Genomic DNA, 115,343 nt, shown 5'->3' on the forward strand with positions numbered 1-115,343 from the left:
CTATAGGCACGCTTGATCGTCGTGAGGCAAAAATCACGATTACTGTAGTTGATAGCTTCGTTGATTTAGCGGACCCTCAGGATGACTTCTATCACGTTGAAAAGAATGCCAGTGCGCAAATTTTGGATGTCTTATTAAATGATATTCCGTACCCAGCAGCTGGCTGGACGTGGTCAGTGTCTTCTATCAATAACTTCAGCCACGGAGGTAGCGCTGAGCTTGTTGGAGATGGAACGGCAATTTCTTATACTCCAGCGCTTGGGTTCTTTGGTGTTGAAACTTTTGAATACACCATTGTTGATGAGTTTGGTGACAGCGAAACTGCACAGGTTACTGTTACTGTTGGTGAGCAACATACATCTCCTGATGAGTTTGTCGTGCTACAGGATAGTTTGAATAACTCTATCAATGTGCTGTTGAATGATGATCTGCTGGAAGCTTATGCGACTGATTATACCATCGCGACAGTGAGCTCGCCTAGTGCGGGAGGCTCAGTTTCAGTCATTGGCACCGCGCCAAATAATTACATTCAGTATATTCCTCTAGCTGGTTATGTTGGAGAAGAGACATTCTCCTACGAAGTGAGCGATCGCTCAGGCGGGGCTCTAGTTGAGCAAGTTTCTATCAATGTTTTAGCTGCTGATGGAGATCGAGATGTCGCTGAGCTTACCGTTGAAATCACAGGGGTTAACGACGTACCGGTTGTTGGGCCAGTTGTTGATGGCGCAATTAATGATAAAGAGACTGTTGCTCCGTTTGCAGGCATCACGCTATCAGATGTGGATGAAGCGGGGCTTCAGCTGCAAACTGCAACCATCAATTTTGACTCTAGCTACGGCACTGCCACAGCAGCGTTGATGAGCAAAATCTCAGCTGGTTCATATACAGTGACTGGAACTCCGAGCCAGGTCGCTAATGCTCTAGCTGGATTTGTATTTGATCCATTTGAGAATCACATCGATTACGTATCACCTGGCTCAGCTGGCGTTGATTTTAGCTTAAGCATTACTGATGGATATATCCCGTCGCCGATCAATTTGGTATCAACTATCATCGTAACTCCAGTGAATGATGGGCCAACTGTGGCGCAGGCAATTGCGAATCAAGTTGTGCAGTTAGGTGCTGCTACTCGGGCAATCTATTTGCCTGACTACTTTGCTGATGTAGATGACGACGTGTACACGGATGATCTCTTCTGGTCTGTTGTCTCAACTTCTAATGCTAGTATCTTTGATTCTGTAGAGACTGATAATAACAAGTCTCTGTTAGTGCTAGATTTCTCATCGGACAATGCTGGGCAATCTTCAATAACAGTTCAAGGTGCTGATCGCGGTCAACTCGTGGCCTCTATAACATTCTCAGTGACGGTTGAAGGGCCTCCAGTCATTCAGCTAGCCAATGGGCAGACTCAGCCAGAGGCTGGCTATCAGACTCGCTATTTACCGTTATCAACATATAGAGAGTATAGACAATCATTCAGGGTTACTAATGAAGGATCGCTTCCAGTCGACTCGTTCATTGTACGTGTATCAGATTTGAGCAACAACTTCTCGTTCATCAATCTTGATAGAGGAAGCTATAGCTCAGATGAAAATGGTACGTCGTCTAATTTCTTAGATGATACCCACTCCTCAGTAGGAGTTAGTGTTGCGGAGGTATCGAAATATCAGGCTTATGACGTGAAGTATGATTATACCTTAGCTGCGGGAGAGTCGGTAGTTGTTCACCTGACATATGAGCTTTTCTCTAGCATCTATATCAACGTGAGACCAAATATCGAAATTGTACTCAGTGCTCGCGAGCTTGTACTTACTGAAGGTGTAACTGGAATTACCAGAACAAGCACTGGTGGCTATCAGTTGACCTTAAACCTCGAAGCTGGTAAACAATACAAGCTGCAGTATTCTAAAGATATGGATGTGTGGTCAGACTGGCTAACTGAAATTCCTGTAAGTGAATTTTCAAGGCAGTTGATAGTAGTTGATGACGGATTCAATACGGATTCACATCCATCTAATGACCGTGAAAGGTTCTATCGAATGGTTGAAATATCAGTAGATTAGGCATTTAAGATTTGTGCCGCTAGCTCGCGGCACGTAGTTAGTTTTGGGTATTGGGCTAGATATTTAATCTAGCTCAATGCCTTTCAGGGCATCGATACAGTGGATGTTGATGAACTCTCTACATTCGCCACTGAGTTGCATGAAGTCTAACTTGATGTTTTTGTTATCAGCGGTGACCAGCGTGATCATGCCTCTGTCGTGTTTTACAAATCTAGCAGTCAGTGATGACCCCGCTGTGGACGTCCATGTTCTCATGCTTCTAGCTTTGGCGATGGCAGCTTTTTGTTTTTTGATCTCAGGGTTTTCGCCCATCCAAGCAAGGGCTTCGCGCAATGCTTCAGCTGGCGCTGGTGTGTGTGCCATCAATGGTGAGTTGATGAATTTATAGTCTAACTTTGTCTTCTCCCACTCCTTGCTAGTTTTGATAATCTCAGCGTAATTTTGGTCTTTAGAGCCACTGATAACGCACCATTTCTTTTGTTTTCGTGGTGAACTATTAATGTCAGACATGCTAACGCCTGGGAAGTGACCAATGCCTCTGGTAGGGAGATAGCTCTGTGCCGCGTGGCTGATAGCGCCTTGAAAGTACTCTGGATAGATCATTTGCGTCATCATAGCCATGTGGCCACCGCCAGAGAATCCGCCGATGTAGACACGCTCTCTATCGATGTTATAGAATTTAAATGCGTGCGCCATGCTGTCGACGGCCAGTACAATTCTCCGCCATGATGATTGTGAGTTAGATGTGCCATCTGGGCTCACATAGATGATACCTAATTCATCAAATAGCTCGCGGTATTCAGAGGAGGCTCTGTGCTCAAGTTGGTCGTTGGGGCGGATGTGAACGTATAAGCCAAATGCTTGATCGGGGGTATAATCGGCAGGTACGTAGATATTTAGCGTGTGCTCGCTCTGTTTGTATTCAACACATTCTTCGGGACTAATGTCGTTAGCGTTGCGCCATGTTGAAGGGATTCTATCTCTCTTGAACATCTGGTAGACGCTCTTAGGGATTTTGCCACTGAAGTAGTCTTCAGTATCAGCAAAGAGTTTGGCCTTGATAGGCACTTTAGACATCATGCCGGTTTCATAATCATCGATGTCAGCGGAAGCGCTTGTGATCATAGCTAAGCTAGTGAGCATGGCTGTGATCTGGAGACTGATGGAACTCATTACTGGAATCGCTTTCATTGTGTTTTGTAGAGAAAATCCAATGACTATGGCTCGGCGAATCCAAGGATCCAGACTTTCGTGATGTGTGATCGTTTGTTCCTTAGTTGTAAATCTATTCGAACTTGTTCCGGCTGTGTGATGGGTGCGGTTTTTTATGGAAAAAGTAAAGGCCCAGCTGGATGTACCAGCTGGGCCCAACAATAAGATGATGAGATATGTTCTTACTCAACCTGCTTGATTTTCATTCCGTATGTGTGGAATGGTTTCCATTTTGGATTGCTAGAGTCAGATGCAACCTTGAGCGTATAAGTGCCAGGTTTGTCTATTTTGAATGAACCGAAATCAGACTTTCCAGGTTTGCTCTTCACTCGTTTGATATTGAGCTGCGTTGTTTTAGTCTCGCCTGCTAGGGTGACGGTCACACTAGTTGGGCTTTTCGCTAGAATAGTTGGTTCCACCACCCATGTGCCTGCGGCTGGAATTTCAACTTCCCAGCTGAAGGAATCTTCTTTGTTAGTCCATGGTTCAAGTGCACGGATGCTGTCATCAGCGTCAATGGTCACTAGCTGGATGCTGTCGCCGTGGATGCTTGCTGTGTCTACAGAAAGGCTGACTTGCTTGAATTTTACTTCAGTAGCTTTTGGGTTGTAGCTAATGGCCTCAGCTGGGATGGCGATGGCTACCCCAACAGCATTGATGTTATCTACAGGGATATTAGAAATATCTAACACTGGGTGCTTGTCTTTATTGACAGTCATCTTCACTGCGCCGCCGCCGACTAGTTTAGCTCCTTTGAGTAGCTCTGGCTTGTCGACAAACATGGAGCGGATAGGGGTGTCAGCTGACACTTGCCCCAGATAGATCGCGTAGACAGTTTTACCGTCTTTAGATTTGGTGAATCGGATGTCGCTGTTGGAGTATTGGCGCATGGCTTCTTCGCTGCCTGAGATCTTGCCTTGGAAACGAACTTGGTGAGGTCCTTCGCCGTAGTTTTCCCACGGGCGAGTTTTGTAAATCGCCTCGCCGTAGCGGTCTAACCATGAGCCCATGATGTTGAGAACTTCAAGTTGGTCAGCTGGAATGTTGCCGTCTAGATCAGGGGCAATGTTGAGTAGGAAGGTGCCGTTTTTAGAAACGAGATCGATCAATGTGTGGGTGAGGTACTCGCCCGGGAAATTGCCAGCGTCGTCATAGCGCTCTTTGTTGAGGAACCAATAACGAACACCGATAGATTCGTCGTTCATGAAGGTCTTCTCCATCATGTTGCCTGGGCGGCCACGCTCAGTATTGAGCATGCCGGTTGGCAGTTTGGTTCCGTGTTTATGAATGAATGTGACGTCTTTGTTGTGGTCTTCAGCCCAGTTGTAGTAGTAGCTGGCTAGGTCGAGTCTATCGTCTTCTTTGAGCGCGTTGTAGAGACCGTAATCGAACCAGATTGAGTCTGGCTCGTATTTATCAATGACTTCTTTGACGAGTCCTAATTGTCTGTCTAAATACTCTCTGGTGCACGGGTCAGATTTTTTGTGAGGCTCATTGTACATGCCAACGTATTTCGGATCGCTGCCGTCATAGTCATAGCTGCCGAGGAAGCTGTGCCCCCAGCTGGCCATGTTGTGGAAAGTAGTGATGAAGTTCATGCCGCGCTTGCGGTATGAGGCAGCGAGCTCGCCAGTGATATCGCGCTTAGGACCTTTTTGTTTGGCGTTTACTGGGTTGATGTCACTGTTGTACATGCAGAAGTTGTCGTGGTGAATAACAACCATGCCAGCAAATCTAGCGCCTGAGTCATAAAATGTCTGAGCCCATTTTTCTGAGTCGAAATCTTTGGCTTTGAAATAATCGACCATGTCCTTGTAGCCGACTTCACTAGGGCTACCATAGTTTTCTACGTGGTATTTATAGACCGGGCTATCTTTGACATACATGTTGTTATAATAGCCGATGGAGCCAGTGACAGGTAGCGTGCCCAAGAATGTTTGTGGTCCCCAGTGGGTATAGATTCCAAACTTGGCGTCTTTGAGCCATTCTGGCGCATCATTTTTTACGCCGACAGATTCCCATGTGGGTTTGAATTTAGTGCTCTGCGCGCTAGCAAGTGCGATGCTTGCGGCTAGGCAAACTGATGAGCTAAGTAGTGTGGATACTTTCATAAGTATTAGTGATTATTTCTAGTGCTTGTAGGCTCTTGTGCTGGATATTTCTATCAACCGTGAGGCTTTGATCATATAGAAATTATCCAGCTGAATCTCATTGTCGATATTTAAATATGAAATTTATATTCAAATATTGAGACGGCGATTGATAATCAACATGTTTGCAATAGCTAAGTGACTGAGGTGATTGGCGGTTGCACAGTTATGGGATTTCGGCTAATTAAGTGGAAATAAATCGAGCTGATGAATGACTTCATGAATGAGCATATTTTAAAAATATCTGGATTGGCAGGGATGTCGCTAATGGTGATGAGCTGTGGAAAGCATGTGCCGCCGACCTCGCCTGAAGAGGCGATGAAAAATGTGCCATCAACGATGATTGCAGGTGGAGGCATGGGCGAGCAGCAGATGAAGGTGAATGTTAGCCAGATTATCCCTGCGGAAAAATTAATTTGGGCTCCAGAGGATGAAAACGTGCCCATGGACGAGCAGTTTGAGGAAGTATGGGCCACCTCAAACAAAGATACTTGGGAGGTGAGTTATACGGTAGCGTCGCGCAAGGCGAAGCAATCTGGCAAACCATTGATGATCTGGTTCACTGATTCACGTAATAATGGAGGAAATAGTCCACGCTGCAAGGTGCTTAGTTCGGAGCTGCTAGAAACTGTTGAGTTTGAAGAGTGGGCTAACGAAGAGGCTGTGCGTTTGCGTATAGACTTGTACGTCAGAGCTGATCCAAAGGATGATCTTAACGAAGATGATAGAGTGAGAAATGTTAAGCAAGGCAGTGTGCAAGAACGCAAACAACAGTATGTGGATAATCTCAAACGCCGCTATAAGGTAAAGGGTACGCCACACATCTTTATGGTTTCGCCTAGCGGAAAGACGGTGGGGAATTATAAGGGGTTCACTACTGGTGGCGGACCGTATTTGCTAGGCCAGCTGAAGCAGGCAGCGCGTATCATTCGTGACGACTATGGTGCTTGGCGCGAGAAAATGGAAAAGCGTGGCTATCGCATTTGGACTAACCGCAGTGGCGATCAAGTTTTGGCAAAATTGTTACGCTACAGCGATGGTAAAGTATATCTGGTAGATCCAGATGGTCGCCGAAGCCAGACGAGTGTGATGAGGCTGTCGGATGCGGATCAGGCGTGGATTGATGCCGAGAAGGCAAAGCGCGGTTTGTAAGTATATTTTTCTAACTAGCTGGCTGCAAATTCCAGCTAGTTTGTTAAATGAAAAAAATCCAGCTGGACAGACGTCCAGCTGGATTTTTTTGTGACTAAGTTAGATTGGTTGATTTACTCAGCTTCGCGGGCGATTTGTTTTTCTAGCAATGGCAGCTCTGGGTATGAGGTCTGGCCAAGGTGAAGGAAAAGAATGCGGCGGATCTCTGCGATGGTTGCTCCTTTGCCGGTGAGTGAGTGGCCTGAGTGGACGATTTTTTCAGACGCAGCGCCATCTAGGTGTGAGCTCCAGTAGGGCACAACACCATCGCTGCTTTCAGCTAGTGGATCATTGAGGTTTTTGCTGCCAATGATGGAGTGGTAGGTGGTGTTTTTGCCAATGGGCATTTTGAGGACAGCTAGGTTGAATGGATTGTTGGGTTCTAGTGAAGCGATGCCGTCTAGCCGTTCAGAGGAGATTTTCACGCCTGTGGGTGTGAGGCCGTCGACCAGCGGTAGAGATGGTGGTGCTAGGCGAGTCAGCTTGGATGTGTTAGCATCTAGTGTTGCCATCTGGCTGAATGCGGTGACTGATTGCTCGATGATGTCGAATGGGATATTGATCAGCCAGCGGGCAATATCGCCAATTTTGCCAGAAGCAATATCGCTGCCGCGGTGAGGAGCTGCCGCAAAGACAACCCGCTTGATGTTTGGGTTTGGGGAAAATTCAATAATTGCCATGATGGTATCTTTTTGTTGTTGGCTCATGTCAATTTGCTCAATCGGACGCTCAAATAATGCGTTGTAGATGTCGTCACCCGATTCACGGATTTGCATGTTAGTGAGCAGCCCGCCCATGGAGTGGCCTATCATGACCATGTTTTTCATGTGTGGGTTAGACCCGTTAGGGTTGTAAACTTCTTGGAAGTCATCTAGCAAAATGCGCAACTTAGCGGCTGAGTAGCCAATCGGGTAGCCAGTCGGGTAGAAGAACATGACTGGCTGATATTTTTCACGTAGCACAGGATCGGACTGAATGACATTGATGGCATCTAGCCAGGTCAACGGGCTGGACATTAGCCCGTGAACGAGAACCACGGGAATCTTGTCTGGATCGTAGTCTCTAAGTAGATAGAGGCCGGTGAATTGCTCGTATTTATTTGGGTTGAGCATGCCGCTAAAGCCAAAGTCTTCCTCTGGGCTGTAGGTTTTGATGAGCGCGAGCGCAGTGGTGAAATCGTAGGAGAGCTTCAGATCATCACCATCCAAGTTGATGGTGTGTTTGCGGTATGAATTGAATAAGGTGAGCTGAAATGACTGGGATCCGTGGTGCATTTCATCCAGCTGGATGCATGCGGTAGCTGGAATCACAAAACCGGTATGCGGCATGAAGGCATCTTTCTTGCTTGGCTTTGCAGGCCTTTTCATGTGGCCAGCCATGGCTGCGCCCACCGCATCGCGGCGCACACGTTCGGTGAGCATGCCCTTGATCTCTATGTAGTCAGCCGCCTTGATGCTATCGAATTGCGTTGGATCGATGGTATATTTTCCAGAACGATCCCACGAAATGGTGTAGATGCCCTCGGGGCCTTCGATGCGTAAATTGTCGCGATCAGCTACTTTTAGATCGTAAATGATACTTGTGGCTTGTGAGCATGATAGATTGTAGATGTTGCGCAGGTTTTCGATGCTTTCTGGGAGGATCGGTTTTCTGTGAGTGATGATAGCGTACTTGGCTGCGCATAGGTAATAGCCGAGAGCTTTTTGGTGTTCGCCTTCACTTTCTAGCAGCTCGGCGCGGCGCGAGCTGATTTCAGCAATGCATAATTTATTGTCGACGCTGGGAGTTTTGCGATCGAGCTCGATGAGTGCATGGATGGCGTGGTCGGGAGATTTTTTGTAATCTTTAAGCAGCTGGTTATTATCTAGCGTCTGGCGGCTGCGGTCAGATAGATGGTGGTCGTGAGAAAGAAATGTCGCCAGCTGGGATTCTTGGATCGGCTTAGTTAGAGTGCTTACTTCCAGCCCGCCACAGGAAATAACAAACAGCGAGATAGCTAGGAGTAGCAAGCTTTGGGGACCACGAGTGAAAAATTTGCGATTGGCAATCATGACGGTGAGAGGGTGTACAAACCATTGATAGAGTAAAATGGCCACTGCTGACAATGTCATTTCCTGATGAATGCGCACTTGCACTTCGCGCCTGACGGTTATAGGTGTTTGTCGTGGCAAGTAACGCACCATCCTCATTACCCGACGAAAGCGGACATTTTGGCACCTACGGTGGCATGTTCGTACCCGAAACATTGATGGCTCCATTGCAGGAGCTCACAGTGGAATATGAAAAAGCAAAGGCAGATCCAGAGTTCCAAAAGGAGCTAGATTATCTGCTTAGGCAGTATTGTGGCCGTCCAACGCCGCTTTACTACGCTGAGCGGTGGACCGAGAAATTAGGCGGTGCCAAGATTTACCTCAAGCGTGAAGATCTTCTGCACACTGGCGCACATAAAATCAACAATGCCATTGGCCAAATTTTGCTCGCTAAGCGATTAGGCAAAAAGCGTATCATTGCGGAAACTGGAGCTGGCCAGCATGGCGTAGCTACAGCCACCGTGTGTGCTCGTTTTGGCATGGAATGTGTAGTCTATATGGGCGCAGTGGATATGGAGCGCCAAGCGCTTAACGTTGCCCGTATGCGTCTGCTTGGAGCAGAATGTGTTCCGGTAACAGCTGGCCAAGCGACTTTGAAAGAAGCTGTGAATGAAGCCATGCGTGATTGGGTTTCTACAGTAGATCATACTCACTACATCCTCGGCTCAGCGCTGGGATCGCACCCATTCCCAATGATGGTTCGTGATTTCCACCGTGTGATTGGCCTCGAGGCTAGAGAACAAATTTTAGAACAAGAAGGTCGTCTGCCTGACCTCTGTGTGGCCTGTGTAGGTGGTGGCTCTAACGCCATCGGCCTATTCCATCCTTTCATCGACGACAAAGAAGTTGAGCTGATGGGGGTTGAAGCTGGCGGTGATGGCATCGTGCCTGAGCGTCATGCCGCTCGATTCCAGGGTGGTAAACTTGGTGTTCTTCAGGGGACAAAGACTTGGTTGTTAGCTGATGACGACGGTCAGGTTGAGCTGACTCACTCAGTGAGTGCTGGCCTCGATTACGCCGCCATTGGTCCTGAGCACGCCTACCTTAAAGACATCGAGCGCGCTGATTATACCTATGCGACCGACGATGAAGCACTGGCTGCATTCAAAGAACTATCCTGCACTGAGGGAATCATCCCTGCGCTGGAGAGCTCACATGCGATGGCTTATGTTTCTAAAATCGCGCCGGGTATGCCAAAAGATTCTATCATCATTGCAAACCTATCAGGTCGCGGTGATAAAGATGTGGCGCAGGCAGCTCGTTATCTGCTCAAAGATCACAACTTAGACGAAACTCAGCTGTAATTTCTAGCTAGGTCATCAGAATTTATCCATGGCGACGAGAACCATTGGCATCATTGCTGGCTCAGGAGTTTACCCTGAGACATTTGTTGAGGCAGCCCGCCGAAAATGCGAAGGGGTGCGTTTGGTTGTCGCCGCGTTTGTGGATGAAACTCGTCCTGATCTAGCTGATAAAGTTGACGCCTTTGAATGGTTTCGTGTTGGCCAGCTGAGCAAGACGATCAAATATTTCAAAAAACAAGGGGTCAACGAGGCGATCATGGTAGGGCAGATTGCACCTAGCAATCTGTTCTCACTGCGACCAGACATTCGCCTGATGGTGATGTTAGCCAAGGTGAAAGAGCGCAATGCTGAAACCTTGTTTGGCGCCATTGCTAACGAGATGGATAAAGATGGCATCACTCTAATCAATGCCACCACATTCCTCGAAGATATCATGCCATCAGCTGGTCATGTCATGGGGCCAAAGCTCAAACCACGTCAGTGGGAAGATGCTGAGTTTGGCTTCCGCATGGCCAAAGAAACTAGCCGGCTAGATATCGGCCAGAGCGTTGTCGTTAGACACGGAACCGTTCTCGCAGCTGAAGCATTTGAAGGCACTAATGCTTGCATCAAGCGGGGCGGCGAGCTCGGCAAAGGTAAAGATGTTACCTTGGCTAAAGTTTCCAAACCGAATCAAGATTTTCGATTCGATGTTCCTTGTGTGGGTCCAGATACCATCAAAAATTGTGCGCGATCTGGCGTCGGTGTGATCGCCATCGAGGCAGATAAAACGCTGGTACTCGACTACGATGAAGTCATGCGCCGTTGCCAGCAGGAGAAGGTGTCGTTAGTAGCTATCAGTCAAGCAGCTGGTAGTTAATTTAAATCTACAAAATGGATCAGCTGCGTTGTTAGTTTGTTTGATCCAGATCAATGACTCGATGACTGATTTCATTGACCAAACGTCTATCGTGACTGATGTAGAGTAGTGCAGCACGATGTTTTTCAAGGTAGCTGAGCAGTGCTTTATTGACGACTTCAGCAGTGATCATGTCGAGTCTAGAAGTAGGCTCATCGGCGACGATATAGCGCGGGCGAAGTAGTAAAATGAAGAGCAGGGAGAATCGCTGAAGTTCGCCGCCAGAAAGTTGATGAGGTTTGCTTCCTAGCAGCTTCGCTGAAAGTCCGAGTTCATTCATTATCACTTCGACATGGTCTTGGTCAAAACGATGCTTTTTTTGTAAGTCAGTTAGCAGGATTTGCAGTGGGTGGTGAGCAGGGAATGTCGTTGCAGGATCTTGGCTGAGTTTGAGTACCTTCGGTCGCTCGGCAGGAAAATAATCAAAGTGGTAATTTATGCTGCCTGACTTAGGTTTGAGCAGTTTGAGTGATAGGTCAGCTAGGCTAGATTTTCCTTTGCCGCTTTCACCAACCATGCCGATGATTTCTCCCTCACTGATGGTTAAGTTGAAGTCGTGGAAGAGTTGCTTTGAGCCCCGAGATAGGCTGACATTTTCCAGCGTGATGATAGGTTTTGGCTGCTGTAGCTTCTCCGGTCGGTTCCATTTCTTCTTGGCGGCTGAAATGAGCTGTTGGGTGTAGCTATTTTTCGGCTCTGTTAGAACAGCTGAAGCGTCGCCTTGCTCGATGATTTGGCCATCGCGCATGATAATGATGGTGCCACCAAGTTCCTCCGCGAGCTGCAAATTGTGAGTAATGGTGATCAATCCGCCGTGATCTCTGTATTTTGCAAGCCGTTTGATCGTCGCCGCGGCATGCCGTCTATCTAAGCCTTTAGTGGGTTCGTCAGCGATGAGCACTTTGCCTCCTGCTGCTGTGGCGGCAGCGTAGGCGACTCGTTGGGACATACCTCCAGACAGTCTGCTGGGCACCTTTGCTCCGTGACCGTCTAGGTTTAGTTGAGTCAATGATTCATCAGCTGATTGAGTTGCTTTGCGGTATTTCTGTAAATGGACAAACTCAAAAACCTCTGAGATCTGCCGCCTCATCGGCATGATCGGGTTCAGTGACTTGCTAGGTTCTTGGGGTAAAAAACAAATCTCTCTAGCCCAAATCGCTTCTAGCTGGGATTGGCTTATCTTAGTTAGTGGCTTGCCGAAGAGTTTGATTTCACCAGTTTGGCAGATGCCGGACGGCAGAATTCCCAGCAGAGCTTGGGCTAAGATGCTTTTTCCAGCTCCTGATTCGCCAAGGATGGTTAGAGCTGAATTGCTAGCTAGCGAAAATGATAGATTGTCGACGAGTTTACGGCCGTGTTGATCTTGAATTGTTAGTTTTCTGGCTTCAATCAATGGCGTCATTTGACCCTCCTTTCGCTAGTAAATTAAATGCTAAGACGAGTGCGAAAATGGCCAACAGTGGCTGTGCTAACACCCATGGGGCATCTGAATAATATGGGAAGAGCTCAACCATCATCAGTCCAAGCTCCGCATCAGGTGGTCGCAAGCCGACGTAGACAAAACCTATCGAAGCCAAAATTAGGATGGCGTTTCCTGCACCAAAACAAGCGAGGGTAGCCAGATCTGTTTTGATAGATGGCCATAGATGCCGCCTCAAGATGTAGACTAGATTAAACCCGTAGAGTTGTGACATCTGCACGGCGGGTTCACTCTTTAGGCTCATCACTCTGGCTCGGACAACTCGAAAGTATTCCAGCCAAAGCACAAGGCTGATGGAGAGGTAGATCATAAAAAATGAGCCAGGAATGATTGAGCTGAAGAGTAGTACGATAATGAGGCCTGGTAGGGCCATGATGATGTTGACGACGGTTGAAAAGAACCGGTCAACATGTCCGCCATACCATGCTGAAAAGAAGCCAGTGAGGGTGCCTATAGTCGATGCGGTAATGACGCAGATGCTAGCCATGCTTAGGGATGTTAGGATGGCGCTAGAAATTCTAGCTAGATTGCAGCGCCCAAATTGATCAGTGCCCAAGGGGTAAGTTAGTGAGGGGGGATCAAAAATGCTATCTAGATTTTGGCTAGCAATGTCATTGCTTGTAAACCTATTGGCTAAAACCAAGACTAGTAAGATTAACAGGATGCCAGCACCCAGCTTTTGTTTTCTATCTATCATGGTTAGAGGCTGAATGGTTGATTCTTGGATCAATCAGGTAGACAGCCAGATCGATAAACGAGTTGATAGCGACAAAGAGCAAGCCCATGACCATAGCTGAGGCTTGAATCATGGGGATATCACGGCTGAAGATGGCGTGAGCGAGCGCATGACCAATTCCCGGCCATGAAAATAGTGATTCGATCATGACAATGCCCTCTATCAGGCAGATGGCTTGAACGCCCAAAAAGGGGAGGAATAATAAGGTGATGTTAGGCTTGGCGTGTCGCTCGAAAGCTTGGTTTTCGCTTAGCCCTTTGAGTCTGGCAAATTGGTAGTAGCTCGATGTTACTGCGTTATTGGTGATGTTTTTTATCATTCTGCTAGAAAGTGCGGCCATGCTCAGGGCGAGTGCTGTCGCTGGTAGGATGATGAATTCACTGCCGCCAAAACCTGCTACGGGTAAGAGCTTGAAATGAATCGAAAATACTAAGATTAAGATTAGCCCAATGACGAAAACCGGCTGAGCCCGCAGGATCGCAGAAACAAATAAGGAAGTGTGATCAGCTAGAGAGTTAGCCCTGCGGCCACAATAAGTGCCGATTGGCACGGCGATTAAAACCGAAATGATCGTAGCTACAAGGGCGAGTTCAAAACTATGACCTAGCTGATGCTGAATCTCATGCAGCACTGGTCTGCCTGAAACAAGGGAGTTGCCAAAATCAAGTTGAGCCAAGCTGCCTAACCAATCGAAATACATGCTGATAGCGGAGCGGTCGAGGGCGAGTTCACTTGTGACCATATCTGCGGCTTGCTGGTTGACTTGATCATAGCCATAGCGGCCAGCGGCAATTTTAAACGCCATATTGCCAGGGAGTAGGCGCATCATGATGAAGCTCAGTGTGCCCACAGCCCACACAACAAAAACCGCTTGGAAGAGCCTTTTGCTAATCGTTGTTATCATCAAAATAGATCTCAGAGATTCGATAGTTGAGCTCGAAGGGGTCAAAGGTGAAGTTTTGCAATCGTTTGTTAATGCTCACTTGCTGGGTGTAAAAAACCACAGGGATGACTGGCATTTCAGAGGCAAATATATTGGCAATGGCTTGTTTGTGAATCCGCTGCTGCTGATCACCATTGGCCTCGTTTGTCAGTTTCAGGTGTCGATTGAGTGTGCTTGATGACCAGTTCATGTGGCCCCAGTCGCTGCCGTGGTGGCTGGCACAGTCCTGCTCTAGCAAGGCGAGTGGATCTGCAATGAGCCCGTAGTTACGAGCAATGAGAGCCATCTCTAGCGAACCATCATGATGTCCATCTGGGATTGAGCTAGAGTTTTCAATGGCGATGTTCACTTTGATGCCAATCTCTAGCAGTTGTGCCTGGATCGCTGTGGCAATGACTGTGAGCTCTGGCCGGTCAGCGTAGGTCATTAGGGTGATTTCGAATCTAGCATGATCTCGCTTTAGTAGACCATCGTCGCCCATTTTCCAGCCAGCTTGCTGCATGAGCTCTTTGGCTTTAGTTAGATCTCTTTTTGTTTGCGGGCTATGTTTGAGATGCCAGCTGGCTAATGCAGGTGGGAATAGCTGATAGGCTTCAGCGCCTTTGGTTCTGGTGATGTGCTCAGCAATGCCAGTGCGGTCAATAGCTAGACTGATAGCCATGCGCGTATTTGGCTGATTTAGAAATCGATGATCATTATTCAGCTTGATGACCACTGTTCTCGGAATGGAGCCGGTGTGGATGTTCAAGTGTGGAGAGTTTGCCAATAGTTGCTGGCTAGCTGGGTCCAGCGTATAGGCGAGGTCTGCTTGACCGCTCTGCGATTGCAACGAGCGACTCTCTGCACGGTGACCTGTGAGGTATTGGACATGTGGAATGTTAGCTGGTTCGCTCCAGTATTGGTCAAACTTCGATAGATGAATTTTGTGTGGAGGTGCAATCAATGTTGGTCGGTAGGGGCCAGTTCCTATCAGAAATGAATTTTCTCTATGATGGTTAGGATCTGTAATGGTAATGGCTGCAGAGTAATGCGCTAACACCGCTGGAAGAGCGCTGTATTTGTGTTCTAGCTGAACAACAAGTCTATCATTACCTTCAGCATAAATCTTACTGATAGGAGTTGTCTGGAGCACGCCTGGCTTTGTCATCGCTTCAAGCAATGCGTGCTGAACGTGGTCCGCTGTCATTATGGTGCCATCGTGAAAATGGACGTTCTGGCGAATTTGAAAAGTCCACCTTAGCCCATCAGCTGACTCGGACCAGTCCGTGGCTAACATAGGAGTGATTTCACCATTTGGCGCTACCCCGCATAAGGTTTCGACTACCTGAAGTCGCGTGTATAGGTAACCGTCTTTTGATAAATCCTGGCTGGTGAACTCAAACGGGCCGTTGATTCGCAAAGTTGTGGATTTATCGACGACGTTAAAATTGGCAACTAGCCACCAGAGCAAGCATAAGCTGAGACTAATTAACGATAGCTTTGACATCGATTAGATTTTGTAACGACAAAAGATAGCGAGTGCATGCTCTAAGTATATCGTCATTAGTCGAATCTAATGGTCTGTAAAATAAGAGTGGTTCGTTTGTTTTAAAGTGAGCTTACGGCTCATGAGTGACTTGCTCACTAATAAATCCAAGTTGAACCAAGAATAGGTCCATGCAGTTGAGGCATTGTTCGAAGTGCTGTTGGTTTACGTTGAAGTTGAAAAAACTATGCGTAGCATTCTCAAACTCAATTAGATCGCAAATATTGCGTTTGGATTTCATCAGCTGGGTGAATTTCTTCACGTGCGTGATAGGAGCGACGACGTCTAACTTTCCATGGAAAAACAACGATGGTGGTAGCTTGCGGCGAATCCACTCAGATGGACTGGTTTTATAAGCAAAGCGACCCTTGGGGAATTTTTTATAACAGACACCTGAATGCGTGGTATCGACAATAGCGCTGAATAGGATCATTGCCTGTGGTTCTGTAGATGGCACGCCTTCACCTGATGGAGGCGGCAACATGGCTAGATCCAGCGCGAGGTGGGCACCTGATCCCGCGCCAACGGCAACCACTTTTTCTGGGTCAGCGCCAAGCACAGCTGCATTTCTGCGCAGCCAGATCATGGCGGCGCGTGCATCTTCGATAGCTTCTAGCGGAGATGTTTGATGGGTGTCTTCTAGCCGATATTCTACGACGCCAGCGATCATGCCCTGCATGGATAGATGCAGACATTGCGGGACAAATTGTGTGATCATCGGTTTGTCCCACTGGCCACCGTGGAAAAATAAGGCGCTGGCTCGTTGGTCTGAGCTCTGGTGGTTATCAGGAAAAAATAGATGAACCTTGAGCTCGCCGTGTGCAGTTTTGTGATACACAAAGCTCTGCGAATCCTTGAGGAGGTCGCTTGTGCGTGCTGGACTGATAGGATGGGCTTTGCTGAGGTGGTTCATGACAAATTGTGCGATATGGGGAGCGCTGCGCGATCATTCATCCAGCTGACCAAGATGTCTACGAAAAATGATTGCAGGACGCGGCAATAATTGGGACAAGCATGTATGCAAATTTTCCGACTCCTTCTCTGTCTGTTGATGATGAATTTCTTACTACCGTCTTCGGCCAGTGCTGATGATGCTAAGTTGGCCAATGGTTTGTCTCAAGTCTATCAAACTTGGCGCCAGGCAATGGTGAATAAAAACTATAATCAATGGCGTGCGGTTACTTCTAGCAGTCGTCAGGTTAGTGTGCAAAACCGTCTTGTTTCTGAGAAGAAGCCATTTCCTCAGGCATTGTTTGCGCTTCCAGCGGCGCCTCCAGCTGTCGATCAGATGAAGTTGATAGAGGTTAACCAGCGAGGTTCTACCGCCAAGGCAGTGTACTTTGGCAAAGCCGATTTTGGTGGCGCAATCGACCCGCATAACAACCTGCTAGTGATTTCTTATCTAGCTGAAGGTGGTCGTTGGCGCTACGATGGTCTTGAGATTGTTAACCTCAGCCAGCTCAAAGATGTGCGTAGCCAGCTAGAAAAAGGTGATCTGAGCTACGTTCAAGGTGAGGCATTTCAGGCTGATGGTAAAATGCCGCAGCGTCAGATTCCAGTGACGGGTGCTAAGTATATCGCCAAAGTTTATGCCTATTGTCCTGGCCGTGAAATTCAGGCGCAAGTGAACCGCATCAGCCGTCACAACTTCCAGGACATCATGCATTCTGAGGTGATCATTGGTGGCGCTAAAGATGGTCGCAATGAAATTAGCTTTGCTATCAAAGCGCTGCCGGGTGCGCAGGGGAATGAAGAAATGGCCCTGCGAGTTTATCTATTTTCACAAGTAGAGGGAGTGAAGCCTATCAAGGTATTTGAATATCAGTTAGCCAAAGGTGAAGTGGCCAAGCCTCATGGGACAGAATCATTTGTAGTCACTGCTGATCACGTGCGCCAGTTGATGGGCCGTTAGGTTGATGAAGTATTAATTCTCCAGCGCTTGGCTGGACAAAAAAGAACCAGCTAGAGCATATCTAGCTGGTTCCTTTTTTTTGTTATGAAAATGCTAGGCGCTTAGAATTTAAATCCGTTGAGGATAAATTTGATCAGCAGGATAGAGCCGATAGTGCCCATTAGTAGTCCAAAGAAGGCGCGGCCCATGCCATGTTTGCGATTGCCAGTTCGCTTGCTCTTGTTGATATCTTGGATGGCTAAAATTGAGGTGATGAAGGCTAATGGAGCAGGAAAGAGCGCTAGGCTTAAGAGGCCAAGGTAGCCAGCTGCGATCGCCCAGCCTGAACGACCGACGGGGAGAAGCATGCGTACGCCTGCTTGGTCGCCGAGGTTAGATGTTGGCATTTCTTCTGGGCTTGCTGCGGTGGTGGGTGATTGGTAAGGGTCTGACATAATTTGCGCCTCCTGTTACTAACATGCTTTCAGTTATGCAAGTGTCGTTTTGTTATTTAATGTCAGTATTTTAAGCCAGCTGGAAAACAAAACTGGCCACTCCGGTGATGGAGTGGCCAGCTAGATAAGTTTGTAGTGGGGAGTATTACAGAGCGGCTTCGCAGCGTTCGCAGAGCACGTCTTTGATTGGCTCGTAGCGGCGGCAGCGTGGGCACATGCAGAACTCAGTTTTCTTCGCTGTAGCGACGGCTTCATCAGCTGTATCTAGCTGGAGGCCGGCGATGATGAAGAACTCAGTAGCGAAGTCGCGGTCTTCTAGCAGGCTACGGCAGCTGTGATCTGCTGGCAGGCTGAGAGTGACGTCAGCTTCGTTATTTTTGTTGAATGCTTTGGCTTGGATTTGCTCTTCGATGGCAGTCTGGATGATGCCGCGAAGGTTGAGCAGCTCAGTGACTTTTTCACTAACTTCTGATGGCGCCCATTCTTCTTTAGCTGTTGGGAAGTCCTGTTGGTGAACGGATCCTTCGAATCCAGCGTGCTCCCATGCCTCGTCAGTGGTGTAGGCGAGGATTGGTGCGAGCAGTCTAGCAAGTGAGCTGAAGACTTCGTGCATGACAGTCTGAGTGGCGCGGCGGCGCACGCTGTCGGCTGAGTCACAGTACATGCGATCTTTGGTGGCATCGATGTAGATGGCTGATAGGTCGTTAGCGCAGAACTGGTTGAGGGTGTTGAATACCTTGCGGAATTCAAATGCCTCGTAGGCTTTGGCGCATTCGCCAATCACACCGTGCAGTTGCTCAAGCACCCATTGATCGAGCAATGGCATGTCGGCTTTGGCTACGGCGTCAGTAGCTGGATTGAAGCCGTCCATGTTGCCTAGCAGGATGCGCAGGGTATTGCGCAGGCGGCGGTATGGCTCAGCGATTTGCTTGAAGAGATCTTCACCAAATGGCACTTCTGTTTGCCAGTCAACGCTGGATACCCAGAGGCGAACGATATCGGCGCCGTACTTGTTATAGTAGTAGGCGGCATCAATTGGTTTGCCTGACTTTTCAGCTTCTGATTTGGATAACTTGGTTGACTCACCGTTAGTTTTGCCAGCCTTCTTCGCTTTGAGTTTGTCTTGATCGACAACAAACCCGTGAGTGAGTACGGCTTTGTATGGAGCGGCATCACGAGCGCCAACAGAGAGCATGAGCGATGACTGGAACCAGCCACGGTGTTGGTCAGTAGCTTCCAGATAGAGATCAGCTGGACCTTCTAACTCAGGGCGGCGGTCGACCACTGCAACAGATGATGATCCGGAGTCAATCCAGACGTCGAGAGTGTCGCGGCATTTTTTGTAAGTTTTTGGTAGGCCAAGGCGTTCGCAAAGTTCTTCGTCAGTTTTTTCGAACCAGATGTTGGATCCTTCTGACTCGATGAGAGCGGCGATGTTTCTAGCGAGCTCGGCATCGATGACGGCTTCACCATTGTCATCAAAGAACACAGGAACAGGAACGCCCCATGTACGCTGACGAGAAACGCACCAGTCTGGGCGAGCTTCTACGGTGCCGTGGATGCGGTTGCGTCCCCAGCTAGGTAGCCAGTTTACTTTGTCGATTTCTTCCAGAGCTTTTTCGCGCAGGCCATCTAGCGAGATGAAGAACTGCTCGACGGCGCGGAAGATGATAGGTGTTTTTGAACGCCAGCAATGTGGGTAGCTGTGAGTGATGGTTTCTTTGCCTAGCAGGTGGCCTTTGCCAGCTAGGATTTTGATGATAGGCACGTTGCAGTCAAACACGTGCTCGCCAACAAACTCAGGGATGCCCACTTCTTCAGTGAACTTACCTTCATCATCAACTGGAGAAAGGACGCCGAGACCATTTTGCTGGCCAGCAACGTAGTCATCAGCACCGTGACCCGGAGCGATGTGAACTGCGCCAGTACCGGTTTCAGTAGTGACGAAATTCGCATTGATCACCTTGGAGGTGCGATTGATAAATGGATGTTGCGCTTCGAGGCCTTCGAAGGCTGAACCTTTAACTTCCTGAAGTTTGTTTTTCAGCACAAAACCAGTTTTGTCAGCGAACTGCTCGAGCAGGTCTTTAGCGATGACAAACTTTTTGCTGACAGTTTGCTCGTTGGCAGTTTTTTCAAACTCACCGACGACGTAGTCGAAAAGCGGGTGCACGGCGATGCCGAGGTTAGCTGGCAATGTCCACGGTGTGGTGGTCCAGATGGCCATGGAGACACCTTCGCCAAATTGATCACTGAGCAGCGGAAATTCAACAAAGAGAGTGATGGATTTTTTGTCCATGTACTCAACTTCAGCTTCAGCCAGCGCTGTGTGCGCGCCGTATGACCACTGCACAGGTTTCTTGCTCTGGTAGACGTTGCCTTTGTCGATCAAGGCTGCGAATGTGCGCACGATGTCTGCCTCGTAGGCTGGGTCGAGCGTGAGGTATGGGTTTTCCCAATCACCAAAAACACCGAGACGGCGGAATGATGATTTTTGGGTTTCGATCCATCCTTTGGCAAAATCCACACAGCGGCGGCGGATCTCAGCTGGCTCGAGGTCACGAGCGGCTTGTACGACTTTAAATTCGATTGGCAGACCGTGGCAATCCCAGCCAGGAATGAATGGAGTTTCAAATCCAGCCATGGTCTTGGATTTCAGCACGAGATCCTTGAGCACTTTGTTGAGCGCTGTTCCCATGTGCACGTCACCATTGGCAAATGGCGGGCCGTCATGCAGAATGTAGCGAGGTGCCTTCTCGTCAATACGACGCTTCTGAATCTTCGTATAGAGGTGGTTTCGCTCCCATTTATCGAGTCGTTTAGGCTCGTTTTTGACGAGGTCGCCGCGCATCGGAAATGTGGTATGCGGCAGGCTCAGCGTATCCTTGTAGTTGCTACTGTTGGCGCTCATGATCTTAGACCGCGGACGCTAGGCAATGTGCAGGTCAGGGTCAATCGTATTTAAGTTGCAAGGTGGAAGTTTTGCTCACCTAGTCCACTTGGTGGGTTGGGAAAATTCAGTGGTAAACGAGAAATAGCAGCCATTGTGGGTGGTATGTGGCGTGATCACTGGGCAAAAAATTTGAGTTTTTTGGCCATTGTTTGCCATGCCGCTGGCTGAGGGGAATAGGGGAGATTTTTTCCATCTCAGTTGCGGTGAAATGTAAGTCGTCTGGGGTAGCAATTTTTAATCATTGATGAGGTGGTGAGTATGATTTTTCCACCACAGCTGGAAATCTAAGCATGATGAATCATTCAACAATTTATCGACATCTAACCCAATTTATTATTTGTTGGTTTTTGGTTGGCCGCGCGCTCGTTATTTTAGCAAAAAAAATAGCTGCGAAATTATAACAGCCAAAATTAGTTTTTATCTACACCCTAACTTTATGAACCCAATATTAGTAGTAAATGACGACGCCTCTATCCTCTCAAGCATCACACAGTTTTTGAAGGAGGGTGGGTATTTTCACATCGCAGCATCCAGTGGCGAGCAGGCTTTGACGATGGCGTCTGGTTATGATTTTCAGTTAGCTATCTTAGATCTTAAGTTAGCTGATATGGATGGTGATGATCTCTACAGCAAGTTGATCGATGTTGAGTCGCATTACACCTTGCCAGTTGTGGCGTTGATAGATTCATTTGATGGCGCTGAAGTGGCGGTATTAAATCGTCTGGTAACTAAGGGCATGGTGACTTTGTTGCCCAAGCCGCTTGATTTTGCCCGCTTGCAGGAGGTGATGAGTCAGTTTGGTGTGAAGCCAAAGTGTGAGCTCGTTTAGAGATGATTTTTTGTCTAGCTGACTGATCTGTTTCGCCCCTTCAGGGCTAGATATCATTTTGCATTGTCACCTAGGGTTGCGTTGTGCCTTCGGCGCTGCCTTACCCTAGGCTAGTCTGTTGTTCGCCTTCGGCGATATGTTGAGCCCTAGCTGGAGCTTCTGGCTGGGTTTTCTAGCTGGGTTTTCTAGCTGGGTTTTCTAGCTGGGTTTTCTAGCTGGGTTTTCTAGCTGGGGTTTTCTAGCTGGGTTTTCTGGCTGGGTTTTCTGGCTGGGTTTTCTGGCTGGGGTTTCTAGCTGGGGTTTCTAGCTGGGGTTTCTAGCTGGGGTTTCTAGCTGGGGTTTCTAGCTGGGGTTTCTGGCTGGGGTTTCTGGCTGGGTTTTCTGGCTGGGTTTTCTGGCTGGGGTTTCTGGCTGGGGTTTCTGGCTGGAGTTTGTGATGGCGTATTTTTTGCACTTGAGGGTGGTTAAAATTGTTAATGCGCTTAGTTTGATCTGAATAATCACAGAGCCCTGAACTTCGTTAGGGTGGAATTTAAATAATAAATGATGAAAGCAAGGATTGGAATAGTTGGGGCGGGTAGAATGGGTGCTAACATGGCACGTCATCTAAATGACGAAGGTTACGAGGTGTCTGTTATTTACGATGTGTACCAAAAAGTGGCTGATGATCTGGCTGCGGAGTTAGGTGCTCAGCGTGCTGCGGATTTGCCAACGGTGACGGCAAATGCGGATGTGGTGCTCACTGTGGTTACTGATGATGCCGCGATGCGTGATATTTTTAAACCAGCTGGCGATACATTATTATGTGGTGCGCAGGGAGTGACATTCATCAACTGTGCGACCTTGAGTCCAGAGGTGCATATCGAGGTGGCGAATGCAGCCGAGTTAGCTGGGGCCAATACCTTGGAGGCGGCAATGGCCTCAAGTATTGACCAAGCGAGAAACGGCACGCTCTACCTGATGGTGGGCGGCGATGATGCTGTATTTGCTGAGCACAAGCAGCTGTTGGACACGCTCTCGGTGGCGCTGCGATACACGGGCCCTATTGGCTCGGCGGCTAAGGTGAAGGCGCTAGTAAACATGGTAATGAACATGAACACTGCGGCCTTGGCTGAAGGGTTGGGGCTCGGTGATGCGCTTGGCCTAGATCTAGAGATGCTCTGCGAGGTCTTCTCACAGACAGGCGCTAACTCACGAGTGTTGGAGACTGATGCGGAGGATATGTTGGGCCGCGATCATGAATGTTATTTTTCAGCCGCTCATGCAGCTAAGGATAGTGGCATCGCCAATAGTCTGGCTAAATCAGCTGGCGTGGCTGTGCCTTTGTCTGAGGCGACTAAGGCGCAATATGAAAAGTTGATTGCGCTCGGGCGTGGTGAGTTAGATAAATCAGCGGTCTCAGAGCTGACTTTTAAAAATAGGGCCTGATAGGCTGGCTCTCTGCTGTTAGCGAGAGGAGGGGGAGTGGGGGAATTTTTTCTGACTACTCTCTTTCTACGCCAGCTGGTAGCCAATCGTCATTCAGTGATTGGATGCTTTCGCCAGGTCCAGCTTGTCCAGCTGTGTTGGGATCGTTAGGGTTGGCGGTCTGTGCTGAGGCTCGCTTTAAGCCGCTTTCAGGAGCGGTTTCGATTCGTTTGATGGTATTGTCGAGGTTAGCGACAAGGAAGCTATCGTTGCTGATGACAAGTTTGACGCGTGAGAGTTCCTCAAAGACGGCACGTGATTGTTTGTAGTTTTTGTCGGCGATGCTTATTTTGTTATCCGCTGAATCGGCGCTGGCGCCTTTAAGGATGTCTGAGGTTTGGGTATCTGAGCCGAGGTGTTGGCCCATGCGGAAGAAGATGTCCTCGATGTTGATGGCTACCTGCTGGAGTTTGCCTACGCATTGGTCGCCATCCTTGAGGGTGTGAACGCTCTCCAGTGTCGTTAGGATTTCATCCTGTTGGACGAGCATTTCGTTGTAATAGACTTTTACATCCTCGCTGGATGATGATGGCAGCTGGATGCCGTCGGCGATGGCTTGCACTTTGCCTTTGGCGGATTCAGCTAGATTGACAACCTTATCGCATGAGCAAAGAAGCAAAGCCGCGGGTGCGATGGCTGCGAAAGTAACAAATTTCATTATGCCTAATACAAACGTGTTCGGATTGATAGACAATGAAAAAAAATCAGCCGCTGAGGGGGTGGGGGAGTCGATTTATTAACAACTAACTAAGTGCAAATGTTTTGTATTTGTCTGACAAATAGAAATAAAATAACACATAAAAAAGGGGCACAGCCGATTGGCTGTACCCCTTTTTGTTAAGGTCGTAGCGACCAAGTCAATTATGACTTGTAGCGGAGACGCTTCTTATGACGATTAGCCTTCATGCGCTTTTTACGCTTATGCTTACTAATCTTGGATTTACGATGTTTTTTCAGGCTTCCCATGATTTAGTTTTGGTTTGGGTTAATATCTAATGTCCGAACTATTGGACGATTTTAGAAAGTGGGTATTCGATGATTCCCTCAGCGCCGACGAGCTTGAGGTCAGGGATAAGGCTGCGAGCAACCTTTTCTTCGATGATGGTGTCTACAGCGACCCAGCCTTCTGTGGCGAGGTGGGAAACAGTAGGTCCGTGCAGTGAAGGTAGTAGTTCAAGCAGTTCTGGCAAAGCCTTTTCTGGAAGGTTGAGCTTGAGGCCAACTTTGCCACGAGCTTCGATGCATGCTTTGAGCATGAGTACCATACGCTCCATTTTCTCACGTTTCCACTCGTTTTTACAGGCTTCTTTGCCTGCGTAGAAGTGAGGGAATGAGGTGAGCAGGGTATCAACGATGCGCAGCTTGTTGGCACGGATGGATGAACCTGTCTCTGTAACGTCAACGATGGCGTCAACGAGGTCTGGTACTTTTACTTCAGTGGCTCCCCATGAGAACTCGATTTTAGCGCTGACGCCTTTTTGGTCGAGGTAACGCTGGGTGATACCAACGCCTTCGGTGGCGATGCGCTTGCCTTCGAGATCTTCAACGGTTTTGATTGGAGAATCTTCAGGGACTACCAGAACCCATTTGGTAGGGCGAACGGTAGCGCGTGAGTAAGGAAGCTCAGCGAGGTCTTCGAGTGCATCTTCATGCTCCCATGCCCAGTCGAGGCCGGTAATACCGCAATCGATGAAGCCTTGCTCCAGGTAGCGGCCGATTTCTTGTGCGCGGATCATGTAGATGTCCAGCTCTGAGTCGTCAGAGGATGGGCGCAGACCGCGATCAGATGTGTATACATTGTAACCAGCTTGCTTTAACAGCTTGATGGTTGGTTCTTGTAGTGAGCCTTTTGGTAAGGCGATCTTAAGTTTTTGCGACATATCAACTTTGGGCGGGCGGCTGTCTTAGCGATTAATCGCAGAGAATCAACGCAAATCTCTCAGAAAGCGCGCTTTTTATCCGAATGGGTGATGTGGGGTGACGGGCTTAGCCGTTCAAGACAAAAGTCAAATGGTGAAAATCCTTGTGGCGAGACCAGCTGGCTGGGCGGCAAAAGTTTTTTGCCGTGTGGATGTGAGTGGGTATTTCCAGCTGGCTGGACGAGATTATTTTGCTTCGTCGTCGATGATTTCGCCGGCTTCGATGGCAGCCATGCGCTGTTGCTCTTCTTCCTGAGAATGAATCTGTAAGGTGGCTGAGATGTTGTGTTTGGCAGCGGTGGCTTTGAGTAAGTTGCGAATGGCGCTAGCGGTGAATCCATTGCGGCCAATTAAGATGGCGACGTCTTCCTTGGCGAGGATGAGGCGGAAGCGTACGTGAGATTCGTCAATCTTGGCCACGCGTAGCTGTGCGTGCTCCGGGTGGTCGATAAATTGTAAGGTGACAAATTGAAGAAAATTGCGAATTTGCTCAGTGGCTATTTCCATGACGTGGATTTGACACTGGCTAGAGTGGATTTTCAAGATGAGAATACTATCTGGCGACTCAAATTGTCCAGCTAGCGACCTGTGGGCACAAAAAAGCCGCCAGAAGTGATCTGGCGGCTCGGTGATGTTTGTGTTGGGGGGAGCTAGGGGGTGGGTGCTGGGTTAGTGATTATCCAGTGGTGCGCAGTCCGCTAGAGATGGCATTGATGGATAGTAGGATGCTTGGGAAGATTTCTTCAGCTTCCTTATCTTTGCCGTCGTTTTTGAGTTGGCGCCAATTTTTGATCGATTCGATCTGCTGGAGGTGGAGGACGCGTAATGGTTCCTCGCGGATTTCCAGTGTTTTGCTCATACGTGGTCGGCGCTCGGCGAAATCGCTCTGGAATACCTCGGTGAGTAGCTCTTGGGTGAGCTTGAATTCTGAGGCGATGATGGAGACGAATTTTTCGCGCAGTGCCTCGTCGGTGCAAAGTTCACCGTAGGCTTGCATCAACTCGAAGTTGGCGCTGGCTAGGTTAGTTTCCACGTTGGTCAGCACGTAGCGCAGGAATGGTGAGTTGCGCAGGTTCTGCTTGATCACTTCAAATCCATCTGGGCATTGGTTTTTCAGCTCCTGCAGAGCGGTGCCAACACCGTACCAGCCTGGAAGGTAGAAACGTGCCTGCGTCCATGAGAATACCCATGGGATGGCGCGTAGGTCGCTGATGGAGAATCCTTTTTTGCCGGTGCGGCGCGCCGGACGTGAGCCGATGCGTGAATTTTCCAGCGCGTCAATAGGTGTAGCTGAGCGGTAGAATTCGATGAATCCATCTTCGCGCAGTAGCTTCTGGTAGGCTTTCTCGCTTTCTCCGGAGAGGGTGTCGAGGAATTCAAGACATGGGTCTTGGTAGGCCTTGCCAAAGCGATGTTTGGCTGTGGTCTCAGATGCGCAAGCAACGAGGAGCTCGGCATTGAAGGTGGCATTGGTGAGGCTGGCGTATTTCTGCGCAATCGTTTCACCCTGCTCGGTCATGCGGAATCTGCCAGAGAATGACCCGTGAGGCAGTGCTTCCATGAATGAGTTGGTAGGACCAGCTCCGCGGGAAATTGTGCCGCCGCGACCGTGGAAGAAGTTTAGCTGGATATTGCGCTCGTTGCCCACTTCGGTCATTGCCGTTTGTGCGCGGTAGAGGGCCCATTGAGCTGAGAGGATGCCGCAGTCTTTGTTCGAGTCTGAGTAGCCGAGCATGACTTGCTGGTAAACGCTCTCGTCTTTGCTGTGGCGGAGTTTCAGGCTGCGTTTGGTTACCTCGTGGTCGAGGAATGGAGCGAGCAGGCTAGCTGATGCGTCCAGGTCGTCCATGGTTTCAAAAAGAGGAACCACTTCTACTGGGCAGGCTAGTCCGTCTGGTGTGTTTTCCATCAGGCCGGCTTCACGAGCGAGCACGTAAACGCAGAGCATGTCTGAGAGTGAGCGCGTCATGGAGACGATCAGTGAGCCAATGCCATCGTTGCCGTAGCGGTCGATGTGTTTGACCAGTACGCGGTAGCAGTCGAGTACGGCGTCGGCTTCTACACCAGCTGAAATGTCATTGTGGATGAATGGGCGGGTGGAGTTGAGTTCCTGAGTGAGGAATTCCACACGCTTGCTTTCTTCCCAGTTGGCAAAGTTGGCGCCGTCTTCGATGCCAGCTGCTGCGAGCAGTTGGCTGACCGCTTTGTCGTGAAACTCTGAGTTCTGGCGGACGTCGACCTTCGCGAGGTGGAATCCGAAGATGCGCAGTTTCTGGCGTAGCGGTGAGAGGAATTGGTCGGCGAGCAGGGCGCAGTTGATTTTGCGTAAGCTGGCTTCGATGATGGCGAGGTCGTCATCGAGCTCCTTAGGCGTGGTGTAGCCGCCTGGACGGTTCTCTAGGTTGTAGAGAAGTTTGCCGCGAATCAGGTAGGCGAGGTGACGCCATGGCTCCTGCTGGTTTTTCTGGCTGACTTCCTCAACCCAGTCGCGGTTGATGATTTCTTCAGAAATGCTAGCTAGGCGAGTTTTCAGCTTAGGTGTAGGTGCCTGGAATTGCTCGGAAAGTGTGAGGTGGAATGCGAGCTCTTTGAGCTCGGCGCGCAGCATGACAAATGCGTGGTGGCGCAGTTCCAGCAGGTGGCGTTCGGTGACTGCTGGAGTCACTAATGGGTGGCCGTCGCGGTCGCCGCCAATCCAGGTAGCGAAAGTTAAGCGAGGCAGTACACCTGAGTCTGTTAGTTTTTGTTCGTCAAAACCAACATTCTCCCATGCTTCTGACAGGTGCAGGTTGACGCGCTGAACGACGGATGGGAAAATCTCACGGATGTAGTAGAGCGCGGTGCGCAGTTCTTGTGAGAGGTTCGGGCGGGTGAGGTGGATCTCACCAGTACGCCACAGGGCTTCCATGGCTACAGTGATGCGCTTGGAAATGCGTGCTTGCTCGCGGCGGTTTAGGCTCGGGTTCTCGCTGAGAACCATTTCCTGGTAGATGGCGCGGTGACGTTCACGTACGGTTGAGCGCTTGGCTTCCGTAGGGTGAGCGGTCAATACGGGCTCAATCTGGATGTCGCCAAGTAATTTGAGAATTTCTTCTTCCTTGAGGCCCAATTTTTGCATTTCGCCAAGCGAGCGCTCCCATAATCCACGAATGGATGTGGCGCCTAACTCGTTCTCGCGCTGGCGGCGAATGGTGGCGGCGACACGCTCTTCGACCATGTTGAGGAGCTGGAAGCCAATTGAGTAAAGTTGTTGGAGGTCGTCAGGTAGCTCGCCTTTAGGAATCTCACCCTTCCATGGTAGGTAGGGGATGAGTTTTTCTTCCTGAAGGTTTTTGAGAGCATCTGAAAGACAGGCAATCAATGTAGAAAGAGTATCGTCGATCAGCGCAAATCCTTCTTCGCGTAGTCGTTCTCTCGCTGGGCTCAATTCGGTCATGCGCGTAGTCATGGACGAAGTTTTTTGCCTAAACAAGCAATTTACGCGGATTATTTAAGATTTATTGCGCTTACGGGTGTTTTTTCTCCCTCCGGACTGTGCGTAAGTGTATGATTCTGCCGTGGTTTCGTGGGTTTATAGACGATTCAGTCCATTACTCTGCAGGCGCGCGAATTTGTGTGTCAGCGGCGGCTCGATGGACGCGCGCCAGCTGGGTGAACTCGGTGAGCGCATTGCTTGTCACTATTTGCGCGCCGATGGATGCAAGATTTTGCGGCGAAATTTCCGCGCGCCAGGTGGTGGGGAAGTGGACATCGTGGCGCGTGACGGCAATGTTCTGTGTTTTGTGGAGGTGAAGACGCGGCGGGCTGGCGGAGTCGGGCGACCGAGCGATGCGGTTGACGAATGCAAACAAATGCTGATTGAGCGTGGCGCTGACGCTTGGTTTAAGCTTTTAGGTCGGCGAGATTTGCGCTGGCGATTTGATGTTGTCGAAGTTGTGCTGGATGACGGCTGTCGCCCTGAGGTATTGAGGATTAATGGTTTCTTCTAGCGCGCTGCGGGGCGCTTTTATCCAGTGCGACAGTGAAAATTCGCTTGTGTCGCTTTTTTACGTTCTGAAGGTTGCATTTCTTCATGGATTAATCAATGCTGCACGCACCTCTCAAAAGTGATGAACGAAGAATCAACGCCTCTTTACGTAGTCGGCCATAAAAATCCTGATACAGATGCTATTTGCGCAGCCATCGGTTATGCCGACTTGCTCCAGCAAACTGGCTACCCAAATGCCAAGGCGATCCGCTGCGGTGACGTGCCAGCGCGTACCGCGTGGGTGCTCAAGCAAGCCGAGATGGAAGCGCCGAAGTTGATTGAAGATGTGCATACCACCGCGGGCATGATGTGCCGTCGTCAGGTGATCCAGGTTTCTCCGGGAGATACATTTTTGACCGCGTACAGGCGCATGCTGTCTAGCGGCGTCCGCTGTATCCCTGTGGTTGACGACAATAACAAGGTGCTTGGCATTCTTCGTTATCTCGATTTGCTGCAGCTGTTGATGCCAACCGAGTTGGAAGGTCAATCCGTGAGACATGTCACGGCTGCACCAACTAAGATTGCCGAGACGCTACAGGCGCAAAATCGCTCCGTCGAGCTGTCTGAAGAAGAGCAAGAATTCATGCTCTTAGTGGGCGCTTCTAGCGAAGACTCAGTTGAGTGGCGTTTGCTCAATGCTGAAAAGGAAGGTTACCTCAGCAAGCTCCTCGTGGTTTGCGGTGATCGTCCGAGCATTCAGGAAAAAGCCATCGATCACGGTGTCGGCATGTTGGTGGTGACGGGATGTTTTTCCGTTTCCCCAGAGTTGCTCGCTCGTGCCAAGGTGAATGGTGTGGCTGTGTTGACTACTGATCGCGATACCGCATCAGTCACGAAGCTAGTCCGTTGTTCACGCATGGTGCGCTGTGCGATGGCAGACAACCTGCTGCTTACCGAAGAGCAGGAAGCAGTCAAAGATTTCAGTAAAAAACTGACCAAGTCAGACCAAGATCTCTACCCAGTAGTGCGCACTGGCACCCAGCAGATCATCGGGGTGATTTCTAAATCAGACCTCATTGATCCACCGCGCATCCAGCTGGTATTGGTCGATCACAACGAATATTCACAAGCCATTTACGGCGTGCGTGAGGCTAAAGTGATCTCGGTGATTGATCACCACAGACTCGCTGGTGATTTGGTTTCACGTGACCCAATCCACTACCTCAACGAACCAGTAGGTTCTACTTCTACGCTGGTGGCTCGCGAGTATCGGTACAAAAATATCGAGATGTCTAGTGGTATTGCGAAGTGTCTGCTTGCTGGAATCATCTCAGATACTCTGAATTTAACCTCACCTACGACTAGCGAGACAGACCGTGAGATCCTTCCTTGGTTGTGTGAAATCGCTGGTGTGGATGCCAACAAATTCATGCTCGATTTCTTTGCTTCTGGATCGCTGCTGGCAAACGCCGAAGCCGATGAGGTTCTAGGCACTGACCGCAAAGAGTTCCTCGAGTCTGGCTGCAATATTAGCATCTCACATGTGGAGGAAGTCGGGCACGATTTGTTCCTTAAACGAGCATCTGAACTACAAAAATATCTAGACGAGTTCGCAAAAGTTGGAAAATACGATCTTGCTTTGTTGATTGTGACCGATATTACCAGCCATAACAGCTTGCTGCTCGCAGCAGGTGATGAGGAGCTGATTGCTTGCTTACCTTATAAAGAGGATGCAAAAGGCGCGTTATTAGCTCCTGGTGTTGTTAGTCGCAAAAAGCAAGTGTTCCCAGCTGTGAGCAATGCGGTAGCGATGATGCAACGCGGATAATCTAATCACAAATTATGTCTCAAGGGGTAACCGTCATTAAAATTGGAACTGGTGTGCTCACCCGCACTAGCGATGCTACATTAGATAGACCATCATTGGTCAGATTAGTCACTGCGGTGGCTGAACTTGTCGCCAGTGGCACTAAGTGTGTCATGGTATCCAGCGGAGCGGTGGGGGCAGGTGTTGCCGCTCTCGGTCGCAATTCGTACCCTGAAGATGTGGCCTCACGCCAAGCCTGCGCCGCGATTGGCCAGTGTTCATTGATGCACATTTACCAGACATTATTTCAAAACTTCGGTTTGCAGGTTGGCCAGCTGCTTTTGACCAAACAAGACCTCAACGACAAGCGTCGCTGCCAGCGCGTGCAAGATACTTTAGAGCATCTGCTCGCTGAATCTAGCGTGGTGCCTATCATCAACGAAAACGACTCAGTTTGTGTAAAGGAGCTCAGTGTTGGTGATAACGATATGCTCTCAGCTCGTGTTTCTCGTCTGCTTGGTGCAGAGCGGTTGATTCTTCTCAGCACTATTGACGGGCTGGATGGTCCTAACGGCTCAGGGCTGGTGAAAGAGGTACATGACGTCAAAGACGTGGAATCATTTGCCCGCAAGGATAGTGGGAAATTCTCCATCGGCGGCATGGCTTCAAAGCTGAAGGCGGTAAAATACGCTACCGAGTCTGGAATCGAGACGATTATCAGCAATGGTCGTAAACCTAATTTGCTTGCCGATATCGTCGCAGGCGAGCCAATAGGTACACGATTTTACGCCCGCTAGGGGCCAATGTTTTAAAGGCAATGACGATTTGTGCATTGCCAGTTTTTTGCTAGTAAAGTAGAAACAAGTCAGATGATTCAATGGCTTACGGCTATTGGACGTCAAAAATTTATAAAAAACCCGTGGGAATTCTCGATATCTTAAAGCATAGAAAGCTTGCTCAAAAAGGCATGGCAAGTGCATCTACGCGTCGGCAGAAAAACGACCGCAACGTTGTCTCCACGATGGAGCAAAGTTTCTGGCTGCGTGTGCTGATCGCCTTCGTCTATGCCGCCCTGATGGTGCTGATTATCAACTTTGGTAGTCCAAGCGGCGATACCGTATTTAGCTTGCAGCGCAGTTTTGCCACGCTGGCCGTCGCTGCCAGCTCACTGGCGCTGGTGCATTTGTTTGGTGAAATCTCCAACCGCAACGGCAAGCTCGTTTTAGCCTTGGGTGGTTTGGTCATTCAGGTAGCTATCCAGCGATTGGTGAATTTCTTTGTTTTGGAAAATGGTTTCCATGGTGACTACATGTTGCTGCTCGCCCCTGTGGCATTGGCGCCGATGATTCACTCGGTGTTGCTTGGCCGTCAAGGCGGGGCCTTTTCTGTCATCTTCGCCAGCATGTTTGGCAGTATGTTGATGCCAGAAGGTGCGGCCGTAGCCTATATGGTTGCTTGCATGGTGAGCGGATTTGTCGCTGTGATGCTGACCCGCAACGTGCGCCGTCGTGGATCACTTTTGCGTGCCGGTTTCTACGTTGGTCTAGCCAGTGTGGTGATGGCGCTAGTTTTCAACCACATCAACCTGATGAGCGTGCAGACCACCGAAGGTGTCAGCAGTGAAGGTCTCAAGCTAGTTGTGGCGCTCGCCATCGGTATGCTCACCGGCATGATTGTCAGCGGAATTTTACCTATCCTTGAGAGTTTGTTCCAGATCACTACCGGCATTAGCTGGCTGGAAATGAGTGACCTCAACCATAGGTTGTTGCGCAAAATGCAGCTAGAAGCACCTGGTACCTACCATCACAGCATGGTGGTGGCCACTCTGGCTGAAGCTGCCGCTGAGGAAATTGGCGCCAATGCGAGCCTCTGTCGTGTCGCAGCCTATTTCCACGACATCGGCAAAATTGAAAAACCGCAGTATTTCATTGAGAACCAAGACGAGATCAACCCGCACGATGATCTCACGCCAAAAATGAGCGCCTTGGTGATTATTTCTCACGTCAAAGACGGGGTGGATCTAGCGCTGAAACATAAGCTCAATCCAGCCATCATTGATGTAATCCGTGAGCACCACGGCAATTCATTAGTTGCCTTTTTCTACCACAAAGCACAGGAACTCCGCCTCGCTGAGCTACAAAAAGTGGAAGAAGGGAAAGGCAATGCCGAAGACGTCGCTGATGTTTTACAATCAAGTTTCCGTTACCCTGGGCCTTGTCCTCGTACTCGCGAGAGCGGCATCATCAGCCTAGCTGATGCGGTGGAAAGTGCTTCTCGCTCGCTGAAAAAACCGAGCTCTAAGAAAATTCAAAAATTGGTAGACGACATCGTCCGCGCCCGCGTCAATGATAGCCAGCTAGACGACAGCCAGCTGAGTTTGGGGGACATCCGTGAGGTGAAACGTAGTTTTGTTAAGACGCTCAGCAGTATGATGCATACGCGTATTGACTACCCAAAAGAAGCTGAGGCCAATGAAATGGCGGCTAGGGGCAAAACTGCCACATCAAAAATGCACGCAGGAAACAAGGCGCCAACATCAAAGATGAAGCCTGATGTCAAAACGGCGACAGCCAAGATGGACGCTGAGAGTAAAACTGCTACCACTAAGCTGCAAGATCAGGGGAAAAGCAAAGCAGCTACTGCTAAGCTGCAGCCCGACAATAAACCTGCAGACGCTAACAAGTTGGCTGAAAAGAAGACGCCTACCAAAAAGCTCAAAAGCTAAGCGCCTTGATTTTTATCATGAATACTCAAGTTGAGATCTATCAAAACCAAGACAAACTTCCGCTTAGCGAGTCGTTGATAGAGCGCATGACAGCTGCAGCCAATGCAGCGATCCCTTTAGTTAGCAAGCTAGCTGTGGATGGTGAAGTGCTATCGCAGCTGGAACTTGTTGAAGTTTCTATTGTCGATGACGAGACTATTGCACAAGTTCACGTCGACTTCATGGATATTCCCGGGGCTACAGACGTGATCACATTTGATTACGGCGAAATCGTTGTCAGTGTGGAAACGGCCAAATCTCAGGCGCTGGAATACGGCAATGAATTTGAGCGCGAGTTGATGCTCTATGTCATTCACGGCTTGATGCATCTAGCTGGCCACGAAGACGCAGATCCAGCTGAGGCAGCAGTGATGGCGCAGGGACAAGAATCTGTGCTCGCCGAAGTGTGGTAATTTTTACCTAGATATTTATGCAAACCATCATCCACGGAGAGAAGAAAATTGAGTCAGAACTTCATCTGGCGCTCGGCGTATTTGATGGCGTGCACGTTGGCCACCAAGAGGTGATAAAGCGCTCGGTGGCTCGCGCTAAACAAGCTGGTGTTCTATCAGCCGTGCTAACATTTGAACCTCATCCTATCCGCGTCTTGGCACCAAGCAAGGCGCCGCGTAGGATTCTGGCCTCACTCGAGCACAAAGAAAAGCTACTGGCTGATCTCGGTGTGGATGTTTTGATTGTCGTCGATTTTACAGCTGAATTTTCTAAGTTAGATGCGGCTGGTTTTCTAGCAGCGATTCACGACTATTACCCTAAGCTGAAAACATTGGCGATGGGGGAAGATTGGAAATTTGGCCAAGGACGCATGGGCAATGTTGGGTTCCTGCAAGAGTTTGGCGCGAAAAATCAAATTGAAATCGCCGCCGTCGCACCCGTCATGGTCGATGGTGAGCGGGTGAGCAGTACACGAATTCGCCAAGCTATTCGCGACGGCAATATCGCCAAGGCGAGTGAAATGCTCGGGCGTGTTTACACTGTGTTAGGTACTGTGGTGCACGGTCGCCAGCTAGGACGCACGATTGGTTTTCCTACCGCTAACTTGCGTGTGCAAAACGAGCAACTTCCGCCAGATGGTGTGTGGGTTGTTGAGGCCTTGGTTAATGGCAAGTGGACTCGGGGTGCGGGAAATTTAGGTAAACGACCAACCGTGGAAACTGGCGAAGCTGAGCGTCTCTTTGAGGTGCACTTGCTTGATTTTGATGCCGATATTTACGGTCAGGATATTGAAGTTAGGTTTCTCAAGTATCTTCGCGGCGAGCAAAAATTTGCATCTATCGACGAGTTGCTAGCTCAGATTATGCTAGATGTCGAAGAGTGTCGCCTTTACTCAGCTAGCTAGATTTTTACTCGCTGAGCAATGATTGCATAGTGTCGGCTGTTAGCTGGATGTGTTTGGTGGCGCCGTCGAGCAGGTTGTTTGCTAGAGTATTCTTTTTCCCCTGCATTTGTTGAATGCGTTCTTCCACGGTGCCAGCGCAGATGAGTTTGTGCACAAAGACCGGTTTGTCCTGGCCGATGCGGTACGCTCTATCAGTGGCTTGATTTTCAGACGCTGGATTCCACCATGGATCGTAGTGGATGACTGTATCGGCAGCAGTGAGCGTGAGGCCTGTGCCACCAGCTTTGAGTGAGATGAGGAAAATGTCAGTTTCTCCGCGCTGGAAAATATCGACGAGTTCGTGGCGGTTTTTTGTGCCACCAGTTAGTTTGAGGTAGCTCATATTTTGTTCAATCACATGAGCCTCGATGAGGTCGAGCATGCTGGTGAACTGCGAGAATAACAGGACCTTGCGGTTTTCTGCTTTCAGCGTGGCTAGCAAGTCAGCTAGATAGTTGAATTTTTCCGATTGCAGCGGTTCGTGTGACTCGGCAATGAGGTCCGGGTGGCAGCAAATTTGCCGCAGTTTCAGCAATGCTGCGAGGAAGACGATCTGCGACTCTCCGCCGCCAGCCATGGCAATGGCGCGACGCACTTTTTTATCCATGGTTGAGCGCACAGTTTCGTAGAGGTCTTTTTGCGCTGGGTTGAGCGCAATGCTGTGCACAATCTCCGTTTTTGGCGGTAGCTCGGTGGCGACTTCATCTTTGGTGCGGCGCAAGATGAGTGGGCCGACTTTGCGGTTGAGTGCGTCTGAGTGCGACTGGCTGCCAGCTTCGATGTTCTTGCGGTAGCTTTCGTTGAATTTTTCCTGTGAGCCGAGTAGCCCAGGCGTGAGGAAACGCATCAAGCTCCACAGTTCGCCAAGGTGGTTTTCGATAGGTGTGCCTGATAGACAGAGTCGGTGGTTAGAATCTAGCTCGAGTAATGCCTGGGAAACTTTGGCTTGTGGGTTTTTGATGTGTTGGGCTTCGTCGAGGATGATGGCGTGGAATTTCTGCGGGATGAAATATTCTAGATCGCGAGCTAACAATGCGTATGAGCTCATGACGATGTCAGCTTGACCCATTTGCTTAAATCGTTGATGGCGGTCAGCTCCCTGAAGGATCAGGACCTCTAGGTCGGGGGCAAATTTTGCAGCTTCGCGTTGCCAGTTTTGCACCACTGAGGTGGGCGCTAGCACCAAGTTAGGTAATCCGCAGCTGTGACCATTTTCTTTCTCTGATAGGATGTAGGCGATGGTCTGCAGTGTTTTGCCTAAGCCCATGTCATCAGCTAGAATGCCGCACAGTTGCTGGCGTGATAGAAAGGTCATCCAGCGAAATCCTTCTAGCTGGTAGGGGCGCAGTGTGGCGTCCAGACCGCGCGGTGCTTGGATGTCTGGAATGGCGTCGAGTGAGGCAATCTGTGTCGCCAGGTCAGCAACTTCAGCTGGCACTTCGAGTTCAAGTTCATCGTCGTCGGCGAGCGCAGCAGCTTCCAGTTTCTGAATTTTGATGGGTTTGTCGGGGAACTGGAACTCCAGCAGCATCTCTAGGGTTGTGAGGATTTTGCGGAAGCGACCGACGGGCAGGGCAACGGCTCGACCGTCGGGTAGGAAACAGAGGAATTCTTGTCCAGCGGGTTGATCTTTGGTGCGCTCGAGGAAATTGTTTTCTAGCAGCGCAGCGAGAATCGGCTGGATATCAAATTGTTCGCCTTCAATTTCAAAGCCAGCTGATAGGGTGAACCAGCCGCGCCCTTCTTCGACGATTTCAGCTTTCCAGCCAGTGGATTTGAAAACGAGTGGTTTGTTGCCGACATTGTGCGCGTAGGTGATATGCCAGCCGGCTCGTTCTAGCTGCGGGGCGATTTGGTGACGGAAGCTTGTCCAGAAAACTGTATCTGTGAGTTCGTTAGGTGCATCAATTTCCGGTGCCCAGAAGGGGTTGCTTTTATCCAAACCAGGATGTAGTCCCGCCTGTTGGAGTTGTTGCAGCGCTGAAATTTCGGCCTGATGGTCGCGCGCGATGTGTTGCACACCCTCGGCGGTTTTGATCCGCAGTGCCTTCATGTTTTGCGAAGCAGTTAGTGCGCTGGTATGTTCACCGTAGCGCACGCCAGCTAGCGCGTATATCTCGGGCAGATGTTTGGCGGTTTGCGGTCGGCGTTCTACTCGCAGGTGAAATTGCGCCGCAGACGGGTCAATAAGATTTTTTTTTTGATGAGATGCGGCGGCTGGTAGCTCTGGCAGGGTGGCGGTTAGCCCGCGCGATTCACTCTCCGCAATGAGTTCGTCTGCGCTGTCTAGCGGAATGGATGGACCGTTCAGCCACGCGTGAATCAGCTCAGCTGGCTGGCTAGATTCTATCAGCCCTAACTCGGACTGTTGGGTGTCGATGTAATAAACCTTATCTGTGTAGAGGAAATGCTGGCTGGCTGGCTGGGTCTGGGCTACGGGCTGTAGCGATTGATTTTCTTCATGCCAGCTGAGCGAAACGTCGCGCCTCTGGCCGATTGCTAGCGGGCTGAGTTTGTCGGCTTTGATGACTAAGCGATTGGTTTTAATAAGCTGGGCTAACAGGCTGTTCCAATACGGTCCGCTGATCATCCAGCTAGAGTTTTCTAGGCTGTCATCATGCACTGGTTTTAGCTGGCTGAGAAGGTGGAGAATGTTTTCGTCAGCTGAATCAGCTAGGCTGGGCAAATTCTGTGCGGCGGCAAATTTCTGACTGAGCTGGCCGTTTTTGTTATAGCTGCCGTGGAATAGGTGCAGGGCGGCACGGCATGGCTTGTGCTCGTCTGGCTGGATTAGGTAGAGGATGCACTCGTTGGCTTTGCTAGCTGGCTTTTCTAGCTGTTGGGCTGGCGCATTGCTGGCTGATTGTTTTTGTAATTCATCGAGCCACGATTGCATTGCTTGGCTATCGACTTGCTCGTCGGCAGTTGTCTCGACGGCATTTTTCTCCATCAGCTGGCGCAAGCGTTGACCTTTGGATAGGTAGCTCATGAGCACGGCGGCGTGCGCGCAGTTGCTTTGTACGTCACAGCTGCACGAGCAATCTTGCATCACTTGGCCGCTTTCTAACCAGAAGCTGGCAATGCTCTGTTCGATTTTGTCTAGCGGATCGGTGAGCGTGGCCGTTAGTTCGAGGTCGCCAGTTTCTAATGACTCCAGCTGGAGCTCGTCGAGCTGACATTTGCGCAGCCATTTTTTGGCCATCATCAGCGTGGTTGGATCAAAACTAGTGGTCCATGCCTCTGAGCAGATATGGTGGTGAAGTTGATCGTAGCTAAGTTTGGTATCCGGCTGGCTCATCGAGTCGCCAGCATGGCAAAGCTCGCATCATGGATCAAGCTATAGCTGAACGCAAAAATGCCTCGTCAGCGAACTGACGAGGCATTTGCCAAATTTGATATGTCGTCTACCGGTAATTTTAGTGCTCGTCTTCGCCACCAGTACCTGGGAGGAAGCGGTAGTAAACTTCGAGCATGAAGATATTCAGGCAGGTGCGGTAAACTTCAGCTGATTTGTGTTGTGCGGTGAAGTATCCACCGTGTGCAATCTGCTTGCCGCCGCCTGGGATTTTCCATGAACCATCTTCGTTCTGGTTCTGGAGAACTTGGTCGCGGAAGATGGCGTTGTATTTTTCCCAATGTGATCCGCCTACGTTGATCATCGCCTGTGCGTTGTAGTAGTGGTCGTAAAGGTTACCTGTTGGGCTGTTGTAGTTGAACTTAGTCAGACCGATTATGTGGTCAGCTGCGCGCTGAGCGACACGATCATCTGAGCGTCCCCACATCTGATAGGCGAGTAGGCCGCCACCTGTGAGACCAGGTTTACGGTCAGCATTGGCGCGGTAGCCGATGGCGCCGTCACGCTGCTGGGTGTCGGCGATGTAGCGCAGTGCGCGGTTGATTGGTGTATTGAAAATACGCTTCTCCCAGATGCCTGTGTGCATACAGGCTTTGAGTGCCTGGATGTGCCAGAAGCCGATGGAGTTATCACCGCCGCGCTGGCCACGAGTATCGTAACCGTAATCCCAGCTGCCGCTGCGGTGTTGTTTGCTGAGCATCCAGTCGCCGACGCGTTTGGTGACTTCTTCGAGGTTAGGAATGGTGATGCCGAGGTTATTGCAGAATGTGTATGACTCAGCGAGTGCGTAAGCTACCATTGGTGTTTCGTATACCCATGCGTGCTGGGTGGTATCTTTAACAAACCTGCCGTCGTTTTCTAAGCTGTAGTTGATGAGGAATGTGATGCCTTTGGTGACAGTTTCACCAAACTCACGAGAATCTGGAGTGTCGCAGTGGCCAAGGTAGGCGAGCACAGCGAGAGCTGTCATGCCGCAGTGGTTGCGGTCGCCCCAGCTACCATTTTTGTTTTGGTTTTTCTTCAGCCAGCGTAGTCCTTTGACTACAGCGGTTTCACATTCGTCAACGCCACCATTTTGTGACAGGCGAGCCATGCGGTCTTCGCGCGAACAACGAACGCGCATTTCTGATGGGATGGCTTCAAAGGTATTGTCTGGCTGCACTTCGTTCCAGTTATCTGAAAAATCGTCGAGTTCACCAAAGTCCACAGCGAAATCAAGTGGTTCAATTTCTACCGTAGGGATAGAAATGTTTGCGCTGGTATTGGCGGTGATGACATTGCTGACGCTAGGTGCGGCAGTTGGCTGCTGCATCGTGCGGGTGATTTGCTTGCGCTCAACGACGGTTTCTTCACGTGCTGCCGCTTGATAGGAAACAATCTGCACATCGTCCTTTTGTTCGATCTCAAGGAAGAACATGGCAAAGACAACGCCGACTAGTGTGATAGTCAGGAGGGCAATGAAAAAGCTGCTGATCGCATTATTGCGTTTCTGCCGACGTAGATCGGCTATGACCTCAGGGGATAGCTGTGCATGTAGACTCATATTTTTTGATTGCGTTGTTCGCTGATTGCCATTGGTTTTTGACCAAAAATTGGGCTGCTGGCTGGGTGGCGAGATTACCGTTTTAGCTATAGCGTAGCGCAGCTTTGTTTTCGTGGCAAATTATAGCAAAAAGCTACATAGTTCAGTGTGTAGTCGTTCACAAGTGATTTGTGTCACACAGATTGTTTTATGCCAATTCTTACAAGTGATTAAGTCATACACCACATGGCTTGGCGCGCTTTTGCTTTAATCTCAGTGTTTAGCGGGTTAGATCGGCACTGTGTATTATGATATCGTCAGGGGAATTTTTGCGGGGCATAAAAAATGGGCCGTCAAATGAATGACGACCCAGATTGGTAAGATTGATATTAAGTGAGTATTTTTTAGCCTATAAGTTGGCCAATTTCACCCTTGTGGCTGATTATTTGCCACCTGTGCCCGGGAGGAAGCGGTAGTAGACTTCCAGCATGAAGATGTTCAGGCATGTTCGGTAGACCTGAGATGATGATGACCCGCCGGTGAATTGGCTGCCGTGAGAAATTGACTCGCCACCACCAGGAATTTTCCATGAGCCATCTGGGTTTTGCCCAGAGAGCACTTGGTCGCGGAATAGGTCGTTGTAGAATGCCCAATCTGCGCCGCCACGGTTGATCATCGCTTGTGCATTGTAGTAGTGATCGTAGAGGTTGGCGCTGCTTGTATTATAGTCAAACTTGGTATTGGTGCGGATCCATTTGGCGCCACTACGTGCAACAGAGCTGCTGCCTTTGCCCCACATCTGGAAGGCGAGCACGGCGCCGCCAGTGAGACCTGGTGATTTTTCCGGCTTCTTCTGGTAGCCAACTGCACCGTCGCTGCCCTGGCTGCTTTCGATGTATTCAAGAGCCTTAGGGATGACGCGTTTGAAATCATTGTCTTTCCAGAGGCCTGTGTGTTTACAGGCTTTCAGCGCTTGGATGTGCCAGTAGTTGATGGAGTTGTCACCGCCGCGTTTGCCGCTGGTATCATAACGATAATCCCAGCCACCTGAGTTGTGTTGGTGTTCCATGATCCAGTCGCCAGCTGAGCGGGTGACTTCTTTGAGGTTGGGGAAATCAAGATTCAGGCTGCTGCAGAAGGTGTATGACTCAGCAATCGCGTAGGTGCAGACCGCTTGCTCGTAACACCATGGGATGCCATTTAGGTTTGTGGAAAATTTGCCGTTATGTTTGGTGCTGAAGTCAATCAGGTAGGTGATGGCGTCAGTTACCGTCTGGCCGTATTTTGGTGACAGAGGTGTCTCACAGTGGCCAAGGAAGGCGAGGATGGCAAAACCAGTCATTGCTTGTTTGTTGGAGTCGCCCCAGCTGCCGTCAGAGTTTTGTGTGGATTGCAGCCAGTCGAGGCCTTTTACCACAGCTGTTTCACAGGCTTCGTTGCCGCCATTAGACTTGAGGCGTTGCATGCGGTCCTGCGGTGAACAGCGTTTTTTCATGGCTGTTGGGATGGACTGGAATCCACCACCCATGCCACCGCCGTCACCGTCGCCCCAGCCGTCGCCGAAGTCGTCACCATTACCAAAATCCACGGTTGGCTCAGCAACGATCACGTCAGGCACAGGAACGGCAATAGGTGATGAAGTATTGGCCGCGATCACCTTGGCCATGGATGATGATGGTGAAGATGGCTTGGTATTGATCTGGCGATTGAGCTTTCTTGGTGGAATGTCGTTGGTGTCGCTAGCTGGTGATTGATAAGAAACGATTTGAGGTGTTTCTTTGGTCATATTGGCCACCATGAATAAGGCAAAAACAACTCCTACTAGCAGTATGGATAAACAGGCTATTAAAATACTGGTTATTGTTTGGTTTCGTTTTTGACGTGCTAGGATCGCTAACGCTTCGGGTGATAGTTGTGCGTGTAAACTCATCGTGTTGTGCAGTTATGGTTTTCAGCGATTATTTATTTTTTTTGTTAATATAACAGCTCTAAATTGAGATAAATATCTGGGCTTGTGCATATTCGTCAAAACTTATGCAGCCTTCTTCATTTTTGCCTTGCTAGTGGCTGGAAATTCAATGGGTTTAGCGAATTGCTATAGGTGAACGAGTTTTTTATTAATGAATAATTAAATCTGTTTAGTTTGGTAACTTGAGCCAATCGTTAATGTTAAGAATTGACTGGGATTTGATAAGCGAATGATTTTTCTTCAAAAATCCTGAAAGATCCGATGCCAGTGTGTATTGCTCATCCAGACTTGTCATCGTAGCTAAATTGGATTACTGCGTGTGCATGATACGAGCAGGTGTAGCTGGAGCTGGATCGATGGGGCGCAACCACGCGCGGGTTTTTTCACTTCTTGAAGGAGTCGAACTGACTGCTATTTATGATCAAGATTACGACCGCGCCCAAGCGGTGGCAGAAGAGTTTGGCGGTAAAGCCGTTAGCTCATTAGAAGAATTTGTTGAGTTGGTAGATGCCGTCACCGTGGCTGTACCTACTGTATACCACCGTGAAGTTGGCTGTCAGCTGCTAGAAGCTGGCGTGCACGTGCTGATGGAAAAACCAATTGCCAACTCGCTAGACGATGCGCGTGCGCTGGTAGAGTCATCTCACAAGCACAACCGCATTCTTCAAGTTGGCCACATCGAGAGATTCAACCCAGTGATGCGTGAACTTGAGAAGCGCTTGAATTCACCAAAATTCATCGAAGCTCACCGACTTTCACCATTCCCAAATCGCAGCATGGACATCGGCGTGGTGCTCGACGTCATGATTCACGATTTGGAAATCATCCTCCACTTGGTGAATTCACCAGTTGTTAGCGTGGATGCCGTTGGTGTTCCCGTGCTAACACATCGTGAAGATATCGCCAATGCGCGTATTCGTTTCGAAAATGGCTGCGTGGCCAATGTTACCGCGAGCCGCATCAGCCCTGAGCGCATGAGAAAACTGCGTGTTTTCCAGGGTGATTGTTACCTTTCATTAGACTACCAAAACCAGAGCGGCGAAATGTTCTGGAAGAGCAACATGGGCATCGAGCGCGCCGAAGTTGAAGTAGAAAAAGATGAACCGCTCAAGCTGGAACTCGCATCCTTCATCGACTGCGCTCGCCAGGGGCTGAGCCCACAAGTTTCTGGCCAGCAAGGCGCCGCCGCGCTGGACCTCGCGCTTGAGATCACTCAGTTGATCATGACTGCGGAAAATCAAAGTTCAGAGCTCAAAGTCGACTAAATGGCCGATAAGCCTGAAATCTCGCGCAAAGCAGTCTACCGGCTCTCTATCTACAGTCGCTGTCTCGAGCAGTTGATTGACGATGGACGAGAGCTAGTGAGTTCGACGGCACTGGCTGCGGCAGCTGGAGTGAAATCCTCCCAGCTGCGGCGCGACCTTGCCTACTTTGGCCAATTTGGCATGCGCGGCAAAGGTTATCAGGTGGAAGGTCTCTATCAGGCCATTCGCGAAGGACTGGGCAGTGATAGAGAGAGTCTCAAGCCAGTTATTCTGGTTGGTGCAGGTAACCTCGGTCGGGCGCTTTTGTGTTACGATGGATTCCGCAAAGAGGGATTTGAAGTGAAGGCGGTCTTTGATGTTGCAGCCGATGAACTCAGAGATCACGGCATTCAGGTGCCACTTTTTCATGAACGCGAGATGCTCGAGTTCGTGCGTGAAAATAAAATCAACATGGCCATTTTATGTGTGCCAGCTGAGGCTGCTGCTGAGGTGGTTGCCGACCTCGTAGCTGCTGGTATTCAAGGGATTTTGAATTTCTCGCCAGCTGTGCTCAAAGTGCCCAAATCAGTAGTCGTCAGCCAAGTAGATCTAGCATCCGAGCTGGAAAATCTGAGCTACTTTATTAGCCAGAAAAAAATATTTGAAGAATAACCAAATATTTTGGCGGCTTGATCCGTTTGACCATTGAATAACTGAACATGGAGTCACACGGAGGAGAATATGCGCAAAGCATTAGCACGATCAGTGAGCTGGTAGAATTCGCCATGAGCGAATACGAAAGCCAGCTGATTGTCTATGCTATGGGCTATATGCATGACCTCAATCGTGCGCGCGACGTGGTTCAGGATACCTATATTCGTCTCTACCAACAGGACGTGTCCAAGGTTAGGAAGAATGCTAAATCTTGGTTGTACACCGTGTGTCGCAATCGATGTTTGGATGTGCTGAGAAAAGAACAACGCATGATTCTCAGCGATCAACCCGACCTTGGTCAAGAACCCCAGCTGGTAGAAGCGCCAGATCATAAAGTCGATCAAGGTGAGCGAGTCACTCAACTCAAAGCCTGTCTTGACGAACTACCTGAGAACCAAGCCAAAGTGATCCTGCTGAAATTTGAGCAGGGCATGAGCTACAAGGAAATCAGTGATGAGACTGGCCTGAGCGGTGGAAACGTCGGGTTTCTTCTGCATACCGGATTAAAAAAATTACGTGAAATTATACCAAGCGACCTGCTTGATTAAGCCCATAGCAAAATGACAATGAAGGCAAACGATCCAAAAATTACAGCATTTGTACTCGGTGAACTGAGTGCGGACGAAGCCGCAGAAGTGCGCGCTGCCGCTGTAGCTAACGCCGATGTGGCAATGGCTGTGGAGCAAGCTCGCGCTACTGCGCAGACATTGAGCCAGCTGCTAGGGAGCGAAACTCTAGCGCTGCGTCCAGATCAGCGTGCAGCCATTCTCAATCACGGTAAAGTGGTGTCGGTCAATCAAGCGGCCAGCCCATTTCGTCGACGCAAACTCATGGCGATGGGGGCGGCAGCTGCCGTAGCTGTGAGCATGGCGGCTCTGTGGCTCAACCAGCATTCTGCAAATCAAGGGCAAATCGCCGATGTCGATCGCTCCGAGACTCAAGAGATTGCTTGGGCCAATATTTCACTCGTGGATATGAGTTCGCCAGTGGTCTATCAGCGCCAATCTACTGAAGCTGAGCAAGATCTATCAAAATGGGTCGCCAGCTCAGTAGCGGAGAAAATCGCCGCCGAGCCAGCAGCCTATCAAAGCAAGCTGGAAAAAGTAGCGGCTGCCAAAGGTGGCAACTTTGATGGCGTAGCTGTTTCTCGATCTGATAGTGAAGAAATCGACTGGATGATCCCAGAGCTCGGTGTGCCATTTATGGTGCCTATGTTTAATGGTAAAGCTAGCTGGTTAGAAGCCGAGTTGGCACTGCAACGCGGGGTCTTGCCATCCGCTGAACTGCGCGTCGACGAGCTCATCAATGCTTTTGATTACCAGCAGAAAAATGAGATTTTATTAGGTGGTTACCACGGGTCTCTCGAGCTTCTAGAAAGCCCGTGGAATCCTGGTTGCCTACTCGCAGCAGTGCATGTTTCCGTTGCTGATCAATGGATCGAAGGGGTAAATGTGGCGCTGCAAGTTGATGATGCCAAAGTAGCTGGCCTCAGAGTGATTGGTTATGTTGCGGGTGAATCTGGCAAGATGATTCCATCAGCTGATTTTGCTTCAGCGAGTAATCAATCTAGCTACGTGCTCTATGAGTTGAAGCCTCACGAGGATGTTGAGTTGGACGGTGATAGTGTGCAGCTACAGTTGATCTTTGATCAAAATACCGTGGCGACCGCGACTCAGGAAATCGCTCAGAGTCTATCATCTGCTTCTAACGATCTGCAGTTTGCTGCGACTTTAGTAACTTTCTGTGAGTCACTGCAGTCTAGCAACGCTGATAGCAAGATCTCCTTGTTGGTGATGTTGGATCAAGCGGAGAAGCGCAATTCTGAGAATGCTCAGCGTAGCCAATTCATCCAGCAAGTGCGCTCAGCGCTGTCAGCTAAAGCTGAGTAAGACATGCTGGCCAGCTGGAAATCTAGCTGGCTGGAGAGTTGGTCAGCTAGCGTGAGGGTTAGCTAGCGTAAAGTCAGCTAGCTGGATTTGGCTTAGCTATTAACCGGTCGAGTTTTGGCCAGCTAGATTTTTTGCTAGCTAATTATGGTGCCGGTGTTGGGCGCAGTGATTGCACTAGAAGTGAGCACAGGCTGAGTAAGATTGCCGCGCCAACGTAGTAGGGGAATAGTTCTTTGACGTCGACGATAGTGTGAGTTTTGATCTCCGTCTTTTCTAGCTCGTCGATGGTTGCAAAGGTGTCTACTAGGTCGTCCGTAGTTTTGGCGTGGAAATATTCTGCCTCGGTGAGTTTGGCGATTTCTTGCAGCACCTCAGGGTTGAATTCCTGTTTTGGTGTCGCCTGCACGTCGCGCGAAAGTCTACCTTTTTCACTGCCGATGGCTACGGTGTAGATTTTTATATCTAGCTCTTTGGCTAGCTTGGCGGCTTCAATCGGCGAGAGTTTGCCCGAGTTGTTAGCTCCATCGGTGAGTAGCACGATGATTTTTGATTTGGCTTCGCGGCCGTCGAGTCGAGTAGCTGAAGCTGCGATAGCGGAGCCAATGGCGGTGCCTTGTTCGCCAATCAGGTCTGGGTCTAGCTCGCGCAACTTGCCTATCAGCCATTCGTGATCCAGCGTAATCGGACTGGTAACATATGGTCTACCGGCAAAGGCGACAATACCGAGGCGGTCGTCTTTGCGTTGCTCGATGAAATTCTCTGCGGTTGCTTTAGCGACAACCATGCGTGTGGTGCGCTGCCCTTGAACGGCGAAGTCGACGGTTTCCATGCTCTTGGAGATGTCGATTGCTAGGATGATGTCGATGCCGCTGGCTGTGCGTTCGGTGTAGCTGTTGGTCCACTGCGGTCTAGCTAGACCAATGATTGCCGCAATCAGCGCGAAAATCATCAGCGGGAATCTTATGCCGCCAGCTGCGCGTGATGGTTTTTGCCCAAGGCTGGCCAATACGCTGAGGCTGGAGAATGTGATGGTTTCCGGTGTGCGTTTGCGTCCGCGGATAAAGATCAAGCAGATCGTAGGGATGAGCAGGAGCAGCCAGCCGGGATTGGCAAATGTGAAGTTATCCAAGAATGTAAAATCAGCCATGACTAGTTGCTCTTAGTTTTTTGAAAGTTGAGTAAGTAGCTCGTTAGCTTGTTTGATGAGCTCGTCTTGCGCGGCTGTGCTTTGCTGTTTGTATTTGAAAGCATTCAGGTGAGTTAGGAAATCTAGCAAGTGAGAGCGCTTGTCGTTATCGATATTCAACAATGCATCTTCACGTAGGATGAATTCTTCGTGAGTTTGATAGATGCTAGGGTCTTGATAGGTAACATCCAAAAACCGTCGCAGGATCAATGAAAGCTCGGTAGCGAGTTCCTTGTTGGAGAGTTCTGCGCAGCGTTCTTTGAGCGATGTTAATGCTTCGTTAGCTAGCTGGCCTTGGGATTTCCCATACTTTTTTTGCGGTGAGCGTAGCGCCCAAATGATGGCGATAACGATGATCACGCCAGCAGCGATGGCTAGTCCGGTGGCCCATTGTGGGGCGGCGGCTTCTTGCAGGTAGCTGTCAGCATTTGTGATGTCCTGCAGGCCGCTAGGTATTGGCAGTTCTGAGTTCACAATTATCTACGATGTTTGGCTCTTTGGCGGAAAAATTTATGCAGGGGCATGAGGTAGTCGCTCGCTGTGGATAACGAGATCGAGTCGATTTGGTGTTTTTTTAGTGTCTTGTCTACCGCTTCGCGTTGCCGGCGCATTAGCTTTTCGTAGGCCATGCGCACGTTGCTATTGTTAGTATTCACCATTACCTCAGCACCGGTTTCAGGGTCGCGCAGGTTCACTTTGCCCACTTGGGGTAATTTCTTCTCCACTGGGTCGTAGATGCGCACGGCGATGGTTTCGTGTTTATGCGAAAGTGCGCCGATAGGCCGGTTGAGGTCGTGGTCCATGAAATCTGAAATCATGAAAACCAGTGAACGACGTTGCACCGTATGAGTGAGGAATTTGCACGCCGCTGGGATGTTGGTTTGCGGTTTGCTAGGCTCGGCTGCTAGAATCTCGCGAATCATGCGCAGCGTGTGACGTGTGCCTTTTTTTGGTGGTAGGTAGAGCACCGGCTCACCGGCAAAAAGCAATAGACCAACTTTGTCGCCGTTGAATTTGGCGGTGAATGCTAACAATGCTGCTACTTCCGCGGCGAGTTCGCGTTTGCTCAGGTGCACGCTGCCGTAGTGGCTAGATGCTGAGATGTCGATAGCTAGAATGACTGATAGCTCGCGCTCCTCGCGGAAGGTGCGAATGTAGGGGGTGTTTTTTCTAGCAGTGACGTTCCAGTCGATGAATCGCGGTTCGTCGCCGTGTTGGTATTCGCGGAAATCTTCAAAGTCTAACCCACGGCCCTTGAATGATGAGTGATACTCGCCGCCGAAGCTTTCACTAGCTAAGCGCTTCGCCTTGATTTCAAGGCGATGCACACGCTGCATGATTTCTTCAATGGAATCAGAGGTCATGGATTAGTCTGTAGATGAATTGGTTAGTCTTAGGCTGGGAAGCGGTCGCGGATGTCTTTTGCAATCGCTGCAAAGGCTGCGCTGGCTTTGCTTTCACTTTCCGGGCTGAGCGCTACTGGAGCGCCTGAGTCACCTTGCTGGCGGGTAGCAATCTCGATAGGAATCTGGCCAAGCAATGGCACTTTCATCTTAGCGGCTTCATCAGCGCCGCCGCCGTCACCAAAGATCGGGTATTTCACGCCGTGGTCGCATTCGAACCAGGCCATGTTTTCTATCAGTCCTAAAATGTCCACGTTCACTTTAGAGAACATAGAGATCGCTTTGCGGGCATCGATGAGCGCCACTTCTTGTGGTGTAGTCACAATGATGCTGCCGGTGAGCGCCGTGGTCTGTACGATGGTTAGCTGGATGTCGCCTGTGCCTGGAGGGAGGTCGAGAATGAGGTAGTCGAGCTCGCCCCATTCTACTTGTTGGAGAAATTGTTGGGTGTAGCGGGTGGCTAGTGGGCCACGCACGATCACTGGGCTAGCGTCTTCTAGCAAGAACCCCATAGACATCAATTTCACACCGTGCGCTTGCAGCGGGATGATCTTGTTATCTTCAGTGGCTAGTGGGCGATCGTTAGTGCCAAACATCAGTGAAATAGATGGGCCGTAGAGGTCGCAGTCACAGAGGCCAACTTTAGCGCCAGATTTAGCCAGCGCAGTCGCTAGGTTAGATGCGACGGTTGATTTGCCTACACCACCTTTGCCTGAGGCAATAGCGATGATGTGTTTCACACCTGGGATGCCTGATTTGCCTTGGCTAGCTTGTTCTGCCTGACTCGGTGGTTCTTGCACATCGATCTCGATGCGTGGGTATTTCACTCCCTCCATGTCGTCGAGCACTGCGTGACAGCCGTTAAAGATTTGCTCAGGAACCGTTGGGTCTTTGGTCTGTACGCTGATGTAGACGGTGACAACGCCATCTTCAATGGTGATATCTTTGACCAGTCCAAAGGAGACAATATCTCTGGAAAATCCTGGGTAGGTGACTTGTTTGAGTGCTTCTAAGATCGTTTCTGATGTCATGGTAGTAGGAAAATGATTAGCTGATTTCTTGGCTTAGAGGTAGAGGATACGGCTGCAGTTTTCGCACAATACGAGACCAGTCTCGGCTTGGATCGAACTCAGCGTATTAGGCACGAGCTTCATGTGGCACCCGCTGCACTGCTTGTCAACTACTTGAGCAATCGCTTGGCCGTCTTTGGATTTGAGTAAGCGCTCGTATAGGTCGAGATCTCCCGAATCCACTTTGGCTCCCAGCTGGGCGCGCTCTTGTTGCAGCTCATCTAGCTGGCCGCGGCACACCTCCGCGCGCTTGTGTAATTTGCCGATATCGTCGTCGATGCTCGCTTGCACCAGCTGCATCGTTTTTTGCGTTTCGTCTACAGATTTTTGCAATTCATCAGCAGCTTCCATCAGCTCGAGCTCGGTGGTTTCCAGCTCGTCGATGTCATTGTTATAGCGCTTGATGTCGTCGCCTAACTTGTGGAATTCTTCGTTGTTACGTGTCTCAAACTGTTGGGCTTGGAGTTTCTCTAGCGTATTGCGGCGCGTCTTGATATCGAGGTCAACTTTTTTAATAGCGACTTGTTTTTCCTGCCAATTCTTTTTGGCTAGATCGTAGTTGGCCTTCGATTCGTTCAACTTCGCATTTGCGTATTCCTCTTGTTTAGGAATCGCTGTAAGCTCGTTATTTAATTTAATGATGCGTTGATCGCGTTCTTGAAGAACCAAGAGTGACTCGATGGTGGCTAGCATGCTGCGAACTTAGTCAGACTGGAGCCTGCTGGCAAGTGCGAGACGTCGAAGATTCTCTTTTTTTCGTAGTGGTAAAAAAATCTTTGAACAGATATGCTTTTTTTGACTCAAATGAGTTGGAGCCAATCCCTAAGGCCAATATCCTATGATCATAGAATGTCCTAAATGTAAACAACAGTTCGACGGTACCGAAGACCTCGTAGGCAAAACCGTAGAATGCGGTGCTTGTGACCACAGGTTCAAAATCAAAAGGCCTGAAGAAGAGGCTGATAAAAAGGTGAAGCTCTATCCTGGTGAAAAGAAAGCCGGACTCGAACGGTTCGGTCGTGGTCAGACGGTGGCAGCTCCAGTGAATTTCCAAACCACTAACTATGCTGCTGACGTTAATGTTAGCCAGGTTGGGCCAAGTTCGCTAAAGCACACTCTAATGTTTTTGACCGGCTGGGGGATGATCATCTTGGTCATCGTTTGGTATGTTATTGCCCATAGCATGGGGGCTATCTCTGATATGACTAACGAACAACGTTGGACGTTTTTGGCATTCATTGCTCTGCTTGGTGGTGGCCTAGTTGTGGCTGGTTCATACCGTCGCCGATTGATCGGCCTTATTTGTGTCGCGCTTACCGCCTTTGCTATGTTAGCCCTGCCTATCGTCATGCCTGCTAATGAAACAGTGGTAGTAGACACTAGTGACTTTGATAGAGAAATTGTCGAGCGCGAGATCCAGCTCAGCGAAGACGACAAAATGCAAAAATACAAATACGAAATTGGCTACGAGCCAGTTGAGGCTGCGGTGAAAAATGCCAAAGTGCCTAATAGTGTTAGTGCTGTGTATATGCGTCAGGTAGGTAAATACGCAGATGTCATTGAAGGATACATCTTCTCCAAAACGGGCGAAAACGATAGGCCTATCATCTACCCACGTGGTACAGGTGATAGAGATGGCCTCATGGTGATTCTTCAGCCAGGCATTACCATGGACGACCTAGTAGACATGTGCTCAACCTACGGGCGCATCCTTGAGGTACACGAAGACCTTCGTCTGGTAGACATGATTGTTAACCAAAGCACGCTGCGCGATGCCAACCGCAGTCAGTTGATAGACGTCAATCATCCAGAGTTCTATCGTCAGAATCTAGCAGCTCTCGGTAGTCTCGATAAGCTCGCCGTGATGCAGGCAATCAAACGCCTCGCGCTGGCGCCTCCAATCAGGTTCCGTGATGAAATCCGTGTGGAGCTCAATAACCTCCTTGAGCATCCAGATGACGACATCAAAGTGGAAGCGATCAATGCACTCACTCAGTGGGCCAACGAGGGGACCAATACTGATATGTTGGTGATGGATGCCTGCCGTGGACTGATTGAGCGTGGGAAAATGACCTCTACATGCATGGCCTACCTCACCAAACATCAAGTCAACGGGCGTCAGGAAATGCTTGTCCACCTGTGGACGCAATCGCCAGTCGATTGGCAAGATGAGATGAAGGAACTCGGCATCGTTGCCGAGCCTGAACTGCTCAATGTCATCGATCAGCTCGATGATCTGCATTTGATCTCCGCGGCGACAATTTTAAAGTCAATTGGTACAGCTGCCTCATTGCCTCATCTTCAGGAACTTGTCGAAATTAAAGAAGGGCACGTACAAAAAACTTTGCAGGATGCTATTGACGTGATCCAAAAACGTCTCTAGCTTCCAGCCCGCAAGCGAATTGCAAATGCCGCCATGGCGGAATTGGTAGACGCGTCGGATTTAAAATCCGATTCTGGTTATCGGAGTGCCGGTTCGATCCCGGCTGGCGGTATTTTTCTTCGCTTCCTTGCCCTTCTTCGGAAGGGCATTTTTTTTGCCTGCGAATAAGCAACAGGTTCCTCGGCCCACTCAATTGGCATCGTTTCTGCAGTTAGAGTTATGGCTGCAGGTGAAAGCCGTTCGTTGACCAGCTGGTCTGCTTGGGCCTAAAAAGAATGCCAGTTGGCTGAGAAATATCTATCACTAGCTAGTCCAGCTAGAGCATACCTAGATGGTTTGCGTACGCGAGGCATCTGCCAGAGAGCTCGGCGCGCCATCGCTAGCTGGTTCAGCTTAAGAAAAAGTCCAGTGAGTGATAGCTAGTTTAGCTCAAGAAAACCCGGAGGGTTTTTAAGATTTTAGCCGTGGGTCAGCGAACTGGCGAGCGCCACCCACGAACGGGCCAGATAGCATGGTCTGCCGGCGGGAAGGAAGTTCGTTAGTGTTCAGTGGGCAGTTTTCAGAGCCAGGCTGTTGCAGGTAGAATTCACAGATTTCGCGATTACATAGCTGGCAAATGGCGTTATTGTTTCGAGTTGGGATTTGGAGGCTTGTGATTTACGCAATGTTTACATTTAGCCCTTCGTTATGTGGTAGGGTTGCGTCATGAGATATCTATGCGCCACCATTACTTACCTCTTATTCTCTGGTTCGCTCATCGCAAATGACAAAGCTAGGATATGCAATGGGCAATTAGATATTGCAGTTTTAAGTTTCGGTGAAACGGACTTTCTTAGAGAGCACATGATTCATATTTTTGACTCAGCTCAATTTCATCATAAGCAAGGCAGCTTGCAGCAAGTTAAGTCACGGCAAGAGATCAATAAGCTGTTGGGCGATATTAGACAGGGAATTCACCTTGAATTGATTTTAGAAGAACCAGCTAGAATCGTCGTTGAGCAGGAGGTGATTAAGCCAATTAAGCTTTGGGCAAGTGTAAGGGGTTCAGATGGTTTTGTTGCTGATTGGGTGCTTGAGGACTCCAAGGGCGGCTTAGTTTCTCTAAATAAAGTTAGAGGTGAGCTTGTTGTTCAGCTAGCTCCTTACATTCTTAATATTCTCAATACTAACGAAGATTAATTCTGAGACCTATTGATAGGCATATTACTTTGCTAGAGATTTCTAGCTGGCTGAGAATAGAATAGATTGACAATATTGTTTGGTTTGGGAGTTTCAGTCATGGCGATGAGATTAGAAAATGTCGTGCCTTTTGGGCGATCGTTGGATGAATATCAAAAGATGTTTAGCCTCACAAAATCAGAGCTTAAATCAAAAATTATTGGTGTTGCAGACGGTCCGGCGAGTTTCAATGCAGAGCTAAGAGCATTGGGTGGTGAGGTAATTTCAATTGATCCTATTTATGAATTTGGAGCCGATGAAATAGAAGAACGTTTTAATGCTGTAATTGATAACATCATCGCTCAGGTTGAAAATACACCTAACGATTGGGTGTGGTCATATCATGGAAGCTCTGATGGATTACGTGAGAATCGCATGAAGGCAACTCAGGTTTTTACTGATGACTATCGAGTAAATCGTCAGTCAAGTAGTTATGTGCAAGGGGCTCTGCCGAGTTTGCCGTTTGCAGATGATCAATTTGAGCTAGGCTTGTGCTCTCATTTCTTATTCCTGTATACCGATCATTATTCATATGAGTTTCATGAACAGTCGGTTTTGGAAATGCTAAGGGTTGCCAAAGAGGTGAGAATATTTCCATTACTCACTCTAATGCGTGAATATTCACCTTATATTGAACCGTTGCTGAGTGTGTTGATAGATAGCGGATATTCCGTTGATGTTAGGGAAGTGGAGTATGAATTACAAAAAGGTGGCAACCAGATGTTGGTGATCAAGAGGGCGTCAGCGCGGTATCACTAGCTGGTTCACTTCAAGAAAACCCGAAGGGTGTTAAGACTTTAACCGTGGCCAGCGAGCTAGCGTGCGCCACCCACGGACGGGCCAGCTAGCATGGATCTACCGGCGGGAAGGAAGTTTGTTAGTTTTCAGTTGGCAGTTTTCAGAGTCTGGCAGTGTTTTGGCAAACCCGGAGGGTTTAAGGATTATAGCCGTGGGTTAGCGAGCACCACCCACGAACGGGCCAGATAGCATGGTCTGCCGGCGGGAAAGGAAGTTTGTTAGTGTTCAGTGGGCAGTTTTCAGAGTCAGGCAGTGTTTTGGCAAACCCGGAGGGTTTTAAGATTTTAGCCGTGGGTCAGCGAGCTAGCGAGCGCCACCCACGGACAGGCCAGCTAGCATGGATCTGCCGAAGGTAGAATAGAGGGACGGGTGTCCGTTTGTGTTCTGTTGGCAGTTTTCAGAGTCTGGCTGTTGGAGGGAGGAGCCTCAGATGGTATAGGTTATAGCATTGTTTACCCGCGTGGTTGGGGTAGGATTAACTGGAGGTGACAAGCTTGCTGTTATTTATTTTAGGGTGACTTGTTAGCTGGAATCAGTTATGTACGTTTGGTTATGATGAAGTTTGGCAAAATTCTATTTATATCATTTTGCTCTCTGTGCACTTTTTCTTGTGATTCAGAAGATGAAAACCACACAGGATCAGTATCTACTGAGGATAAGGAAGTGGAAGATAGGAAGGCTGCTCGTGTTTTTGAGCTTGAGTCTATTGTGATTCCTGTTGTGGATTTTGAAAATACTTCAGTAGAAGAGGCGATAGATTTTTTGCGTATACGGGCTAGGGAACTAGATAGAGAGGTCGAACCATCATATAAAGGTGTTTCCTTCATCATTAGAAAAACAAGGTCGAATGTTGAATATGAGAACACCGAGAATACTGAGGACCTGCTGTCCAGCGATGTTAATTCCACGAATGCGATAACACTGAAAGCGGAGAATATAAAGCTTGTTGATGCTCTAGCTGAAATAGCGACTCAAACAGAGCTAGACATCTATTTCATAGGTGGTGGTTGTACACTCGTGCCCAAAGGTACTAAAATTGACAGTGCTGCAGAAGCTTGGACTGTGATACAAGCAGAGTAGTACGTTATCGTTTTTTCACTTCGCACTTTAATCGCGGGGTCAGCTTAAGCATTTTTTTCAACAGCGTGGTGTACTTTTAAATATGCCTGTCGACAAGCAAGTGGGCATGTTGCTAGTTGAGCTTGTCTATCAAGTGGTGCGACGCAGCCTTGCTGACGACAGCGTGTGTTATGTGAAGATCAGGTCGTAATTAACATTTTGAGGAAGTTCAATATTGAAGCATGATTGACAAGTTTAAGCTAGGTGGGTGAGTGTAGCCAAGTGATAAGAAAAAGACCTCACGAAATAAAGCAGTTCTATAAATACATGGAATATGGCACTGCGATAAAAGTGGCTGAGAACGCTACCCTCAGATGGAGTTCGTCAAAGATATTTAATGATCCTTTTGACGTCCCTTTAGATATTTTAGATGGTTTCGATTTTGAATCAGTGAATCAAGCTTTTCTGACTCGCTTGATAAAACTGCTTAAAAACCCAGATGAATTAGATCTTAGCCAGTTTGGTGATGATTTTGGAACATTTTTTCATCTGTTAAAGTGTGGCGAGCAAAGTAGCCGAGAGAGGTTGATTGAATGTATATTATCATCCCCTCAGGCATTTACGGGTCATATTGGTGAGGGTTTGTTTGATGAAATTAGAAATGCATGGAAGTGTATGTATTCTGAAAAAAGGATTTTATGTCTTTCTAAAGTTTGGAACTCCGCAGCGATGTGGCATCACTATGCAAAAGGTCATAATGGATGCGTTTTTGAGTTTGCATGTAATGAAGAGAATGACAGTGCTTGGTTGGCAGCAGAACCTGTTAAATATATAGATGGAGATCTACAAATTAATACAGCAGATGGGTTTGTTGATGCTTTGTTAGAAGGCGGGGCTGCTGGTATAGCTAAACAAATACATGATGAATATACGTATACGAAAACTCTGGATTGGAAATACGAAGAAGAATACAGGGTTTCTACATTTAAGCGCCCGCAAGACACAGGCGATTATACTGATTATGAATTTGCGGAGGAAGATCTCTCAGCTGTGATTATGGGAGAAAAGATGGAGCCCGAAGCAAGAAGTAGAGTAGTCGATCTTATTTCCTCAAAATATCCTCACACAGTGATTTGGGTGGCCTACAAAGAGGGGGGACGTCATCTCAAGAAACGCCTACATTGCTAACGAATAGAAGTGACTTATCGGAAGCGAAAATATAAATCGGGAGCCCTAGCGAGTCTCGTTTTGCTTTTTGGGGATGTGCTTGGCTGTTGGCATGGGCGTGGAGGTTGAGATTGATGGCTTTGATCATGGAAATAACTTGGCAACAGATTCGTTGCATTAGTTAGGCCTTGTCTCGCCCCTTCAGGGCTAGGTTTGTGTGTGGGTTTATCCCAGCCCTGCGTTGAGCCTTCGGCTCTGCCTTGGACTGGGCTGCAATGTTTCGCCCACGTTGGGGCGGAGGAAGAGGGAATGGCGAGGGGCGATGTGTGAATTCCGGGGCGATGGAACTCAAATAAAGTCGGGCAAAGGTAACTTTTTGTAATTAGAAAAGATGATTTTGCTGCAGGATTATTAGGCTGAGCTTGGTCCGAGCTCAGGAGGATGTTGATTCACTTTATACTGACACCTATGAATTGAACGTGCCTGAGGTGGGTAGTTAGATATTGCTATCATGTGACCTGTTGGATAGTCTGTGGCGTGATGATCAATAATCCTAATTACCTATTTCCTCAGGCTGAAAATACAGCGTGTTATACGAGCAAGCATATCATTGAGGATGGGAAACCAATCCTTCATGTGGTTCATGATGAGGATGGCGAATGGCAATTTATGGGTGATCAAGAGTGTGATGTGGAGGATGCTAGAATAGTGACAATGGGGCAGATTGTTCAGCTAGACCCAAGTGTAAATGGCTTGTACGAGATGCCTTCTGGTATAGGTGCATTTCGTGAATCCGTGGGCGGCGAGTGGAAACCGTATAAACTGCAATAACTACTTTTTGGCCATTATCTATAATTGATATTCTAGGGTGGTTTGACTGCATGTAACCATGAAAGATTTCAGTCTATCAAAATCATCTAGGCGGCAAGCGTTAGGAAACCTAAAGCGAGCCGCTGCTAAATGACAAAGCCGAGATGCTAAATCTCGGCTACTTACAAACAATTTGAAGTGGTTATGTTATTTGTAGACAAGGTGTGGCTTGTGGATCAAATTAGCGTTTGCGGATGCATGTAGATGTAAGTCAACTTTAGAGAAAATATGATGATAGTAGAAAACGTGCTTCCTGAAGATTACGAAGAAATGCTTCATGTTTGGGAGAATTCAGTTCGAGCAACTCATGGCTTCATAACAGAGGAAGATATTGAGTTTTTTAAACCCATCATCATTGAGCAAGCTTTTCCGGCTGTAACATTGAGGTGTGTGAAAAATGATAGCGGATCAATTATGGGTTTTCTGGTTGTCCACGACGCAAAGGTTGAGATGTTATTTATTTTGAACGAAGCAAGAGGTAAAGGTATTGGTAAAAATCTGCTGCAATACGCAATCGATCAGTTAGGTGTAACTAAGGTTGATGTGAACGAACAAAATCCATTGGCTGTTGGATTTTACGAGCACATGGGTTTCAAAGTCGTTTCGCGCTCACCGCTTGATGATATGGGAAAGCCATTTCCAATCCTGCACATGACACTTTAAAGTTAGGGAGCGGTTATTGGCTGTTGTTAGCTTGGGTGATTGCAGCTAGCAGGAGTTGGGGTGCGGTGGCTGCTGCTAGCTGCTGGGTTCCTACTAAAATTTGTATTCGATGCCGATGACGGGTCCGTGGGCGGTGACGTCGTAGGTAAATCCGTCGTCATGGTAGTCGGTATAGATGGCGCGGTAGCCGATGACGGCGCCGGTGCACGGGTTGATTTGCCAGCCGAGGCCGAGCATTGCTTGCCACGTTAGATCAGACGAGATGCCAAACCCGCCGATGTCTCCAGCTGCGCGCAGGTAGAAATCTTCGTTGAATAGGTGGTTGTAGCGCAGGCCGATGATAGGGTCGACCCAGCTTTTGTCTTGGTCGATGTGGTGGTCATTGAAGTCGACGCTGACGTCTAGCCAGTTGCTACGCATGCCGCCGTAGAGTGACAAGGTGGAGCTGTTGGATTGATAGACTTCATAGCCGAGCACGAGGTTGGTGATGAGTTGTTTTTGCTCGAGGCTGATAGATGACCGCGGTGTGCGGTGGTCGCCGCTGATGTCAGCGTAGTTGAGATCTAGCAGCAGGCTCCATCTGTCTTTGCCAATTTCCAATGAGCCCATGAAGCCGACCTCTAGATTGTCGACGAGATCTGAGAATGGCACGTTGATGTCGGCAATGTTATTGCGCACGCCGATGTCGCCGTCTAATGATTGCGCCCAGAGGTAGATGGCGGCACGATAGTACCAGCCGTCGTTAGTATTTTCTATACTCAATGGTGGCGGGGTGAGTGGCTGGCTGGATCCAGCTAGTGATAGACTGGTGGTGGCGAGAACTAGACAGCTGCAGTAGGTGATAGTTTTTTTCATGACTGTTTGATGGTGTGGGGTGAGATTGCTGGATCTTTGTTAGTGGGTGGTTTTGCTGCGGTGATTAGTTGCTCTTTGTGTAAAAAATGCCGACTAGTAGCTAGACTAGAATGACTTGGCGCAAAGTGTCAAAATGCATCGATAGCCAAAATCCGCAGTTAATGAGCTTGAGTTTGCAGTGACGGCTGGCGCATAGTGTTTTTTAATGATGATTGACGGTCAGTTGGTTGAGATGGATTTCTCTGACGCGGGGATGTTTGAACAAGCAATTTTTGGTGGTCAGCTACACCCGTGCCAGCTGAGTAAAAAGCCAAGCCGGTCGAAGCTAGTTAGGGTGTTTTTAGATGCTGGCTGTTTGGATGTGGTGAGTGCTGGCCCGCAGATGTTGTACGAGGGGGTGATGCCAGCGGATTGTTATACGCTAAGTTTGGTGTTGCGCAGTCCTAGGCCGGCGCATTCGTTTAACTTTGGGCTGGATTTTACCGCTGGCTGGCTGGGCATGTTTCCGCCGTCTGGGGTGCTGGATTCGGCAAATTCAGCTGGCTCTATCAATGCGATTTTAACTATCCCAGTGGCCGTGTTTGAGCGCGATGTGATGCGGCATTTTCCAGAAATGTCGGCGAGTATTTTGCGCCACGGTGGTGGCTGGGATTTGGGAGCCGAATCCTTTGTTCAGCTGCAGGCATTGATTCGTCTGCTGGTGGATGCGGCACACGCGCCAAAGGGAAATAAACTGCTAGCTGCCTACGGTCGCCAGCTTTTGCCCAATCTGCTGCGCGCACTGCGTCAGCGGCTAACTGATGAGGGTGATCGCCGCGCCTCTATTTCTATCAACCGGGCGGTGGCTGACAATGGTGAGCCGAATGGAAGTACGAGTGGGCGAGCTAGAGGGACACGCCGCTATGAGCGCTTGCGCAGGGTGAGAGATTTTGTTCACGATCATCTAGCGGAGAATGTTAATGTTAGCGACCTATGCGTGTCGTCTGGCTTGTCTGAGCGTGGGTTAGAGAATTTGTTTAAAGACCTGCTAGGGGTGACGCCGTCGGTATTTCTGCGTCACCAACGGCTGCATCTCGCGCGCCAGTTGCTGTTGGGGTCTGAGCCGGATGTGGGCATGGTGAAGGCAGCGGCGTACGCAAGTGGCTTTCTGCATCAGGGACGCTTTGCGCATTATTACTGCGGTTTGTTTGGTGAAATGCCTGCTCAAACATTGAGCAGGCATTCAGCATAGTTAGGTTGATGTTTGCAGCTGGTTTGTTAGCTGGAAATTATTCGCCAGCTGGTTTGTTAGCTGGCATGGGTTTGGAGATTTCCACTAGCAGCTTGGGAATCTGCCCATTGAACTTGGTTTCATGTTCGTTTTTGAACTCAGCCACCACCGGCGTGCCGAGGTCGAAGCCGACGTCAGCGGTTTCATCAGCTGAGAAAATCGCAGCCTGAGTGCGTGGGATTTCTCCTTCAGCGACAAGTTTGTCGCCAACAAAGAGTTTGCCCGTGCCGCCAGCGCCTGGGCCGGTGCCATTGTTAGTAAACTCAAATCTCAGCTGTAGCTGATCACCTTCGCTGCCAGCTGGCAGTGCTTGCTCAGCCATGATGGTGGTCTGCTCGAGGCCGAGGAAATTGTAGGTATAAGCAGGTTTGCCGTCATGACAGTGGAGCGCCCAGCCACCAAATCGACCACCTTGGGCGATGATCACGCCTTCAGCTGGCTGGTCGCCCAGCTCGATGTCGGCGGTGAGTACCTTGGACATATTTTTGACGTTGAGGAAATTGCTTTCCATGATGCCAGACATGCCATCGCTGAGCGTCATGGACGTTCTGCCAGCGAGGATATCTGGGCGGTTTACAGCGGTGGCATTGAGGCGCTCAAAGACACGGTCGTCGAGCGGGTAAACGTGGTATTTCAGCGCTTCTTCAGCGAAGAGCGCCTTCATTTCTTCGACCTTTTGTGGCTGGCTCTCGGCGATGTCATTGATGCAGCTGTAGTCTTCCTTGAGGTTATAGAGCTGCCATTTTTCCTCTTCCAGCTGGGCGCGCGGCTGAGCTTCCCACGGTGCGCGGTGGATGATGCGGGCAAACCATCCATCGTGGTAAATCGCGCGGTTGCCGGCGATTTCGAAATACTGCGTTTTGCGCAACTCTTCAGCATTGGCGTCATTGAATGTGGGCATCAGGCTGACCCCTTCCATGGGGATTTGTGGTGTGCCGTTGACGATTTTTGGTTCCGGTAGCTGGGTGGCCTCGAGGATGGTGGGGGCGACATCAATGACGTGGCTGAACTGGTGGCGGATTTCATTTTTCGCCTGAATGCCTTTTGGCCAGGAGGCGACCATGCCTGAGCGGTTGCCGCCAAAATCTGAAGGCACCTGTTTGGTCCAGGAAAATGGTGTATCTAGCGCGACCGCCCAGCCAGCAGCCATGTGCGGGTAGGTTTCTGGCCCGCCCCATTGGTCGAGGTGTTGCAGCATGTCGGAGACTTTTTCAGGCACTTGGTTGAAGTAGGTATATTCGTTGAACATGCCATTCATGCCACCCTCGGCGCTGGTGCCATTATCGCCCGCTACGTAGATGATGAGTGTGTTTTCCAGCTGGCCAATTTCTTCGATGGTTTTCACTAGCTGGCCGATGTGGTGGTCGGCGTAGTCGAGGTAGGCGGCAAATGTTTCTACCTGACGGGTGAAGAGTTTTTTCTCATCGGCATTGAGTTTGTCCCAATCCTGAATCGCTTTGGGTTTCGGTGCGAGCTGGGTATTGGCTGGCACGATACCCATTTCCAGCTGGCGCTTTAAGGTTTCTTCGCGCATCTGGTCCCATCCTTGGTCAAATTTGCCATGCCATTTTTTGATCCAATCATTCGGCACGTGGTGTGGTGCGTGCACCGCTCCTGGGGCGAAGTAGATAAAAAATGGTTTCTCTGGGGTGATGGCTTTTTGGAATTTGATCCACTGGCTGGCCTGCTCGGTCATGTCGGCCATGAAGTGGTAGTTCGGGTCGTCTGGCAGCTCGACGGGGGTGACGCCATCGTATAAATACGGTGCCCATTGGTTGGTCTCGCCGCCGAGGAACCCGTAGAATTTATCAAAACCACCATTTGGGCCGGTGGGCCAGCGGGTGTGTGGGCCGGAAACGCTGACCTCCCAGGCTGCGGTTTCGTGCCACTTGCCAAAGGCAGCGGTGCTGAAGCCATTGAGACGCAGCATTTCCGCCACTGGCGCGACGGAGTTTGGAATCATGCCTGTGGCGCCGGGAAATCCGGTGGCCATCTCGGTGATGAACCCCATGTTGCAGGTGTGGTGGTTGCGGCCAGATTTGAGCGCTGCGCGAGTGGGCGAGCACAGTGCTGTGGTGTGGAAATGGGTATATCGCAGGCCATTTTCCGCTAGCTGGTCGAGCGTGGGGGTGGGAATCGGGCCGCCAAAAACGCTAGAGGCGCCAAAGCCCAAGTCATCCAGCAAGATGAGCAGCACGTTGGGCGCTCCAGCTGGTGCTTTGACATCAACACGTTGTGGCAAGTTAGCCTTGCGGGCGTCCATCTCGGTGATCACCGGGCGGGGTGGCAGCTGGATGGGTAATACCGTGCGGTCTAACTCAGCCGCCGTGAGTGAGCTGGTCAGCGCAGCCGCTGCCAGCAGTGAGGATATGGAAATTTTCATGTTTGTAGATGGTTGTTCAACCAACTGACAAAATAAGTCCTGTGGGTGAGCTAGGCAAAAATAATTTGTATCCAAAATCCGAAGTTGTGCTTTCTGTCTGACGCATCTGGTTTTTTGGAACTCGCCTATAATCAATTAGATCGTGAAATTCCGCTAGAGCAGTCATTCACGGGTTGTTTGGCGGTGAAATTTGCATGATGAAAAAACCATTGGTTATTAAAAGTAATTTCGTATATGAACTCGGCCAGTTTGAGTGCTGGACACGCCTGATCGATGGCACAGAAGGCGAGTTCGCTCTAACTATTTACACCAAACCAATCTATGTCTAAATATTTCACACCCCAGCTGGTGGGCACAATATCCGCCTGCCTTATTGCGGCAGGCCAAGGTGCCGAGCTCAGTAACAAGAATCTATCGGTAGTGACAGATGACGCTTTTCCAAGCATCGTTAGTTACACTCACAAGCCGAGTAAGTCGGTGATTAACGGCCAGCAAAAAGCAGCAAAAAGCATTCTATTAAATGGCAAAGAGACTGATTATAAAGTCACTAGCAAATCACTTGATGCGGCCAGCGTTGAATACAAGCTGACCTTTGCAAAAGAGAAAATCACTGCCACGCTCGTCTTCACGCTGGAGGAAGATAGCCTTCTCATCACCATGACTGAGGTGGACGAGCAGGGGGATGCGAAGTTGCACAGCTTGGATTTCCCAGAGAATACGCTCTACCAATACAAAGCTAGCCAGAAAAATAGCTCAGTGGCGATGACCAACAGAGGTAAGGATCGTGAGATCATCTTTGAGCTGAAAGATATTGTGATTGGCAACAATTGGCGTAGCTCTGAGCAGGTTCCTGCGCTTGGCAGTTGTCGATATTTGTTTGGCACCACAGGCGACCTTGCGCTCGGCGTGGCTAGCAACCATCATACTGATACGCAACGCACGGCATTTGCCGCTTCCGGCAAAGGTGATGATGCAGAATTTCGTGCGCTGATGCCACAGCTCGCGTATCGGGAAATCGACAGCGAGACCAATGAAAAGCCATTTGTACGTGTCTTCCTCACCAGTGATCGCAATGGTGATGATAAGGCGACTTGGCAGGACGCCGCTCTGGTTTACCGCGAGACCATGCCCAAGCCATTTGGCCACGAAGAGACCAAAAAGATCGTTGGCCAGAATATCGCGATGAATTTTGCCAGTGGAGCTCAGCGTCCATTTCTCAGCATGCTGGATGACATCAAGCGCGGCTATCTAGCCACCGATGGTCTGGAGCAGCAGGTGCTGATTAAGGGATTCAGCGCGGAGGGCCATGATAGTGCCAATACCGATTATTCAGGCCACTACAACGAACGAGCAGGAGGTTTGCGTGACCTGCAAGTTCTCACCGAAGAGTCTAGAGCATACAACGCGCGCATTGGTTTCCACATCAATGTCAGCGAGGTTTATCCAGAAGCTCACCGCTACGACCCAGAGATCATTGAGATGAAAGACGGGGTGAAGAAAAATGGCTGGAAGTGGCTGGACCAATCCTACGAAATCGACAAACACCACGACATGGTCAAAGGCGACCTGCAGAAGTCATTTATCGGCATGGCTAAAGACCTGCCGGATCTTGAATTCATCTACGTCGATACCTATCACAGCAATGGCTGGCCAGCATGGAAGCTAGCTGAGCTGCATCGCAGTACGGGCTTGAGAATGGGAACTGAAAATAACTCAGCTCTGGATCCGTGGTCAATTTGGGCGCACGCGCGCAAAGAATATGGCACCATCACTCGCTTTATTTGGTATTCTGACCGCGACATTTTTAGTGATAATGTCCTGCTGCGCAGTGGTTACGGCGCTGGTTTTATGGGGTGGAAAAACCAACATAACTTTGAGAGTTACATCAACTCTACCTTCTCCATTGGCCTGCCATCGAGCTACCTGAGACACTATGATCTGCTTAGCTGGGAGCCTGGCGTGGAAGCGATTTTCTCTGATGGTGTGGTTGCTCGTATTGAAGGTGAAGAGGTGGTTGTGAGCCAAGATGGTCGCAAAGTCATGAGCTGGGATCTCGAGCGTGAAAAGACACGTCTGCTGGTGCCATGGAATCCCATCACTGCAGATAAACTCTACCTGTGGGATAAAGTTGGCTGTACAAGTAGCTGGGAATTACCTGATAGCTGGCGCAAATACGATAGCGTCTACCTCTACCAGCTGACCGATACTGGCCGCGCCAATGAGCAGAAAATTGCAGTAAATAATGGCACCATTTCGGTGAGCCCAGACGCTGCAGTTCCTTATGTGATCTACGCCAAACCAGCTGGAAAAGTCAGGGAGATGGACTTTGGAACGGCTGCGCGATTGCGTGATCCTGGATTTGATAGCTACCAGCTGGACCATTGGTCGCTGACTGGCAATCAAGCCAATTTCAAAATCGTCAATGACAGCAAACGTAACCCACAGCTCAACGTGGGAGCTGAAGCTGGATCTGCCAGCCAGAAACTGCGTTACCTGCAAGGTGGCAAAACCTACGCGGCATCCGTCTGGGTGAATGTTAGCGGTGATGAGCGCAAGGCGTCTATCACAGTGACACCTAAGGGCGGTAAGCCTGTTAGCAATTACGTCACCAAGACAGATGTGCAAATGCGTGTTCCTAATAGCAAGTGGTCGAAGACAAATTTCAACCGCATCAAGGTGGTCTTTGATCTGCCAGCTGGCGTTGATGAAGCCACGCTCAGCCTAGCTGCTGAGGCGGGTAAGGATGGTAGCAAGGTGATCTTTGATGAAATCCGTGTGGTGGAATCTGGCCGCTCGGCGCAGGCTGCCAAGCACTGGTTCTACGAAGATTTTGAAAACGTCGACATGGGCTGTGGTGTTTTTGAATGGTGCTCGGGTGAGCGCAGTCATTTGGCGGAAGCCAATCCACCTTATACCAAAGATGTTATCAGTGGTCGCTTTTCATTAAAGACACGTGAGAGGAATAATTCGACTTATGCGCGGACACTGCCGGCTACTTTGCGCTTTGCTGCCAACACCAGCTATACTCTAGTTTGTAAAACACTCACAGGTGAAGAAGCGTCGGGGAAAATTGAAGCTCGCGATGGTAAAACGGTGCTGGCTTCAGCTGATATCAAGTCTGGTGCCAATACTGTGGAGCTGACATTCACAACTAAGTCTGAAGATGCCTACCTGGCGCTGACTAAGCTTAGTGGCGACTGGCTGAGCATCGACGAGGTGGCCATCGACGAAGCCAAATAAGCTCGTCCGGTTCGCTAAAAAACGCGCTAGGCTGCAATAGCTTAGCGCGTTTTTTTTGATTTAAATGGGAGAGGTTATTGGGCCATTTCCTCGGCTTCAGTCTCGGGGTCGTAGTTGAGAAGTTCTGCCACCAGCTGGATATCTTCACCGCCAGCTTCGACATGTTTGCCGCCGACTTGCTTTGGCTGGAAACCGATAGAGAGTACACCGATGGCGTGGCCATTGGTATCTAAAATAGGAGCGCCGCTGAAGCCGCGTAGATCAACGGCGGGTTCGATAGAAAAGCGGAATAGGTTGCCGTGTTCGCGTTTGGTGACTTCGCCTTTGTAGACGTTTTGGACGCTGGCTGGCTCGTCGTAGGGGACACCAACGAGGTAGACGGTTTCGCCTACTTCAGCTGGCTCGGCGCGCATGCGCAGTGGTTGCGCCGGGTAGCCGAGCGGGTTGAAAACTGTCTCCATCACTAGCCAGTCGTGAGATTCCTCGTAAGCATAGTCTTCGGTAAAGATGACGCGACCTAACTTCAGTGATTGGTCACTGAGCGTGCGCGGGTGTACTTTCCAGCTCTCTAGCACTTCGTCTAGATAGTAACTATCAATCTCTGGGGTGACGCCGCCATTAGGGCCAAGTAGATGGCGGGCTGTAGCGCCGTATGTTAGCCCGCGTTTGTCTTGTACCAGAAAGGCGCTGGCACCGCGAAGTGGTGTATGTCCGGTGAATTTGGCCTCGTTGGTTAATACAATTTGTGGCCACTCGGAAAATGCTTTGTTGGCCCACGGCTCTGGCGTAGAGAGGTCAACGGCATTTTGTTTCTCCATATCGCAGGAGGCGAGTAGCATAGGGATGATGGCGATGAGCAACTTCATACAGAGGGTGATAGGTTAGAGTTAATTTTTGTGTCGAGTTGCTAGCTTTTGTCAAACTGATATCTTTGGTGTTAGTGATTGATTTTGTGTTATTTGTCTGACTTTCTCACGCTTTCGCTGAGTCGTGATTCAGGTTGGTGTCATCTTCTGATCCATCACATCAATTAAGTGTTTCTATCTTCTGTTGGCTAGTGTATTTCCAGCTGGCTGGGAAAAATGGCTTCACACAGATGGATGATAGATTTCTCTGGCTGGTGATTTCGCTGTGCATATTATGCACGCAAGTTTGCATAATTTGTTTGTGTCTTGCTTGACTTGTTCAGACGCTCATTTTTGTATGAAGTCACACCTTGGTGAGAGCGTCACCTCAAAGCTCTTATCAACCAAGCGACTTTCACACTTTTCAAAAACAAACATGAAAACACCACTAGTTCCCACCCTGCGCCGATTGGCGATGCCTGTAATGCTCACTTGTACTGCTGCGGCTGTGATCAGCTGCTCCGACGAAGGTAAGCTAGGTGATAACGACCTCAAGGTTCGTGATGATTTGACTCAAGAAATGGCTAGCTACGCACAAGGTGGTGCGAGCGAGGACGCTGAAGTGATCCCAGCTGAAATCATGGCTGCTGGTGAAGCAGCTTACGCAATCTGCTCAGCTTGCCACGGACCTGACGGTGCTGGACTCGACCTTGGTGGTGGCATGATGATGGCTCCAGCGCTGGCTGGATCTCCAGTAGTGAATGGCGACCCATCTCTATCTGCGCTGGTGATCCTGCACGGTATCGAAAAAGAAGGCACTGATTTTGTTGGCATGATGGCGCCACTGGCAATGGAAGACGACCAGCTGGCTGCAGTGCTTACATACACTCGCAACAGCTTTGGCAACTCAGCTGGCCTAGTGACTCCTGAGCAAGCCGCTGAATTCCGCGCTCAGTGGGCTGACAGAACCGCTCCAGTAAAACGTGCTGAGCTCACCGAACTCACTAAGTAATTTTAGACCATCAGCTGGCAATGACTTGCCACTGTGAGGCTCATGCGGTAGCTCTACCGCATGAGCTTTTTATTAGGCGTAAATATTGACCACATCGCGACACTTCGTCAGGCGCGATACGCTTTACTACCAGATTCACCCAATGCTGAGCCGAGTCCGCTCGAGGGTGCCATTGATTCCATAGCTGGCGGTGCCGACTCTATCACCGTACACGTGCGTGGCGACCGCCGCCACATGCAAGAGCAAGATGTATTTGCCATCAGCGAGCAGCTGGACATCCCGCTCAACCTAGAAATGGGCAATACCGCAGAGATGCTAGACATCGCGCTGCGCCTCAAACCTGAGTTTGTCTGCCTGGTGCCAGAAACTCGTGAAGAAGTGACCACAGAAGGCGGGCTGGACGTCGACGGCCTATTTGATTCCCTGCAGCCAACGGTAGCCCAGCTGAGAGCTGCTGGCATCAAGGTGAGCATGTTTATTGACCCAGACATCGCCCAGGTGGAAGCATCCGCTCGCATCGAGGCAGAAATGGTAGAGCTGCACACGGGATGTTTTGCCAATGCCTTTGGTGAGCAGCGCGCCGAGGAAGTCGCGCGCCTCAAGCTAGCTGCTGAGCGTGGCCACGAGCTCGGGCTGCAAGTAAATGCCGGCCACGGCATCAACTACGAAAACATTGCCGACCTCGCTGAGGTGCCACACCTCAAGGAATTCAACATCGGCCATACCATCGTCTCGCGCTCGGTGCGTGTGGGCATGACGCAGGCCGTCGCTGAAATGCGCACGGCAATCGGCAAATATTTTGCATAATCAACCAGCTGGCAAAATGAATTTATATGGCATCGGCATCGACGTAGTAGAGGTGGCTCGCATCGAATCCTCACTGCAAGAATTCGGATCTCGCTTCCGTGAGAAGGTTTTTACCGCGGCTGAACGAGAATATTGCGAAAAACAGAAGCGTCCTGCGATTCATTTTGCCGCCAGATTTGCAGCCAAGGAGGCAATCGCCAAAGCATTTGGCACTGGCATCGGAAAAAATCTTGGCCTGCTCGATATTGAGATTTTGCGCAAGCCATCAGGCGAGCCAACCGTAGTTCTCAGCGGCGCTGGTCAGCAATTTGCTGAAAATCAGAACATTACCGAAATCAAAATTAGCCTGACTCACGCGGATCATTACGCGGCGGCTAATGCAGTTGTTTTGGCCGCAGAAAAAAATTAAGATTTCTTGTAGTTTCTTCTTGCCCGCAGAGAAAATTCAGGTATTTATTCGCCGCGCAGCCGCAAGGCAGCAGACAAAGTTTTCAAATTCCGGCATAGCTCAGCGGTAGAGCGGGTGACTGTTAATCACTAGGTCCTTGGTTCGAATCCAAGTGCCGGAGCCATTTGAAAATCGAGTTAAACATGAGTAATTCCGGCATAGCTCAGCGGTAGAGCGGGTGACTGTTAATCACTAGGTCCTTGGTTCGAATCCAAGTGCCGGAGCCACTCGAAAATGAAAGGTACCCAATCGGGTGCCTTTTTTTGTGCCCGGGTGTTTCAGGCATTTCCTGCTTGCAGGTGGCAGGTGGCAGGTGGCAGGTGGCAGGTGGCAGCTAGCAGGTGGCAGGTGGCAGGTGGCAGGTGGCAGGTGGCAGGTGGCAGGTGGCTGGTGGCTGGTGGCTGGTGGCAGCTGGCAGGTGGCTGGTGGCTGGTGGCTGGTGGCTGGTGGCTGGTGGCTGGGCATGGGCATGGGCATGGGTGATGGGTGATGGGTGATGGGTGATGGTGTTTGTTGTATTGGCGAACTGGTGAACTGGTGAACTGGTGAACTGGTGAACTGGCTGAACTGGCTGAGCTGGCTGAGCTGGCGAACTGGCGAACTGGCGAACTGGCTGAACTGGCTGAACTGGCTGAACTGGCGAACTGGGTAGCTGGGTAGCTGGGTAGCTGGGTAGCTGGGTAGTAAATTTCCCGTGACTAGGTGAGGATGAGCGAGACTGGGGTGAATCCGCAGCTAGAGCTAGAAAATGCCGAAGGCATACAATAGCCTAGCCTAGGGTAAGGCAGCGCCGAAGGCGCAACGCAACCCTAGGTGAGCGCCCCCCCCCAAAAACCACAGAAGGGCTGAAAGCCCCAAAGAACAAAGCCCATGGCTTCAGCCATGGGATAGTGGTCATTGACGACCGCGCCCTGAAAGGGGGCTAGAAATCGCCGGTGTCCAGCCCGCTAAAGTAAGCGGGATAGATATGGCGATGTCTAGCCGGCTTCAGCTAGAAAATGCCGAAGGCATACAACAGCCTAGCCTAGGGTAAGACAGCGCCGAAGGTGCAACGTAACCCTAGGTGAGCGCCCCCAAACTCCAGAAGGGCTGAAAGCCCGACACAGTTTGATAGGCTACGTGTAGCCAGTTCGCTAGATATTTGATTGAATGCGATGCTCCAGCCAGAAAATGCCGAAGGCATACAGCAGCCTAGCCTAGGGTAAGAAAGCATCAAAAGTGCAACGCAACCCTAGGTTGCATGCCCAAAACCACAGCAGGGCTGAAAGCCCCAAAGAACAAAGCCCATGGCTTCAGCCATGGGATAGTGGTCATTGACGACCGCGCCCTGAAAGGGAGCTAGAAATCGCCGATCTCCAGCCCGCTATGGAGAGCGAGTTAGATATGGCGATGTAGGGCCCGCTAGAGAAAGCGGAGAAGGGATCTCCGCAGTCCGAAAGCCTGCGGCTGAACTGCCGAGCTGGCTGGAGATATTCAGCGGTAGGTGTGTCTGTGCCCGCAGTTCCAGCTAGAATACGAGGAAGCCATATTGCCTAGCGATCCGGCCTCAGCTGGAATATGGGAGAGTCATATTAGCTAGCGATCAAGCTTCAGCCAGAAAATGCCGAAGGCATGGAACAGCCTAGCCTAGGGTAAGACAGCGCCGCAGGAGCAACGCAACCCTAGGTGAGCGCCCCCAAAACCACAGAAGGGCTGAAAGCCCGACACAGTTTGATAGGCTACGTGTAGCCAGTTCGCTAGATATTTGATTGAATGCGATGCACCGGCTAGAAAATGCCGAAGGCATACAACAGCCTAGCCTAGGGTAAGACAGCACCGAAGGCGCAACGCAACCCTAGGTGAAGCATGCTCAAAACCACAGAAGGGCTGAAAGCCCGACACAGTTTGATAGGCTACGTGTAGCCAGTTCGCTAGATATTTTGATTGAATGCGATGCACTGGCTAGAAAATGCCGAAGGCATACAACAGCCTAGCCTAGGGTAAGACAGCGCCGAAGGTGCAACGCGACCCTAGGTTGCATGCCCAGAATCACAGAAGGGCTGAAAGCCCCAAAGAACAAAGCCCATGGCTTCAGCCATGGGGTGGGTGGGATGGATGACCGCGCCCTGAAAGGGAGCTAGAAATTGCCGCTGTCCAGCCCGCTATGGAGAGCGAGTTAGATATGGCGATGTAGGGCCCGCTAGAGAAAGCGGAGAAGGATCTCCGCAGTCCGAAAGCCTGCGGCTGAACTGCCGAGCTGGCTGTTGATATTCAGCTGGAGGTGTGTCTATGTCCGCAGTTCCAACTGGAATATGAGGAATCCATATTGGCTAGCGATCAAGCTTCAGCTGGAATATGGGAGAGTCATATTAGCTAGCTAGCCAGCTAGAGCTGGAAAATGCCGAAGGCATGCAACAGCCTAGCCTAGGGTAAGGCAGCGCCGCAGGTGCAACGCAACCCTAGGTGAGCGCCCCCAAAACCACAGAAGGGCTGAAAGCCCGACACAGACCGCGGCGCTCAAAAGAGTCATCGAGTCATGTTAGCTAGCTAGACCTTCACAATGCCGCTTGCGGTGTGTTGATCGCGTCCAGTTGCCATATTTTCTATCATTTGCTAGGTGGGTAGATCTTACCCATTGTATTAGAGTCTTGTTTGTTATGAGTTCAATGGCTTCACTAAAGGTTATGGTTCCTTAAGGTTGGCGGATAATGAAACGCTGGAGCAGCTGAGGTGAAAAAAATGCCATTTCTTTGCTTTTGTAGCTTGCAATTATTCACGTTTCCATGCAATTTGCGCGTGCCTTACAAGGTCACACGGAGGGGTGGCAGAGTGGTTGAATGCACCGGTCTTGAAAACCGGCATACCGCAAGGTATCGAGGGTTCGAATCCCTCCCCCTCTGCCATTGATCTAAAGCAAATAGCCGCAAGCAATTGCGGCTTTTTTGCGTTTATGATTACAGCCAATTGTACACTATAGTGGCACTGGGAAATGCTCATTCTTTAGCTGGAGCATTGAATGTCCAGAATAAGGGGATGATAGGGCAGCGGGAATGCTGATATCATAGCCAGCTCAGCTTGCAGTTCTCTTAACTAACAAATCACCTCTGCCCGAGGGATTGTCTTTGGAAGGGGAGGTGAGGGTGAGTTTTTGTACAAATTCCAGACTTACCTAATTAAAGTTAAAGTGAATACGTAATATGATTGTGATGAGCATGCGAAACTTTTTGGTAATTGAGCTTATATTTATGTTGGGTTTATGCGGGTGTAAGGAAGCTAGTAAGGTGAGCGAAAGCATCGTCGTAGATGGAGGTACATATACCTTTGAATTAGTTGTTGAAAATGAGTTAAATTCAGCAAAAGAGTTTGATCTTAAGTATGATGGTGGCTTCAAAAATATGTTAGTTAGCCGCTTGTTTATTCAAGAAGAAAGGGTTGTTACTCTTTCACCAACACCTACGCAAAGTGATGCTGTTCGGTTTACGGGTAGTCATCTAGGAATTGGTACTGGCTGGGAGACTGTCAAGGAGCTCTTTTTTGACGGGGATAAGTTATATTTAGGTACCCCTTACGATAGTTCTACCCGCATTGACGAGATGGCTGTGATTGATCTTGAAGCTTATCAAGACGTCTATGGGAGTGGTCAGAAACCAATGACCTACTTGACGGTAGCTCAAGGATTTTCGTACCCTAAGTTTCTAGAGATTTTTGAAATTGTAGCTAATTGTAGCAGTGTTGTTGGGCTCGGCTATTATTCTCATGTGAACCCATAATTGCGATGAATGACCATTTATTGGGGCCAGCCTGAGTAGGCGACAGCTTGGTGTGTTTTTGCCAAGCTGTTTTGCATGAATCAATTTGCTCCTGTAGGGAAGGGGGGCCGCCTAGGCGTGGTGAGAGTGGTTCTGAGATGGTTGAGGCTGCTAGAGTGCCGCGTTTGTGGGGCAAGGTGGTAGTGGCTCCTATCATCACCGAGTGGTTCTTTGTAGCGCGATGGGCTTTCCATTCTGCCTTCGGCAGATCTATCAGCTGGCTGGTGTCCGTGGGTTGCGCTCGCTGGGCTCGCTGACCCACGGCTAAAGTCTGGAAACCCTCCGGGTTATGTGGGGTAACTCTGATGTGAATAGGCAGGGCTGTGCATGATGAGGCTAGCGAGTTGGTGCTGTAGGTGGTAGCTCTGCTAGACGATGATGGACGCGAAGGGTTCAATGCGGTAGGCGCAACCGAGGCCTTGAAAGCGGTAAAAACCTACCATCGCAGGTTCAACTGGCGTAAAGGTGGCGGAGGCCGCAAGGGTCCGTACAAAGGTACACCTTTTGCTCTGCATTTGCGCGGGGAGTAGTTAGAGAGCTTAAAAGGGCGTTTGGATAGAATGGTTGACATTCAGCGGTAGTTTGGGAGCGTTTAGGTATGATAAGTTGCAATCTATCCAAACAATCCAGTCGCCAAGAATTGGGAGAACTATATCGGAGCCTCGGCTAAATATCCAAGCCGAAATGCTAAATTTCGGCTTCTCGTGTGTAATCTAATACTGTTCGGTAAAAAAGTAATCATGATAAGAAATATCACAACCGGGATAACGCTATTTTCCCTTGGTCTATTATTACGAATTAAGGCATATCCGTTAGCTTGGCCCACTAACTATAGATATTCGGGGCCACGTGAATACACTGATTGGGCGATATGGGAAGCAGCCTACATAGATGTATCAATGTGCTTTATGCTGCTAGGTGGGCTACTATTTATTTTAACACTAGTTGCTGATCAGTTTAAGAGGTTTGATGGTTAAACTAAAAACTAGCCGAACAAGTCGTTGACCCCGACGACTAGTAGCTACCGAGCTTCGTTTTTCTACTGGTTTACAGAATTGAAACCTTAATCATTTCACTAACGGTTACATCGCCGCCGGTGAATTGTACGTTACAAAAATTTGCGACCAGCCCGCTAACTGGCGAATGCATTCGATCCATGGTTTTGATAGAGCATGGATTTGATCACTGCAATGGGGGGATCGGCGCCCAAGAGAGCCAAGTCGAGTATCGTATATATCCCTGAGGGGGAGCACCAGATCACGCCAATGCTAGATGGCGTGGCAGAGACTATCACGGTGCGATGGGCTTTCCATTCTGCCTTCGGCAGATCTATCAGCTGGCTGGCGTCCGTGGGTTGCGCTCGCTGGGCTCGCTGACCCACGGCTAAAGTCTGAAAACCCTCCGGGTTACGAGGGGGAGGTCAGGTTGGAGATTTGTTGACCTGTTATTTTGGGCGGGCGATGAGGATGCCAGCGTGTTTTTGGTAGCGGTATAGGTAGTCGCTGAGTGGTTGGTCGAGGATGACTTTTTTGTAGTCGGATGACGCGTGCATGAGGCGTGCGCGGCCCTTGCTATCTTTGACGACGATGCCGACGTGTGAGCAGTAGCTGCCATTTCCGTGGCGGGCGATGCCGATGATGTCGCCATTTTTCAGCTGGCTCTCGATGGCGCGCACTTTGTCTTTGGGTATCATGCTGACCTTCATCTGGGTGACCCGTTTTTCGTGTTTGGCCATGCCGACGCGCAGCTCTGGGTTGTGTTTGAGGTAGCGGTAGTATTTCCACAGCTTGCTCATCTCGTCGCACTGGTTAGGCATGACGATAGTGGGGAATTTGTTGGTGATGTCGTTGATGTTGCGGCGCTTTTGGTTATCGTCAAACCAATCCGCTAGATAGTGGATGCGGTCGAGGTAGTTGCCTCGGCAGCGGCCGGAGAAATATCGAGTATGCTCAATCTGCGCTAGCAGGTCCTTAGGTGTGTAGCTGGATTTTTTGGTCTCTAGCATCTTGGAGAAGGCTAGGCAGGTTTCAAAAAACGTCCAGCAGTCGAGACCGTTGAAGTTGACCGATGGTGACTCGATGTGATCGTCGATCTCTAAGGTGTAGGCGACATAGGGTGTTCCTTCTAGCTGGCGGCCCACTCTAACCATGCGCTCGCCAATTTCTAGCTGGCGCCAATTTTCCCGCTCAGCGAGCAGGCAGATTTGTTGGAATTTTTGCTGTCCTACAAAGGTGGTTTTCAGCGGCAGGAAGTTTTCTGCGCTCAGCGACAATGTGCTGATAGTTAGCTGGCAGATGATGGCGGCTAGAATAGGGAACCATTTCATGCCAGCTAAGGTGGCAGATCAGCTAGGAAATTCAATCATTAGAAAATCAGCTGAGGGAAGGTGGGCGTGTCATGTCACGCTGGTTTGATCTCTATCCTGCCTCGGCCTGATAGCCGTGATCGATCGGGTTGTTTGGCTGGGTGGCTGCTTCCACGGCGAGTTCATCACAGCGCTCGTTCATCGGGTGGCCGGCGTGACCTTTGACCCACTGCCAGTCGATTTGGTGTGGCGCCATGGCTTTGAGCAGTCGCTGCCAGAGGTCTTGGTTTTTGACTGGTTTTTTATCTGACTTTTTCCAGCCACGTTTTTGCCAGCCGACAATCCAGTTTTGGCGGATGGCGTCGACGAGGTATTTTGAATCAGAAGTTAGAGTCACCTGGCACGGTTCTTTTAATGCTTCTAGGCCAACGATGGCGGCCATGAGTTCCATGCGGTTGTTAGTGGTGGTGGCAAATCCGCCATTCATTTCTTTGCTCAGCTTGCCAAAGGTGAGGATGGTGCCGTAGCCCCCAGGGCCGGGATTGCCGCGTGATGATCCGTCGGTGTAGATGGTGACATGTTTCATGTGACTTGCTTAGCGGATGTGCCGCTGGCTGGCCATACTTTTTGCTGGGATGGGTTGATTTTTGCAGTCTTGCATTTCCAGCTGGCTAGTTTACTGGTCGGGCATGCGCAGAAGGGATTCAGAAGCTAGGGAGAATAAACATGCCCGTGGTGGCCAGCGGGTGAAGAAATCACGCACTGAGGATGATTTGTTTGAAATTTTACAAAGTGACGGTCAGCCGTTGATTTTGATTCTCGACTGCGTGCAGGACCCGCACAATTTGGGCGCGATTTTGCGTACCGCTGATGGTGCTGGGGTGACGGCTGTGGTTGCGCCGAAGGATAAATCCGCTGGGCTCACTGAGACCGTGCACCGCATTTCTGTGGGTGCAGCCGATCACGTGCCCTTTGTGCAGGTGACTAACTTGAGCCGCACGATGAAGCGTCTGCAAGAAGAAGGTGTGTGGCTGATAGGCACCAGTGATAAAGGTGACAAAAACATCTACGACTGCGATTTGAAAGGGCCAACTGGCATTGTGATGGGTGCTGAAGGCAAAGGTATGCGTCGATTGATTGAGGAAAATTGCGATTTTCTGGTACAGATCCCTATGAAGGGTCATGTCGACTGCTTGAATGTTAGCGTGGCGACTGGCGTTTGTTTGTACGAAGCCGTTAGGCAGCGTGGGTTGTAATTCCCAAGCTGAAGCTAGTTGATCTAGCGTAGCTCATAGGTGGGGTGTGTTTTTAATCAAAATCACCCTATCTAGTTGATCGTGGACAAATAGTGTCCCATGCACATTCTGGCAATTTTCGGTTTAGCTGAAAGTGTCCAATCAGTGGTGCGTAGAGTTATGTGTGAGCGATCAAATTAAGCATTCATTTGTCTATTTGCTAGCTGGCGGCATGGCCGTTGGTTGCTTGGCAATGGCTGTTGATTTGTTTCGTCCAACTGGGCCAGCTGAGAAACCGGCTGAGCTGGCTGCGCGGCCAAGTAAACGTATTGTTTCTGCGCGGGAGGTTGAATATCGAAGCGAACTCATCGAGCGGGCGAAACGCCAGCAGGAGGCAGTAGAAGCTGCGCAAGAACGCAAAGAAGCTGTAGCTGCCGCTAAGCAGGCGCAAGCTCAGCAAATGACTCTGCAGCAGTTAGCGCAGAATGAAAAGATAGAGCAAATGGCTCGCGACCTCGCTGAGATGCATCAGGCGAGTGATGAGGCAAAACGACTGGCTGATATTCGCCAGCAGGTTCTAACTCATGCTGGTCATATGGCGGTGCATAGCGAGAAGCCGTGGCAAACTTTGATTATCGTTGCCGAGGCCTACGAAGAGGAAGGTGATGTGACGGCGATGAAGTCGGTGCTCGGGGATGCGGAGAAGTTAGCCCACAATCCAGTTGATGCCGATGTCGCTTCATGGGCAATTCGCGATGTGGTGAAGGCTATGGTGAAGATGCGGCTCGACGATGAATCACTGAAGGCGATAGAAAATATTTCCCATCCACAGGCGCGCGATCTAGCTACCTTGGATGTGGCTGTGTGGTATAGCAATCAAGGCGATACGCAACTGGCTAAAGATCTCAGTAAATCAATTTCTAACGAGCTAACTAAAGATCAGTTGTTGGTTTCGGTGGCTGAGGGTGAATCCGAATATGAAGGACTCAACCGCGCGGCGCTCACTATTAATCAAATCACCAATGCCGCGCAGCGAGATGATGCCTGGGGGAAGGTAGCCATGAAGCTGAGCCGTGCAGGAGATTTTCCCTCAGCTGAGAGTGCTATTAACCGCATGACTAACGAGGCGAAGCGCGACCGCACGCTGGTTACTATGGCTAGGGAGTTAGCTAAAAATGGTCGCGCTAGTCGTGGCATGCAGATGTTAATGCGCATGAGTAATTCGGCGATGATAGATGCCGCGTTATGCGAGATTTCCAGTGATTATGCGCGCCGTCACGAGTTCACGACGAGTGAGTATTTCAGCGAGCGTATAGCTAGCAAAGGTAAACGATCAGCGGCTATTTCTACGCTAACAATTGAAAAGAGTAAGCGCGGTGAGCTAGATGAAGCGCTAGCCTCAGTGGATGTGATTCCGGAAGAGTTAGTTCGTGAGCGCACGCTGCGGTCTATTGCTGGCGTGATGGCTCGTTTGAATAACCCGCGGCGCGCACGTAATGTAGCTAGACGGATTCAATCAGCCAACGAACGCGACTTGGCATTTGCGAGCGTGGCTGCAGCGGCGGCTGTAAAAGGGGAGACGAGCATTGCCTTCAATACCATTCAAGAGATTAGTTTGCCTCACGCCAAGGCGCTGGCTTTGTTAGCGTTGGCGCGTAGCCAGTATGCGGCGGGCCATGTACAAAAGGCGACGACGCTACAGGAAAAAGTGGTTTCCTTGCTCGCTGAGGTGGAGTCCAATGCGCAGCGCGATCAGGTGTTAGTTGGGGTTGCTAGATTGCTTCAGTTCCAGCACGATAGTTATGTAGCTAGCGACTACTGTGCGCTAATCTCGAATGTTGGTTTGCGCGATAAGATTTGGAGCGAGCTGGCTGTCACGCAGATCAGGCAGGGGAATTTGGCGGCTTCGCAGGCTTCTGCTGGGCAGATAGTCAACGAGCAATTGCGCAATCGATGTTACGACGCGACGGCAAAGGTATTTGCTCAACAGGTTAAGCCTGAATCTGCCATAGTTAAATCTCGCGAGCTGGAAACTCACCGTCAGCGGGTAGTTTTCTTGTGTGAGATTGCAGGCAAGATTTGACCTCACAGCTTGAGCATGTTTGCCTGCGGGTATGAAAAAGTTACCGGCTCACTGGCAAATGTTGATTGCGCTCATTCTAGCAGCATCAACTGGGTGGTTATTCCGACGTCTCGACAATGCGGGCTCGGGGGAATTTATTTCCGCCGCAGTAGCTACTTGTGAGTTTATTGGTAATCTATTCATGCAGGCGCTGAAGATGATCATCGTGCCATTAGTGGCGGCGTCTATCATTGCGGGCATTGCTGGCTTGGGCAATGTGAAGGGGTTTGGTAAGTTAGGGCTTAAAACATTAGGTTTCTACAGTATGACCAGCCTGCTGGCGATTCTAGTGGGTTTGATGTTTGTGAATGTGCTAGAGCCGGGGCGTACCAATGGTGAAGCTAACCGAGAAATTCAAGCTGCCTTTGACCGCGAGCATGAGCAGGCAAGTGAGGCGAATCTAGCTAAGGTGGAGAGCGCAAATAGCAAGAAGGGCAGTGATTTTGTTGATATCTTTAAGAAAATGGTGCCGCCAAATATTTTTGCTGCGGCTTCTAATAATGGTCAGTTGATAGGATTGATTTTCTTCTCAATCTTATTTGCGATTGCGATGACTAGTTTGCCAGCACGGCAGATGGAGCCGCTGCTAGGTGGGGTGTCGGCGCTACACGAGGTGATGGTGCGCATGACGCAGTGGATCATGGTGATGGCGCCTATCGGAGTTTTTGGTTTGCTGTTACCTGTTGTTTACGAAACTGGACCAGAGTTATTTTTGTCCTTGGGTAAATATTTCCTCACTGTTTTGTTAGCTCTGGGAACCCATCTGTTTATCACCATGCCGCTGGTTCTGAAGCTTTGTGGTAATGTGAATCCATGGGCGCATATGAAGGCCATGCGGGTTGCTCTAATGACGGCATTTTCAACCGCCTCGTCATCGGCGACCCTGCCTGAGACCATGGTGTGCGTAGAAGAGAACTCAGGCGTTTCTAAGCGAGTGACTGGATTTACCCTGCCGCTGGGAGCAACGGTGAACATGGATGGCACCGCGCTATACGAGTGCGTTGCGGTTCTGTTTGTTGCCCAGGTAATGGATATTCCTCTCGGTCTGGTGGCGCAGTTTGGTATCGTTCTGACTGCTTTGCTGACCAGTATTGGTGTGGCTGGTGTGCCATCTGCTAGTTTGGTGGCTATTTTGATTATTCTCAATAACTCAGGCATCCCTAACGCGAATGTAGCGGTGACCGCGCTGTTGGCTGTCGATCGTCTGTTGGATATGACACGCACTGCGGTGAATGTGTTTGGTGATTCATGTTGTGCGGTGGTGATTGCTAAATCTGAAGGTGAAAGTTTGAAAGTCTAACTAGATAGTAAATATAGTGTTTTAGTTAGGTGTGGTGGTCGTCTCAATTCGTCTTGTGAGATGATCGCTGTGGTGGATGATAGAAATGCATTAGGTATAGATGATGAAAATTTCAGCAGATGAAGCAAGAGAGCAGGCGTGGGGAAGACAGAGTCAATTGACCAAGCCGCCGGGAAGTTTGGGTGAGTTAGAAAATATTGCCGTTGAGCTGGCCGGGATCCAGAGGACCAACGAGCCAGTGGTGCGTCCGGCTGGCTGTATTATTTTTGCGGCTAACCATCCTGTGGTGGCGAATTGTCCAGAAGTGAGTGCTTTTCCGATGGAAGTAACATCGGCGATGGTGGCTAACTTCGAGGCGGGTGGAGCTGCGTCTAGTGTTTTGTGTGCGCACCACGGCATGCCGCAGGTAGTCGTTGATGTTGGTGTTTCGATAGATGTTGATGGTGTAGGCGATTTGCGTGATGGTAAGGCGATGAGTATGGAGCTTTGCCGCCAGTCAATTGCTGCGGGTGAGGCGGCGGTGCGCGACATGGTTGCCCATTCAGATGGTTTGAAATTATTAATTTTGGGCGAGATGGGAATTGGCAATACTACAGTGGCGGCGGCGCTTACTGGAGCTGTGTTAGGCGAATCAGCAGCACGTGTTACAGGTCGCGGGACAGGTGTGGCTGACCCATCCTACATCGTCAAGCTGGCGGCGGTTCGGCAGGCATTAGAGAATGTGGACGCCACGTCCGCGGAGACCATGCTTGCTAGTGTGGGTGGTCGTGAAGTGGCGGCTATGGTTGGTGCAATGATAGCAGCGGCTGAGCTAGAAATTCCAGTGTTAGTGGACGGCTATATTGTTACCAGTGCAGCTTTGGTGGCGGTGGAGATGCATGCTTCAGTGCGTGATGTATTATTGTTTGCTCACCAATCGCGTGAGCAGGGGCACCAGTTAGCTCTGAAATCGCTTTCCGCTAACGCATTGCTAGATATGAACTTGGCTCTGGGTGAGGCGAGTGGCGCATTGGTGGCTTACCCGATGCTCGAGCAGGCGTGCATCTTACATAATAAAATGGCGACCTTTGAAGCTGCGGGTATCGTCAAAGAATAGGCATGATATTTTTCCGCTCCATACGCGCATCTGTGCTGTTTTTGACCCGCATCCCGCTAGGTGGTTACCCCTATAGTGATGAGGAAAATAAATGGAGCACGGCACATTTTCCTCTAGTTGGGGCGATGTTAGGTGTCTTGGCTGCGCTGGTTTATTGTCTGGCATTTAGTGTGCTTGGCCCATGGCCAGCTAGCTTTCTGATGCTGGGTGTGATGTGTCTGCTAACTGGTGGCTTTCACGAAGATGGTCTAGCTGATACGGCGGATGCAATCGGCGGTGCCTACAACCGCGAGAAGTTATTTGAAATCCTTAAGGATAGCCGCCTGGGGTCGTTTGGCACATTGGCTTTGGTTGTGGTGATTGGTTTTAAAATGTCCTGCCTAGCAACGCTGCCGGACAAGGTGTTAGCTTCTGCGGCTGTTGGTGACCATTCACTTGCGTTGACCATGTTGGGCTTGCTTGTATTCACTCAATCGCTGTCTCGTTTGTTTCCGGTGATTTTGTTGGTATGTATGCCGTATGCGACCACTGATGCGGCGGCGAAAAGCCGTCAGGTGAGCCGAGCTGATTGGCGTCAGGGGGTGACTGCGATCATCTGGGCGGCATTAGTGCTGGCGGTGTTAGTTTTCACGCAGCTGATTTCAGTCGAGTTAGTAGGCGTGTCTCTGCTGGCTGGGAGCGTGCTGGCAGTTTTGTTAGCTCGCTATTTTCATTATCGAGCTGGCGGTGTAACGGGCGATTTTCTTGGTGCTAGCCAGCAGCTGATAGAAGTCACCTTGTTCATCTGTATATTTGCTTGTTTATGATCATTGTCCTTAGGCACGCGCCGCCAGCTGAGAAAATGGCTGGCATTTGTTACGGTCAGCTGGAAATCCCGCTGGCAGTAGATCATGCTGCGGCAGCTGATAGGGTAGTGGGTCGACTCGTGCAATTGGGTTATCAGCCAACGGATGTCATCTCTAGCGATTTGCAGCGATGCAGTGGCTTGGCAGAGCAGTTGCTAGACCATTTTCCGCAGGCCAGTATGGCTGCTGACGCGCGCTTGCGTGAGCTCGACTTTGGCGAATGGGAGGGGATCAGCTGGGATGAACTGCAGCTGAATGATGGTGAGCGGCTGGATAGCTGGATGAGTGATTGGCTATTGGCGTCGCCGCCAGCTGGTGAGTCATTGCCTGAGCTGGAGCGACGAGTTTTTGATTTTTGTGACGAGCTAGATCACGAGGGTAGGTTGGTTTTGTTAGTTGCTCACGCTGGCTCAATTCGCGCGCTGCGTCGCTATTTCCAACAGGATCCGCTAGATTGGCTTGAGCTGATGAATCAGCCAGTTGAGCATTTGGCTGTCGAGCTGCTGGTGATGTGAATTGTTAGCTGACGAAGCTGTTGTATTCTAGGCAAAAAAAATAGCCACCCAGCCGGATTGGCTTGGATGGCTATAATGAGAATTTTTTTAGCGGCTAGGTTTAGCGCTTTTTGCCATTTTTGTTTGGTCGGCGCTTGGCGGTTTTCTTGCTCGCTTTCTTTTTACCGAATGTGCGGTTTTGTTTGGCGTCGAGTCCGCTTTGGAACCGCTTCGATGATTCTGAGCGGTTGACCGAGTGGCGCTTTGGTTTGACCTTTTGTGGTTTTTCGAAGCGGCTGGATTTATCTTCTTCTGGTGCAGGCACATTGTAGTTGAATCCAGCGAGTTGGCGCACGGCGATGGTGCGACCGATGTGTTTTTCCAGCTTGGCGAGACGGTTTTGGTCAGCCGCGGTATTAAATGTGATCGCGTGACCGGTAGCTCCAGCGCGTCCGGTGCGACCGATGCGGTGGATGTAGTCTTCGTTGCTTTCAGGGAAATCGAAATTAACCACGTGAGTGATGGAGTCGATGTCGAGCCCGCGAGCGGCGATGTCGGTGGCTACAAGTACGCGGATTTTGTTTTCACGGAAATCGCGGATGGTGCGTGAGCGGTGGTTCTGGGACATCTCACCGTGCATGGCGGCGGAGTCGATGCCGGCGCGCTGCAGGTCTTTGGCGAGTCCAGCTACTTGGTCGCGGGTGCGTACAAATACGAGCACGGAGAAAAAGTTGTGGTCATCAAGCAGGCCGATGAGCAGGTCAGTTTTTAGGTGTTGCTCAGCTGGGTAGAGGAATTGCTCGATGGTGCTGGCGGTATTGCTGCGCTTGCCTACTTCTACGATTTCTGGCTTTTCCATGAAATCTGCAGCGAGTTTTTCCAGCGGCTTAGGCAGGGTGGCTGAGAAAAGTAATGTCTGACGGCGATTTGGCAGCGGGCGGATGATTTCGATGATGTCGGGGAGGAATCCCATGTCGAGCATGCGATCGGCTTCGTCGAGAACGAGGAATTCTAGTTTGCCAAACTGGCAGTGGTTGCCTTTTTGCAGTGCGAGTAGTCGGCCAGGTGTGGCGATGACGATGTCGGCATTGCTTTGTAGTTTTTCAATCTGATGTTGCTCGCTGGCGCCGCCGGTGACGACGACGGTGCGCAAATTGGTAAATTTTGCGTATTTGCGGATATTTTCGTGGATCTGGTGAACCAGCTCACGAGTGGGAGCAATGATGAGCGCTTTGGTGTGACGTTGGTTGTCACTGCTAGTTGCTTGGCAGAGTTTGGATAAAATCGGCAGGGTGAATGCTGCGGTTTTGCCGGTGCCGGTTTGGGCGATGCCAATAAGGTCGTGGTTTTTGACGATTTTGGGAATGGCACGTTGCTGAATCGGCATGGGTTTGGCGTACCCAAGCTCGTTGATCGCTTTGGTAATTCTCTCTGCTAGGCCTAATTGCTCGAACGACATACTCACGAGATAGTTCCGATCAGGTAAAATACAAGTTATTTACCGTGTCACTTTTCTCTGCTGTTTGCAGCTGGATCGAGGATTATTTTTAATTGGGACAATATTTGCGCATCTGTCGCAAATTATAATACCTGCTGGCAAGTATTTAGTTGATGGTTTAGCAACTATTAGTGGTCGATATTTTACTTATTCAGCTGTGATTTAACTGAATGTCATGTTTTTTTATCATTTCGTGGTGATTGTTTATCATTTTTAAAACACTTCACTGGCTGTGCAAGATTTGCGTTAAATATAGTAGTTGACGCAAAATGTGGTAGGTTTAAGATGCGTATTATATATCAACATGAGGACACCAACTAAATGGTCAACCTTGCTGGCAGCAGCAGGTGTGACGACAGCTTTTACTACTATGCTGAGCGCAGAGACGCTCAATTTTAACCCCGCTTGGAAGTTCATTAAAGATGACGTTGAGCAGGGACAAAAAGTCGATTTGGACGATTCCAGCTGGGAGACAGTCTCCGCGCCGCATACCTTTAATGATGTGGACACCTTTGACGATTGGTCCGAGCTCGGCCACGTGGGTGAGCGCGATCAATGGGATGGACGTACTTGGTACCGCAAACATTTTGTTGCGCCTAAAGAATGGGACGGCAAACAGATCATTCTGGAATTTGAGGCGATTCGCCAGCTGAGTGAAGTGTATATCAATGGCGTGAAGCTAGGTGGCTCAGAAAATGGTTTTGTGCCATTTGGTTTCAACCTCAGCAAGCACCTGAAATACGGCGAAAATAACGTAATCGCGGTGATGGCTGATAATAGCTTTGTGCGCGATGAAGAGGATCAAGGCCACAAGTGGGACGCTTATGAAGGCGGCGCTAAACTGCCATGGAATAACCCACACTGGCACCCAGCTCACGGCGGCATTTACCGCAATGTGAAACTGCACGTTAAGGATGCGGTGCATCTCACGCTGCCACTTTATGATAATCTGGAAACAGTAGGTACTTATACTTACGCGCTGGATCCATCACGCGAAAAAGCAACCATCGGTGTGGAGCCAGAGGTGATGAACTCAAGTTCTGAGTCGCAGTCGCTAGAAGTTATCTCATTGGTATTTGATGCCGATGGCGAGCAGGTGCTCGAGCTGAAAGAATCCGCCAAACTTGCAGCTGGCGAGAAGAAGGTGATTCAGATGCGCGCGCAGCTGGAGAACCCACGTTTGTGGGAGCCGGCATCACCACATGTTTATACGGTGAAAACTCAGCTGAAAGTTGACGGCAAAGTGGTAGATGAAAACCAAGAACCACTGGGTGTGCGCTGGATGCAATTTAATCCGCACACAGGTTTTTACATCAATGATCGCTATGTGAAAATGAAAGGTTGGGGGCAGAAACCAACCAACGAATGGCCAGGTCTAGGGGCTGCTCAGCCAGATTGGATGCACTATTTCACCATGCAGCTGATGGCTGAAGCGAATGGTAACATGGTGCGCTGGGGTCACTGCGCTGGCGCCAAAGCCTCATTAGTGGCGTCTGACCAACTGGGCATTCTCACCCTGCAAGTGGGTGTGGACGGTGAGCAAGACGTAGAAGGTCACCCATGGGAAGTGCGCGCTGCCGCATTCCGCGATATGATCATCTATTTCCGCAACCATCCATCCATCGTTGTTTGGGAAGGTGGCAACCGCCGCGTTTCTAGACCACACGTGGTTGAGCTGACTGATTTTATCAAAAAGTACGATCCGCACGGTGGTCGTGGATATGGACATCGCTCACCTGATACTGTGGTTGGCGAATTCAGTAATGTTTCTATCACCATGGAAGGTGGCGGATTCCGCGAAGGCATGACTCCTATCGAAGGTGAATATAACCGCGAGGAGAGCCCGCGCCGCGTCTGGGATCGCCAGACACCTCCATATGAAAATTGGCACGCTGTGGGTAGTTACGATCTCACCGCCGAGCAGTTTGCGCTCAACCAGTGCTGGCAGTGGGACAAAGTAAGCTTCCGCGGCCACGGTGGTGGTGCTAACTGGATCTTCTCAGACTCCACATCAGGTGGTCGTGTGAATACAGAAGTTTCCCGTACCTCAGGTGAAGTTGACGGTGTGCGTTTGCCAAAAGAAGCGTATTACGCCTGCCGTGTGATTTTCTCAGACGAACCAGACATGCATTTGCTTGGCCACTGGAACTATCCAGCTGGAACTAAAAAGACACAGTATGTGATTTCTAATGCTGAGGAAGTGGAGCTGTTTTTGAATGGCAAGTCACTGGGCAAACAAAAGCGTACCGTTGGTACTGACGTGAGAAATAACAAGCACCCGCTGATTTTCTCATGGGCAGATGTGCCATTTGAAAAAGGTGAAGTGTTAGCTGTAGCTTACATTGATGGCAAAGAAGTTTGCCGTCACGAGAAGAAGTCTACTGGTGACGCGGTCGCGCTGAGAATTACTCCAATCCTTGGGCCTGACGGTTTCCAAGCTAACGGTAGTGATGTGGCTCTGTTTGATGTCGAAGCTGTCGATAAAGATGGCAAGCGTGTTTTGGTCTGGAATGGTAAAGTTGACTTTGAACTCAGCGGCCCAGGAATCTGGCGCGGCGGCTATAACAGCGGCAAAATCAAAACCATCAACCATACCTACCTCGACCTCGAGTCTGGCATCAACCGTGTGGCTGTGCGCTCAACTCTCGAGCCAGGGGAAATTACCCTCAAGGTGACCACCGAAAAAGGACTCAAAGCAGGGTCTGTTAGCGTAAAGGTTAACGATGCTAAAGTTGCAAACGGTATCAGTGGTTACATGCCACCATTGCCAGCAGCTGAGCCAACTGAGCGACTAGCAGCGCCTCCAGCTGAAGATCTGGAAATGGCCAAACGTGATAAACCACTCGAGCTGGCGAAAGTTGACGGCATCGTTAGTGACCTCACCTACACAGGTCCATCACCATCAGGAGCTGACATTGTGAAGCCAATGATTGGCCAGCCAGCATTCAGTGATTATCCAAATCCATTCAAGGTGATTCACCCATTAGTGGCAGAGTCTGAGCAGATCCGTCTGCCATTCCACGACTGGGATTACTGGGCGGCTGATGTGGTTGGATTTGTTGTTGATAAAGACGCATGGGTCTACGTTGGCCACGTTCATTCACTGCCGTCACCTGCATGGCTCGATGAATTTGAAAAGCTAGACGCGTCACTCAGCCTGAACAATGGTAAGGAGACTCACGAGCTTTACAGAAAGCATTTCAAGGCGAACTCAGAGATTCTCATTCCAAGTAATTTGGACATGAATCAAGAGCAGCTGAAGAAGATCAAACAGAGACATATGCACTTCCGTCAGATGATGATCTTCGTGGTAGAAGATAAATAATTCTAGCTAGAAAAAGCTTAAATAATATTTGCCAAGCGTGCTCCTAATTGGGAGCGCGCTTTTTTTTGTTTCTTATTCATTATTAAAAACTTGTATCATCCTGGGCTGTTTGTGATAGAATGACAGTTCCTGTATCAATTAGTACCCTATATCAATATGAATAACTCCCCAAAATCCCCCCACATTAGATACCCAGACGCAACTCTGGTGATGACCTTTGAGCCTGCCCGCAAACATCACTGGGCACGTCTTCTCAAACATCTAGCTGAAGATCAAACATTGGTGAACCTCAGCAAAACTACCTTCAGCCAAATTCATGAGCTGCAGCATTATTGTTCTAAATCTAAAGGTGAAATCGTGCCGCCGCAACGCGTGCCATTGACTCTAGCTGGCAAACGGCTCGAGCTGATCATCACCTGCGGGCGACTGCTTAGTTTTGAATTCGAAGGATACGACTTCACCAGCGAGCCCGCTTCCAGCCAGCTGGAAAACTTCTTCACCGAGCTGGTCATTTTGCTCTCGCTCTCAGCTTCCCTGAGAATCAAAGATTCGCAGAATGAAAAGGCGCTGATGAAAATTGAGGCCAGAGATCATGCGCGGAAAGTTGCGCGTTTGGCATTGATCGAGCAGGTGGAAATCCCACGCAGCCCAGCGGTGTCAATTGCCAGCATGAGCTACAACGCAGCGCCATCTGAGCAGGTATTTGTTGATAGTATTACCCGCTGCGAGCTGGATGATTGGAATGGCGCGGCTCCTGGTGACGACGACTCATTGGCTGATTATTTCTCCGAATACCATGGCGAATATACCGCGTGGTTTGGCATCGTCCGTGAGGTCTGGTTCGATAAAGAAAAACAAGAAACCCACATTCGTGTGGAGCATAAATATTTTGATGGCATCGTCGATACCCACCTACAAATCACCTCTATCTACGGAGCTGGTGATTTTGAAGTCATTGTCGCTGGCGAGATTGCCGAGCAGAACTTGCCTCTGCTCAGTCTAGCTAGATTCTACGGTGAGGTGGGCGAGACCAAAGACCGTAGCATCTGCGTCTACGCCGACTACATTCGCTATTGGGATTGGGGCAAATTTGCCTTCATGGATTACGGCCTAGATGGCAGTAATCCTGAATGGGTGAAACTTCGCAAAATCTCAGGATATGAAGTTTATACCACCAAACCTAATACAGCATTTTACGAGAGCTTGTTAGGCTGTAGGCATGCCTACAGTGAAGCGTCATAGCATGTGTGTTGACCAGCTGGGGCAAGCTTGTTGCTCCAGCTGGTTTTTTGTGCCTAGCTAGCATTCTACCAGCTAGTTTTGTTCGGTGATTTGGTGAATCCAGCCAGCCAGCGTGACGATGTACAGCTCACCCTGACCATCTTGGCCAAACGAGGCGATGCTTCGCAGGCCACCATTTTCAGCTTTGAGAATATTTGACCAATCTTTCAGCTGCGCCGCCTTGCCTGCTTCTACCTTGAATGACCAAACGTGCGGCGTGACGTAGTCGGCAAAAAAGTAGTGGCCGTCTAGCGATTTGATTTTCCCGCGGTAAACGCAGCCACCGGTGATAGATAAACCTTCGCCCGCGGCTGAGCCGTGCGCGTAAACGTGAATTGGGTCGATGGCGCCAGCTGGCTTTTTGCCGCCCGCTTTTTTGTTGGGGGTTTCTATCAACCCTTCACGCAGCCGCCAGCCAAAGTTGGCGCCGCCAGCAGATCCAGCTGGTAGATAGTTAATTTCTTCCCAATGGTTCTGCCCAACATCGGCAATATAGAGGTCGCCAGATTTGGCATCAAAAGTGCAGCGCCATGGGTTGCGCAAGCCATAGGCCCAGATCTCATTCAGCGCTTTATCATCATTCACAAATGGGTTGTCGCCAGGGATGGAATACGATTTCTCCACAGAAACATCCAAACGGAGAATTTTCCCAAGGTGAGTTTTTAAGTCTTGGCCAGCATCTTTTGGGTCGTTAGCCGCGCCGCCGTCACCAATACCCGCGTAAAGAAATCCATCAGGGCCAAATTCTAACCAGCCGCCATTATGATTTTTGTACGGTTGATCAATGGTGATTAGTTCTTCCTTAGTCGCAGCATCCGCTGTCATCAGCGAGGCGTCCGCTCTGAATCTAGCAATTTTCACCGCGTGATCAGCATCTGTATAATACAGGTAAAATCGTCGTGAGCTGGAGTAATCTGGGCAGAAGGCCATGCCGAGAAGTCCTTGTTCGTTAGCTTGCACATCGATCACTGAGGTGAAATCCATGAAGAGCTTGGGTTGGCCAGTAGCTAGATCATAGCTGTAGATCATGCCTTCTTTTTCTACCACCCAGACTTTGCTGTTCTCCCCAGCTGGGGAGCCTAACCAGAGTGGCTTGTCGAATTTATGACTTAAGGTTTTGAGTTGTATCGGTCCAGCTAGACTCGCTGTGACGCTCGCTATTAATGCTAGAGTAAGATGTGGGAGAGTGCGCATGAATTGCATTATAGTGATGACGGTCTATCTGCCAAGGATTTGCATGAGCCGAATTACCTGCCTAGCTGGTGACTTGTTGTATCCTAGACGGTGTTCCGGCGCTAGGTGATCGATTGCAAAGTTAACGTATGTTTAACCTTGATTGAATATAGCCTTCTGCTAATTGTTGGAGTTAGTGATGAAAAAGTTAATCTATCTGAAATTGTCGCTTGCCTGTCTGAGTTTTCAGTTGGTGCAGCTGCAGGCAGCGGAACAACAAGCTGTGGTTGAGGCCGATGATGCCGCCGCTATCTTGAAAGAAATTCGCTCTATGCGCAGCGAATACGAGGCTCGTATCGCCAAATTGGAAAACCGAGTGATCGAGTTAGAAGGAAAAAATGCTGAGTTAAAAAACTCGGTGAAGAAGCAGAGCAATGACATTGATAGCTTAGCGAAAAAATCTAGCAAGCCAGCTGCAGTGACGAGTACGGCAACCGCAGCCACTAACTATGGCGCTAAGTCAGGCATGCCAACGGATCTTGCTCCATCACATGATGAAAGTGAGACTCCAGCTGGTTTTGCGACTCAGCTTACCGAGGATGGATTGACCAAAGGTTTTGAGTTTCATGGATATTTCCGCTCTGGTTATGGCATCAATGAAAATGGCGAGGTGATGGAGGCATTCAAAAACCCAGGTGCGCAATCTAAATTCCGCTTGGGTAACGAGACAGAAACTTATATCGAAACGGCCTTCAGCTATCATTTCCCCGAGTTAGATCTAGATGATGGTAAAGAATTTATGGTAGCCGTTAGGACGTCGTATGTAATTCCCGATGCTTTGGGTTCTGATAGCACACTGAGTATTCGTGAAGCTTATGGTCAGGCATTAGGTGTTTGGGAGGCTCGCCCTGAAGTTAGTTTTTGGGCTGGTCAGAGGTTTTACGACCGCTGGGATGTGCATATGTCGGATTTCTACTATCTCGATATGAGTGGATTTGGTGGCGGTATGGAAGGTTTAGACCTCGGTTTTGGTAAGCTATCGGTCGCGTGGTTAGGCGGTAGTATTGATGCATTGAATTCTAACGCGTCAGAGGAGCTCAATGAGGTGAATACAAAAAACAGCATCGATTTTCGTCTTTCCGATATCGAACTTGGGCCAGGTGTTGGTTTTGTTTGGCTCGATCTAGCTGATCTCGACGATACTTTTAAACCTAACGAGCAGAATGTTGTTGTTAATGGTTCTGGTGGTATAGCTGGTGGATTTTCCTATGAACTGCAGGATGTGTGGGGTGGTTACAGCCGCACCATGGTGCAGTACGGTGTAGGGGCAGCAGCTAAATTTAGAACCACTCAGGAAGATTACAGCTTCTTGGATCTGCCTACAGATCCGCTCACTCCGACCGTGGTGAATACGGACGATAGCTGGCATTTTCGTGCGGTTCAGGATCTAGTCATTCAGCCTAACGAGTGCGTGAGCATGCAGGGCACGATTGTTTGGGATGAAGTTGATGTGGGTGTTGAGGGCATGGACTCACGTAATAGTTGGGTCTCATTTGGTCTGCGTCCTCAGTATCATTTCACCGATCATTTTAGCGTCGCATTGGAAGCTGGTATTGACTATGTCGATAGCGATCTGTTTGACAGCGGAACAGTTTACAAATTTACCATTGCTCCTCAGCTAACGCCCAAGCGCGATTATTTCTCTCGTCCTGCATTGCGCCTATTCTTGACCTGGGCGACTTGGTCTGACGACTTAGAAGGCTATGTAGCACCACGGACTAACGGCGATGATACTAGCGGTCTATCAGCTGGTATTCAGGTTGAGTCATGGTGGTAAGCCAGTATTTTATTTGTTAATGCTGATCGCTGCAGCTGTATAACATTACCCAATATAATAAATGCCCGCTCTGTAAAACAGAGTGGGCATTTATGGCTTAGGGAAAGGGTCTATCTAATGATTAGAACTCAATTGTGCCGCCGAGGTAGAAACGACGAGGGAAAGCTGGGCCGTAAGTATATCCAGGGTCACGATATTGACCGCTGTCTAGGTCGCTCTGGAACTGGTTGAAGACGTTTTTTACGCCAGTGTTCACAGTCAGCGGGTATTGGTTGGCGATGATGAATTCTTTGCTCAAACCGAGGTCGACATCAAAGAACCAGTCCGTTCTTTTTAGTTCATTTCTTACGAGGTCGCCGGTGTTTGGGTCAGAGATAATGTGGGGAACATCCATTGGGCCAGTAGCTTTTAAGGCTACAAAAACGTCAAACCAGTCGTGTGAGTAGTTGAACTTAATTTGACCTAATGACTCAGGTGTTTTTAGATAGTTAGATGAGTAGATAGGGTTGTCGAGTGGGTCGACTAAAGTATCATCACCGAGAACGAGTTGTGGGTTTTCATATTGCAGCTTTTGCTGAATCCATGAGAACTCAACGCGCCAGATATCAGCATAATAGCCGAGGTTGAATTCAACACCACCAATAGTAGATGATTCACCGTTAGTTCTGAGGAACTCGACTCTATCATCAGTTTCGCTGAGAGGTTCAAGGACAAAGGTGTCATCCAGCCAAGTGTAGAAGGCATTCATTTCTAACTTCCAGTTGTCATCAATTTTCCACTCTGGAGCGATAGAGATTGTGGTGGCGCTTTCTTCTTTTAAATTTTCATCTTGATAGATGACTTCAAGATCGCCGCCTACAGTAGCAATGTGAAGGTCTTCGTCAAAGACTTGCGGGGCTCTGAATCCTGTAGAAACGCTAGAGCGAATGCGGAAGTTGTCGTTAGCTTTGTACATGACCGCAGCGCGAGGCGAGAAGATGGGGTCATTGATCTCAGAGTGCCAGTCTACACGGGCCCCATATTCCAATGTCCAAGCGTCAGATACGTCCCAGCGGTGCTGGGCTAAAATGCCGAAATCAGTGTAGGTTTCATCTAGATTGCGATCTACGGAGGCATGTTCGTCTGTCAATGTTTCATAGCTGTACTGAGCCCCAACAGTGAGTATACTGGTATCTGAAAACTCGTAGTTTGCGGTTACATCAACAAAGTGGAGGTGGTTTTCAGTGGTGCCAAAACCAAGATCAGGAGTCCAATCTGGATTGTAGTAGGGGGAGTCTGGATCCGGTGAGCCAAGCGCCACGATTCCTCCGTAGTATGAGTCACGGTCTGTGCGGGCGTATGAATAAGCCATAGATGTGCTGAGCTTTTCATTGTGGTCTGCTAGCCATTTGGTGGTGAATACATGGCGGTCAGTGTCAGCAGCTTCGCAGATCAATGACATGTTTGGCGGTCTATCAAAAGCATCTCCTGCGTCACCACCTCGCCTTTCTTCGCGGGTGAACATATAGTCGAATACAAACTGCGAACGCTCTGTAGGAGCCCATAGAGATCTCAGTCCCATGGCGCCTAACTTTCGCTCGGAGATGTTTGTGAAGCCATCTTTATTGATGTCGATTGGTGGTAAATAGTCGTAGTTGGCAAAGCCAGTTAGTTTTAGCTTGGAGTCGTCACTGACCCAGTCGCCGAGGGCAAAAAAGTTATACCCTGGACCGTGACCGAAGCTATCACCTGAGAAGCTTTCCACTCGGCTAGAAAATTGGTGACCAGTTACGTCTGGGTTACGTGGTATTAAGTTGATCACGCCGGCTACAGCACCAGGCCCGTATAGCACTGACCCTCCGCCTTTGACGATTTCAATTTGATCTATCATGCCTGTGGGTATTTGCTCGATGCCATACACGCTAGCTAGACTAGAAAAGTTAGGCATGCCATCGTTAAGGATGCTGATGTACGGCTGGGGGAGACCGAGCATTTGCAGGTTCATCTGGTTGCAGTTGCCGCAGGCGTTGTCTAATCGTAGACCCGGAGTGTATTCAATGATTTCAGCTAGTGTTCTAGCTTGGCTATCGTCGATGAGGGTGCGGTCAATGACCTGCGTTCTAACGAGCGCGTCAGAGAGCAGCTCTTGCTGCTTTGATCCTGTGATAACAAAGTGTTCTAGCTCGTCTAATTCGGTGCTGTGTACGTGGCCGTCATCCGCGGTGTGCACATGTTCGTCTTCGGCTCTAGCCAGAAGTAGACTGGCAAATAGCATGCACACGATGTTTTTTTTGGGGACTTTAATCATATTATTGCGATCTGTGTTTTGCTCTCATCTGTATTGAGATTGAGATTCAATAACATGTCTTGTGTGTTTGAACTGTGCGTAAATTGTTAAATTGTGTGCGGATACCCTCATGGCTTGGGGGTAGGTGACGATTATATGATAGATTGTTTGCCTAAGTCTCTAATCGCTAGAGTTTTGTTAATGGTGGGCGAGAGGGGTGCTCTAGCATGCCTGCTAGATAAAATTTTCCACGCTGAATGCCTGAGGGTGCGGGTGATGATAGGTTTACATAGTTGGTGGTGGTTTGATGGCACAAAAAATGCCAACTCCGCTTTGGAGTTGGCATTTTAGTTAGCTAGCTTTCGAATTACCGAAAGCTTAGCGATTAGATAGATTATTGAATGCTATCGTTTTGGCGGAGGATCGTTTTGTCGCGTTGAATACCAATGCTCAGCGCATCTAAATCAGTGGCTTTAAGGCCTGTGATTTCGAGGCGGAGTTTTGCAGGAATGTGCTCTTTTTTCACCTTCTTGGCGGAAACTTTAAAGTCGCCGACTTCAACGTGGCCGTTGGCGTCTACTGAGTAGTCGCTGCTCATGATCTTCTTGCTGCCTTCGTAGAGTGTGGCGGTTCCCTTAGCTGCGGTTTTGCTGCCGATCCACAGGGTGGCGCTAGGTACAGAGCCGCTTTCAAATTCAACGCTAACGCCGTCTTTGCTATCTTTAGCTGCAGAAAGATCGATGCGTGTTGAGTTGGCGATGAGGTGGTGGCCATATGGGTGCCAGCCCACTTTGATATTGCTAAACTTGAAGCCGTTACAATGTGGGTTAGGTGCCTTAGCTGGAAGTTTCACGGTTACGCTTTTATCAGCATTGGTGCTGTATTCAACTGGGCCATGGCCTAGCAGTTCAATTTTAGCGCCGTCTTCTTCACCTTCAATGATGACTGATTTGAAGGTCATTTCAGTGAGTCCTTCTGGCCAATGCATCGCCCACGCGTAGAGGTTTTTGCCATCTTTGCTCTGGGTGTAGCGTTTGTCATCAACTTGGAAGTTAGATGTTGCATGCTCGAGGCTGTTAGCTGCGCCTTTGTGACCAGTGCTGGTTTTTGTGTGACCTTCACCGTATGTGAGCCATGGGCGGCTGTCATAGATGCCTTCGCCACATGTTTCGTTAAATGCGCCAATGGCTCTGAGGCCAGTCATGAATTCCTCTGGGAATGTGCCTTTGTAATCTGGCCCAATGTTGAGCAACAAGGTGCCATTTTTGGCAACGATGTCGACGTACATATCAACCAAGCTGTCGTCTGGTTGTGTGGTTGGGTTAGGGTAGTAGAACCAAGCACTTGCACTGGTGTCAGAAAGCCATGGATATTCTGTGAGGCGAGGCATGTGGCCACGCTCGAGATCGAGTGTTCCGTATGTGCGGCTTTCAGCATCGCGTGCTTTGCGGGCTACTGTTGGGGAGTCTTGACCGTAGCTGCGAGCTTTGTTGTAGAAGTTAGCATACATTTGTAGCTGGATGTCGCGGTCCTGCCAGCTGAGGCCGAAGTCGAACCAGATAAGGTCTGGCTGATAATTATCAACAAATTCTCCAACAGCATCACGCCAGTATTCCTGCCACTCGCGTGGGGCGTGTTTCCACTCAGCGTCGTTTTTAACGCGTTCGCCTTTGTCGTTTTCGATGTATTTTTCTACCGCGTGGTGTTCTGGACCGTAGAGTTCTGGGTGGCCTGGGTCATATTTCCATGCGTTTTCCCAGTAACGATAACTGAATCCGTGGTGGAATGTGCCGATGAATTTCATGCCGCGCTTGCGCACAGCTGTAGCGACCTCGCCGCAGATATCACGTTTGGGTCCCATTTTTCCAGCGCAGAATGGATTGAGCTCGGAGTCCCACATGAGGAAGTTGTCGTGGTGGACGGAGACTGGGCCAGCAAATTTGGCGCCAGCCATTTCAAAAACATCCGCCCAGTGCTCGGCATCAAAATCATCTGCGGTGAACTTCTCACAAATCGCACGATAGTTGACTTCTTTTGGATCGCCCCAATATTTTTTGTGGTATTCATGACCGCCTGTGCCTGGGCGATAGAGTTGGCTACCATACCAGCCAAAGCGGCCGATGTTTTTCTCGTCTGGGTGCTGGATGGCGTGGGTCACTGGACCCCAGTGGGTGTAAATGCCAAACTTTGCATCGCGGAACCACTCGGGAACGACGTAGTTAGCTTGCAGGCTCTCAAGTGTAGGTTCATTTGGCCCGGGTGCTACGGGAGATTTTGACTCAGCCAGTGAGCTGCCCATAGTTAGGACGGTGCAGCCTAGTGTGATTATGGTTTTTTTGTTCATCTTACGAGTGTGACTATAAAATATATTTTCATCATTAAAACGGCGCTTGCCAGACAATTGTTTCAGAAAAATGCATTTTAGGGAGAATTCGGTTGCGCGTTGATTCTCAGTTAAATGGGAGAAGTCTATTGAGCTGTATGGATTTGGAGATGTTAATGATTCAATCTTTTATGAAAGAATTTAATCATAGTGAATCTTCAGTGGAGGTGCTTTAAAGTATTCTGCTTAACAAAAAAGCCGCGCAGCTGGATAGCTGGGCGGCTAGTTGATTAATGCTTTGTGATGTGTCTAGCGGATGCGTTCGCTTTTGCTTTTGCTGAGGAAACTGAGAACTTCATCGAGGTTCATGCAGTTGAGCACATCCTCGCGTCTGAGCCACCCTTTGCGGGCGAGACGCACGCCAAAGTGAAGGTTTTGTAGTTGTTCAACGCCGTGGGCATCTGGGTTGATAGAAGTCATTACGCCGAGGTCGCGAGCCTTGTGCCACCATCGCCAATCCATGTCTAGACGGCGCGGGCTGCAGTTGAGCTCAATGATAGTGCCTGTTCTAGCAGCGCAGTCGATGATCTTGTCAACGTTGACTGCATAAGGGTCGCGGCGGAGAAGTAATCGACCAGTTAGGTGGCCAATCATGGTGACGTGTTCGTTCTCCATGGCGCGGATAATGCGCGCGGTCATGTCTTTTTCAGCTAGCGTGAATGAGTTGTGCACGCTGGCTACACAGTAATCTAGCTGACTGAGGGTATCATCATCAAAGTCTAGCGAACCATCTTTGAGGATGTCTACCTCAGATCCTGCGATGATTTTGAAATCGTCCCATTGCTCGTTGAGTTGGCGGATTTCTTCTATTTGTTTTAGCAATCTATCAGCGTAGAGGCCATTTGCTTGGAATGAAGATTTTGAGTGGTCGGCAATGCCTAGGTATTGCAGGCCAAGGTCTTGTGCGGCTTGCGCCATTTCCTCTAGGCTATTGCGGCCGTCAGACGCGGTGGTGTGGTTGTGGAATGTGCCACGTAGGTTTTCTAACTCTACCAAGCGCGGTAGCTCGCCAGCGTCGGCAGCTTCAATTTCGCCACGGTTCTCGCGCAGCTCAGGTTCAATGAACTCGAGCTCTAGCGCGCGGTAGATGTCGCGTTCATCGACTACGTTAGGAGGCGCTGGTTGGCTGGTGTCTTTATGAGTAAAGGCGTATTCGTTGAGCGACCAGCCACGTTTGTTAGCTAGCTGGCGAATGCTAACATTGTGCTCTTTGCTGCCGCTAAAATATTGCAGGGCAAAGGGGAACTGTTCGTTGCTTACGGCTCGCAAGTCGCACTGCAATCCGTTGACTAGGCGCACAGCTGCTTTGGTTTCTCCCTTGGCAATGATTTCTTCGACCTCGTCTAGCTGGGTGAAGTAGTCGATGATGTCGGCTTGTTGTTTGGTGGCAACAAGGAAGTCGAGGTCATGTAGTGTCTCCTTGGCGCGCCGGTAGGAGCCAGCAATGGCGGCGCGGCTGGTAGACGGATGCTCTTTGATAGCAGCTAGGATGGTTTCAGCTAGAGCTGTGATGTCGCCAAGCCGGTATCTGCCAGCGAACTTCTCTTTAGTTTCGATCGCCTTGAGAATGTTGCTAACTGACTTGGGTCCAAATCCGCTGAGTTCTTTGATGCGGTCGGTCTCACACGCTTCCTTGAGAGATGCGATAGAGGTGATGTCTAGCTTTTGATAGAGCGCTTTGATTTTCTTTGGCCCAAGACCTTGAATTTCAAATAGCTCGAAAATGGTTGCTGGGAATTCACCGCGGAGGTTTTGATAGAATTCCAGTTCGCCTGTGGTGGCGAGTTCGTGAAGTTTATCTTGCAGAGCACTGCCGATGCCCTTGATACCCTTGAGTTCATTGTTAGCCGCCAAGTGGATGATGTCACCGTCGTAGTCACGAACAACATCAGCGCCATTTTTGTAGGCTTTTATTTTAAATGGGTTCTCTCCTTTGAGTTCTAGGAGTGTGGCGATTTCTTCAAGGATGTCGGCAATGGCGTCTCTGCTGATAGACATGAGTTATAAGGAATTGTGTGGGCGTAGGGTGATGTTGTTGGGGTCGTATGAATCTCGCGGTGAGAATAACCAGCCTGGATCTTTGCTGACGACGGCATAGTTTGTTAGCATGAATTCTGGCAGAAACTGGTTAGAGTTGATCTCGTAAACCGTCTTGCCGGTGTAATAACCATAGATTTTGTATTCGTAGTTATTGTCGAATCCATATTTCTGGTTACCGCTGCCATTTTCAGAAAATCTATCTGGCTGGCGACGTTTGCTCTCGTTGAACATGACAAGTTTGGCTGATGTCGCTGGTTGGCCAGGTTTGCGCAAGTATCCCCAAAAGCGGGTCTTGTTGACGTAGTACCGGCGCCCGTAATAGAAATTACCGCGCGCTTCAGTGCTAATCATTTGCTGACGAACTTCAGCTGTTGGGCCACCCATGTTGGGCACGCCCATGCCTCCTGAAGAGCTAATTGGTCCACATGAGGATAGGATGAGCGATCCTAGACCGAGAAAGGTAAGCGCAACTTGTCTTATCATGAATCGAGTTTGCACCTAGCTAGCTAGATCAATCAAGTTTCAAGTTACATTTCTAGCTGAGGCGGATCATGTCCCTGACGAACTGGTACCAGAGGTAGAGTAGCCCTTTGAAGGTATATTTAAAATATCCGTCTCCTGTTAGTTCGATGATGCCTGCTTGGAGATTGTGGTCAATCTGGCTGCGCATCTCAGTTTCTATCTCTAACTCGATGATGTCGGGGTCGGGGAAAAGCAGGTCGTCGATGATTAATCCCTGTTTGATGAGGTAGCCGTGGTGGCTTTCTAAAACCGCATCTGGGCAGGTGATAGAGCAGCTGACTTGGTTCCAGTGTGCATTGCTGGTTGGTTTTAGCGTCTGCGAAAATGGATAGTTAGTTGTGCGCCAAATCCCCTTGGTGACATCTTTGGAGCTCATGCTCAGGTAGGAAAAAGTGACGTGTGATTGTTCGCATAGGCATACTTGGGCGACCGTGCGTTCCTCGGGGTTCCAGTACAGTTCGAAGACTTGTTTCATGTCGCCCCAGTCCCAGCCGCACGCGCGAACGTGCTCGAACCCTGCGTCCTCCAAAACTTTGATTGCCTGGTGGGCTTCTGGATACAGCGAGATGTCTGGAGACATTTTTGGTTTCAGCTTGTTTTCCAGAGGCATGCGCAGGCTGCGAATGCGTGTTAGCAATTCGACCCACGGCAGCATGAACCAGAGCAGTGGTGAGACCATGCCGATCCAAATATTCTCACTGATGTAGTAGCCAGCTAGGCCAGTAGCGATGAGAAAGGTGATCGCACCGAGTTTGCGCACGGTACACGTTCGGCTCGATCTCAGAGCGACTGCGAGGATGATGACGGCTATGATGATAAGGAATTCGCGCATGGCTGAATGACTTTGGCGTGGTGTGTGGCACGCTTTGGTAGGTTTGCAGGGGGCAATTACCACCGCAATGTGGCACAGGAAAGATCTTAGTAAAGTGAAGTTGTTTTCTGGCCAAATCCATATCACCCATCTAGCTTGCCTGTATGGCTATTGAGAGCTTTGACGGGATATGTCCGAATATACATTCGTCTGCCTATGTGGCGACCAGCGCCGATGTTATCGGTAAGGTTAAAATTGGTGAGCAGGCGAGTATTTGGTACAATGCAACGCTGCGTGGAGATATTAATGAAATCATCATTGGTAACTATTCTAACGTGCAGGATAATGCTGTTATTCATCTAGCAGATAACTACGGCTGCTATCTCGGCGAGTATGTCACTATTGGTCACAGCGCAGTCATTCACGCCTGCACCATTAAAGATGAAGTGCTTATTGGTATGGGTGCTTGTATCCTCGATGGCGCTGTCATTGGTGAGCGCTCTATTGTTGGAGCTAACTCACTCGTTACTAGTGGTACGGTGATTCCAGCGGGTTCCTTGGTGGTGGGATCGCCAGCTAAAGTGGTCCGCCAACTCACCGATGAGGAGCAGGGGAAAGTGCGTTATTGGGCGGAGAAATATGTGCGCCATACAAAAAAATATAAAGCGCGTCCTAACGACGGGCTTGTAAAAGGCGCTGAAGATGAGTTAACTACATTCGAACCTCAATCATTACCGCATGCATAAACCAGAAGATTTAGTCCAAGTTGAGCCCATTGCCTTGTTACCGACCCAGTCTGGTTGTGCGGTATTTTTGGGTGATGGCGATAAGGCCATTGTATTTTATATTGAGCCGTCGATAGGGGCTTCTATCAATGCGGTGATGGCAGATGTGGAGCCGCCGCGGCCACTCAGTCATGATTTGATCAACTCCATCTTAGATGGGTTTGGCGCCAAGATGTTATATGCGGTGATCGTCAAAGCTGAGCACGATGTCTTTTATGCGCGGCTGATCTTGCAGGCGGAAAATGAAGTGCAGCATAAGAAAATCGTCGAGCTAGATGCACGACCGAGCGATTGCATTGCGCTGGCTGTTCGTCAATCGGCTCCCATTTATTTTCTCAAAACTGTCTGGGAGACTCAGCGTGACATGTCCGATGTGCTAGAGGACCTGCGCAAGCAGGGGAATGATGAAGCCTAGAAAGTTTTAGATTAGATCTCATGGTGACTAAACAAATCATCATCGAAGGGCGCGTTCAGGGTGTTGGGTTTCGTTATACCACGCGCCAGCTAGCTGGAAAATTTGCGCTGTCTGGCTGGGTGAAAAATCTACCAGATGGCGATGTGGAGTTGGTGGTTGAGGGGGAACTCGTCGAGGTGGACGCTTTTCTGCGCAAGCTATTCCACGACTCGCGTCTAGCGGCTTATGTTACTGGCCGCCACGAGATGGATATTTCTCAGCTGTATGGCTGTGATGGATTCGAGATTGCTTATAGATCTCAGCGTGTCTAGCTAATGGCATGCAGCAGTCCGAGATAAAGTTAGGCCAACGATGGGTAAGTGAATCTGAGCCAGAGCTCGGCCTGGGGGTGATGCAGGCGGTTGAGTTTAATCGTGTAGAAATCTATTTTCCAGCGGTTGAGGAAAAGCGTATCTATGCGTTGAAATCAGCTCCTATCCAGAGAGTTACCTTTAAGGTGGGGGATAAGCTTGAGTTGTTGGACGGTTCTCAGCTGGATGTTGACGCCGTCCAGTTAGCTGATGGATTGCTGACCTATCAATGTGGTGAGCTTGCGGTGGTAGAGAGCGAGTTGGCGCATACGATAAGTTTTTCTAAACCAGATGCTCGCTTGTTGCTAGGCCAGGCTGATGACCCGCGAGATTTTGCGCTGCGCACGAGGGCGCTGCGTCACGACTACCAGCTCAGCCAATCACCACTGCGTGGTTTTGTTGGTGGCCGCATGGATTTGATTCCTCATCAGATGTATATTGCCTCAGAGGTGGCATCGCGTCTCAAGCCGCGGGTTTTGTTAGCCGATGAGGTGGGGTTGGGAAAAACCATCGAGGCAGGTTTGATCATGCACCGTCTGCATCTGACAGGCCGCGCGAGTCGCATATTAGTGATCGTGCCTGAGCCGCTAGTGAACCAATGGTTTGTGGAAATGTTACGTCGTTTCCAGCTGATGTTTGCTATTTTTGATGAAGAACGATGCCAGTCGATTGAGGCTAACGAAGATGGTGTGAATCCATTCATGGATAGTCAGTTAGTTCTATGCTCGCAGGATTTCTTGCTGCAGAATCCAGCTAGGGCTCAGCAGGTAATATCCGCTGGTTGGGATTTGTTAGCTGTGGACGAAGCGCATCACCTCGAATGGTCAGAAAACGAGTCTAGCGCAGCGTACGGCTATATCGAGCAGCTTGCTGGCTGCATTGACGCGGTATTATTGCTGACGGCAACACCACAGCAGCTAGGGCCTGAAGGTCACTTTGCTAGGCTGCGTTTGTTGGATCCAATTCGCTACCATTCATTAGAAAAGTTTGTCGAAGAAAACCTTCACTATCAAGAAGTAGCTCGCATCGTTGATGAGCTACAGTCAGCCAAGCCGCTAGCAGCTGCGGATGCTGCAATGATCGCATCTCGCTCGCCGCAGTTAGCTAAGCGGTGTGAGTTGGTGGCTAGTGGTGACGCAGCGAGTCGCGATTCTTTGATCGCCGACTTGCTAGATGCCTTTGGCACTGGGCGTGTTATGTTCCGCAATACAAGATCGGCACTGCAGGGATTTCCCGAGCGAAAAGCTCATTTACACGAACTTCCAGCTGGCGATGAATTTGCTAATAAGTTGGAATTTTTGCTCGATTGGTTGCGCCAAAATGACGATGAAAAATTGTTATTGATTTGTCGTACTCGCGAAATGGTGGGGCAGATCCAGCAGGCGGTGCAAGACTTACTGAATGTGAAGTGTGCGCAGTTCCATGAAGATATGACCTTGTTGCAGCGCGATCGCGCGGCGGTGTATTTTTCTGACCCAGAGGGTGCTCAGCTGATGATTTGCTCGGAGATTGGTAGTGAGGGGAGGAACTTCCAGTTTGCTCACCACTTGTTATTGTTTGATTTGCCGGCTGATCCTGAGCTGTTGGAGCAGCGCATTGGGCGACTCGATCGCATTGGTCAGACATCGACCATTAATATTCATGTGCCATTTCAGCTGGATCATTCGAGTGAGGTGTTAGCCAAGTGGTATCATCACGGGTTGGATAGTTTTGAGCACCATCAGCCAGCTGCGGTAGAGGTGTTTGCTCATAGCCGAGACCAGCTCGAGAGCTTGTTTGAGAATTTTGATCGCGGTCAGCTAGATGAGTTGCTTGTGCAAACTCGCCAACACTGCAAGGAAACCAGCGAGAAGATGGCCAACGGTCACGACCGTCTGTTGCAGATGAATTCTAGCAAGCCTGAGCGTGCCGCCGAGTTGATCGAGTCGATACGCGATGAGGATGAGCTGACGACCTTTGAGAATTTTATCATCTACTTGCTAGATCGACTTGGAGCCAAGGTGGAAGAGTTAGGTGATAGAGCCTATCTGATTAAACCTGGCCATGTCGTCGACGATCACATTGCTGGGATTCCGGATGAGGGGATTTGGGCGAGCTTTGACCGTACCGTGGCGCTGAGCCGTGAAGATATGGTATTTCTGACCAGGGATCACCCTTTGGTGCGCGGTGCGCTGGATAGCTTGTTGAGCGACCATCTTGGCAGCTCAAGTTTTGCTGTTTGGCGTCATCCATTGGAGAAGAAGATATTGCTGCAGGCGAACCTGCTGCTAGAGGCTCATGCGCCAGCGTCCATGCACCTTGATAGATTTCTTGCAGCGACGCCAATTTCTCTGTGCTGCGACCACCAGCTAGCTGAAGTTTTACCGGCGGATAGGCCGCCAGAAGCAGCGCTGCGCTCAGGTAATCATCGCCCATTGTTAGCGAAAGATGCACTGCGTCTGGACCTGCTGCCAAAGATGGTGGACAAGCTCCATCAGCTAGCTGAGCTGCAGTCGAAGAAGATCATCAAACAGGCTGAGAAATCAGCGCGTGCCGAGCTGGATCACGAGCTAGATCGTTTGCAGGCCTTGGCTGAAATCAATGATACGGTGAATCAGCGTGAGATTGATGAGCTGAAAAAACATCGCGACGAGGTGATGGTGGCGATTTCTAACGCCCGTGTGCGGATGGATTCAATCCGCCTGATCTGGAAGGCGCCAAAGTAGGTGGTATTAGTTTTCTAACTAGGCTCCAGCGGGGTGATTACCGCTGGAGCTTTTTTTGTGAAAATTCATCAGTTAGGCTTGTGCTGCTAGCATGGCAGCTTGGATGGCTTTCACCTTGTCCATGTCTTTGATGCCTGGTGAGATCTCGGCGCCAGAGGCGATGTCGATACATGCTGGGCGCACGGTGGCGACCGCTTCTTGGGCGTTGGCTGGTGTGATGCCGCCAGCTAACATGACTGGGATTTCGGCGTGTGATTGCATGAATGTGCGTGCGTGATTCCAGTCGAAAGTATGACCGGTGCCGCCGTAGACGCCAGGGGCGGGCGCATCTAGCAAGAGTGCGTTAGCGCCGTAGCTGGCGATATCGTTAAGTGAGTCGGCTGCGTTAACGCCAATGGCTTTGATGAATGGTAACTTGGCATCGATGAATGGCTGGCAGTAGGCAAGGTCTTCGTCGCCGTGGAATTGCACCATGTCTAGCAGCCCATCTTCGAGTAACTGTTTTGGTAGGCTCGGGTCGGCATTGACAAAAACACCAACGCGGACGATGCGGCCAGCGCTAGATTTTAGCCACTCGGTGGCGTCAGCTGGCGTGATGTAGCGTTTTGACTTTGGGTAAAAATTCACGCCGAGGGCATCGACGCCGCAGGCTATGAGTGCTTCAGCATCAGCGGTTGTGGTGACGCCGCAGATTTTTAATGCGCAGCTGGCTGGTGATAGAAAGTCGTTAAGCATGCCGCAATCAACCATGAAATGGCCTAGATTAAAGTAAAAACCAGTGGCGGTGGAGAATTTGGACATTCATCGTATGAATTTCTGCCAATCTGTAGTAGCGTATTGATTGATCTATGGACTTAATCATTATTCGACACGCAAAGGCTGAAGATAATCAAGGCGCTGATGGTGAACGGGCGCTCACTGATAAGGGGATTAGCCAAGGTGAGGCGGTTGGCGATTTGCTCATCCAGCTGGATCTCGAGCCCGATGTAGTATTAGCTAGCCCGCTGGTGCGCGCGCGACAGACTGCTGAGGCGATCTGTTCTCGCTGGGAGGCGGCGACGCCTATTATTGAACCCTGGCTGAGCTGTGGCATGCCGCCATCCGAGGCGAAGGTGGAGTTGCAGGCGTATAGTGCTTTTCAGACGGTGGCGATAGTTGGTCACGAGCCAGATCTGTCTTGTTTGGTTGAGCACATTCTCGGCATGCAAATTGGCTGCTGTGAGATGAAAAAGGCCAGTGTTTGTTATATTAAAGATGTGAAACTGAATGGTGGTGGCGGCGTTTTGGGTTTTCTTGTACCCGTGGCGGCTATGGCGAAAAAAGCGAGTGAGTAGCTAGAATGTCCAGCTGGAGATTTGATTCATGCCTTTGATGAATGATCTGCATGCTTGTGGCGCTGACAAGTTAGCGCGCTTGCGCTAAGTTCATCTCAATTGGCTGTGGATGGCCAATTTTGTGTTAAGAGTCTACCATACAAAGACGCCTGCCGCTGCACGCATGTTCTGTCCGAGTTTGTGCAGTGGTGGGTAAACACCAAGTTTTTGTTTGATGCCGACTGCGGGTTTCCAGCTGGCTTAGTCGATGAGTTCGTCGTCGGACGGCGCCTTGGGTAGCACGGTGAGCAGGAGAATGGGAAGTAGGATGATGCCGCCAATCATGGCGAGGTCGTCGGTATTTTCTGGTAGCTCAACGAGCTCGTTTTTGGCGATGAAATGGATGGTGAATTTGGCGATCTCAAATGCCGAAAATAGGAGGGCGACACCGGTGGCGTAGACCAGCAGCTTAACTTTGTGGCGGAAGCTGGCTGATTTTTTTTTCGCGAGCCGAACTAGTAAATGGCTAGCGATTAGCATCAGCACGGTGACGGAGATGATTTCCATAAACGTAACTATCAGTTTTTCAGCTGGTTTAGACAACTGAAATTAGGTATGAAGTGAGACAAGCGTGTTAATTAAGAGGCTATTTAGGTAAGTTACTTTGGATTATGCTTGCAGCTGGCTGGAAAATGCCGATTTTATGTGCATCCAAATTTTTAAATTATGAGTAAGGTAGCAACAACACTAGCAGATACCGTGGGGAATACTCCACTTGTGAAACTCAACTCTGTCGTCGAAGGTCTTGAGGCCGACGTTCTCGTGAAGGCAGAATTTTTTAACCCGCTGTTCAGCGTGAAAGATCGTATTGGTAAGGCCATGATCGAGGCTGCTGAAAAAGACGGCACGCTCAAGCCAGGTGGCACCATCGTTGAGCCAACATCAGGTAATACTGGTATCGCGCTGGCATTTGTAGCGCGTGCTAAAGGTTACAAGTGCATCTTGGTGATGCCTGAGACCATGTCACAAGAGCGCCGCGTGCTTTTGGCGATGCTTGGTGCTGAGATCGTACTGACTCCTGGTGCTAAGGGAATGGGTGGCGCGATTGCTAAAGCTAAGCAGCTGGTTGAAGAGCTAGGTGCTTTTGGTCCTAGCCAGTTTGATAACCCAGCAAACCCACAGATTCACCGTGAGACAACAGGTCCTGAGATCTGGGAAGCAACTGACGGCAAAGTAGACGCGTTTGTAGCCGGTGTAGGTACTGGTGGTACACTTACTGGTGTGGGTGAAGTTCTCAAGGCGAACAATCCTGAAGTTAAGATCGTAGCGGTTGAGCCAGCTGATAGCCCAGTGATTTCTGGTGGTAAGCCAGGTCCTCACAAGATTCAGGGTATTGGTGCAGGATTCATCCCAGGCAACCTCAATACTGAGATTGTTGACGAAGTGATCACTGTGACTAACGAAGATGCGTTTGCGACTTCTCAGCAGGTGAACCAGCAAGAAGGTATCCCAACTGGTATTTCTTCAGGTGCGAATATCTGGGCGGCTATCCAGCTGGCTAAGCGTCCTGAAATGAAAGGCAAAACGATTGTCACTATCGCAGCGAGTTCTACTGAGCGTTACCTCAGTACACCACTTGCTGAGTCAGTACGCGCTGAAGTCGCTAACCTGCCAGTTGCTGAGCTGTAATTTCCAGCTAGCTGAAAATTTTCCACCTCTCGTCCATCTTTGGGTGAGAGGTTTTTTTGTCTAGCTGGCTGACTAGAATGGGAAAATCTAGCTAGCCAGTGGGCAAAAATTTCCCCGACTAGAGCGAGGTGCGTGCTGGAGCCGTTTATGGCTCTGGCTGTAGGCATCTGGGAAATGCTCCAGTCGGGGAATTGAGTGATGTCAGCTGACTAATTTCGTGAGGGTTTATTATTTGTTATTCTTTTTGGCTTTGCCTTTTTCCTGCTTAGCTTTTTGCTGTTCGATGTATGCCTGCACTTTGTCTACACGCGCAGGTTTTGGGTAATCAGCTGGGTCGAGTCCCTCGGTGCTTGATACATATGTGGCAAGCTCTGCTGCTGTGGCTGGCGGTGACATTGCGTCGAGTTCGTCACAGTGCTTCTTGAGCATTTCAACGATTTCTGGGTACTGTGCTGAGATGTCGTTACTTTCTGTTGGGTCTTCGGCAATGTTGTAGAGTTCAGGTTCAAAGAAAAACCCGTTCTGTCTATCGGCAGGGTTTGGTCTATCGATAGGGTTGTTCTTTGGTGTGCCAGCTAGTTTTTTAGCGGCCCCGAGCATTCTGTCATTGCGTCGCCAGACGAGTTTCATGTCGCCTTTGCGGATGGCGTAGCCACGACCAGCGCGCCACATTAGAAGGCGGTCTTTTACTGGCTCGATCTCACCGCTGAGAGCTGGGAGCATATTGATGCCGTCAAATTCACGATCTGTAGGTAGCGTGATATTTGCAGCGGCTGCCATGGTTGGCAAAATATCCAAGCTGGAGACCACTTCTGGGTAATCGTCGCCGACAATTTTACCAGCTGGCCAGTGGATACCGAATGCCACGTGGTTGCCGCCATCTAGAATTTCGGCTTTGCCACCTGAGAATGGTCGATTGTTGATTTCTACACAGGCTGGATCGTTTTTGAGCACACCGCCGCCGCCATTGTCGTTGAGGAAAAAGACGATGGTATTGTCGCGTTCGCCAATGTCATCGAGGCACTTGAGGATGCGCCCTAGGTTTTGGTCGACGTTTTCCATCATGCCGACGTACTGGTGGATGCCGTAATCTTCCATGCCTTTAGGTGCTTCGATGGGGCCGTGCATGGCATTCGGGCACAGGTATAGGAAAAATGGCTGCTTTGGCGCTACCGATTTCATCCAGTCAATGCTGAGATCAACCATAAGGTCTGTCTTGTAGCGGGCGTCGCCATTTTCTTGTATGGGCCAGTCAGCTGGCTCTTCATTGATGAGAAGTTTTGATCTGCCGGTCTCTAGCATTTTTGCGGTAGGGTTGTGGCGGCCAACGGGGTAGACGTGGTAATCAAAACCGCGCTGCAGGGGGAGAAATTCTTTATTCTCACCGAGGTGCCATTTGCCGACGGCGGCACAGGTGTAACCAGCTGGCTTGAGAATGTCGGCGATGGTGAGTTCGTCTAGCGAGAGTCCATGTTTCAGGGCTAAGGCATTCTCGGTGCCGCCGCTGAGTGTCTCGTAGGCAAATCTAGCTTGAAAGCGACCAGTGATGAGGCCTGCGCGAGATGGGGCGCAAACGCCGTGGGTGACATACCCTTGCTTGCAGAAGCGACCTTCGGTGAAGAGCTTGTCGATATTGGGTGTCTTGATGACTTTGCTGCCTGTGTAGCCAGTGGCATTGTAGTGCACGTCGTCTAGTAAGATGACTACGAAGTTGGGCTTTTCAGGTTTTTCGGCAGCTATAAGAGTGGCTGCCGCGCAGCTAATAAGTAGCGCTGAGGCTAGTGATTTGATGTTCATGGTGTGCTAAGTATGTGTTTACTAGGTAGTAAAATACTTAGACTGAATAGCTTTACAATATGAAATTAATTTACCCCTGTGGAAGCGGGGTCTTGCAGCACGGTGTGTTGTGGGCCGGCTAGGTATCAATCGCGAGATTATTCGATTTAGCGTATTGGCTGGAATTTACCTCGGCTGAGCCTGATGTTGTCAGGGGATTTTTGTATATGTGATGCGTTGGCGGGCTAGGAGCTGCCTGGATCTGGGCACAAAAAAACGCAGCTTGTCTGGCTGCGTTTTTGATTTCTTAAATGAATCGATTTGAGGCGTTAGCCTACACGGAAGACGATGCGTGCTTTGGTGGTGTCATATGGAGACATCTCCATTTTTACACGGTCGCCAACCACGAGACGGATGAAACGCTTGCGCATTTTACCTGAAATGTGAGCCAAGACTTCGTGACCATTTTGCAGTTCCACTTTGAACATGGTGCCTGCCAGAACGCTCTTGATAACGCCTTCGATCTCAATGGCTGAATCTTCGCGATCATCATCACGACGCTTCTTCATTGGGCCACGGTTATTGCGTCTGCGGTTGCCGCCTGGTCTTCTGCCTCGGTTTGGTCTTTTTGGTTTTCCTGCTATGGCTCTGCTCCTTTGTTGTTTGCTGTCTACTTGGATAGTTTACCACAGATCCATGAAGACAGCGGAACGTTTCTTAATTCAGTGTAATTAGCAATACTAAAATGCGTCTTTATTTTTTCTTAGCCCAAGAATCTTTTAGTGAAACGGTAAGGTTAAAGACGAGTTTTTCAGCTGGTGTATGGTCCACGCGGTCAGTGCAGTAGTAGCCGAGGCGTTCGAACTGGCAGCTGGCTTCAGCTGGGAACTCGCCGAGTGATGGTTCTACTTTTGCAGTGCTGATGACTTTGAGTGAGTCGCCATTGATGGCGGCTTTGAACCCGTCTTCGTGGGCGTCTGGGTTTTCGTCGAGGAATAGGCGGTCGTACTGGCGTACTTCGGCGTCCAATCCGTGCTCAACGCTCACCCAGTGGATGGCTGCTTTGCACTTGATGCCTTCTGGTGCGTTTTTGCCTACTGTGTCTGGAATGTATTCACAGTGGATCTCAGAGACCTCACCAGTTGATTCACATTTCACCATGGCGTGGCAGGTGATGATGTATCCACCGCGCAGGCGTACTGAGCGGCCTGGTCCAAGTCGGAAGAATTTTTTCGGTGGGTCGATCATGAAATCATCACGTTCGATCCAGACTTCGCGGCCTAGGGTAACTTTGCGGGTGCCAGCTTCCTTGTCGTTAGGATTGTTTGGCAGCTCCATTTCTTCGCTGTGACCTTTTTCCCAGTTAGTGATGACTACTTTGAGTGGGTCGAGCACCGCCATGCGTCGTGGTGCGCTGGCATTGAGCTCGTTGCGCACCTCGTATTCGAGTAGGGCGACGTCGGTGATGCCATTGTATTTGGTCATGCCAATGCGCTGGCAGAACGAGCGGATAGATGCAGCTGGGTAGCCGCGTCGGCGAAGTCCGGAGAGAGTTGGTAGACGTGGGTCGTCCCAGCCGCTAACTAATCCATCTTCTACCAGCTCAAGCAGCTTGCGCTTGCTCATCACAGTGTAGTTGAGGTTGAGGCGGGCAAATTCAATCTGCCTTGGCTTCGATGGTGTTGGGCAATTTTCAACCACCCAGTCGTAGAGTGGGCGGTGGTTTTCAAATTCTAACGAACAGAGCGAGTGAGTGATGTGCTCGTGCGCATCTTCTAGCGGGTGAGCAAAATCGTACATCGGATAGATGCACCAGTCACCACCAGTATTGTGGTGTTCTGTGTGCAGCACGCGGTAGAGGATAGGGTCACGCATGTTCATGTTGGATGAACTCATGTCGATCTTAGCGCGCAGAACAGCTTCACCGTCAGCAAAATCACCAGCTTTCATTTTGGCAAAAAGCTCGAGGCTTTCTTCAGCTGGGCGATCGCGGAATGGTGAGTGGGTGCCTGGAGTTTGCACGTTGCCGCGGTTCTGGCGGATCTCGTCGCCAGTCTGTGTGTCTACGTATGCGAGACCATTTTTGATTAGATGCTGTGCGCACTCGTAGAAAAAGTCGAAGTAGTTACTCGCAAAGTAGAGGTTTTCACCCCAGTCAAAGCCTAACCAGCTGATGTCTTCTTTGATGCTATCAACGTAGCGAGCTTCTTCTTTTACCGGGTTGGTATCGTCGAATCGCAGGTGGCACTTGGCGTCTATCTGAGCGTATTCTTGAGCGAGCCCGAAGTTCAAACAAATTGCCTTAGCGTGGCCAATGTGGAGAAATCCATTTGGCTCAGGAGGAAAGCGCGTGATGATGCTTTCGTGTTTTTTGCTGGCGATGTCATCTTTGATGATCTCGCGGATAAAGTCGAGTTTGCCTTCTTTTTTGCTCATAAATACAGTCAATGGACGGGAATTTGTATGGCTGGAGATTTGAGAAATGCAATGATTTTCCAATGCAAGATGGCCATACATCTATGATTCTCCAGCTAGGGGCATTGGCTAGTGTCGGTCACTAGGCTGGCGGCGTCAAGCAATGACCTAATTTGAGGAAGTTAGCTGTCATCTGCATCACCTTTTCATCACATACAATGTAGGTGTGGTCGCAGGGGACCAAATGGTATTCTTTCAGCTGTGGTAATTTGCCTTCGCTAGTGCTGACAATGCCATCGTTGTCGCCATCCATTAGTTTCTGAAAAATGGGAATGAGGGCAACATCTCCCATGATCGCAGCTTGCTCGACGCTTGAGTCTAACTCTGGGATTGGGTAACGCGACGGTGTATTGGCCAGCACCTGTTTGGCTGGACCAAATACATAGTCGGTCAATTTATAGCGCTCCATTTCCGTCATGATGGTGCTGCCATTGTGTGGCGGCGCCAGATTGACCACTCGTCCAGTGATTGGCTGGATGCGTGCTAACTCCCTAACGACCATGCCGCCCATAGAGTGAGTGACAAAGTGAACGGTTTTGCACTGGCATTCGCGCTGAATCACCTCGCTGATATGTTCGGCAATGCGGCGGATATCCCAGCGGAATGATGGATAGGGGATATTGAGTACATGAAACCCAGCCTCTTGGTGGAGGAATTTCGCCATGGGTTCGAGCGCCCAACAGCTGCGCCATAGACCATGCAGAAGTACCACGCAATCACCCTCAGCTGGTCTAACTACAGGTGAGTCCCAGAGCATAGGTGGCCGTAAAACAGCAAGCTTACTTTTCTTAGCAGTATTTTTGGATGCCCGTGTCATTTCCTAATCATTAGATAAAAATATGAATAAACGTAAGTCAAAAGTCATGATTGATTGATAGAGAGTTAGCCATGTGGGCGCGCTGTCTATCTAGCTGGCTGGAATTTCCAATTGCATCCACCCGCTGATCACTGCTATCAAGTGTAGGAACCCAAGGGTCAAGATATGCAAATGAAGATTTCACCGTATTTCCAGCTAGCTGCTAGTCTATTTGTTTCAGTTAGTATTGCACATGCCGCACCGTGTCCTGCTGAGGGCGATTGTGAGGTGTGTAAGGCCGCCGATGAGAGCAGTGAGAGCTGCGCGGCTGATTGCCAAAACGAGCTGTGTGCTGCAGCTATCAAAGAAGCAAAGTTAGTCAAGCTAGCCTATCTCGTCGATGGTATGAAATGTGAGTCTTGTTCAGCCGTGATTAGCAAGTCGCTAGAGAAGCTAGAGGGAGTGACTATTATTGACCTGTCTCCTTACAATAAGCTTGTTAGCGTGAAATTCGATCCAGAGCTGAGCTCTGCAGAAGCTGTCGCCAAGGCGATTGATGATGCCAAGTTCGACATTGTTGGTGAGCGAGTGACCCTTGCCGTTGATGGTATGAGCTGTGGTAGCTGTGAGAAAAAGATTTCTACTGAGATTGCTAAATCCAAGGAGATGAAGCTCATCAGCGTGAGTGCTGATAAGGGTTTGTTAGTTGTCGATGTGCGTCCAGCTGAGCTCGAGCTTGAAGAAGGTGAAGAGGCCGCTGAGCCAGTGGTACCAGCTGATATGGTTGCCAGCGCAGTTAAGTTAGCTGGTTTTAAAGTAGTTAAGTAGATTTCTTCTAACTAAAAATTATTCACCATGCCAAAGAAAAAGTCTGAGCGAATTAGTGTGCCACAGTACGCCATGGCACTAGCCCACGTAGCCAGCCTGCGATCTGAAGATCCCTATCGCAAAGTTGGGGCAGCGGCATTGGATTATGATAACCGTGTGATTGGCACGGCTTATAATGGTCTGGCTCCCGGCTATGATCCACCGGAAGAATTCTGGGATGATAGAGAGCGTCGGCAAAAATTCATGCTGCACGCCGAGGTCAACCTGTGCAGTTTGTTTCGCCGCGGTGAAGCGCGCATCGTCGCCACTACCACAATGCCATGCACTGCCTGCATGCAGACTTTATGCGCTTATGGTGTGAAGGAGATTTATTACAAAGAAATCTATGCGGCCTCTGATGCCCCCGAGATTGCCAAACTCTACGGCATCGTTATGGAGCAGGTGAAAGATTTTCCTGTTGACCTGTTGGGCGAAATGTCCAGCTAGGCCCAGCTTTCAGGGCCAAAAAATCGCCTATTGGAAATTAATCCAATAGGCGAGTGATAGAAATTATCTAGCTGGTAAATTATTCAGCAGTACGCGGTGCGGTAGGATCATTTTCGTCGTCGCCACCGTAGAAGCTCTTGACGTAGCCAAACTCGATGAGTGTGTCCTGCCAAGCTGCTAGCTGGCTTGGGTTGGTCCAAACAAAGCGTGCGTTGCGCAGCAGTTTTTCAGCTTCTAACTTTTCATCGTCGTGATAAGAGATGGCTGCCTTGGCGTAATAGATGAACGGGCTGTCGTCCATGAAATCGTATTTGTCAGCCACGGCACGAGCTTTATCTTCGTTGCCATTTTTCAGCTGGCTGAGCATAATTTTGAACTGAATCAAACGATACATTTGTAGGTTGTTTTCTTCAGAAACAAACTGCAAAAGATCGGTGAAACGCTTCTCAGCGTTATCCCAATCTTTTTTCACGAAAGACACTTCAGCGAGGTTGAATTTGACGTTTGCGTTGTTAGGATCGATGGCGAGAACGTCTGAAAAAATCTCCTCCGCTTTATCGAAATTGCGGATTTCCACGTAACACGCCCCCTTAATGTTGAGCAGCAGTGGGTGGCGATCAAAGATCTTTTCGGCTTCGCCGATTTTCTCGATGGCATCAAAGATACGCTTGTCGTTGAACAAGTTCTGAATCTCGATGAGGCGCTGGCCGTAGTCTTCGCGAACTTCCAATGGGAGGTTAGAAAATGCTGCGGCTGGGGAAATTTCCTGATTAGCAGCCTCTTTGAGCTGGGCCATTGCTGGCGTAGCGACGAGACCGATAAGCAGGGCTGTAGAAATGGATTTGAGATTCATGGATGTATGATGAACTGTGCTGATTTTGATGATTCATAGCAAAGCGGAAAAAATCATCTTCGTCAACTCACAGTCGCGTAGAGTTTTCTATCAGTAATGTATGATTGAACATTTTCAGCTAGCCAGTTGGCTGGCTGGCCAGTTGCTAGCTGGTGGCGAATCTCAGTGGATGAGGCTGGGTGGTCACCGTGGATGGGTGTGCATTCTAGTCCTGCACGGTTTTGCGCACGATCACCACGTGAGTAGACAATGAAATCTAGCAGGCTTGCTAGATAGTCGTAGCGGTTCCAGCGCTCGAGCGCGTGCCATTGGTCGGTGCCCATCAGCCAGTAATAGTCGTGATGATCGCCGTACTTCTTTTTTATCTCTTCTACGGTGCGCCACGAATAGGATGGCGACTCAATGGTGAATTCAAGGTCTTCGACGATGGCCCAGTCGAGACCTTGGGTCGCTCGTTGGCACATTGCGAGTCTATCAACATCACTGGCTGCGGGCCCAGTAGATTTGTGTGGCGATTGGCGGCAGGGGAGAAAAATAACATGATCTAATGAGCACTCGTCTACAGCAGCTTGAGCAATCTGCAGGTGCCCCTGATGGATGGGGTCAAAGGTGCCGCCAAAGAGACAAATTGACTTTTTTGTCAGAAATTTTTCGTTCTTCATGTTCGTAATATATGCCATAGATTCCCGCTGATGAAACCTGCTTCTCCCATAGAATGTTTTTGTGTTGCCCTAAAGCTTGGTTGTACCTCGTTTGGTGGGCCCGTCGCCCATCTTGGCTATTTCCACGAAGAGTATGTGGTGCGCCGGCAATGGTTGACGGAGGAAAGGTATGCAGAAATCCTCGCTGTGTGCCAGTTTTTACCCGGTCCAGCTAGTAGTCAGTTAGGAGCTGCCATTGCTTATGAGCGCGCTGGCTGGCTGGGCGGATTTGCCTCGTGGTTAGGTTTTACTTTGCCCTCTGTAATTTTGATGATCGCATTTGCTATGGGGCTTTCTAGCGCCTCACACCTTACCGATGCTGGTTGGGTGCATGGCTTGAAGCTGGCAGCTATTGCTTGTGTTAGTTTGGCTGTGGTGGACATGAGAAAAAAACTCTGCCCTAAGTTCATTCATATGGTTTTGGCTCTATCAGCGATGCTGCTGTTGTATCTGTTGCCAATGACATGGATGCAGCCAGTGGTTATTGTTATTGGCGCAATCATGGGCATGGTCCTATTTAATAAAGAGTCGTCCGCTGATAGTAAGAGTGATCGCAAGAAAACCGCATGGGGGAAAATCTCTCTAGCTGGCGTGGCTTTAATGGCCTGCTTGGCCGCTCCAGCTGTTTTGCCGGGGAAAGATGGTGAGGTGCTCGGTGGAATCTTACAGGCTGGGTCGTTAGTATTTGGCGGCGGTCATGTGGTATTGCCGATGTTGGAGTCTGCTGCTGTAGAATCTGCCGCGATGCCATTAGATCAATTCCTCGCTGGTTACGGAGCTGCTCAAGCGCTTCCCGGACCATTGTTTGCATTCCCATCATTTATCGGCGCTTCCATTCCACTGTATTCAAATCCCATCTTAGGTGGTGTGTTGGCTACTTTGGCGATCTTTTTGCCAGGCATGATTATCCTTTCCGCAGGCTTGCCACTTTGGGATCGAATTAAGCTGTTTTCACGTGCCGCTGGCGCGGTTCAGGGGGCTAATGCGACCGTTGTGGGATTGCTTGGATTTGCCCTGCTCGGCATGTTTTTGGCTGGCTCAGTGAGAGGATTGTTCGACCTATTTGTGCTGGTTGGATTGTTTTTTGTACTGCGTTTGAAGCTGGTCCCAGTGTGGGCTACTGTGCTGTTAGCTGCAGTAATTGGCCAATTTGCCATGTAGTGGACTTAAATCGGTAAGCTAATTCGTTAGCTTTCTCGATTATCTATACAATTTAGTTGCTCGGTTTAGTAGTTGTGATTTTAGTTTTTGTTAACTATTGATCGTTAGTTTCTAGCGGTATTTTTCGTTTAAAACACTGGGCTGTTACTGAACAAATGTTCAGCAGTGTCGTTTGGGGTGTTTGTTTAGTTTTGCTTTTGACAGAATGAGGGTAGTTAGAAGAGATTCTAATCTATCCCACACCCTATACCCCCAAATATTAACAAAACGACAAATACA

At 49.6% G+C, this 115,343-nt stretch carries 95 protein-coding genes and 4 tRNA genes (2 of these 99 cut by a window edge); 56 read left to right on the plus strand and 43 right to left on the minus strand.

Annotated features, from left to right (window positions below; genetic code table 11):
* Positions 1-2,063: the end of an Ig-like domain-containing protein gene (locus JIN82_RS08690; RefSeq protein WP_200311240.1), read on the plus strand. The gene continues 7,285 nt to the left of window position 1, outside the view; only the last 2,063 of its 9,348 coding nucleotides appear in the window; its start codon lies off the left edge, out of view; the stop codon is at positions 2,061-2,063.
* A 63-nt stretch (positions 2,064-2,126) separates the two neighbouring features.
* Here JIN82_RS08690 and JIN82_RS08695 read toward each other — a convergent pair whose 3' ends face one another.
* On the minus strand, positions 2,127-3,188 hold the full coding sequence (locus JIN82_RS08695) for a prolyl oligopeptidase family serine peptidase (protein WP_200311241.1): 1,062 nt from the start codon (positions 3,186-3,188) through the stop codon (positions 2,127-2,129).
* A 269-nt stretch (positions 3,189-3,457) separates the two neighbouring features.
* A complete protein-coding gene (locus tag JIN82_RS08700; protein ID WP_200311242.1) occupies positions 3,458-5,386 on the minus strand; it encodes an alpha-L-fucosidase in 1,929 nt (642 codons plus the stop codon).
* 312 nt (positions 5,387-5,698) lie between these two features.
* On the opposite strand from JIN82_RS08700, the gene JIN82_RS08705 reads away from it, so the two are divergent.
* Positions 5,699-6,577: a thioredoxin family protein gene (locus tag JIN82_RS08705; protein ID WP_200311243.1), complete on the plus strand. Its 879-nt coding sequence runs from the start codon at positions 5,699-5,701 to the stop codon at positions 6,575-6,577.
* 113 nt (positions 6,578-6,690) lie between these two features.
* Here JIN82_RS08705 and JIN82_RS08710 read toward each other — a convergent pair whose 3' ends face one another.
* Positions 6,691-8,799, minus strand: a complete 2,109-nt coding sequence (locus JIN82_RS08710; RefSeq protein ID WP_234041875.1) for an esterase/lipase family protein — start codon at positions 8,797-8,799, stop codon at positions 6,691-6,693.
* Between JIN82_RS08710 and trpB the strand changes: the two genes are divergently transcribed.
* Both trpB and JIN82_RS08720 read left to right on the plus strand, forming a co-directional pair.
* Complete coding sequence (gene trpB, locus JIN82_RS08715; protein WP_200311245.1) at positions 8,781-10,010, plus strand: tryptophan synthase subunit beta; 1,230 nt, start codon at positions 8,781-8,783, stop codon at positions 10,008-10,010. The genes JIN82_RS08710 and trpB overlap by 19 nt on opposite strands.
* Positions 10,011-10,038: 28 nt before the next feature.
* Positions 10,039-10,869: an LpxI family protein gene (locus JIN82_RS08720; RefSeq protein ID WP_200311246.1), complete on the plus strand. Its 831-nt coding sequence runs from the start codon at positions 10,039-10,041 to the stop codon at positions 10,867-10,869.
* Between the two features lie 31 nt (positions 10,870-10,900).
* Here the strand turns inward: JIN82_RS08720 and JIN82_RS08725 are convergent, their stop codons facing one another.
* From JIN82_RS08725 to JIN82_RS08745, 5 genes are all read right to left on the minus strand, one after another.
* Positions 10,901-12,310: an ABC transporter ATP-binding protein gene (locus JIN82_RS08725; protein ID WP_200311247.1), complete on the minus strand. Its 1,410-nt coding sequence runs from the start codon at positions 12,308-12,310 to the stop codon at positions 10,901-10,903.
* Entirely contained in the window at positions 12,294-13,085 is a 792-nt protein-coding gene (locus JIN82_RS08730) for an ABC transporter permease (protein ID WP_343221733.1), read from the minus strand. Before JIN82_RS08730 ends, JIN82_RS08725 begins: the two co-directional genes overlap by 17 nt.
* Positions 13,075-14,028 carry an ABC transporter permease gene (locus tag JIN82_RS08735; protein ID WP_234041876.1) on the minus strand — a complete coding sequence of 318 codons (954 nt, stop codon included), beginning with the start codon at positions 14,026-14,028 and terminating at the stop codon, positions 13,075-13,077. Before JIN82_RS08735 ends, JIN82_RS08730 begins: the two co-directional genes overlap by 11 nt.
* Complete coding sequence (locus JIN82_RS08740) at positions 14,012-15,553, minus strand: ABC transporter substrate-binding protein (RefSeq protein ID WP_234041877.1); 1,542 nt, start codon at positions 15,551-15,553, stop codon at positions 14,012-14,014. Before JIN82_RS08740 ends, JIN82_RS08735 begins: the two co-directional genes overlap by 17 nt.
* A 112-nt stretch (positions 15,554-15,665) precedes the next feature.
* Positions 15,666-16,505, minus strand: coding sequence for an alpha/beta hydrolase (locus JIN82_RS08745; protein ID WP_200311251.1), 840 nt, complete (start codon positions 16,503-16,505; stop codon positions 15,666-15,668).
* Between the two features lie 105 nt (positions 16,506-16,610).
* On the opposite strand from JIN82_RS08745, the gene JIN82_RS08750 reads away from it, so the two are divergent.
* Positions 16,611-17,504 (plus strand): hypothetical protein, encoded by an 894-nt coding sequence (locus JIN82_RS08750; RefSeq protein WP_200311252.1) that lies wholly within the window; start codon positions 16,611-16,613, stop codon positions 17,502-17,504.
* A 101-nt stretch (positions 17,505-17,605) separates the two neighbouring features.
* Here JIN82_RS08750 and JIN82_RS08755 read toward each other — a convergent pair whose 3' ends face one another.
* Both JIN82_RS08755 and ileS read right to left on the minus strand, forming a co-directional pair.
* Complete coding sequence (locus JIN82_RS08755) at positions 17,606-17,938, minus strand: hypothetical protein (RefSeq protein WP_200311253.1); 333 nt, start codon at positions 17,936-17,938, stop codon at positions 17,606-17,608.
* 145 nt (positions 17,939-18,083) lie between these two features.
* On the minus strand, positions 18,084-20,849 hold the full coding sequence (ileS, locus tag JIN82_RS08760) for an isoleucine--tRNA ligase (RefSeq protein WP_200311254.1): 2,766 nt from the start codon (positions 20,847-20,849) through the stop codon (positions 18,084-18,086).
* Between the two features lie 478 nt (positions 20,850-21,327).
* On the opposite strand from ileS, the gene JIN82_RS08765 reads away from it, so the two are divergent.
* Together JIN82_RS08765 and JIN82_RS08770 are read left to right on the plus strand one after the other, a co-directional pair.
* A complete protein-coding gene (locus JIN82_RS08765) occupies positions 21,328-21,720 on the plus strand; it encodes a response regulator (RefSeq protein ID WP_200311255.1) in 393 nt (130 codons plus the stop codon).
* Positions 21,721-22,266: 546 nt separating this feature from the next.
* Positions 22,267-23,148 carry an NAD(P)-dependent oxidoreductase gene (locus JIN82_RS08770; RefSeq protein WP_200311634.1) on the plus strand — a complete coding sequence of 294 codons (882 nt, stop codon included), beginning with the start codon at positions 22,267-22,269 and terminating at the stop codon, positions 23,146-23,148.
* 55 nt (positions 23,149-23,203) lie between these two features.
* Here JIN82_RS08770 and JIN82_RS08775 read toward each other — a convergent pair whose 3' ends face one another.
* From JIN82_RS08775 to JIN82_RS08790, 5 genes are all read right to left on the minus strand, one after another.
* Positions 23,204-23,845 carry a hypothetical protein gene (locus tag JIN82_RS08775; RefSeq protein WP_200311256.1) on the minus strand — a complete coding sequence of 214 codons (642 nt, stop codon included), beginning with the start codon at positions 23,843-23,845 and terminating at the stop codon, positions 23,204-23,206.
* Positions 23,846-24,048: 203 nt separating this feature from the next.
* Positions 24,049-24,153 carry an AURKAIP1/COX24 domain-containing protein gene (locus JIN82_RS17645; protein WP_343221734.1) on the minus strand — a complete coding sequence of 35 codons (105 nt, stop codon included), beginning with the start codon at positions 24,151-24,153 and terminating at the stop codon, positions 24,049-24,051.
* Between the two features lie 38 nt (positions 24,154-24,191).
* Positions 24,192-25,067 carry an ATP phosphoribosyltransferase gene (gene hisG, locus JIN82_RS08780; protein ID WP_200311257.1) on the minus strand — a complete coding sequence of 292 codons (876 nt, stop codon included), beginning with the start codon at positions 25,065-25,067 and terminating at the stop codon, positions 24,192-24,194.
* Positions 25,068-25,292: 225 nt separating this feature from the next.
* Positions 25,293-25,613 carry a KH domain-containing protein gene (locus tag JIN82_RS08785; protein WP_200311258.1) on the minus strand — a complete coding sequence of 107 codons (321 nt, stop codon included), beginning with the start codon at positions 25,611-25,613 and terminating at the stop codon, positions 25,293-25,295.
* 169 nt (positions 25,614-25,782) lie between these two features.
* Positions 25,783-28,542, minus strand: a complete 2,760-nt coding sequence (locus JIN82_RS08790; RefSeq protein ID WP_200311259.1) for a phosphoenolpyruvate carboxylase — start codon at positions 28,540-28,542, stop codon at positions 25,783-25,785.
* A 196-nt stretch (positions 28,543-28,738) separates the two neighbouring features.
* On the opposite strand from JIN82_RS08790, the gene JIN82_RS08795 reads away from it, so the two are divergent.
* The 6 genes from JIN82_RS08795 (at position 28,739) to JIN82_RS08820 (ending at position 35,001) form a co-directional block, all read left to right on the plus strand.
* The gene (locus JIN82_RS08795) at positions 28,739-29,095 is read left to right on the plus strand and encodes a YraN family protein (protein ID WP_200311260.1); all 357 of its coding nucleotides are present in this window, start codon (positions 28,739-28,741) and stop codon (positions 29,093-29,095) included.
* Positions 29,096-29,215: 120 nt separating this feature from the next.
* On the plus strand, positions 29,216-30,901 hold the full coding sequence (locus JIN82_RS08800) for a putative manganese-dependent inorganic diphosphatase (protein WP_200311261.1): 1,686 nt from the start codon (positions 29,216-29,218) through the stop codon (positions 30,899-30,901).
* 14 nt (positions 30,902-30,915) lie between these two features.
* Entirely contained in the window at positions 30,916-31,677 is a 762-nt protein-coding gene (gene proB, locus JIN82_RS08805; protein WP_200311262.1) for a glutamate 5-kinase, read from the plus strand.
* A gap of 170 nt (positions 31,678-31,847) precedes the next feature.
* Positions 31,848-33,605 carry an HDIG domain-containing metalloprotein gene (locus tag JIN82_RS08810; protein WP_200311263.1) on the plus strand — a complete coding sequence of 586 codons (1,758 nt, stop codon included), beginning with the start codon at positions 31,848-31,850 and terminating at the stop codon, positions 33,603-33,605.
* 17 nt (positions 33,606-33,622) lie between these two features.
* Positions 33,623-34,057 carry an rRNA maturation RNase YbeY gene (gene ybeY, locus JIN82_RS08815; protein ID WP_200311264.1) on the plus strand — a complete coding sequence of 145 codons (435 nt, stop codon included), beginning with the start codon at positions 33,623-33,625 and terminating at the stop codon, positions 34,055-34,057.
* Positions 34,058-34,074: 17 nt separating this feature from the next.
* Positions 34,075-35,001: a bifunctional riboflavin kinase/FAD synthetase gene (locus JIN82_RS08820; protein ID WP_200311265.1), complete on the plus strand. Its 927-nt coding sequence runs from the start codon at positions 34,075-34,077 to the stop codon at positions 34,999-35,001.
* A gap of 4 nt (positions 35,002-35,005) precedes the next feature.
* Here JIN82_RS08820 and JIN82_RS08825 read toward each other — a convergent pair whose 3' ends face one another.
* From JIN82_RS08825 to JIN82_RS08835, 3 genes are all read right to left on the minus strand, one after another.
* Positions 35,006-38,338: a DEAD/DEAH box helicase gene (locus JIN82_RS08825; RefSeq protein WP_200311266.1), complete on the minus strand. Its 3,333-nt coding sequence runs from the start codon at positions 38,336-38,338 to the stop codon at positions 35,006-35,008.
* 118 nt (positions 38,339-38,456) lie between these two features.
* Entirely contained in the window at positions 38,457-39,938 is a 1,482-nt protein-coding gene (locus tag JIN82_RS08830; RefSeq protein ID WP_200311267.1) for a prenyltransferase/squalene oxidase repeat-containing protein, read from the minus strand.
* A gap of 421 nt (positions 39,939-40,359) precedes the next feature.
* On the minus strand, positions 40,360-41,703 hold the full coding sequence (locus tag JIN82_RS08835) for a prenyltransferase/squalene oxidase repeat-containing protein (RefSeq protein WP_200311268.1): 1,344 nt from the start codon (positions 41,701-41,703) through the stop codon (positions 40,360-40,362).
* A 506-nt stretch (positions 41,704-42,209) separates the two neighbouring features.
* Between JIN82_RS08835 and JIN82_RS08840 the strand changes: the two genes are divergently transcribed.
* From JIN82_RS08840 to JIN82_RS08855, 4 genes are read left to right on the plus strand one after another with little or no spacing between them, the layout of a single operon-like run.
* Entirely contained in the window at positions 42,210-43,151 is a 942-nt protein-coding gene (locus JIN82_RS08840; protein WP_200311269.1) for a Gfo/Idh/MocA family protein, read from the plus strand.
* Positions 43,152-43,802: a redox-sensing transcriptional repressor Rex gene (locus JIN82_RS08845; RefSeq protein WP_200311270.1), complete on the plus strand. Its 651-nt coding sequence runs from the start codon at positions 43,152-43,154 to the stop codon at positions 43,800-43,802.
* A 47-nt stretch (positions 43,803-43,849) separates the two neighbouring features.
* Entirely contained in the window at positions 43,850-44,392 is a 543-nt protein-coding gene (locus JIN82_RS08850) for an RNA polymerase sigma factor (RefSeq protein WP_200311271.1), read from the plus strand.
* 12 nt (positions 44,393-44,404) lie between these two features.
* A complete protein-coding gene (locus JIN82_RS08855; RefSeq protein WP_200311272.1) occupies positions 44,405-45,733 on the plus strand; it encodes a hypothetical protein in 1,329 nt (442 codons plus the stop codon).
* A gap of 142 nt (positions 45,734-45,875) precedes the next feature.
* On the opposite strand, the gene JIN82_RS08860 is transcribed toward JIN82_RS08855, so the two are convergent.
* Genes JIN82_RS08860 through JIN82_RS08880 form a run of 5 tightly spaced genes read right to left on the minus strand, consistent with a single transcriptional unit; the run spans position 45,876 to position 50,085 of the window.
* Complete coding sequence (locus JIN82_RS08860) at positions 45,876-46,880, minus strand: vWA domain-containing protein (protein ID WP_200311273.1); 1,005 nt, start codon at positions 46,878-46,880, stop codon at positions 45,876-45,878.
* Between the two features lie 12 nt (positions 46,881-46,892).
* Positions 46,893-47,393, minus strand: a complete 501-nt coding sequence (locus JIN82_RS08865) for a DUF4381 family protein (RefSeq protein ID WP_200311274.1) — start codon at positions 47,391-47,393, stop codon at positions 46,893-46,895.
* Positions 47,394-47,395: 2 nt separating this feature from the next.
* The gene (locus JIN82_RS08870) at positions 47,396-48,283 is read right to left on the minus strand and encodes a DUF58 domain-containing protein (RefSeq protein WP_200311275.1); all 888 of its coding nucleotides are present in this window, start codon (positions 48,281-48,283) and stop codon (positions 47,396-47,398) included.
* Between the two features lie 29 nt (positions 48,284-48,312).
* Positions 48,313-49,353 carry an Mrp/NBP35 family ATP-binding protein gene (locus JIN82_RS08875; RefSeq protein ID WP_200311276.1) on the minus strand — a complete coding sequence of 347 codons (1,041 nt, stop codon included), beginning with the start codon at positions 49,351-49,353 and terminating at the stop codon, positions 48,313-48,315.
* Between the two features lie 33 nt (positions 49,354-49,386).
* Positions 49,387-50,085 (minus strand): zinc ribbon domain-containing protein, encoded by a 699-nt coding sequence (locus JIN82_RS08880; protein ID WP_200311277.1) that lies wholly within the window; start codon positions 50,083-50,085, stop codon positions 49,387-49,389.
* Between the two features lie 145 nt (positions 50,086-50,230).
* On the opposite strand from JIN82_RS08880, the gene JIN82_RS08885 reads away from it, so the two are divergent.
* From JIN82_RS08885 to JIN82_RS08920, 8 genes are all read left to right on the plus strand, one after another.
* The gene (locus JIN82_RS08885; protein WP_200311278.1) at positions 50,231-51,775 is read left to right on the plus strand and encodes a zinc ribbon domain-containing protein; all 1,545 of its coding nucleotides are present in this window, start codon (positions 50,231-50,233) and stop codon (positions 51,773-51,775) included.
* Between the two features lie 27 nt (positions 51,776-51,802).
* Positions 51,803-51,887, plus strand: a tRNA-Leu gene (locus JIN82_RS08890).
* A gap of 593 nt (positions 51,888-52,480) precedes the next feature.
* Entirely contained in the window at positions 52,481-52,954 is a 474-nt protein-coding gene (locus JIN82_RS08895; RefSeq protein WP_200311279.1) for a hypothetical protein, read from the plus strand.
* Between the two features lie 66 nt (positions 52,955-53,020).
* Positions 53,021-53,752: a class I SAM-dependent methyltransferase gene (locus tag JIN82_RS08900; RefSeq protein WP_234041879.1), complete on the plus strand. Its 732-nt coding sequence runs from the start codon at positions 53,021-53,023 to the stop codon at positions 53,750-53,752.
* A 591-nt stretch (positions 53,753-54,343) separates the two neighbouring features.
* Complete coding sequence (locus tag JIN82_RS08905; protein ID WP_200311281.1) at positions 54,344-54,871, plus strand: hypothetical protein; 528 nt, start codon at positions 54,344-54,346, stop codon at positions 54,869-54,871.
* Positions 54,872-55,132: 261 nt separating this feature from the next.
* Positions 55,133-56,038, plus strand: coding sequence for a DUF2971 domain-containing protein (locus JIN82_RS17590; RefSeq protein WP_325099484.1), 906 nt, complete (start codon positions 55,133-55,135; stop codon positions 56,036-56,038).
* Between the two features lie 519 nt (positions 56,039-56,557).
* Positions 56,558-56,848, plus strand: a complete 291-nt coding sequence (locus JIN82_RS08915; protein ID WP_234041880.1) for a hypothetical protein — start codon at positions 56,558-56,560, stop codon at positions 56,846-56,848.
* Positions 56,849-57,118: 270 nt separating this feature from the next.
* A complete protein-coding gene (locus tag JIN82_RS08920) occupies positions 57,119-57,550 on the plus strand; it encodes a GNAT family N-acetyltransferase (RefSeq protein WP_200311635.1) in 432 nt (143 codons plus the stop codon).
* Positions 57,551-57,643: 93 nt separating this feature from the next.
* On the opposite strand, the gene JIN82_RS08925 is transcribed toward JIN82_RS08920, so the two are convergent.
* Positions 57,644-58,405, minus strand: a complete 762-nt coding sequence (locus tag JIN82_RS08925; RefSeq protein WP_200311284.1) for an outer membrane beta-barrel protein — start codon at positions 58,403-58,405, stop codon at positions 57,644-57,646.
* A 205-nt stretch (positions 58,406-58,610) separates the two neighbouring features.
* Between JIN82_RS08925 and JIN82_RS08930 the strand changes: the two genes are divergently transcribed.
* Positions 58,611-59,636, plus strand: coding sequence for a helix-turn-helix domain-containing protein (locus tag JIN82_RS08930; protein ID WP_200311285.1), 1,026 nt, complete (start codon positions 58,611-58,613; stop codon positions 59,634-59,636).
* A gap of 37 nt (positions 59,637-59,673) precedes the next feature.
* Here JIN82_RS08930 and JIN82_RS08935 read toward each other — a convergent pair whose 3' ends face one another.
* On the minus strand, positions 59,674-62,058 hold the full coding sequence (locus JIN82_RS08935) for an arylsulfatase (RefSeq protein ID WP_200311286.1): 2,385 nt from the start codon (positions 62,056-62,058) through the stop codon (positions 59,674-59,676).
* 194 nt (positions 62,059-62,252) lie between these two features.
* Here JIN82_RS08935 and JIN82_RS17485 point away from each other — a divergent pair, with 194 nt between their 5' ends.
* Together JIN82_RS17485 and JIN82_RS08940 are read left to right on the plus strand one after the other, a co-directional pair.
* On the plus strand, positions 62,253-62,387 hold the full coding sequence (locus JIN82_RS17485; protein ID WP_267906517.1) for a hypothetical protein: 135 nt from the start codon (positions 62,253-62,255) through the stop codon (positions 62,385-62,387).
* Positions 62,380-65,298 carry an endo-alpha-N-acetylgalactosaminidase family protein gene (locus JIN82_RS08940; protein ID WP_200311287.1) on the plus strand — a complete coding sequence of 973 codons (2,919 nt, stop codon included), beginning with the start codon at positions 62,380-62,382 and terminating at the stop codon, positions 65,296-65,298. The genes JIN82_RS17485 and JIN82_RS08940 overlap by 8 nt, the downstream gene beginning before the upstream one ends.
* A 74-nt stretch (positions 65,299-65,372) precedes the next feature.
* Here the strand turns inward: JIN82_RS08940 and JIN82_RS08945 are convergent, their stop codons facing one another.
* The gene (locus tag JIN82_RS08945) at positions 65,373-66,164 is read right to left on the minus strand and encodes a S1 family peptidase (protein WP_200311288.1); all 792 of its coding nucleotides are present in this window, start codon (positions 66,162-66,164) and stop codon (positions 65,373-65,375) included.
* Positions 66,165-66,579: 415 nt separating this feature from the next.
* Between JIN82_RS08945 and JIN82_RS08950 the strand changes: the two genes are divergently transcribed.
* The 9 genes from JIN82_RS08950 (at position 66,580) to JIN82_RS08990 (ending at position 72,728) form a co-directional block, all read left to right on the plus strand.
* Positions 66,580-67,155, plus strand: coding sequence for a c-type cytochrome (locus JIN82_RS08950; RefSeq protein WP_200311289.1), 576 nt, complete (start codon positions 66,580-66,582; stop codon positions 67,153-67,155).
* 60 nt (positions 67,156-67,215) lie between these two features.
* Positions 67,216-67,962, plus strand: a complete 747-nt coding sequence (locus tag JIN82_RS08955) for a pyridoxine 5'-phosphate synthase (RefSeq protein WP_200311290.1) — start codon at positions 67,216-67,218, stop codon at positions 67,960-67,962.
* Between the two features lie 16 nt (positions 67,963-67,978).
* Positions 67,979-68,371, plus strand: a complete 393-nt coding sequence (gene acpS / locus JIN82_RS08960) for a holo-ACP synthase (protein ID WP_200311636.1) — start codon at positions 67,979-67,981, stop codon at positions 68,369-68,371.
* A gap of 88 nt (positions 68,372-68,459) precedes the next feature.
* Positions 68,460-68,534 (plus strand) — tRNA-Asn (locus JIN82_RS08965).
* A gap of 28 nt (positions 68,535-68,562) precedes the next feature.
* A tRNA-Asn gene (locus tag JIN82_RS08970) sits at positions 68,563-68,637 on the plus strand.
* Between the two features lie 128 nt (positions 68,638-68,765).
* Positions 68,766-68,900 carry a hypothetical protein gene (locus JIN82_RS17490; protein ID WP_267906518.1) on the plus strand — a complete coding sequence of 45 codons (135 nt, stop codon included), beginning with the start codon at positions 68,766-68,768 and terminating at the stop codon, positions 68,898-68,900.
* Positions 68,901-71,204: 2,304 nt separating this feature from the next.
* Positions 71,205-71,292: transfer RNA gene (locus tag JIN82_RS08980), tRNA-Ser, on the plus strand.
* 309 nt (positions 71,293-71,601) lie between these two features.
* Complete coding sequence (locus JIN82_RS08985; RefSeq protein ID WP_200311292.1) at positions 71,602-72,159, plus strand: hypothetical protein; 558 nt, start codon at positions 71,602-71,604, stop codon at positions 72,157-72,159.
* Between the two features lie 395 nt (positions 72,160-72,554).
* Entirely contained in the window at positions 72,555-72,728 is a 174-nt protein-coding gene (locus JIN82_RS08990) for a hypothetical protein (protein WP_200311293.1), read from the plus strand.
* 914 nt (positions 72,729-73,642) lie between these two features.
* Here the strand turns inward: JIN82_RS08990 and JIN82_RS08995 are convergent.
* Both JIN82_RS08995 and rnhA read right to left on the minus strand, forming a co-directional pair.
* Entirely contained in the window at positions 73,643-74,524 is an 882-nt protein-coding gene (locus JIN82_RS08995) for an N-acetylmuramoyl-L-alanine amidase-like domain-containing protein (protein ID WP_200311294.1), read from the minus strand.
* A 91-nt stretch (positions 74,525-74,615) separates the two neighbouring features.
* Positions 74,616-75,089 (minus strand): ribonuclease HI, encoded by a 474-nt coding sequence (gene rnhA / locus JIN82_RS09000; RefSeq protein ID WP_200311295.1) that lies wholly within the window; start codon positions 75,087-75,089, stop codon positions 74,616-74,618.
* Between the two features lie 103 nt (positions 75,090-75,192).
* Here rnhA and rlmB point away from each other — a divergent pair, with 103 nt between their 5' ends.
* The 6 genes from rlmB to JIN82_RS09030 all read left to right on the plus strand — a co-directional run bounded on the left by rlmB (position 75,193) and on the right by JIN82_RS09030 (position 81,616).
* On the plus strand, positions 75,193-75,759 hold the full coding sequence (gene rlmB / locus JIN82_RS09005) for a 23S rRNA (guanosine(2251)-2'-O)-methyltransferase RlmB (RefSeq protein ID WP_200311296.1): 567 nt from the start codon (positions 75,193-75,195) through the stop codon (positions 75,757-75,759).
* Positions 75,760-75,922: 163 nt separating this feature from the next.
* Positions 75,923-77,821, plus strand: coding sequence for a hypothetical protein (locus JIN82_RS09010; RefSeq protein WP_200311297.1), 1,899 nt, complete (start codon positions 75,923-75,925; stop codon positions 77,819-77,821).
* A gap of 31 nt (positions 77,822-77,852) precedes the next feature.
* Positions 77,853-79,160, plus strand: coding sequence for a dicarboxylate/amino acid:cation symporter (locus JIN82_RS09015; protein WP_200311298.1), 1,308 nt, complete (start codon positions 77,853-77,855; stop codon positions 79,158-79,160).
* Between the two features lie 100 nt (positions 79,161-79,260).
* A complete protein-coding gene (cobT, locus tag JIN82_RS09020) occupies positions 79,261-80,256 on the plus strand; it encodes a nicotinate-nucleotide--dimethylbenzimidazole phosphoribosyltransferase (protein ID WP_200311299.1) in 996 nt (331 codons plus the stop codon).
* A 2-nt stretch (positions 80,257-80,258) separates the two neighbouring features.
* Positions 80,259-81,062: an adenosylcobinamide-GDP ribazoletransferase gene (cobS, locus tag JIN82_RS09025; protein ID WP_200311300.1), complete on the plus strand. Its 804-nt coding sequence runs from the start codon at positions 80,259-80,261 to the stop codon at positions 81,060-81,062.
* A complete protein-coding gene (locus JIN82_RS09030) occupies positions 81,059-81,616 on the plus strand; it encodes a histidine phosphatase family protein (protein WP_200311301.1) in 558 nt (185 codons plus the stop codon). Before cobS ends, JIN82_RS09030 begins: the two co-directional genes overlap by 4 nt.
* Before the next feature lie 100 nt (positions 81,617-81,716).
* Here the strand turns inward: JIN82_RS09030 and JIN82_RS09035 are convergent, their stop codons facing one another.
* On the minus strand, positions 81,717-83,054 hold the full coding sequence (locus tag JIN82_RS09035; protein ID WP_200311302.1) for a DEAD/DEAH box helicase: 1,338 nt from the start codon (positions 83,052-83,054) through the stop codon (positions 81,717-81,719).
* A 409-nt stretch (positions 83,055-83,463) separates the two neighbouring features.
* On the opposite strand from JIN82_RS09035, the gene JIN82_RS09040 reads away from it, so the two are divergent.
* Both JIN82_RS09040 and JIN82_RS09045 read left to right on the plus strand, forming a co-directional pair.
* Complete coding sequence (locus JIN82_RS09040; RefSeq protein ID WP_234041882.1) at positions 83,464-86,418, plus strand: glycoside hydrolase family 2 protein; 2,955 nt, start codon at positions 83,464-83,466, stop codon at positions 86,416-86,418.
* Between the two features lie 156 nt (positions 86,419-86,574).
* The gene (locus JIN82_RS09045; protein WP_200311304.1) at positions 86,575-87,660 is read left to right on the plus strand and encodes a hypothetical protein; all 1,086 of its coding nucleotides are present in this window, start codon (positions 86,575-86,577) and stop codon (positions 87,658-87,660) included.
* 72 nt (positions 87,661-87,732) lie between these two features.
* Here JIN82_RS09045 and JIN82_RS09050 read toward each other — a convergent pair whose 3' ends face one another.
* Positions 87,733-88,893 carry a PQQ-dependent sugar dehydrogenase gene (locus JIN82_RS09050; protein ID WP_200311305.1) on the minus strand — a complete coding sequence of 387 codons (1,161 nt, stop codon included), beginning with the start codon at positions 88,891-88,893 and terminating at the stop codon, positions 87,733-87,735.
* 178 nt (positions 88,894-89,071) lie between these two features.
* Between JIN82_RS09050 and JIN82_RS09055 the strand changes: the two genes are divergently transcribed.
* Entirely contained in the window at positions 89,072-90,709 is a 1,638-nt protein-coding gene (locus tag JIN82_RS09055; RefSeq protein WP_200311306.1) for a carbohydrate porin, read from the plus strand.
* Positions 90,710-90,830: 121 nt separating this feature from the next.
* Here the strand turns inward: JIN82_RS09055 and JIN82_RS09060 are convergent, their stop codons facing one another.
* The 5 genes from JIN82_RS09060 to JIN82_RS09080 all read right to left on the minus strand — a co-directional run bounded on the left by JIN82_RS09060 (position 90,831) and on the right by JIN82_RS09080 (position 98,752).
* On the minus strand, positions 90,831-92,996 hold the full coding sequence (locus JIN82_RS09060; RefSeq protein WP_200311307.1) for a TonB-dependent receptor plug domain-containing protein: 2,166 nt from the start codon (positions 92,994-92,996) through the stop codon (positions 90,831-90,833).
* A gap of 373 nt (positions 92,997-93,369) precedes the next feature.
* Complete coding sequence (locus JIN82_RS09065) at positions 93,370-95,319, minus strand: alpha-L-fucosidase (protein ID WP_200311308.1); 1,950 nt, start codon at positions 95,317-95,319, stop codon at positions 93,370-93,372.
* A gap of 288 nt (positions 95,320-95,607) precedes the next feature.
* Positions 95,608-97,356 carry a DNA polymerase/3'-5' exonuclease PolX gene (gene polX, locus JIN82_RS09070; protein WP_200311309.1) on the minus strand — a complete coding sequence of 583 codons (1,749 nt, stop codon included), beginning with the start codon at positions 97,354-97,356 and terminating at the stop codon, positions 95,608-95,610.
* Between the two features lie 3 nt (positions 97,357-97,359).
* The gene (locus JIN82_RS09075; RefSeq protein ID WP_234041883.1) at positions 97,360-97,881 is read right to left on the minus strand and encodes a hypothetical protein; all 522 of its coding nucleotides are present in this window, start codon (positions 97,879-97,881) and stop codon (positions 97,360-97,362) included.
* Positions 97,882-97,933: 52 nt separating this feature from the next.
* A complete protein-coding gene (locus tag JIN82_RS09080) occupies positions 97,934-98,752 on the minus strand; it encodes a hypothetical protein (protein WP_200311310.1) in 819 nt (272 codons plus the stop codon).
* Positions 98,753-98,895: 143 nt separating this feature from the next.
* On the opposite strand from JIN82_RS09080, the gene JIN82_RS09085 reads away from it, so the two are divergent.
* Genes JIN82_RS09085 through JIN82_RS09100 form a run of 4 tightly spaced genes read left to right on the plus strand, consistent with a single transcriptional unit; the run spans position 98,896 to position 102,986 of the window.
* On the plus strand, positions 98,896-99,477 hold the full coding sequence (locus JIN82_RS09085; protein WP_200311311.1) for a gamma carbonic anhydrase family protein: 582 nt from the start codon (positions 98,896-98,898) through the stop codon (positions 99,475-99,477).
* Positions 99,470-99,931 (plus strand): bifunctional nuclease family protein, encoded by a 462-nt coding sequence (locus JIN82_RS09090; RefSeq protein ID WP_200311312.1) that lies wholly within the window; start codon positions 99,470-99,472, stop codon positions 99,929-99,931. The genes JIN82_RS09085 and JIN82_RS09090 overlap by 8 nt, the downstream gene beginning before the upstream one ends.
* 20 nt (positions 99,932-99,951) lie before the next feature.
* A complete protein-coding gene (locus JIN82_RS09095; RefSeq protein WP_200311313.1) occupies positions 99,952-100,242 on the plus strand; it encodes an acylphosphatase in 291 nt (96 codons plus the stop codon).
* Between the two features lie 8 nt (positions 100,243-100,250).
* Positions 100,251-102,986 carry a helicase-related protein gene (locus JIN82_RS09100; RefSeq protein WP_200311314.1) on the plus strand — a complete coding sequence of 912 codons (2,736 nt, stop codon included), beginning with the start codon at positions 100,251-100,253 and terminating at the stop codon, positions 102,984-102,986.
* Between the two features lie 72 nt (positions 102,987-103,058).
* Here JIN82_RS09100 and JIN82_RS09105 read toward each other — a convergent pair whose 3' ends face one another.
* Complete coding sequence (locus JIN82_RS09105) at positions 103,059-103,787, minus strand: phosphoribosylanthranilate isomerase (RefSeq protein ID WP_200311315.1); 729 nt, start codon at positions 103,785-103,787, stop codon at positions 103,059-103,061.
* A gap of 47 nt (positions 103,788-103,834) precedes the next feature.
* Here JIN82_RS09105 and JIN82_RS09110 point away from each other — a divergent pair, with 47 nt between their 5' ends.
* A complete protein-coding gene (locus JIN82_RS09110) occupies positions 103,835-104,320 on the plus strand; it encodes a SixA phosphatase family protein (protein WP_200311316.1) in 486 nt (161 codons plus the stop codon).
* A gap of 240 nt (positions 104,321-104,560) precedes the next feature.
* Here the strand turns inward: JIN82_RS09110 and JIN82_RS09115 are convergent, their stop codons facing one another.
* The gene (locus JIN82_RS09115; protein ID WP_200311317.1) at positions 104,561-104,866 is read right to left on the minus strand and encodes a hypothetical protein; all 306 of its coding nucleotides are present in this window, start codon (positions 104,864-104,866) and stop codon (positions 104,561-104,563) included.
* Between the two features lie 159 nt (positions 104,867-105,025).
* On the opposite strand from JIN82_RS09115, the gene cysK reads away from it, so the two are divergent.
* Positions 105,026-105,988 (plus strand): cysteine synthase A, encoded by a 963-nt coding sequence (gene cysK, locus JIN82_RS09120; RefSeq protein WP_200311318.1) that lies wholly within the window; start codon positions 105,026-105,028, stop codon positions 105,986-105,988.
* Positions 105,989-106,216: 228 nt separating this feature from the next.
* Here cysK and JIN82_RS09125 read toward each other — a convergent pair whose 3' ends face one another.
* The 4 genes from JIN82_RS09125 to JIN82_RS09140 all read right to left on the minus strand — a co-directional run bounded on the left by JIN82_RS09125 (position 106,217) and on the right by JIN82_RS09140 (position 111,056).
* On the minus strand, positions 106,217-107,785 hold the full coding sequence (locus tag JIN82_RS09125; protein WP_200311319.1) for a sulfatase-like hydrolase/transferase: 1,569 nt from the start codon (positions 107,783-107,785) through the stop codon (positions 106,217-106,219).
* A gap of 308 nt (positions 107,786-108,093) precedes the next feature.
* The gene (gene infA / locus JIN82_RS09130) at positions 108,094-108,333 is read right to left on the minus strand and encodes a translation initiation factor IF-1 (protein ID WP_200311320.1); all 240 of its coding nucleotides are present in this window, start codon (positions 108,331-108,333) and stop codon (positions 108,094-108,096) included.
* A 184-nt stretch (positions 108,334-108,517) separates the two neighbouring features.
* Positions 108,518-110,200, minus strand: a complete 1,683-nt coding sequence (locus JIN82_RS09135) for a glutamine--tRNA ligase/YqeY domain fusion protein (RefSeq protein WP_200311321.1) — start codon at positions 110,198-110,200, stop codon at positions 108,518-108,520.
* Positions 110,201-110,321: 121 nt separating this feature from the next.
* Positions 110,322-111,056, minus strand: a complete 735-nt coding sequence (locus tag JIN82_RS09140; protein ID WP_325099485.1) for an alpha/beta hydrolase — start codon at positions 111,054-111,056, stop codon at positions 110,322-110,324.
* Between the two features lie 165 nt (positions 111,057-111,221).
* On the opposite strand from JIN82_RS09140, the gene JIN82_RS09145 reads away from it, so the two are divergent.
* Positions 111,222-111,863 carry a heavy-metal-associated domain-containing protein gene (locus tag JIN82_RS09145; RefSeq protein WP_200311323.1) on the plus strand — a complete coding sequence of 214 codons (642 nt, stop codon included), beginning with the start codon at positions 111,222-111,224 and terminating at the stop codon, positions 111,861-111,863.
* A gap of 27 nt (positions 111,864-111,890) precedes the next feature.
* Complete coding sequence (locus tag JIN82_RS09150; RefSeq protein WP_200311324.1) at positions 111,891-112,349, plus strand: deoxycytidylate deaminase; 459 nt, start codon at positions 111,891-111,893, stop codon at positions 112,347-112,349.
* Positions 112,350-112,428: 79 nt separating this feature from the next.
* On the opposite strand, the gene JIN82_RS09155 is transcribed toward JIN82_RS09150, so the two are convergent.
* Both JIN82_RS09155 and nadD read right to left on the minus strand, forming a co-directional pair.
* On the minus strand, positions 112,429-113,202 hold the full coding sequence (locus tag JIN82_RS09155) for a tetratricopeptide repeat protein (RefSeq protein ID WP_200311325.1): 774 nt from the start codon (positions 113,200-113,202) through the stop codon (positions 112,429-112,431).
* Positions 113,203-113,264: 62 nt separating this feature from the next.
* Positions 113,265-113,864, minus strand: coding sequence for a nicotinate (nicotinamide) nucleotide adenylyltransferase (gene nadD, locus JIN82_RS09160; RefSeq protein ID WP_200311326.1), 600 nt, complete (start codon positions 113,862-113,864; stop codon positions 113,265-113,267).
* A gap of 30 nt (positions 113,865-113,894) precedes the next feature.
* On the opposite strand from nadD, the gene chrA reads away from it, so the two are divergent.
* Positions 113,895-115,064 (plus strand): chromate efflux transporter, encoded by a 1,170-nt coding sequence (gene chrA, locus JIN82_RS09165; protein WP_200311327.1) that lies wholly within the window; start codon positions 113,895-113,897, stop codon positions 115,062-115,064.
* 278 nt (positions 115,065-115,342) lie between these two features.
* A protein-coding gene (locus JIN82_RS09170; protein WP_200311328.1) for an NPCBM/NEW2 domain-containing protein crosses the window boundary here: on the plus strand, position 115,343 shows a 1-nt sliver of it. 5,819 nt of this gene lie beyond the right edge of the window; only 1 of the gene's 5,820 nt is visible here; the start codon is cut by the window's right edge — 1 of its three bases falls inside, at position 115,343; its stop codon lies beyond the right edge, outside the window.

Origin of the sequence: Persicirhabdus sediminis, assembly GCF_016595495.1 — a bacterium.
Lineage (GTDB): Bacteria > Verrucomicrobiota > Verrucomicrobiia > Verrucomicrobiales > Akkermansiaceae > Persicirhabdus > Persicirhabdus sediminis.

Excerpts from the sequence above, each read along its gene's own strand:
- JIN82_RS08695 (WP_200311241.1), bottom strand. The coding sequence starts at position 3,188 with ATGATCACAAGCGCTTCCGCTGACATCGATGATTATGAAACCGGCATG.
- JIN82_RS08700 (WP_200311242.1), bottom strand. The coding sequence starts at position 5,386 with ATGAAAGTATCCACACTACTTAGCTCATCAGTTTGCCTAGCCGCAAGC.
- JIN82_RS08705 (WP_200311243.1), top strand. The coding sequence starts at position 5,699 with ATGAGCTGTGGAAAGCATGTGCCGCCGACCTCGCCTGAAGAGGCGATG.
- JIN82_RS08710 (WP_234041875.1), bottom strand. The coding sequence starts at position 8,799 with ATGGTGCGTTACTTGCCACGACAAACACCTATAACCGTCAGGCGCGAA.
- JIN82_RS08720 (WP_200311246.1), top strand. The coding sequence starts at position 10,039 with ATGGCGACGAGAACCATTGGCATCATTGCTGGCTCAGGAGTTTACCCT.
- JIN82_RS08725 (WP_200311247.1), bottom strand. The coding sequence starts at position 12,310 with ATGACGCCATTGATTGAAGCCAGAAAACTAACAATTCAAGATCAACAC.
- JIN82_RS08730 (WP_343221733.1), bottom strand. The coding sequence starts at position 13,085 with ATGATAGATAGAAAACAAAAGCTGGGTGCTGGCATCCTGTTAATCTTA.
- JIN82_RS08735 (WP_234041876.1), bottom strand. The coding sequence starts at position 14,028 with ATGATAACAACGATTAGCAAAAGGCTCTTCCAAGCGGTTTTTGTTGTG.
- JIN82_RS08740 (WP_234041877.1), bottom strand. The coding sequence starts at position 15,553 with ATGTCAAAGCTATCGTTAATTAGTCTCAGCTTATGCTTGCTCTGGTGG.
- JIN82_RS08745 (WP_200311251.1), bottom strand. The coding sequence starts at position 16,505 with ATGAACCACCTCAGCAAAGCCCATCCTATCAGTCCAGCACGCACAAGC.
- JIN82_RS08750 (WP_200311252.1), top strand. The coding sequence starts at position 16,611 with ATGCAAATTTTCCGACTCCTTCTCTGTCTGTTGATGATGAATTTCTTA.
- JIN82_RS08755 (WP_200311253.1), bottom strand. The coding sequence starts at position 17,938 with ATGTCAGACCCTTACCAATCACCCACCACCGCAGCAAGCCCAGAAGAA.
- ileS (WP_200311254.1), bottom strand. The coding sequence starts at position 20,849 with ATGAGCGCCAACAGTAGCAACTACAAGGATACGCTGAGCCTGCCGCAT.
- JIN82_RS08765 (WP_200311255.1), top strand. The coding sequence starts at position 21,328 with ATGAACCCAATATTAGTAGTAAATGACGACGCCTCTATCCTCTCAAGC.
- JIN82_RS08770 (WP_200311634.1), top strand. The coding sequence starts at position 22,267 with ATGAAAGCAAGGATTGGAATAGTTGGGGCGGGTAGAATGGGTGCTAAC.
- JIN82_RS08775 (WP_200311256.1), bottom strand. The coding sequence starts at position 23,845 with ATGAAATTTGTTACTTTCGCAGCCATCGCACCCGCGGCTTTGCTTCTT.
- JIN82_RS17645 (WP_343221734.1), bottom strand. The coding sequence starts at position 24,153 with ATGGGAAGCCTGAAAAAACATCGTAAATCCAAGATTAGTAAGCATAAG.
- hisG (WP_200311257.1), bottom strand. The coding sequence starts at position 25,067 with ATGTCGCAAAAACTTAAGATCGCCTTACCAAAAGGCTCACTACAAGAA.
- JIN82_RS08785 (WP_200311258.1), bottom strand. The coding sequence starts at position 25,613 with ATGGAAATAGCCACTGAGCAAATTCGCAATTTTCTTCAATTTGTCACC.
- JIN82_RS08790 (WP_200311259.1), bottom strand. The coding sequence starts at position 28,542 with ATGACCGAATTGAGCCCAGCGAGAGAACGACTACGCGAAGAAGGATTT.
- JIN82_RS08795 (WP_200311260.1), top strand. The coding sequence starts at position 28,739 with ATGGACGCGCGCCAGCTGGGTGAACTCGGTGAGCGCATTGCTTGTCAC.
- JIN82_RS08800 (WP_200311261.1), top strand. The coding sequence starts at position 29,216 with ATGAACGAAGAATCAACGCCTCTTTACGTAGTCGGCCATAAAAATCCT.
- proB (WP_200311262.1), top strand. The coding sequence starts at position 30,916 with ATGTCTCAAGGGGTAACCGTCATTAAAATTGGAACTGGTGTGCTCACC.
- JIN82_RS08810 (WP_200311263.1), top strand. The coding sequence starts at position 31,848 with ATGGCAAGTGCATCTACGCGTCGGCAGAAAAACGACCGCAACGTTGTC.
- ybeY (WP_200311264.1), top strand. The coding sequence starts at position 33,623 with ATGAATACTCAAGTTGAGATCTATCAAAACCAAGACAAACTTCCGCTT.
- JIN82_RS08820 (WP_200311265.1), top strand. The coding sequence starts at position 34,075 with ATGCAAACCATCATCCACGGAGAGAAGAAAATTGAGTCAGAACTTCAT.
- JIN82_RS08825 (WP_200311266.1), bottom strand. The coding sequence starts at position 38,338 with ATGAGCCAGCCGGATACCAAACTTAGCTACGATCAACTTCACCACCAT.
- JIN82_RS08830 (WP_200311267.1), bottom strand. The coding sequence starts at position 39,938 with ATGAGTCTACATGCACAGCTATCCCCTGAGGTCATAGCCGATCTACGT.
- JIN82_RS08835 (WP_200311268.1), bottom strand. The coding sequence starts at position 41,703 with ATGACCAAAGAAACACCTCAAATCGTTTCTTATCAATCACCAGCTAGC.
- JIN82_RS08840 (WP_200311269.1), top strand. The coding sequence starts at position 42,210 with ATGATACGAGCAGGTGTAGCTGGAGCTGGATCGATGGGGCGCAACCAC.
- JIN82_RS08845 (WP_200311270.1), top strand. The coding sequence starts at position 43,152 with ATGGCCGATAAGCCTGAAATCTCGCGCAAAGCAGTCTACCGGCTCTCT.
- JIN82_RS08850 (WP_200311271.1), top strand. The coding sequence starts at position 43,850 with ATGGAGTCACACGGAGGAGAATATGCGCAAAGCATTAGCACGATCAGT.
- JIN82_RS08855 (WP_200311272.1), top strand. The coding sequence starts at position 44,405 with ATGACAATGAAGGCAAACGATCCAAAAATTACAGCATTTGTACTCGGT.
- JIN82_RS08860 (WP_200311273.1), bottom strand. The coding sequence starts at position 46,880 with ATGGCTGATTTTACATTCTTGGATAACTTCACATTTGCCAATCCCGGC.
- JIN82_RS08870 (WP_200311275.1), bottom strand. The coding sequence starts at position 48,283 with ATGACCTCTGATTCCATTGAAGAAATCATGCAGCGTGTGCATCGCCTT.
- JIN82_RS08875 (WP_200311276.1), bottom strand. The coding sequence starts at position 49,353 with ATGACATCAGAAACGATCTTAGAAGCACTCAAACAAGTCACCTACCCA.
- JIN82_RS08880 (WP_200311277.1), bottom strand. The coding sequence starts at position 50,085 with ATGCTAGCCACCATCGAGTCACTCTTGGTTCTTCAAGAACGCGATCAA.
- JIN82_RS08885 (WP_200311278.1), top strand. The coding sequence starts at position 50,231 with ATGATCATAGAATGTCCTAAATGTAAACAACAGTTCGACGGTACCGAA.
- JIN82_RS08895 (WP_200311279.1), top strand. The coding sequence starts at position 52,481 with ATGAGATATCTATGCGCCACCATTACTTACCTCTTATTCTCTGGTTCG.
- JIN82_RS08905 (WP_200311281.1), top strand. The coding sequence starts at position 54,344 with ATGATGAAGTTTGGCAAAATTCTATTTATATCATTTTGCTCTCTGTGC.
- JIN82_RS08915 (WP_234041880.1), top strand. The coding sequence starts at position 56,558 with ATGATCAATAATCCTAATTACCTATTTCCTCAGGCTGAAAATACAGCG.
- JIN82_RS08920 (WP_200311635.1), top strand. The coding sequence starts at position 57,119 with ATGATAGTAGAAAACGTGCTTCCTGAAGATTACGAAGAAATGCTTCAT.
- JIN82_RS08925 (WP_200311284.1), bottom strand. The coding sequence starts at position 58,405 with ATGAAAAAAACTATCACCTACTGCAGCTGTCTAGTTCTCGCCACCACC.
- JIN82_RS08930 (WP_200311285.1), top strand. The coding sequence starts at position 58,611 with ATGATGATTGACGGTCAGTTGGTTGAGATGGATTTCTCTGACGCGGGG.
- JIN82_RS08935 (WP_200311286.1), bottom strand. The coding sequence starts at position 62,058 with ATGAAAATTTCCATATCCTCACTGCTGGCAGCGGCTGCGCTGACCAGC.
- JIN82_RS17485 (WP_267906517.1), top strand. The coding sequence starts at position 62,253 with ATGATGAAAAAACCATTGGTTATTAAAAGTAATTTCGTATATGAACTC.
- JIN82_RS08940 (WP_200311287.1), top strand. The coding sequence starts at position 62,380 with ATGTCTAAATATTTCACACCCCAGCTGGTGGGCACAATATCCGCCTGC.
- JIN82_RS08945 (WP_200311288.1), bottom strand. The coding sequence starts at position 66,164 with ATGAAGTTGCTCATCGCCATCATCCCTATGCTACTCGCCTCCTGCGAT.
- JIN82_RS08950 (WP_200311289.1), top strand. The coding sequence starts at position 66,580 with ATGAAAACACCACTAGTTCCCACCCTGCGCCGATTGGCGATGCCTGTA.
- JIN82_RS08955 (WP_200311290.1), top strand. The coding sequence starts at position 67,216 with ATGAGCTTTTTATTAGGCGTAAATATTGACCACATCGCGACACTTCGT.
- acpS (WP_200311636.1), top strand. The coding sequence starts at position 67,979 with ATGAATTTATATGGCATCGGCATCGACGTAGTAGAGGTGGCTCGCATC.
- JIN82_RS08985 (WP_200311292.1), top strand. The coding sequence starts at position 71,602 with ATGCGAAACTTTTTGGTAATTGAGCTTATATTTATGTTGGGTTTATGC.
- JIN82_RS08995 (WP_200311294.1), bottom strand. The coding sequence starts at position 74,524 with ATGAAATGGTTCCCTATTCTAGCCGCCATCATCTGCCAGCTAACTATC.
- rnhA (WP_200311295.1), bottom strand. The coding sequence starts at position 75,089 with ATGAAACATGTCACCATCTACACCGACGGATCATCACGCGGCAATCCC.
- rlmB (WP_200311296.1), top strand. The coding sequence starts at position 75,193 with ATGCGCAGAAGGGATTCAGAAGCTAGGGAGAATAAACATGCCCGTGGT.
- JIN82_RS09015 (WP_200311298.1), top strand. The coding sequence starts at position 77,853 with ATGAAAAAGTTACCGGCTCACTGGCAAATGTTGATTGCGCTCATTCTA.
- cobT (WP_200311299.1), top strand. The coding sequence starts at position 79,261 with ATGATGAAAATTTCAGCAGATGAAGCAAGAGAGCAGGCGTGGGGAAGA.
- cobS (WP_200311300.1), top strand. The coding sequence starts at position 80,259 with ATGATATTTTTCCGCTCCATACGCGCATCTGTGCTGTTTTTGACCCGC.
- JIN82_RS09030 (WP_200311301.1), top strand. The coding sequence starts at position 81,059 with ATGATCATTGTCCTTAGGCACGCGCCGCCAGCTGAGAAAATGGCTGGC.
- JIN82_RS09035 (WP_200311302.1), bottom strand. The coding sequence starts at position 83,054 with ATGTCGTTCGAGCAATTAGGCCTAGCAGAGAGAATTACCAAAGCGATC.
- JIN82_RS09040 (WP_234041882.1), top strand. The coding sequence starts at position 83,464 with ATGCTGAGCGCAGAGACGCTCAATTTTAACCCCGCTTGGAAGTTCATT.
- JIN82_RS09045 (WP_200311304.1), top strand. The coding sequence starts at position 86,575 with ATGAATAACTCCCCAAAATCCCCCCACATTAGATACCCAGACGCAACT.
- JIN82_RS09050 (WP_200311305.1), bottom strand. The coding sequence starts at position 88,893 with ATGCGCACTCTCCCACATCTTACTCTAGCATTAATAGCGAGCGTCACA.
- JIN82_RS09055 (WP_200311306.1), top strand. The coding sequence starts at position 89,072 with ATGAAAAAGTTAATCTATCTGAAATTGTCGCTTGCCTGTCTGAGTTTT.
- JIN82_RS09060 (WP_200311307.1), bottom strand. The coding sequence starts at position 92,996 with ATGATTAAAGTCCCCAAAAAAAACATCGTGTGCATGCTATTTGCCAGT.
- JIN82_RS09065 (WP_200311308.1), bottom strand. The coding sequence starts at position 95,319 with ATGAACAAAAAAACCATAATCACACTAGGCTGCACCGTCCTAACTATG.
- polX (WP_200311309.1), bottom strand. The coding sequence starts at position 97,356 with ATGTCTATCAGCAGAGACGCCATTGCCGACATCCTTGAAGAAATCGCC.
- JIN82_RS09075 (WP_234041883.1), bottom strand. The coding sequence starts at position 97,881 with ATGATAAGACAAGTTGCGCTTACCTTTCTCGGTCTAGGATCGCTCATC.
- JIN82_RS09080 (WP_200311310.1), bottom strand. The coding sequence starts at position 98,752 with ATGCGCGAATTCCTTATCATCATAGCCGTCATCATCCTCGCAGTCGCT.
- JIN82_RS09085 (WP_200311311.1), top strand. The coding sequence starts at position 98,896 with ATGGCTATTGAGAGCTTTGACGGGATATGTCCGAATATACATTCGTCT.
- JIN82_RS09090 (WP_200311312.1), top strand. The coding sequence starts at position 99,470 with ATGCATAAACCAGAAGATTTAGTCCAAGTTGAGCCCATTGCCTTGTTA.
- JIN82_RS09095 (WP_200311313.1), top strand. The coding sequence starts at position 99,952 with ATGGTGACTAAACAAATCATCATCGAAGGGCGCGTTCAGGGTGTTGGG.
- JIN82_RS09100 (WP_200311314.1), top strand. The coding sequence starts at position 100,251 with ATGCAGCAGTCCGAGATAAAGTTAGGCCAACGATGGGTAAGTGAATCT.
- JIN82_RS09105 (WP_200311315.1), bottom strand. The coding sequence starts at position 103,787 with ATGTCCAAATTCTCCACCGCCACTGGTTTTTACTTTAATCTAGGCCAT.
- JIN82_RS09110 (WP_200311316.1), top strand. The coding sequence starts at position 103,835 with ATGGACTTAATCATTATTCGACACGCAAAGGCTGAAGATAATCAAGGC.
- JIN82_RS09115 (WP_200311317.1), bottom strand. The coding sequence starts at position 104,866 with ATGGAAATCATCTCCGTCACCGTGCTGATGCTAATCGCTAGCCATTTA.
- cysK (WP_200311318.1), top strand. The coding sequence starts at position 105,026 with ATGAGTAAGGTAGCAACAACACTAGCAGATACCGTGGGGAATACTCCA.
- JIN82_RS09125 (WP_200311319.1), bottom strand. The coding sequence starts at position 107,785 with ATGAACATCAAATCACTAGCCTCAGCGCTACTTATTAGCTGCGCGGCA.
- infA (WP_200311320.1), bottom strand. The coding sequence starts at position 108,333 with ATGAAGAAGCGTCGTGATGATGATCGCGAAGATTCAGCCATTGAGATC.
- JIN82_RS09135 (WP_200311321.1), bottom strand. The coding sequence starts at position 110,200 with ATGAGCAAAAAAGAAGGCAAACTCGACTTTATCCGCGAGATCATCAAA.
- JIN82_RS09140 (WP_325099485.1), bottom strand. The coding sequence starts at position 111,056 with ATGACACGGGCATCCAAAAATACTGCTAAGAAAAGTAAGCTTGCTGTT.
- JIN82_RS09145 (WP_200311323.1), top strand. The coding sequence starts at position 111,222 with ATGCAAATGAAGATTTCACCGTATTTCCAGCTAGCTGCTAGTCTATTT.
- JIN82_RS09150 (WP_200311324.1), top strand. The coding sequence starts at position 111,891 with ATGCCAAAGAAAAAGTCTGAGCGAATTAGTGTGCCACAGTACGCCATG.
- JIN82_RS09155 (WP_200311325.1), bottom strand. The coding sequence starts at position 113,202 with ATGAATCTCAAATCCATTTCTACAGCCCTGCTTATCGGTCTCGTCGCT.
- nadD (WP_200311326.1), bottom strand. The coding sequence starts at position 113,864 with ATGAAGAACGAAAAATTTCTGACAAAAAAGTCAATTTGTCTCTTTGGC.
- chrA (WP_200311327.1), top strand. The coding sequence starts at position 113,895 with ATGAAACCTGCTTCTCCCATAGAATGTTTTTGTGTTGCCCTAAAGCTT.